Genomic DNA, 112,355 nt, shown 5'->3' with positions numbered 1-112,355 from the left:
CGGGTGCCGCGCGTGCACCACGCGGCCTGGACCGGCGACGGGGCCGACTTCGTCCTGCTGCTGGAGGACCTCGCCCCACGGGTGCAGGGCGACCAGCTCGCGGGCTGCTCGCCCGCGCAGGCCCGCGACGCGGTCCTCAACCTCGCCGGACTGCACGGGCCCCGTTGGTGCGACCCGACGCTCACCGCCATCGACGGGCTGGACCGCACCGGCGCCGAGGACGCCGCCCTGCTGGGCGAGCTCTTCGGGCCCGCGACCGAGATCTTCCTCGCCGGGCTGGGCGACCTCGTCGATCCCGCGGACGCCGCGACCCTGGCGGCCTGCGTGCCGCTGTGCGAGCGGTGGGCACGGGGGCGCGCGGAGCGGTTCGGGCTGGTGCACGGCGACTACCGCCTGGACAACCTGATGTTCGCCGCCGACGGTGACGCGGGCTGCGTGGCGCTGGACTGGCAGACGCTGTCGCTCGCGCTGCCGGCGCGCGACCTGGCGTACTTCCTCGGCACCGGGCTCGACGTCGGCGAGCGCCGCGCGCACGAGCGCGACCTGGTCGACGCCTGGCACGCGGCGCTGCTCGGGCACGGTGTCACGGGCTACTCCCGCGAGGAGGCCTTCGAGGACTACCGGTACGCGATGCTCCAGGGGCCGCTGGTGGCGGTCTTCGGCTGCGCCTACGGGACCCGCACCGAGCGGGGCGACCGGATGTTCGCCACGATGCTCGCGCGCTCCTGCGCCGCGATCCGAGACCTGGGCACGCTCTCGCTCGCGGCCGGGGACTGCTAGCGTGGGGCGCGGCCCCTCGGGCGTAGCTCCCCCCGCTTCGCTCGAGGGGCCCCTGCATGCCCGGACGTCCTCGCGCTGCCCGTGGCTTCGGCGGGCTCAGCCGGCCGTGACCAGCAGCTCGACGCGGTTGCCGTGCCCGTCGCGGACGTGCAGCCGCTCGTGGCCGTCGAAGGTGTGCCGCTCGCGGTCGTCGACCTCGAAGCCGAGCGCCACCAGCCGCGACCCGGTCTCCTCGAGGTCCGCCACGCTCGCCAGCAGCAGGGCCGGGTGCGCGCGCCGCGCCGGCACGAACGGGTCCTCCACGCCCACGTGGACCTCCGCGACCACCTGCTCGTCGGCGTCGTAGGAGCGGAACCAGGCGCCACCGCGCGAGCGCAGGGCCGGCGGCTTCTCGACCTCGGCGAGGCCGAGCCCCTCGCCCCAGAACCGTCGCGCGAGCTCCTCCCCGCCCGGTGGGCAGGAGACCTGCACGTGGTGCAGACGCAGCGGCGCGCGCCCGGGCATCAGGACGCCACCTCCGACTCCGGGCGGCGGGCCACGACGAAGACCCGGCGGAAGGGCAGCACCACGCCGTACGGCGCGGCGGGGTACGCCGCGGCGAGGCGGCGGCGCAGCTCGACCTCGAAGGAGGCGCGCAACCGTGGCGACGCCGCCTCGAGCGCCTCGAGGGTGGGCCGGGCTCCGGTGCCCGAGATCCAGGTGAACACCGGGTCCGGGCCCTCCAGCACGTGCAGGTAGGTCGTCTCCCACGCATCGACCTGGCACCCGAGCGCGGCCAGCGCCTCGAGGTAGACCGCAGGGTCGTGGGCGCCCGGCTCGGCGGCGCCGGCGGTGTGGGCGGCGTACGGCTCCTCCGCGGCGAGCTCGCGGCGCAGCGCGTGGCTGGGCTCCGCGAAGTTGCCCGGCACCTGGAAGGCGAACCAGCCGCCGGGCGCCACCGCCGCCACGAGACGGGGAAGCAGGGCGAGGTGGTCGGGCAGCCACTGCAGGACCGCGTTGGCCACCAGCACGTCGACCGGCTCGTCGGGCGACCACGCACGCAGGTCGCCGACCTCGACCGCGAGGCCGGGGTGGTCGGCGTGCGCCCGCGCGACCATCTCCGGGCTGGCGTCGATCCCGCGCACCTCGGCCCCCGGCCAGCGGGCGGCCAGCAGCGCGGTGAGGTTGCCCGGCCCGCAACCCAGGTCCATCACCCGTCGGGGCGCGCGGGCATCGACGCGGGCGAGCAGGTCGAGGAACGGGCGGGCGCGTTCGTCGGCGTAGGCGAGATAGCGCTCCGGGTCCCACCCGGAGGCAGTCGGCGGAACGGGTCCGGTGCTCATGGGGCCTCCCGGGGCGAGCGGATCGGAGGTCTCTTGACGTCGAGACACTTCGATCCTCCGCCGCGAGTCTCTCGATGTCAAGATTCTCGACCCGGGCGGTACCATGACGCCATGCGGGACGAGGTCGACGAGCTGGTCGAGGCCTGGGGACGTGAGCGCGCGGACCTGGACCTGGCACCCGTCGCGGTCTTCAGCCGGATCTCCCGCCTCGCCCGCCACCTGGATCTGGCCCGGCGCGAGGCCTTCACCCAGCACGGCATCGAGGCGTGGGAGTTCGACGTGCTCGCCGCGCTGCGCCGCGCCGGTACGCCGTACGAGCTCTCCCCCGGGCGGCTGCTGCGCGAGACGCTGGTGACCAGCGGGACCATGACCAACCGGGTCGACCGGCTGGCCGCCCGCGGGTTCGTCGAGCGCCTCCCCGACCCGCACGACCGACGCGGCGTGCTGGTGCGCCTGACCGCCGACGGCAAGCGCGCGGTGGACAGCGCGTTCACCGAGCTGCTCGAGGCCGAGGCCGGGATCCTCGCCGACCTCGACACCGATCAGCAGGCCCAGCTGGCCTCGCTGCTGCGCACCCTGCTGGTGCCGTTCAGCTGACGCCGGGCGCCTGACCCCGGCTGGGCCGGCTCACCCCAGCTGCTCGGAGGCCTCGAGCCACTCCAGCTCGAGGGCGTCCTTCTCCTCCGCGAGCGCCGACATCTGCTTGCCGAGGTCCGCGAGCAGCGCGTAGTCCTCGAGGTTGGCGGCCATCTTCTCCTCGAGCACGGCCTCCTGCTCCGCGATCTTCGCCAGCCGCTTCTCCACCCGCGCCAGCGCCTTGCGCGCCGTGCGCTCCTCGGCCGAGCCGGACCGGGCCTTCCCAGACGCCACCGTCGCCCCCGTCGCCCCGGTCGGTACGGCGGCGGGCGCGGCAGCCGCCGCGGCGGCGGCTGCGTCCACGGCCGCCAGCGAGGCCTCGCGCCGCTCGAGATACTCCTCCACCCCGCGCGGCAGCATCGAGACGGTGCCGTCGCCGAGCAGCGCCCAGATCGAGTCGGTGACCCGCTCCAGGAAGTACCGGTCGTGGGAGACCACGATCAGGGTGCCGGGCCAACGGTCGAGGAAGTCCTCGAGCACGTTGAGGGTGTCGATGTCGAGGTCGTTGGTCGGCTCGTCGAGCAGCAGCACGTTGGGCTCGTCGAGCAGCAGCATGAGCAGCTGGAAGCGGCGCCGCTCGCCACCGGAGAGGTCGCCGATGCGCGCGGTGAGCCGGTCGCCGGTGAAGCCGAAGCGCTCCAGCATCGAGGTCGCGGTGATCTCCCCGCCGTCGGTGGTGCGCGTCAGCTGGCGAACCCGCTCGACGGTGGGCAGCACCCGCGCGGTCGGGTCGAGGTGGTCGAGCTGCTGGGTCAGGTGGCGCAGCGCGACCGTGCGGCCGGTCTTCACCTTGCCGGCGCTGGGCTGCAGGTCGCCCGACAGCAGCGAGAGGAGCGAGGTCTTGCCCGCACCGTTGACGCCGACGATGCCGATCCGGTCGCCGGGGCCGATGCGCCAGGTCGCGTGGTGCAGCAGCTGACGCTCGCCGCGGTACAGGTCGACGTCCTCGACGTCGAGGACGTCCTTGCCGAGGCGCTGGGTGGCGAACTTCTGCAGCTCCAGCCGGTCGCGCGGCGGCGGCACGTCCTCGATCAGGGCGTTGGCGGCGTCGATGCGGAACTTCGGCTTGGAGGTGCGTGCCGGGGCGCCACGGCGCAGCCAGGCGAGCTCCTTGCGCACCAGGTTCTGCCGGCGCACCTCGGAGGCCGCGGACTGGCGCTGGCGCTCGGCCTTGGCGAGCACGAACGCGGCGTACCCGCCCTCGTAGGCGTCGACCGCGCCGTCGTGGACCTCCCAGGTCCACTGGCACACGGCGTCGAGGAACCAGCGGTCGTGGGTGACCACGACGAGGGCGGAGGGCAGCGCGGCGACGTGGGCGGCCAGCCAGGCGACCGCCTCGACGTCGAGGTGGTTGGTGGGCTCGTCGAGCACCAGCAGGTCGTGCTCGCCGATCAGCAGCGCGGCCAGCGAGCAGCGGCGCCGCTCGCCACCGGAGAGGCCCACGACCGGCCGGTCCAGGTCGATCCCGGCCAGGAGCACCTCGACGACCTCGCGGGTGCTCGGGTCGGCGGCCCACTCGTGGTCGGCGAGACCGGCGAGGACCGCCTCGCGGACGGTGTGCTCGTCGGAGAGCTCGTCGCCCTGGTGCAGGTAGCCGATCAGCAGCCCGCGGATGCGCGAGACCCGGCCGGAGTCGGGTTCCTCGATGCCGGTCATCACCTCCAGCAGGGTGGTCTTGCCGTCGCCGTTGCGCCCGACGATGCCGATCCGCTCCCCCGCGCCGATGCCGAGGGAGACCTCGTCCAGCAGGGGGCGGACGCCGTAGGACTTCGAGACGCGCTCGAGGTTGATCAGGTTGTTCGGGGCGGTGCTCACGCGTACTCCACGAGGTGGGCTCCCGACACCGCGCCGTTGGCGACGAGGACGGTCGGGTGCGGGTGGTCGCCGGGATCGCCGGCGTCGAGGGCCGCGGCGACCTCGCGGGCGTGGTCGCCGTCGCGGCAGAGGAACAGACAGGTGGGCCCGGACCCGGAGAGCAGCCCGCGCAGCGCGCCGGCCTCCTCCCCGCGGGCGATCAGGGCACCGAGCTCGGGACGCAGGTCGAGCGCGGGTGCCTGGAGGTCGTTGTGCAGCGCGGCCGCCAGCGCGTCGACGTCGCCCGCAGCCAGGGCGGCCAGCAGCGTGTCGGGGACGGGGGGCTGCGCGCTCGCATCGGGGACCATCACGTCGAAGTGGCGGTAGACCGCCGGGGTCGAGAGCCCCGCGTGCGCGGGCACCGCGACCCACCACCAGGTGCCGGCGTCCGGGACCCGCTCGACGAGCTCGCCGCGGCCGGTGCCCAGCGCCGTACCGCCGACCAGGGCGAACGGCACGTCGCTGCCGAGCTCGGCGGCCAGGGCCAGCAGGTCCTCGTCGGTGGTCCCGGTGCCCCAGAGACGGTCCAGCGCGACGAGCGCGGCCGCGGCGTCCGCGGAGCCGCCGGCCATGCCGCCGGCGACCGGGATCGCCTTGGCGACGTGCACCGCCCCGCGACGCGGTACGCCGTGGTGCGCGGCGAGCAGGTCGGCGGCGCGGGTGACGATGTTGTCCTCGACCGGCGGCAGCTCGACGCCGGCCATCCAGTCGGCGACGGCCACCTCGACGCTCCAGTCGTCGGCCTCGCGCACGGTGACGTCGTCGTGCAGGCCGACGGCCTGGTAGACGGTCACCAGCGGGTGGAAGCCGTCCTCGCGCGGCGCACCGACGCCGAGGTGGAGGTTGATCTTCGCGGGGGCACGGACGGTGCGCTCGCTCATCCGCGCTCCTCCCGGCGCCCGGCGACGATGCCCTCGGTCAGCGCGACGAACTGCTCGATCCCCAGCGACTCGCCGCGGGCCAGCGGGTCGATCCCGGCCGCGGCGAGCGCGGCGTCGAGGACCGCCGCGGAGCCCGCGAGCGGCTTGAGCACGCCGCGCAGGGCCTTGCGGCGCTGGGCGAAGGCGGCGTCGACGACGGCGAAGACCTCCACGCGCGTCGCGGTGGTGGTCGGCGGCTCGCGGCGGGTCCAGGCGACCAGCCCGGAGTCCACGTTGGGGGCCGGCCAGAAGACGTTGCGCCCGATGGAGCCGGCGCGCCTCACGTCGGCGTACCAGGCGGCCTTGACCGAGGGGACGCCGTAGACCTTGGAGCCGGGGCGGGCGGCCAGCCGGTCGGCGACCTCGGCCTGCACCATCACCAGGCCGCGCTCCAGGGAGGGCAGCAGCTCGAGCAGGTGCAGCAGCACCGGCACCGAGACGTTGTAGGGCAGGTTCGCGACCAGCGCGGTGGGCGCGGGGCCGGGGAGCTCGGTGACCCGCATGGCGTCGCCCAGCACCAGCTCGAAGCGGTCCGCCTGGGCGGGGGCGTGCTCGGCGATGGTCTGCGGCAGCCGGGCGGCGAGCACCGGGTCGAGCTCGATGGCGGTGACCCGGCCGGCGACCTCGAGCAGCGCAAGGGTCAGCGAGCCCAGGCCGGGGCCGACCTCGACCACGACGTCGGCCTCGGTGATCGCGGACTCGCGCACGATGCGGCGCACCGTGTTGGCGTCGATGACGAAGTTCTGGCCGCGCTGCTTGGTGGGGCGGAGGTCGAGCTCGGCCGCGAGCTGACGCACCTCCGCCGGTCCGAGCAGTTTCGGACCGGCGGAGGTGTCAGACATGGGCGCCAGCGTAGTCAGCGTGGGCCCGGTTCCCGCAGTCGAGGCGACCTCGTCGTGGGGGCTCAGCGCAGGCCGAGCTGGGAGGAGCAGTGCGGCCACTGGCCCCAGCCGGCGCGCGACTGCAGGATCTGGCCGCGCTTGATCTGCTCCTCGCGGCTGTGCTGGTGCGGCAGGCCGGTGCCGCCGACGGAGGCCCAGGTGCCGGCGCTGAACTGCAGGCCGCCGTAGTAGCCGTTTCCGGTGTTGGTGGCCCAGTTGCCGCCCGACTCGCACTGCGCGAGGCGGTCCCAGACGGTGTCGCCGCCGCTGTAGTCGGCCGCGGGGGCCGGCGCGGGGGCCGGCTTCTCCTTGGTGCCGACCAGCACGATGCGCGAGACCGGCTTGGCGGTGACGGTCTGCTTCACGACCTTGCGGTCCACGACCTCGCCGTTGCGGTAGGTGAGGCGGTAGACGACGTCGCGGCTGCCCGCGCGGCCCTCGCGCCCGACCTTCTCCTCGCCCTCGTAGATCGAGGCGTCGTCGCGCTCCTCGGTGGTGAACCCGATCGACTCGCCCTCGACGCGGCGGGTGTCCTTGCGGATGTCGGTCAGGACGATCGTGTCGCCGTCCTCGACCTTGGTCTTCAGGCCGGGCTTGACGATGTCGAGCTTGTCGACCTTGACGTCCATGGTGTCCAGCGCCTCACGGACGGTGAGGGCGGTGACCTTCTTCTTCACCGGCTTGCGACCGGCGAGGGAGAAGGTGAGCACCTTGGGCGTGACGACGGCGATCTCGAGGCCGTCGCGGCCGATCAGTGCGCCGCGGCTGGTGGAGATGCGGGCGGCGGCGAAGGGCCGGCCGATCTCGCCCAGGGCGTCCTCGACGGCCGTCGAGGTCACCCAGTAGGTCTGGGTCTCGCCGTCGACGGTCACCTCGAGCGGGCGGCCGAAGCGCACCGAGATCTTGGTGCCGTCGGTGACCTCCTCGTGCACACCGGGCGCGACCAGGTCGTGCTTGCCGACCTCGACGCCCTCGGACTCGAGGACGTCGCCGACCGTGTCGCCCATGGCGCGGACCTCGCGGGACTCCCCGTCGAGCGACAGGGTCACCGTCGTGGTCAGGGCGCTGTAGCCGAGCGTGGTGCCGGCGACCGCCAGGACGACGACCGTCGCCAGGATCCCCAGGAGCGCTCGGCTACGGGTGATGCGGCCCAGACGGGCGCGCATTGTGGGCTGCGTGGAAGCCACGATTCTCCATACGTCGTGCTGTCCGGGCCTCGGGTGTCAGTGCGTGCACACGGTGGTGCACGCGGGACGCACACGGGGTGTGCGAGGTGGTGCTCGCCAGTGCCGACCTTCGTTCTCGGGACGGCTGCCGGGCCGCGATGGGGGCGCTCGGCGGCCGCGGTGCACTGGTCTGATCGACCCGATCCCGGCCTACAAGTCGTCTACTGGAACAAGATCCGGGGCCGATTGCAAACCCTCGTCCCACATCTTGTGCCGGCGTGAGCAGGGTCTCGTGGCCGCGAGCACCCTCGACGGACCCTCGGAGTGCAGGTCCCGGGCGCGCTTCCCGCCCGTCTCGCGGACGGCTACCAGGCGCCGCCGAAGGCCCGTTCGGTGTTGGCGTCGACGGCCGCGCAGAGCTCGCCGAGGTCCTCGCCGCGCACCTCGGCCATCACCCGCATCGTGAGGGGAACCAGGTAGGAGGCGTTCGTCGCGCCGCGGTGCGGGTGCGGGGTCAGGTACGGCGCGTCGGTCTCGACCAGCACCCGGTCCTGCGGCGTCACGGCCAGCGCGTCGCGCAGCGGCTGGGCGTTGCGGAAGGTGACCGTGCCCGCGAAGGAGAGGTACGCGCCGCGGTCCACGCAGGCCCGCGCGAAGTCGGCGTCGCCGGAGAAGCAGTGCATCACCCAGCGCGGCGGGGCCCCCTCCTCCTCCAGCACCGCCAGCACCTCCTGGTGGGCGTCGCGGTCGTGGATGACCAGGGTCTTGTCCAGGCGCTTGGCCAGGTCGATGTGGCGCCGGAAGGACTCGACCTGCGCGGCGCGGCCGTCCTCGCCGGTGCGGAAGTGGTCCAGACCGGTCTCCCCCACTGCGCGCACCCTCGGGTGCGCCGCGGCGAGCTCCTCGATCTCGGCCATCGCCGCGTCCAGCCCGCCGGGGGTCGCCGCCAGCCGGGGCGCCTCGTTGGGGTGCAGCGCGACGCCGGCGACGATCGGGGCGTACGTCGCGGCCGCCTCGACCGCCCAGCGGGCGCCGGGGAGGTCGCAGCCGATCTGCACGATGCGGGTCACGCCCACCGCCGCGGCGGCGGCGAGCGCCTCGGGGGCCGGGGTCACCGGCTCCTCGCCGCGGGCGATGTCGAGGTGGCAGTGGTTGTCGACGACCGGGTGCGGGAGCGGCTCGGGCACGGGCGGACGCTGCTGGGTCATGCCGCCCCGGTCCGGGCCAGCACCGCGTCGGCCAGGGCCCGCGGGGCGTGGGTGGGGATCCAGTGCGAGACCCCCTCCAGCACCACCAGCTCGTACGGCGCGTCGACCCACGCCGACGTCGCCTCGACCGGCGCCCGGGTGATCGCGACGTCCCCGTCGCTCCACACCATCGTGGTCGGCACGGTGACCTTGCGCCCGTTGGCGCCGCCCAGGGAGAACGGCAGCGCGCGGTACCAGGCCAGCCCGCCGGGCAGCGCGCCGTCCTCCAGGACGTCGGTGCGGAACAGCTCGAGGTCCTCGGCGTCCATCCCCGAGCGGCGCAGCCAGGGCTCGAAGAGCCCGCGGGAAGCGAGCAGCTCGGGCACCACCGGCAGCTGGAAGAACCCCATGTAGGTGGAGTGCAGGCCCTGGGTGGAGGTCAGCATCGAGGACGTGAACGCACCGGTGTGCGGCACCGAGATCGCGGTCCAGGTGCGTACCAGCTCGGGGCGGGTCATCGTCAGGCCCCAGCCCACGGCGGCGCCCCAGTCGTGGCCGACCAGGTGCACCGGGCCGCCGATGCGGTCGATGAGCGCCGCGACGTCGGCGACGAGCTCGCCGGTGCGGTAGGCGCGGCGCCCCGTGGGGCGCGCACCCGAGGAGTAGCCGCGCTGGTCGGGGGCGTAGGTGCGCAGCCCGTGCTCGGCCAGCAGCGGCTCCACCTTGCGCCAGCAGCTGCCGCGCTCGGGAAAGCCGTGCAGCAGCACCACCGGCTCGCCGTCGAGCGGCCCCGCGTCGCGGACGTCGAAGACCAGCCCGTCGCGCTCGAAGGAGGTCAGCCGCTCGCTCATGACCCGCTCCCCCGGTGCACCAGGTCGTAGACCTCGCGCTTGGGCACGCCAGCCACCTTCGCGACCTCCGCGATCGACTCCTTGCGGGTCATGCCGTCCTCCTCGCGCTCGGCGACCGCGGCGCGCAGGCTCTCGGGATCGGTCCCGATCGTGCTCGCGGGGTCGGCCCCGGAGACCACCACGGTCACCTCTCCCCGTACCCCGTCGGCGGCCCAGGTCACCAGGTCGCCGAGCGGACCCCGGCGTACCTCCTCGTGGGTCTTGGTCAGCTCGCGGCACACCGCGCCGGCGCGGTCCTCCCCGAACGCCTCCGCCATCGCCGCCAGGGCCGCCTCCGTGCGGTGCGGCGCCTCGAAGAAGACCATCGTGCGCTCCTCGCGGGCCAGCCCGGCGAGACGGCGGGCGCGCTCGCCGGCCTTGCGCGGCAGGAACCCCTCGAAGCAGAACCGGTCGACCGGCAGCCCGCTCACCGCGAGCGCGGTGAGGACGGCGGAGGGCCCCGGCACCGCGGTGACGCGTACGTCGTGCTCGACGGCCGCCGCGACCAGGCGGTAGCCGGGGTCGGACACGCTGGGCATCCCGGCGTCGGTCACCAGCAGCACCCGCTCACCGGCCAGCAGGGCCTCGAGCAGCACCGGGGTGCGGGCGGACTCGTTGCCCTCGAAGTAGGACACCACCCGCGCGGTGACGGTGACGCCGAGGTCGGTGGTGAGCCGCTTGAAGCGGCGGGTGTCCTCGGCGGCGATCACGTCCGCCGTCGTCAGCTCCTGGACCAGGCGGGGCGGGGCGTCGCCCACCTGCCCGATCGGAGTCGCGGCCAGGACGAGCACGCCAGTCATGGCCACGATCATGTCAGCACCCGCCGGCCGGCCCCGAGCGCCCGTATTGTTCGTGCCCGTGACGTCCACCCGCCCGGCCCCCGCGGCCGGACCGCCCCGGGTCCCCGTCGAGGCGCGTCCCTCGGCCCGGGTCCGCCTGCGCGGCCGGATCGGTGCCAGCGACCCGCTGATGGGCTGGGTGGGCCCGCTGGGGGTCGCGCTGCTCGCCCTGGTGCTGCGGCTGTGGCACCTGGGCACGCCGCGCGAGTTCGCCTTCGACGAGACCTACTACGCCAAGGACGCGTGGTCGCTGCTCAACAACGGCTACGTGCGCACCTACGTCGACGACGCCGACGAGAAGATCCTCGACGGCACCACGACCGGGCTGTGGACCGACGACCCGTCGATGATCGTGCACCCCGACGTCGGCAAGTGGCTGATCGCGCTCGGCGAGTGGGCCTTCGGGATGAACCCGTTCGGCTGGCGGGTCTCCGCGGCGGTGGCCGGCGCGCTGATGGTGCTGGTGATGTGCCGCCTGGTGCGGCGGATGACCGGCTCCACGCTGCTCGGCTGCGTGGCCGGGCTGCTGCTCAGCCTCGACGGGCTGCACTTCGTGCTCTCCCGGCTCGCGCTGCTCGACATCTTCCTCGCGCTGTTCACGCTGTGCGGCGTCGCCTGCATCGTCAACGACCGCGACTGGTCCCGCGCCCGGCTCGCGGCGCTGGTCCCCGACCAGGTCACCAGCGGCTGGGGCCCGGTGCGGGCGATGCTGTGGCGCCCCTGGCTGCTCGCCGGCGGCGTGGCGTGGGGCCTGGCGATCGGCACCAAGTGGACGGCGCTGTACCCGCTGGCCGCGTTCGGCCTGCTGTGCTGGCTGTGGAGCGCGGGCGCGCGCCGGGCCCTCGGCGTACGGCGTCCGGTGCTGCGCGCGGCGCTGACCGACGGGCTGCCGGCCTTCGGCTACCTCGTGGTGCTCGCCGGCGTCGTCTACACCGCGACCTGGACCGGGTGGCTGGTGCACGCCGACGAGTACGAGGAGCACCTCTCCTCCACGCAGTACACCCGCTACAGCCACATGGAGGGCGACCGGGCGGTCTCGGAGGGCGACGCCACCTGGCCGACCGCCGAGGAGCCGGACGCCGACGGGCTCGGCGAGGTCACGCAGTCGCTGCGCTCGCTGTGGCACTACCACCGCGACGTCTACACCTTCCACACCCACTTCCTCAACGACGCCGAGCACACCTATGCCTCCAAGCCGCTGGGCTGGTTGATGCTGAACCGCCCGGTCGGCGTCTCCGCCGACACCGGGATCGAGCCGGGCACCCGCGGCTGCGACGCGGCCCCGGACAGCGACTGCCTGCGCCAGGTGCTGCTGATCGGCACCCCGGTGATCTGGTGGGGCGGCCTCCTCGCGCTGCTGTTCTCCGTGCTCGCCTGGGTCGGCATGCGGGACTGGCGCTTCGGCGTCGCCGTGGTCGGCACCGCCTCGACCTGGCTGCCGTGGATGCTCTACGACGACCGGCCGATCTTCTTGTTCTACGCGGTGATGACGCTGCCGTTCGTCGTGCTGGCGCTGACCCTGGCCATGGGCAGGCTCATCGGCCCCTCACGCGTCCCCAGCGCCCGGCGTACGACCGGGGTGATCGTGTCGGGGGCGTTCGTGGTGCTGGCGGTCTTGAACTTCGCCTGGTTCTGGCCGCTGTTCACCAACGGCCTGCTCACGCACGGCGAGTGGTTGGCCCGGATCTGGTTCGAGCGCTGGATCTGAGCCCGCTGGATCTGGGCGGCTGCGGGTACTGCCGCCCATGGGCCCCACCCGCACCGACCGCGTCCGCCAGCTCGTCGTCGTCCTCGCCGAGGTCTTCTGCGTCGTCGGCACCCTCGTCGGCACCGGGGTGATCGGCACCCCGGTCGCCGAGACGGCCGGCGGTGCGCTGTCGGCCGACGCGACGCTGGTGGCGCCTGCGGGGACGGCCTTCTCGATCTGGTCGGTGATCTACGTCGGGCTGGCGGCGTACACCATCTGGCAGCTGCTGCCGGGCAACGCGACGAACCCCCGCGCGCGGGCGACCGGGTGGCTGGCCGCGGCGTCGATGGTGCTGAACGCGACCTGGCTGCTGGTCACCCAGGCCGACCTGGTGTGGCTCAGCGTGGTGGTGATCGTCGTGCTGCTCGCGGTCCTGGTCGAGCTGGTACGCCGCCTGGCCCGGCACCGCGCCGAGGGCTGGGTGGACCGGCTGGCCGTGGACGCGACGTTCGGGCTCTACCTGGGCTGGGTGGCGGTCGCGACCTGCGCCAACACCGCCGCGGCCGTCGGCGACTCGCGCATCGACGTCTCCTCCGAGGACACCGTCGCGGTGGTCGGCACCATCGCGCTGCTGGCGCTGCTGACCACCCTCGAGGTGCTGTTCGCCTGGCGCTACGGCGCCCGGTGGGCGGTCGCGCTGGCCAGCGCCTGGGGCCTGGCGTGGGTGGCGGTCGGCCGGACCGCGGAGACCCCCGAGTCGCTGCCCACGGCGATCGCGGCCGGCGCGTGCGCGGTGGTGCTGCTCGCGGCCACCGCGGCGCTCCCCGTCGTACCGGCGCAGCGCGGCGGTGGAGGCCGGCGGGTGCGCCGCCCCGACACCGCGGCGGCCCCGCACTGACCCGTTCACCACGACGACCGGATAATGACGCGATGACGACCTTCCGTCCCGGCTGGGACTCGATCCCCGCACCGCTGCTCGACTTCTGGAGCGAGTACCACATCTGCACGCTCACGACGGTGCGCCCGGACGGCCGGCCGCACGTCGTACCGGTGGGGGGGTGGCGCTGGACCTGGAGCAGAAGTGCGCCTGGGCGATCACCAGCGCGGGCTCGCACAAGGTCGCCCACGTGCGTGCCGCCGGCCCGGACGCCCCGGTCGCGGCGTGCTCCGTGGACGGCCCCCGCTGGTCGACGCTGGAGGGCACCGCCACCGTCTGCGACGACGAGCACTCCGTGGCCCGCGCGATCGAGTGCTACACCGCCCGTTACCGCGCCCCGCGCCCCAACCCCGCCCGCGTCGCCCTGCGCTTCGAGGTCGACCGCTTCGTCTTCGGCCCCGGCCTCATCGCCCCCCGCTGACCACGCCCCCGCATCTCGCCGACTCGGCGCGTGCGGTGGGCCGAGTCGGCGAAGGGTGCCGAGGAACCCCGGGGGGTCACCGGCCGGTCAGCGTCCGAAGCGCTCCCGGAGGGCGTCGGTGAGCAGGCTGACGAGCGCCTCGAGCTGGACGTCGGCGGAGCCGCCGATCTCCTCGTCGGACCCGTCGAGGGCACGCGCGGCCAGGCCGGCCTTGCTGTCGATGAGCTCGGCGATCCGGGTGTCGATCGTCTGCGCGGCGATGATCCGCCACGCCGTGACCGGCTCCTCCTGACCGATCCGGTGGATCCGGTCGATCGCCTGGGTCTGCTCGGCGTCGGTCCACGACAGCTCCGCGAGCACCAGGTTGGAGGCCACCTGCAGGTTGAGCCCGACGCCGGCGGCGCTGAGCGAGCAGACGACGATCGCGACCTCGGGGTCCTCGACGAACGCGTCGATCGCCTTCTGGCGCGCCCTCGGGGTCTGGTCGCCGCGGATCGAGGAGTACTTCAGCCCGCGGCGGGCGAAGGTCTCCTCGGCGGCGTCCATGACGTCGACGTGCTTGGCGAAGAAGACGACCTTGCCGACGCTGCGCGCCAGCTGGGCGGCGTAGTCGGCGGCGAGGCCGGCCTTCGCCTGGCCGATGCGGCGCATCATGCTGAAGACGTTCTCGCCGTCCTTGGTGGACGCGGTGTCCTCGCGCTCCCACGTCGCGACGCGGCGTACCAGCTCCTCGTCGATGCCGTCGTAGGACTGCCCCCGGACCTCGAGCGCCGAGAGGTAGCGCTCCACCAGGCGGCGGGCCAGCTCGCGCTCCGAGGCGCGGATCGAGCGACCGGCCTCGTCGTCGAGCTCGACCGGCAGGTCGGCGACCCGGCGGGCCGGGATGTCCTTGGCGACGTCGATCTTGCGACGGCGCACGATGCCCATGTTGACCACGCAGCCACGCGCGGCGGGGTAGAACGCCGGGTCGGCCGGGGTCAGGCCGGTGTCCTCGAGCGCCTCCATCAGCGCGCCGAGCGGCTTGACGTCGTCGATCCAGCCGAGGAACTGCCAGATCGCGCGGAAGTCCTCGATGTCGTTGATCAGCGGCGTACCGGTGAGCGCCATCATCAGCGGCGCGGCGATCCGCTCGCGCATCTGGTCGGCGATGTGCAGCACGTGCTGGGAGCGCTGGGAGGACTTGTTCTTGATGAAGTGCGCCTCGTCCACGACCATGCCGCGGAACCCGAAGTCGCTCAGCCAGCCGACGTGGCGCTCGAGGATCTCGTAGTTGATCACCATGATGTCGGCGAAGCCGTCGACGTCGTGGCCGTCGCCGTGGATGACGGTGACGGTGCGCCCCGGCGTCCACAGGTGCGCCTCGCGGGCCCAGTTGGTCTTCACGACGTTGGGCACGACGACCAGCAGCGGGTAGGCGTCGGCCGCGTGGGCGGCCATCAGCGCCTGGGCGGTCTTGCCCAGGCCCGGCTCGTCGGCGAGCAGGAAGGAGCGGTGCCCGGCGGCGGCAGCGGCGACCACACGGGCCTGGTGCGGCATCAGCTCCAGGCCCTGCGGGGCGCGTACGGCGCTCTCCTCGGGCAGCGGCATGCAGGCGCTGGCGCCGGCCTGCTCGAAGGAGCGGAACAGCGGGCCCAGCAGCTCCCACCCGGCGAGGCGGCGCGGGTGGCCGTTGCGCGCGGCGAAGGAGAAGTCGGGGGCGAGGAACGGGTTCGCGAGCTTGCGGGCGATCACCGACTGCGGGACGACCTGGCGCTCGGGGTGCGCGAACGGCGAGACGACCGCCTCGGGCTCGGGCTCCTCCTCGACGACGGGCTCGAGGCCGGCGGCCAGCACCATCTCGCGGCGCAGCTCGCGGGCCTCCTCGGTGACCTTGGCGTCCTCGGCGAGCAGCGCCAGCAGGGAGGGGTCGCGCGCGGCGGTCTTGGCGAGGATCGTGCCGATGCCGTCGAGGCGCTTGAGCTCCTCGGCCCGGCGGCCCTCGCTGAGGTCGGCGTCGTTCTTGACCCGGGTGCGCTCCTCGCGCACCAGCAGCGCGACCACCTGGAACTTCGTGCGGGTCGAGGGGCGCACCGCCTTGCGCTGCACCCCGGTCTCGACCTCGCGCACGGCACGCGCCAGCACGGGGATCAGCCCCTCGTTGTCGAGCTCGCGCTGACGACGACGGGCGCGGGGTGCGGTGCGGGTAGCGCCGGCCTGGCGCTGGCCTCCTCGGGCCAAGGGTCCTCCTCTGGACTGCCTTCCGCCCCGGTCGGGGCGTGCGGCACCCCGCACGCGGTCCACGCCGTGCCCCTCGTCCGTGCCATACGACGGAGTATCGGGTCGATCGCCCGGCGGTCGTGATGCGGTTCCCCGGGGGCCGTGCGCGTGGATCCGACAGACGCGGACCGGACGGCGAGACCCGGGAGATGGTGCTTGGCACCGATGCTAGCGCGCAGGCGCCCCGGGGACACAACCGGCTCGCGGAGATACCCGAAGCACGTCATAGCCGCGCAGGATGCGCGTGGGACGCCTCCGGCCCCCCGCCTCCACGGCCAGCGCGGGGAAGCGCCGGTGCAGCGTCTCCAGTCCGACGTGGCCCTCCATCCGCGCCAGCGCCGCGCCGAGGCAGTAGTGCCGCCCCGAGGAGAACGAGACGTGGTCGCGCGCGCTGGACCGGGTCACGTCGAAGCGTGCCGGGTCGGCGAAGACCTCCGGGTCGCGGTTGGCGGCAGCCAGCAGGGCGGCCACCACGGAGCCGCCCGGCACCGGTACGCCGGCGACGACGGTGTCGCGGGTGGCGACCCGGCCGGTCAGCAGCACCGGCGGGTCGAGGCGCAGCACCTCGTCGACCGCGTCGGGCCATCGCTCGGGCTCCTCGGCCAGCAGTGCCCGCTGCTCGGGGTGGGCGCCCAGCAGCGCCACGCCGTTGCCGAGCAGGTTGACGGTGGTCTCGAAGCCGGCGGCCAGCACCAGCCCGGCGGTGGAGCGCAGCTCGGCGTCGGTGAGCCCGCCGCTGCCGTCGTCGTGCTGCGCGGCCACCAGCTGGCTCAGGAGGTCCTCGCCGGGCGCGCGGCGTACCTGCTCGAGGTGGTGGGTCAGCCAGCGCTCGAAGTCGCGCAGCGCCGCCTCGACCGCACGGAAGCGCGACCAGGACAGGCCCAGGTCGAGGCTGGGCGCGGCGGCGCTGCCGAGGCGCAGGACGACGTCGCGCTCGTGCGCGGGGACCCCGAGGATCTCCGCGATCACCGTGACCGGCAGCAGCGCGCAGTACGCCGGGACCAGGTCGAGGGTCGGCTCGGTGCGGCTGCGCCGCTCCAGGTCGTCGGCGAGGCGCTCGGCGATCTCGCGGGTGCGCTCGGTGAGGTCCTGCACGGCGCGGACCGAGAAGACGCGGGTCACCAGCCGGCGGTAGCGGGTGTGGTCGGGCGGCTCGCTGACCAGCAGCGACGGCGGTGAGAGCGGGCCCATCGGCGCGTCGGCCTGCGCCCACGCGGCGAGCCGGCCGAGCGGCCCGCCGGGGCCGACCGCGACGCCGGCGCGGAAGTCCGGGCTGGCGAGCACCTCGCGCACCACCGCGTGCGAGGCGGTCACGTGTGCGAAGCGGCTGCGGGGCAGCGGTCCGGCACGTCGTACCTCCTCGGCGAGGCGCCAGAAGTCCTCCCCGTCCGGGCCGATCCCCACCACCAGCCGGGAGTGCAGGTCACCGCCGCGGGCCGCGAGGGTCATCGCGCCGCGGGGCAGCGCGTGGTTCAGCCCCCACCGCAGTGCCGGGCGCACCGCGTGCAGACCCGGCCGCGTCTGTGCCAGTGTCGTTCCCACGAGCAGCCTCCCACTCCGGTACGTCGTCGTACCAACTACGGTACGACGAGGACCCGACACCGGCAAGGAGTCCCGATGACCCCAGCTGACCCCGCACAGGCCACCGCCGCCGTCGGCGAGCACCGCGCGCGGCTGCTGGCCGCCATGGCCGAGGCCCTGCGCGACAACCCCTTCGCCGAGGTCACCGTCTCCGAGGTCGTGCGCCGGGCCCGCACCTCGCGCCGCACCTTCTACCAGCACTTCGCCGACCGCGACGCCTGCCTGGTCGCGCTGCTCCAGGACCGCAACACCCAGACCGTCGCCAGCGTCGAGGCCGCCATCGACCCCGAGCTGCCGCTGCCCGAGCAGGTCACCCAGGCGGTCGCCGCCTGGATCGAGGAGGTCGCCGCCGACCCGGGCCTGACCCTGGCCTGGATCCGCGAGGTCCCCGCGCTCGGCTCCGCGGGGCGCGAGCTCACCCGGCTGGCCAACGACGCCTTCGCCGACCTGATCGCCCGGGTGGCCGAGGAGGCCGGCGCCGGTGACCTGGTGGCCGACCGTGCCCCGCTGGCACTGGTGCTCATCGGCGGCCTGCGCGAGCTGGTCGCCCGCGCCGTCGAGGACGGCGAGGACGTGCGCCAGCTCGGCGACGCCGCCGCCAGCGCGGCGCTGGCGCTGCTGTCCGGCGCCTCGCCGCCGGAGTAGCACCCCCCGGCCCGGGAGACCCGGGCGACCCGGGCACTTCGCCCGTGGACGACGCGTGAGGACCGACCCACCCTCGGGGGAATGAGTCCGCAGACGCGCGACCTCGACACCTTCTGGGCGGAGCCCGCCGAGTCGGTGCTGCGCGCCCTGGAGGTGGACGAGGCCGGCCTCTCCGCGGACGAGGCGGCGCGACGCCTGGACACCACCGGGCCGAACCGGCTGGCGCCGGCGCGGCACCGCAGCTGGGTGGTCTCGCTCGCCCAGCAGTTCGCCGATCCGGTGATCCTGATCCTCGTCTTCGCCAGCCTGGTCTCGCTGGTGCTGCGCGACGTGACCGACGCGGCGATCATCCTCACCATCGTCGCGTTGAGCGGCCTGCTCGGCTTCTACCAGGAGCACCGCGCCTCGGTGGAGATGCAGCGGCTGCTCGCGCTGGTCCAGGTCCACGCCGACCTGCGCCGCGACGGTGCCCCGGCCGAGGTGGCGCTCGAGGAGGTGGTGCCCGGCGACCTGGTCGTGCTCAAGGCCGGCGACGTCGTCCCCGGGGACTGTCGGCTGGTCAGCGCCGACGCCCTGCAGGTGGACCAGGCGGCGCTGACCGGCGAGACCTTCCCCCAGCACAAGCAGCCCGCGCCGGTGCCCGCGGAGACCGCGCTGGCCGGGCGCCACGACGTGCTCTACCTCGGCTCCCACGTGGTCAGCGGGCGCGGCCTCGCCGTCGTGGTGGCGACCGGCGCACAGACCGAGCTCGGCCGGCTCTCCGGTCGTCTGGAGGAGTCGGCGCCCGCGACCGGGTTCGAGCGCGGGGTCCGCAGCTTCGGGCTGCTGCTGGCGCGCGTGACCTTCGTGCTCGCGCTGGTGATCCTGGCCCTCAACCTGACCCTGGAACGGCCGTTCGCGGAGTCGCTCCTGTTCTCCTTGGCGCTCGCCGTCGGCCTGACCCCGCAGATGCTGCCGGCGATCATCTCCGTCAGCCTGGCCACCGGTGCCCGCCGGATGGCGGCGAAGCAGGTGATCGTGCGGCGTCTGGACGCCATCGAGGACTTCGGCGCGATGGACGTGCTGTGCACCGACAAGACCGGCACCCTCACCGAGGGCACCGTCCAGCTGCGGGGCGCCCTGGACCCGAGCGGCGCCGAGAGCGACGAGGTGCTCGCCCTCGCGGCGCTCAACGCGGGGCTGCAGGGCGGGTACGCCAACCCGATCGACACCGCGATCCTCGCGACCCGCGCCCCGGACCCGTCGTACGCCGCGGTCGACGAGGTGGCCTACGACTTCACCCGCAAGCGGCTGAGCGTGCTGGTCGAGGGACCCGACGGGCGCCGACTGGTGTGCAAGGGCGCCTACGACTCGGTGGTCGGCGTCTGCGCCGCCGGTACGCCGCGCGAGGAGCTGGACGCGCGGTTCCGCGAGCTCAGCGACGCCGGCTTCCGGGTGCTGGCCCTCGCGCGGCGCGAGCTGCCCGGTGTCGACACGGTCACGGTGGAGGACGAGCGGGACCTGGAGTTCGCGGGCTTCCTGGTGCTCGCCGACCCGCCGAAGCAGGACGCCTCCCGGGTCCTCGGCGAGCTGGCGGCGGCGGGGATCGGCGTACGCATGATCACCGGGGACAACCGGCGGGTGGCCGCGCACGTCGCCGGCGAGGTCGGCCTGGACCCCACCGGGCTGCTGACCGGCTCCGCGATCGAGTCGCTGGACGAGGACGAGCTGGTCGCCCGGGCGCGCGAGACCCAGGTGTTCGCGGAGGTGGACCCCTCGCAGAAGGAGCGGATCATCCGCGCGCTACGGAGCGGCGGCGCCATCGTCGGCTACCTCGGCGACGGCATCAACGACGCCGGTGCCCTGCACCTCGCCGACGTCGGGATCTCGGTCGACACCGCTGTCGACGTGGCCAAGAGCGCCGCCGCGATCGTGCTGATGGACAAGGACCTCTCGGTCCTGGAGCACGGGGTGCAGCTGGGGCGCCAGACCTTCGCCAACACCTTGAAGTACGTGATGACGACCGTGAGCGCGAACTTCGGCAACGTCATCAGCATGGTGATCGCCTCGGCGTTCCTGCCGTTCCTGCCGCTGCTGCCGCGCCAGATCCTGCTGCTGAACTTCCTCTCCGACATCCCCAGCACGACCATCGCCGCCGACACCGTCGACCCCGAGCAGCGCGAGCGCCCGCAGCGCTGGGACATCGGCTTCATCCGCGACTTCATGGTGCTCTTCGGCCTGCTCAGCACCGCCTTCGACCTGCTGACCTTCGCGGTGCTGCTCCAGGTCTTCGACTCCGGCTCCACGCTGTTCCGCTCCGCGTGGTTCGTCGGCTCCACGCTGACCGAGCTCACCGTGCTGCTGGTGCTGCGCACCCGGCGTCCGGCGTACCGCAGCAGGCCGGGGCGGGGCCTGCTGATCACCTCCGCGGTCGTCGCGGTGGTCACGATCGCGATCCCCTACTCCCCCGCCGCGTCGGTGCTCGGCCTGCGCGCGCTGCCCGCCGCGGTGCTGGGCTCGCTGCTGCTGATCACGCTGGCGTACGTCGTGGCCGCCGAGACGATCAAGCACTCCTTCTACCGCGCGATCGCCGAACGGGCCGCTCGCCCGCCGCGCGCCCTCGGCTCCCCGGCCGCGCGGGTCCGGAGCCGCCGGCTGCGGCAGGTGGTGCGCGAGCACAGCGGGTGGCGGGGGCGGACGGGGTAGGGCCGGGCCGGCGCCGACGGGATAGTCCGCCACACAGGTGTCGCGTTTCGCCCGATCCACGACACCTGTGTGGCGGACTATCGACATGGCCTGGCGCGACCCCCGCACACGCACGAACGGCCGGCGAGATCCTCGCCGGCCGTTCGTGTCTTCGGTGGAGCTGAGGGGATTCGAACCCCTGACCTTCTCATTGCGAACGAGACGCGCTACCAACTGCGCCACAGCCCCATCGCGTCGTTGCTGACGCGGGCGAAACGTTAGCACCCGCTCCCCCGGCCCAGCCAATCGGCCGGGCGGGAGCGGCGGTTCAGGACCCGAAGGCCCGCTGGTCGTCGCCCTCGGTGCGGGCCGCGCGCTCGGCGCGCTCGGCGTCCGCCGCCTCGCGGGCGAGCTGGCTGTCGGCGTCGGTGTGGCCCGAGGTCCACACGCCGGTGTCCTCGAGGTCGATGGTGCGCACGGAGCGGCGGGCCGCCGCCGGCTTGGAGACGTACGTCGGGAGGGTGACCGGCACCGGGTCCCACAGGCCCGACTCGGCGTCGGGGGCGAGCGTGAGGACGCCGATCTCCTGGGTGCTCTCGCCGGGCGCCTCGCTGTCCGCCTCCTGGGCGGTCACGGTGCCGGCGGTCCCGGGCGCGGCGTCCTCGCCCGGCGCCTCCTCGGCCGCCGCCGGGACGGGGGCCGCGGGGCGTGCCACGCGCGCGGTGAGGCCTCGCTCCTGGCGCACCATCAGCCGGCAGGCGACCAGCCAGGCGATGAGCAGGGCGACCGGCGCGGCGACCCACCACCAGGAGACGACCGAGAACGACGCGAGCCCGATGACGAGCGCGTTGGTGCCGAGGATCGCGACCAGCACGCGACGGCGACGGGCGGCCGCCCGGTTCGCGGCCTCGCGGCGCGCACGCCGCTGCGCGGGAGTGAGTACGACGGGCTCCGGAGCCGCAGCGACCGCCGACGGCTTGGTCTGCACGACCGGCGCCGCGGGGGCGCGGCCCGGGGTGAGGACCGTGCGCGAGCTGCCGCGCTCGGCGGCGGGCTCACGGCGCGCCAGCACCCGCATCGTGTCGGAGAACCGCTCCACCGACCGGCTGCGCACCGCCTCGTCGTGATGCTTGAGCGCCTTCGGGACGAGATAGACCGCCCACGCCACGGCCAGGGCGAGGAAGATGAGTGCGCTCGGGTTCACGGGTCAAGAGCCTAGGAGCGCATCCGCATCGACCTCCGGAGATCGGGAGGTGTGTCGCAAAACTACTTCTGGGGCTCGTGTGACTGAGCCCGACTTTTTGCCCCGCGTCTCGCCCACCGGACGCCTCTGGCCCGCCAGGGCCGCCGCGGACCGCTAGGCCGGGTCGAGCCGGTCCAGCAGCGACCCGGGGCACTCCTCGCGGGTGATCGCGTAGAGCCGGTGGTCGCGCCAGTCCCCGTCGATGTGCAGGTAGCGCGGCGCCAGGCCGTACTCGCGCAGCCCGAGCTTCTCCACGACCCGCAGCGAGTTGGAGTTCTCCGGGCGGATCGCGACCTCGATGCGGTGCAGCCGGAGCGGGCCGAAGCAGTGGTCGATCACCATCGCCACCGCCCGCGGCATGATCCCGCGCCCGGCGACGTCCTGGTCCAGCCAGTAGCCGATCGAGGCGAACTGCGCGGACCCGCGCACCACGTTGTTGACCGTCACCTGCCCCACGAAGCGGTCGTCGACCTCGATCGCGAAGGGATACGTCGTGCCGAGCCGGGCCTGGCGGTGCAGCGTCCGCACCAGGGAGCGGTACGACGTGGGGCGCGCGTCGGCGCCCGGCGGGACGGTGGCGTCCCAGCGCACCAGCCACGCGGCGTTGCGGGTGCGGACCTCGCGCCAGGCGTCGCGATCACGCAGGGAGAGCGGGCGCAGCAGCACCGGCCCGGAGCTCAGCCGCACCGGCCAGGCCACGCCGGCCGACGGGGAGACCCGGGCGCCGCTCAATGGTCGCTCCCCACCAGCTGCTCCGCGGCGTGCACCAGCACCGGCTCGAGCACCGCGAGGCCGTCCTTGACCCCGCCGCGGGAGCCGGGGAGGTTGACCACGAGGCACTGCCCGACGACCCCGGCGAGGCCGCGCGAGAGCACCGCGGTGGGCACCCCCTGGGCGACGCCGTGGGCCCGGATCGCCTCGGCGACGCCGGGGACCTCGCGGTCCAGGAGCTCGCGGGTCACCTCGGGGGTGCGGTCGGTCGGGGTGAGGCCGGTGCCGCCGGTGGTCAGCACCACCCGGGCGCCGGCGTCGACGGCCGCGCGGATCGCCGTACCGACCGGTGCGCCGTCGGGCACCACCGCCGGCTCGTCGACGACGAAGCCGAGGCCGCGCAGGGCGTCGCGGATGAGGGGGCCGGTGGCGTCCTCGTAGACGCCGGCCGCGGCGCGGTTGGAGGCGACGACGACGGCCGCGGGAAGCCCGCGGGCCTCCCCGGCGCCGCTCACGCCCGGCTCCACTCGCCCGAGCGGCCGCCGCTCTTGGCCTCCACCCGGACGTCGGTGATGACCGCGCCCTTGTCGACCGCCTTGACCATGTCGACGACCGTGAGCGCCGCGACCGAGACGGCCGTGAGCGCCTCCATCTCGACGCCGGTGCGGTCGGTGGTGCGCACGGTGGCGCGGATCGCGACGGCGTCGTCCTCGACGTCGAGGTCGACGGTGACCCCGGAGATCGCGAGCGGGTGGCACAGCGGGACCAGCGCGGGCGTCTGCTTGGCCGCCATGATCCCGGCGACCCGCGCGACCCCCAGCGCGTCGCCCTTCGGCACGCCCTCCCCGCGCAGCAGCGCCACCACGTCCGCGGAGACCAGCACCCGCCCGGAGGCGGTCGCCGCGCGCGCGGTGACGTCCTTGGCCGAGACGTCGACCATGCGCGCCGCGCCGGTCTCGTCCACGTGGGTCAGCTGGGCCGGGCGGTCGGTCATGGGTCCTCCTGGGGGCGGCGGTTGCTCCGCCTGGGGTCAGAGGTCGGTGTCGAGCGGCAGCACGTCGACCCGCTCGCCGGCGGCGAGCGAGGTGGTGTCCTCGGGGACCACGATCAGGGCGTTGGCCGAGGCCAGCTCGCCGATCATGTGCGAGCCCGCGCCGCCGACCGGCGCGACCGAGGGGCCGCCGCCCTCGACGACGTACTCCGCGCGCAGGAACTGCCGCTTGCCCGCCGGCGAGGCGACCGAGCGGGTCAGGCGCGCCGGGACGGTGGGGCGCACCGACGGCTCGATGCCCATCAGCCGGCGCAGCGCCGGGAGCACGAAGAGCTGGAAGGAGACGTAGGAGGAGACCGGGTTGCCCGGCAGCGTGAAGATCGGGGTGCGGTCCTCGCCGACGAAGCCGAAGCCCTGCGGCTTGCCGGGCTGCATCGCCACGCCGCCGAACCACACGCCGGTGGGCGCGAGCGCCTCCTTGACGACGTCGAAGTCGCCCTGGGAGACCCCGCCGGAGGTCACCACGACGTCGGCGCGCACCAGCTGGTCCTCGAGCGCCTCGAGGAACGCCGCCGGCTCGTCGGGGACGATCCCGACCCGGTAGGCCAGCGCCCCGGCCCGGCGCGCGGCCGCGGCGAGGAGGAAGGAGTTGCCGTCGTAGATCGAGTCGTGGCCCAGCGGGGTGCCGGGGTCGCGCAGCTCGGATCCGGTCGAGAGCACCACGACGCGGGGGCGCGGGCGCGATCGCACGCTCGCGCGGCCCAGCGAGGCGAGCAGCCCGAGGTGGCGCGGGCCGAGCACGGTGCCGCGCTCGACGACGAGGTCGCCGATCGAGACGTCCTCGCCGGCCGGGCGGATGTGCTGGCCGCGGGCGGGCGCGCGGTCGATGCGGACCTGGGCGACGCCGCGGTCGGTCCACTCGTAGGGCACGACCGCGTCGGCGCCGGCCGGCACCGGGGCGCCGGTCATGATCTTGGCGGCGGTGCCGGGCGAGAGGGCGAGCAGCTGGGCGTTGCCGGCGCCGATCTCCCCCACCACCGGCAGGTGGACGGGGGCGTCCGCGCTGGCGCTGGCGACGTCGCGGTGGACCACGGCGTAGCCGTCCATCGCGGAGTTGTCGAACGACGGCAGCGCGACCTCCGCGACGACGTCCTCGGCGCAGGCCAGGCCGAGCGCGTCCATCAGCGGCTGCGGGTGGTCCGGCAGCGGGCGCAGGTCGCGCAGCACCCGGTCGAGGTGCTCCTCGACGCTGACCAGGTCGGGGGCCGGGGCGCCGGAGGCCGGGGCGGGCTCGTGCTGTCCACTCATCCGCGCCTCAGCTCTCGGCCGCGAGGACCGTGCCGGGCTCGATGCGACGGGCGGAGTCGGCATGCACCTCGACGTCGCCGACCACCTGCACGCCCTTGGCGAAGGTGACGTCGCCGTCGACGCGGAACGCACTGGCGCGCCGCAGCGAGGGGGCGCCCTCGGGGAAGCGCTTGTCGAACTCGCCGACCAGCTTGTAGAAGCCGGTGTCGAGGTCGATGAACGGGACCTCCTCGACGGACGGGTCGAGCACGAAGTCCTCGCGGATGTCGTAGACGTCCGAGCGCAGCACCAGCAGGTCGTTGGTGGTCTTCACCGGGATGAACCGGTCGCGACCCACCTCGATCAGCTGGGAGCCCTCGAAGACCTCGATCGCGGCGCCCATGGCAGTCTCGATCTGGACCACCTCGGGGCTCGAGGAGTCGCCCGGGTCGACGGTCTTGACGTTGCGGATCATCGGCAGGCCGAGGATGCCGGAGCGCTCGTCGAGGAGCTGCTGCATCGCCCGCAGGTCGAACCACAGGTTGTTGGTCGAGCAGAAGCGGTGCCGGTCGAGGTCGGCGAGCGCGTCCTTGTCGGCGTCGAGGGTCTGCGCGGTCTCGCGCAGCACGATCCGCCCGTCGCTGAGGCGCCGCGCGAAGTGGCCGCCCTTGCGGTCCGAGGGAGTACGACGTACCGCCTCGATGGCGAACGGCGCGCCGCTCTGGGCGAACCAGCCGGCCACGCGGGCGTCGGGCACGGCGCCGAGGTTGTCGGAGTTGGACACGAACACGTAGCGGTAGCCGGCCTCGATCAGCCGCTCCAGCAGCCCGGTGCCGCGCAGCGCGGTGTAGATGTCGCCGTGGCCGGGCGGGCACCACTCCAGGTCGGGGTCGGCGGGCCAGCTGGCCGGGGTGAGGTCCTTGGTGAGGAGCTTGGGCTCCTTGTTCTGCAGGAACTCCAGCGGCAGGCCCTCGACGGGGAGGTCCTCGTAGCGGGCCAGCGCGGCCATCGTGTCCGCGGAGGTGCGGAAGCTGTTCATGAAGATGAGCGGCAGCGTCGCGTCGTACTGCTTGCGCAGGTTCAGCACCTGGCGGGCGATGATGTCGAGGAACGACAGCCCGCGGCGCACGCACAGCAGGGACTTGGCGCGGTCCATGCCCATGGAGGTGCCGAGCCCGCCGTTGAGCTTGATCACCGCCGTGTGGCGCACCGCCTCGCCGGCGACGTCCGCGGGGACCTCGACGTCGGCCAGGGACTCCATGTCCACCGGCTCGATCGTCGACTCCGGGATCATCCCGGTCTCCCCGTGCTCGAGCAGCCGGTAGTAGTGGGCGAAGGTCTCGATCGCCACCTCGTCCACCCCGGCGGCCGCCATCTTCTCGCGCGCCTGCTTCAGGCCTGCACTACCCATGTGCCGATCGTAGGCTCGCGATGTGCCAGACCCGCAAATGCATCCCAGATTCCCACCAGCCGATGCGTCGGCCGCCAAGACGGCCGTGCGCGACCGGCTGATGACGGCGCGCCGCAGACTGCCGTTGACCGACATCGGCGCGGCCTCGCGGGCGATCGCGGGACACCTGGTCGAGGCGCCCGAGGTGGCGCGCGCCGCCACCGTCGCCGCCTACGTCTCCGTCGGCACCGAGCCCGGCACCACGGTCCTGCTCGAGGCCCTCACCCAGGCCGGGCGGCGGGTGATCCTGCCGCGCCTGCTGCCCGACGGCGACCTCGACTGGGGCACCTGGCGCGGCGAGCAGTCCCTCGCCCCGGCGCGCATGGGCCTGCTCCAGCCCGAGGACTCCCTCGGCGTCGAAGCGATCGCCACCGCCGACGCCGTGCTCGTCCCCGGCCTGGCCGTCGCCCCCGACGGGATGCGCCTGGGCCGCGGCGGCGGCTCCTACGACCGCGCCCTCGGCCGGGTGCCGGCCGGCACCTTCACCTGCGTCCTGCTCTACGACGACGAGATCGGGCTCGACGTCCCCGTCGAGCCCCACGACCGCCCGGTCACCGCCGCCTGCTCCCCCGCGGGGTTGGTGCGGTTCTAGGTGTGATGCCCAGCCAGGTTGTTCAACCTGGTGATGGGTGAGCGCTTCCCGATGGCCGAGTGGGGCCGGTGGTGGTTGTACTGGTGGACCCATCCTGGCAGGGCCGCGAGTCGGGCTGATTCGGAGTTGTAGAACTTCTTGAAGGCCCAGCCCTCGGCCAGGGTGCGGTGGAAGCGTTCGATCTTGCCGTTGGTCTGGGGCCGGTAGGGCCGGGTCTTCTTTGGCGTGATGCCGAGTTCGGCGCAGGTGTCGCGCCACAGGTGGGACTTGTAGCAGCTGCCGTTGTCGGACAGGACTCGTTGGACGGTGACTCCGCGTTCGGCGAACCAGGCCACCGCGTTGCGCAGGACCAGGGCGGCGGTCTCCTTGGTCTCGTCGTCGTGGGCTTCGACATAGGCGACGCGGGAGTGGTCATCGATGACGGTGTGCAGGTAGCAGGTCCCGAGTTGGGGATTGCGCCACTTGTTGCGGGGCATCCCCGGGGTGGCAGCGCGGTTGCGGTTGCCTTGCTGGCGCCCGACGTAGCGCCACCCGCCGCCGTCTGGGACGCGACCGAGCTTCTTGACGTCGACGTGGAGCAGGTCGCCGGGGTGCTCGTGCTCGTAGCGGCGGATCGGCTCCCCGGTGACCCGGTCGATGTGGGTGAGGCGGTTGATGCGGCAGCGGACCAGGACCGCGTGGACGGTCGAGGACGGTCGAGGACGCCATGTTGAGCCGGTCGGCGATCTCGACCGGGCCGAGTCGCTGCTTCCAGCGCAGGTGCACGATCTTGCGGACCACCGGCGCCGGCGTCCGATTCGGTCGATGGTGCGGTGCCGAGGAGCGGTCAAACATGCCTGCAGGGCCTTCATCGCGGTAGCGGTCGGCCCACTTCTTCGCGGTGCGCCAGGAGACGTCGTAACGCTCGGCTGCTCGAGCGGGTGGCCAGCCGTGATCGACGACCAGACGCGCGAGCTTAAGCCGGGCTCGTGGTGTCAGAGCAGCGTTGGCATGGGTAGCGTGGGACACGAAGGCCTCCTTGGTGGCGGAGCGGTTTCTAGACAGCTCCACTCCACACCGGGGAGGCCTTCACCCATCTACATCTCAGATCGTGTCGTCACACGACCTCGACCAACGTGCCTGGTCATCACATCTAGGTCTCCGGGTCGAGCGCACCGTCGGTCGAGCTCGTCGAGAGCACGGCCGAGGAACCTGAGGACAGCGGTGGAGAGACCCTTGTCCTCGAACACGCGTTCGAGCAGGATGAGGCATGGCCTCCCCCGAACTCCCCGAGTGCGACACCCCAGCCGCCGTGCTGGCGTTCGCGCAGGAGCAGCGGGCTGCGGTGCAGCGCGGCGAGGTGCTGATCCTGGAGGCCGCTCTGGTGTGGGCGGCGATGCACCCCGAGGAGTCGGTCGCCGACGCGGCACCGACCACCGGGCTGGTCTTCGGCGAGCTGGCGGTGCCGCTGGCCGGCGAGGGGACGCCGTTGGTGGCGGAGTTCGCGCCGATGGAGCTCGGCGCCGCGCTCGGCATGTCCACCGACTCCGCCCGCTCGTTGGTCGGTGACGCGCTCGAGCTCGCGCACCGACTGAAGCGCACCTGGAGGCTGGTCCGTGCCGGCGAGGTGCCGGTGTGGAAGGCCCGCCGGGTCGCGCAGCTGACCACCGCCCTTCCCCTTGACGGTGCGGAGTTCGTGGACCGCCAGCTCGCCGGCTTCGTGGGGAAGATCGGCTGGGCCGGGATCGAGCGGCTCGTCGACCAGGCCCGCGTCACCTTCGACCCCGAGGGTGCGGAGAGGCAGCGCTGTAAGGCCGCCGACGGGCGCCGCTTCGACGTCCGCACCCGCGAGGCCACCCACGACGGCACCGTGCACGTCGAGGGCGTCCTCGACCTCGCCGACGCGATCGACCTCGACACTGCGATCCGCCAGGGGGCTGAGGAGCTCTCCGCGCTCGGGTCCACCGAGTCGTTGGACGTGCGCCGCTCGATGGCCGCCGGTGAGCTCGCCCGACGGCAGCTGGCGTTCGACCTGCGCGCCGAAGCGGGTGAGGGCGCCGCGTCCGTGGTGAAGCCCCGCCAGGTCGTCATCCACGTCCACCTCTCCCACGCCGCGATCTCCCGCGACGAGGCAGGCATTGCACACGTGGAGGAAACCCGGTCGATCGTGTCGACCGAGCAGGTCCGTGACTGGTGCAGCGGTGACGCGCAGGTGGTGATCAAGCCGGTGATCGACCTCGAGGCGCACCACCACACCGACGCCTACGCGATCCCGGACCGGCTCGTCGACCAGACCCGTCTGGCTCAGCCGACGTGTGCGTTCCCGTGGTGCGAACGCCCGGCGAGGCGCTGCGACACCGACCACGTCGTCGCCCACGCCACCGGCCCGACCGGTGGCCCGACGTGCAGCTGCAATCTCGCCCCGCTCTGCCGCCGACATCACCGGGCCAAGACCCACACGGCCTGGACCTACGACAAGACCGACGCCGCGACGTACCTCTGGCGCTCACCCCATGGGCTCCACCTCGTGAAGGACCGCGGCACCACCCGCCTCGTCACCACCCACCCGCCCGACGAGTAGATCCACCGCACCGGACCCCGCCAGCAGCAAGCCGGCGGGGTCACACCCCTGCCCCGGCTCGGCCCTCTGACTCCGGTCTCGGCAAGCTCGACCACCGGCGCTGCACACCGACCACGTCGTCGCCCACGCCACCGGCCCGACCGGTGGCCCGGCGTGCAGCTGCAACCTCGCCCCGCTCGGCCGCCGGCGCGCGGGACGCCGAGCCTCAGTCCTCGTCGTCCTCGACCGCCTCGAGCACCAGGCGGTGCTCGGCGGCGGCCTCGACCTCGTCGCGGCCGAAGGGCCAGGGGATGGTCTCGCCGCGTGCCCAGAGGTCGGTCTGGTCGGTGTAGTGCTCGCTGGCGGGGTGGCCGGAGACCCCGGTGAGGCTGATCCAGCGGGAGTCGTCGAGGTCGGCGAGCGAGACCACCATGCGCATCGACGGGGCGGCGCTGACCTCGAAGCCCTCGGCGGCGTCCCAGGCGGTCGCGTCGACCGTCGAGCTGCCGCCGCCGACCTGCCAACCGCCGCGGTTCACCAGCCGCTCGACCAGGCCGATCCCGGACTCCCCCAGCGACGGCGAGCGCAGCTCGAGGCGGTGCAGCTGGCCCCAGCGCCAAGAGCCTGGGTCGCGGTCGGAGAGCCGGGTCAGGTCGTCGCGGGCCTCGATGAGCGCCGCCTCGAGGACGTCGTCGCGGGTCTCGCGCTCCTCGGTGCGCACGTCGTCCCACCACGGGTCGTCGGGGCGGGTGAGCAGGTCCTCGACGACGGCGTACCAGCGCTGCCCGCCGTCTGGCCACAGCTCCTCGGAGAGCTCGTCGTGGAAGGTCAGCTCGAGCAGGTTGCGCCACACCACGTTGAAGTACGCCGCGCCCGCACTGTCGGCGCCCTGGCTGTGGTCCCACTCCTCCAGCACCCGCTGGCCGTCGGAGGCGTAACCGGCCGGCAGCCCCACGTCGAGGAGGTACGGCGTGAGGACCGCGGCGAGCGGGTGGTGCCGGTCCAGCTGGATGTCGAGCAGGTCGTCTGCGGAGACCCGACCCCCGTCGGCGAGCCGGTCGGTGAGCCGGTCGCGGATCCGCTGGGAGCGGTAGCCGCGGTCCCAGTCGTCGGTGAGGTGGTAGGGGTAGCCCGGCCCGACGACCGCCTGGTTGGCGGTGACGACGAACCCCTCGTCGGGGTCGAGGGCGAAGGGCAGCGCGTCGAACGGCACCGACGTCGGCGTCCACTCGTCCTCCGCGCGCCAGCCGCGCCCGGGCATCGTGCCGTCGTTGCCGGACTTGCGCACCGGCACCCGCCCGGGGGCCTGGTAGCCGACGTGGCCACGGGTGTCGGCGTACACGAGGTTCTGCGCCGGCACCGAGAACGCCGCGGCGGCGGCGCGGAAGGAGTCCCAGTCGGTGGCCAGGTTGAGCGCCAGGATCGCGTCGGCGGTCGGGGCGGGGTCCAGCGCGGTCCATGCCAGCGACACGGCGTACTCCCGCCCGTCGCGCTCCCCGCGGGCGAGGCCCACGGAGGCGATCTGGTCGGAGACGCCGGAGAGCACCGGGCCCTGGTCGGTGCTGCGGACCACGATCTCGACGTCGTCGCCGCCGGCCACCTCGATGGTCTCGCGGCGCACCTCCAGCGGCCGCCAGCCGCGGTCGTCGAGCCAGCGGCCGCCGTCGATCTGCTCGAGGTAGAGGTCGCTGACGTCCGGCCCGAGGTTGGTGAACCCCCAGGCGATGTCGCCGTTGTGCCCGATCATCACGCCGGGGACCCCGGAGAAGCTGAAGCCGGACACGTCCAGCGGGCAGTCCTCGGAGACGGTGCGGCAGTGCAGGCCGACCTGCATCCACACCCCCGGCATCGTGACGCCGAGGTGCGGGTCGTTGGCGAGCAGCGCGCCGCCGGTGGTGGTGTGCCGGGGGTCGACCACCCAGCTGTTGGAGCCGATGCCGTCGCCGCGCCCGAGCAGCGCCGGCAGCGCCCGCACGCTGGCCCCGACCTCGCGCAGCACCGCGCGCTCGCCGGCGGTGTAGCCGGGGCGCATCGGGTTGCGGCTGTCCGGGCCGGAGGCGCCGGGCTCGAAGACGCCGTCGATCACCGCGCCCTCGCCGACGATCGGCGCGTGCTCCTCGAACGGGTACGCCGGCCACAGCTGGCGCGCCCGCTCGACCCCGACCTCGGCCACGGCCAGCGCCCGGGCGATCTCCTCGCCCATGTTGCCGCGCAGGTCCCACGCCATCGCCTTGAGCCAGGCCAGCGAGTCCACGGGCGTCCACTCCTCCGGGGAGTAGCCCAGCCCGCCGAGGCGCAGCACGGTGTACTCCACCGCGATCTCGGAGGTCGAGTGCTGCTCGAGGAACGCGTTGACGCCGGCGGCGTACGCCTCGAGGGCCTCCCGGGCCGCGGGGGCGACCATCGCCAGCTCACGCTCCGCGACCCGCCGCCAGCCCATCGTGCGGACCATCGCGTCGCTCTCGACGGCCTTCTCGCCGAACAGCTCGGCGAGCCTGCCGGCCGTCGCGTGGCGGCGCACGTCCATCTCGAAGAACCGCTCCTGGGCGTGCACGTAGCCCTGGGCCCGCATCAGGTCGTCCAGGGAGTCGCCGTAGATCTGCGGCACGCCGTGCTCGTCGCGCAGCACCTCGACGTCGGCGCCCAGCCCCGGCAGCTCGCGGGACCCGTCGAGCTGCGGCAGCGCCCGGCGCTCGAGGGCCGTCGCCGCCAGCAGCCCGGCCACCAGCACCACGGCCAGCACCGCCGCGAGGTACGTCGTGACGCGGACGGCCCGCGGCTGGCTCGCGAACGACCGGGCCCACCCACGGACCCGGCCCTGCGAGGATGTGGCGTTGCTCATCGCGTGCCATTCTGCCGTGTCGTATCATTGGCACTCGCGCACGTCGAGTGCCAACGTCGTCACCTCGGCGTCGACACGACCTTCCAGCGCGGACCTCGTCCGCCCAGCAGTCCCGAGCACCCCGGAGCCCCCATGCCTACCTACCAGTACGCCTGCACCGAGTGCGGCCACCAGTTCGAGCAGGTCCAGAGCTTCTCCGAGGACGCCCTGACCGAGTGCCCCGCCTGCACCGGCAAGCTCCGCAAGCTCTACAACGCCGTCGGCGTCGTCTTCAAGGGGTCGGGCTTCTACCGCACCGACAGCCGCTCCTCGTCCTCGGCGAGCGAGCCCGCCGCGAGCTCCTCGACGTCCTCCTCGAGCGACTCCTCCTCGAGCAGCACCACGACGAAGTCGGAGACCTCCTCGTCCTCCAGCACCACGAGCACGGCCAGCACCGCGAGCTGACCGCCCGCTGATCCCCCGCTGACCAGGGCTCCTCGCGAGCCCGTCCGGCCCTTCGGGGCGGCCCCTGTGGAGGGCCGCTGCGGAGGGCCTCGGTGCGTCCTAGCGTCGAGGCGTGCCCCTCGACCTCTCCCCCGTCACCCCGCGCGGACCGGTCCGCGCCGCGCGCGCCGTACGCCGTGCGGTGCTGGCCCGGCGCCGGCTGCTGGCCGCGCTGCTCGCCGCCGTCGCGGTCGCGGCCGGGCTCCAGGCGGGCGCCGCCGCCCCGCCGGAGCGCGAGCCGGTGCTCGTCGCCGCGCGCGACCTGCCCTCCGGCGCGGCGCTGGTCGCGGGCGACCTGGTCGAGGTCGGCTTCGCGCCCGGCACCGCGCCCGCCGGGCTGGCCGAGGAGCCGGTCGGCCGGGTGCTCGCCTCCCCGCTGCGCGCCGGCGAGGCGGTGACCGACGTACGCCTCGTCGGGCCGGCGCTGACCCAGGCCCACCCCGGCACGGTCGCGGTGCCGGTCCGGCTCCCCGACGCCGGCATGGTCGCGCTGCTCCGCGTCGGCGACGTGGTCGACCTGGTGGCGGCCGACCCGCAGGGCGGCGAGCCGGCGGTCGTGGCGCACTCCGTGCCGGTGCTGGCGGTCCCGGACCACGCCGCGGACGCCGGCGCCCAGGGCCTCGGGGGCCGGCTCGTCGTGGTCGGCGCGCTCGAGGGCGACGTGCCCGGCCTCGCCGACGCGGCCGCCCGGCACTACCTGAGCTTCTCCTACAGCCGCTAGCCTTCCGTGACCTGTTTCTCCCCCCCGGCTCTCGCTTAGGAGCACCCATGCTGAGCGGATTCAAGAACTTCCTTCTCCGCGGCAACCTCATCGAGCTCGCCGTCGCGTTCATCATGGGCGGCGCGTTCGCCACCGTGGTGGAGGCGATGGTGAACCTGCTCATGGACCTCATCGGCAAGGTCTTCAACACGCCGAACTTCTCGTCCTACAACCCCGGGGGCGTCTCGGTCGGGGCGTTCCTCACCGCGCTGGTGTCGTTCGTCATCTTGGCCGCGGTCGTCTACTTCTTCATCGTCGCGCCGTACACCAAGGCCAAGGAGCGCTACTTCCCCAGCGCCCCTCCCGGCACCCCGGAGGACATCAAGATCCTCGGCGAGATCCGTGACCTGCTCGCGGCCCAGCAGGGCCCGTCCGGCACGAGCGGCACCACCAACCCCGGCGTCACCGGCGGTCCGGGAGCCACCAACCCGGGCGTCTGAGCCCGGAGCCGCTCAGGAACCGTGGTGCGGCGGCACCTGCGAGAGCAGCCAGTCGTCGCTGCCACGGCCCCCGCCGGGCTCCGGCTCGCGCTCGTCGCGCGTGGTCTCGGGGAGCGTCTCGCCGAACACGTCGGCGAGGCGCTTCCTGCGCTCCCAGTCCGACTCGGACCGCTCGGCGCGGGGCTTCTCGGGCCGGGGCTCCTCGGAGCGGGACTTCTCGGGCTGGGGTGCGGTGCTCACACGCACAGCCCCGCGCTCTCCAGGGCCTCGCGCTGCGCCTCGTCGCGGGCCGCGGTGTCGGGGTCGTCGCTCGGCGAGGGGCTGGTGCTGTCGCCCCCGTCGCCATCGCCGGACCCGGAGCCCGAGCCGCCCGCTCCCGGGACGGTCGCGGCGTTGATCGCACCGCTGTCGAGGCGGCGCGAGATCTGCTCGTCGTCGCGCACGCGCTTCCAGACCGTCGCCGCAGCGTCGGTCCACACGACGCGGCCGCGGAACTCCTCGCGGGTGTCGTAGGCCCACGGCACGGTGATGAAACGGATGTTGCTCAGGCCGATGTCCTGGAAGCCCAGGCCGACCTTGCTGATCTTCAGCGGGTTGCTCAGCCCCGGGTCCACGGTCAGCGACTTGGTCGCCGCCTGCAGGAAGCCGATCAGCCGGTCCGGGCGGGCGAGCACGCCGCCGGAGACGACCTTGTTGGCCATCGCCGCGACGAACGCCTGCTGGCGCTTGACCCGGCCGATGTCGGAGCCGTCGCCCAGGGTGTAGCGGGCGCGGACGTAGTTGAGGGCGTCGTCGCCGCTCAGGTCGCGGGTGCCGGCCTCGATGAAGATCCCGTGCTTCGGGTCGTCGATGTCCTCGGGCACGCACACCGGGACGCCGTCGATGGCGTCGACCATGTCCTTGAAGCCGGCGAAGTCGACCACCACGTAGTGGTCGACCAGCACGTCGGTGAGCTCCTCGAACTGGTGGATCGTGCAGGCGGGGCCACCGAGCGCGAACGCGTCGTTCCACATCGCGTTCTCCTTGCCCGGGATCACCGAGCCGTCCTCGGCGATGCAGTCCGGGCGGGTGACCAGCGAGTCGCGCGGGATGCTCACGCCGTACGCGTGCGAGCGGTCGCCGGAGAGGTGGAAGAGCAGCGTCGTGTCCGAGCGCTGGCCCCCACCGGTGAGGCCGTCGATGTTGTTGCCGGCGCCGTCACGGTCGTCGGAGCCCATCACCAGGATGTTCAGCGGCTCCTGCGGGCCGTCGTCGACCGCCTTGTCGGGCCGGTCACCGAGCTGGTCGGTGAGGTCCTCGACGGTCATGTTGTCCGTCAGGTCGCGGTAGAGCCAGATCGTGCCGAGCGCGCTCACCATGCCGAGGGTGAGGATCATCGAGACGATCACCTTGGCCACGGTGTGGCGACGCTGGGGCTTGGCCTTGCGTCGTCCGGCGGGCGCGGCGACGTCCGACGGGGCAGCGGGCGGCTGCTCTTCGGTCATGCTCTGGTCACCTTCGGGCGTGTGGGGCGGCTCGACCGACAGTACGCGGTCACCCCTATTGTCCTCCGGGCTCGCCGCGGCAACGAAACCGGGACCCGGCTGCGCGCCGGAGTCAAGGATGCCACGGTGTGACGCACGTCCCGGAACCTCGCCCCGGGGCGGCCCGATCGGGGACGCTGGACGCGTGAACCTGCTGCACGAGCCCCACCACGACGGCTCCCCGACGTACCTCGACCAGGAGGCGCCTGTGCTCGGCGCCACGGTGACGGTGCGCCTGCGCACCAGCGCCGAGGACCCGGTCGAACGGGTCTGGGTGCGCACGACGTACGACGCGGAGCCGGTCTTCCACCCCTGCACCGCGGTGGCCCGCGACGCACACACCACGTGGTGGGAGGGCGCGCTGCCGGTGCGCAACCCGGTCACGCACTACCGCTTCCTGCTCGCCGACGCGGACGGCCAGCAGCGCTGGCTGACCGCAGCGGGGACCGTCGAGCACGACCTCGCGGACGCCCTGGACTTCCGGGTCTCCGCGCACGAGCCGCCGCCGGACTGGGGCCGCGACGGTGTCGTCTACCAGGTCTTCCCCGACCGCTTCGCCCGCTCCGCGGCCGCCGACGAGCGGGAGACGCCGGCCTGGGCGGAGCCGGCGGACTGGGACGACGAGGTCGTCTTCGAGCTCTCCGACCCGCGCACGCCGCTCCAGCTCTTCGGGGGCGACCTCGACGGGGTCGTGGAGCACCTGGACCACGTCGCCGCGGTCGGCGCCACGATCCTCTACACGACGCCGGTCTTCCCCGGCGAGAGCAACCACCGCTACAACGCCTCGACCTTCGACGGCGTCGAGCCGCTGCTCGGCGGGGACGCGGCGTACGAGCGGCTGGCCCGCGCCGTGCACGCCCGCGGATGGCGCCTGCTCGGCGACCTCACCACCAACCACACCGGCGACACCCACGAGTGGTTCCTCGCTGCCGTCGCCGACCCGGACGCGCCCACCCGCAGCTGGTACCACTTCGACGCCGACGGCGGCTACGAGTGCTGGATGGGCTTCGCGACGCTGCCGAAGCTCAACCACGCCGACCCCGGGCTGCGCGCGGCGATGGTCGAGGGGCCCGACTCGATCGTGGCCCGCTGGCTGCGCCCGCCGTACGACGTCGACGGGTGGCGCATCGACGTCGCCAACATGACCGGGCGCCTCGGGGCGCTGGACGTCAACCACGAGGTCGCGCGGGCGGTACGTCGTACCGCGCAGGCCGAGCGGCCCGACGCGCTGGTCATCGGCGAGCACAACCACGACGCCTCCGGCGACCTCGACGGCGACGGGTGGCACGGCACGATGAACTACTCCGGCTTCTCCTGGCCGGTGTGGTCCTGGCTGCGCGCGCCCGACTCCCCCGCCCGCGCCTTCGGGCGCCCGCTGCCGGTGCCGCGGCGCCCCGGGCCGCTGGTGCAGCGCACCCTCCGCGAGTGGCTGGCGCGCTACGGCTGGCGCGCGGCGAGCACCTCGTGGAACATCCTCGGCTCCCACGACAGCGCCCGGATCCGCACCGTGGTCCAGGACCCCGCTCGGCACCGGGTCGCCGCCGGCCTGCAGTTCACGCTGCCGGGCGTGCCGATGGTCTTCGCCGGCGACGAGATCGGGCTCGAGGGGATCGTCGGCGAGGACTCGCGGCGCCCGATGCCCTGGCAGCACCGCGAGCGCTGGGACACCGCCACCCTGGCGGCGTACGGCGCGCTGGCCGCGGCCCGGCGCGAGCACGTCGCGCTGCGCCGCGGCGGGCTGCGCTGGGCCCACGTGGACGACGACACCCTCGTCTTCGTGCGCGAGCACCCCGACGGCGACGTCCTCATCGCCGCCCGACGCGCCGCGGGGCCCGCCGTGCGACTGCCGGCGGGGCAGCTGCTGGGGGCGGCGGGCCGCCTCGACGGGGCGGTCGTCCTGGCCACCGAGGGTGCCTCGACGCCGCTCGTGCGGGAGGGCGAGGAGGTGGTGGTGCCGGCCGGCGACGGGGCCTCGCTCACCGGCTGGCGCCTCTGAGGCACCTGCCGCCGACCGGGCGGCACCCCTATGGTGGAGCGATGGCGCTGCGCATGGTCGCGAGCCGACCGGACCCGGCCCTGCTGGGGGTCCCCTGGTCGGTGCCGCTGGAGGAGTGGACCGACGAGTTCGTCCTGCCGCTGCCTCGCGGGCTCTCGCGCCACGTCGTCCGGTTCATCCGGCTGGGGTCGCGCACCTACGCCGTCAAGGAGACCGTCGAGGCGATCGCCTTCCGCGAGTACCGGCTGCTGCGCGACCTCCAGCGCCTCGGGTTGCCGGCGGTCTGCCCGCACAGCGTGGTCACCGGACGCGTCGACGCGAACGGTGAGGAGCTGCCCGCCGCGCTGCTCACCGAGCACCTGAAGTTCTCGCTGCCCTATCGCACCCTGTTCTCCCACGGCCTGACCAGCGACCGGGTCCCGGCGCTCGTGGACGCGATGGTGGTGCTGCTGGCCCGCCTGCACCTCGCGGACTTCTACTGGGGCGACGTGTCGCTGTCCAACGTGCTGTTCCGGCGCAACGCCGGCGGGTTCGCGGCGTACCTGGTCGACGCGGAGACCGGCGAGCTGCGCCCGACGCTGTCGCGGCCGATGCGCGAGCACGACATCACCATCGCCACCGAGAACGTCTTCGCCGAGCTCCTCGACCTCCAGGCCTCCGGAACGCTCGACCCGGAGGCGCCGGCGCACGCGATCGCGATGTCGATCCAGGAGCGCTACACCGCGCTGTGGGCCGAGCTCACCGACGTCGAGGAGTTCAGCGTCGCGGAGATGTGGCGCATCGAGCAGCGCATCGAGCGCCTCAACGACCTCGGCTTCGACGTCGACGAGCTCGACATCGTCACCGACTTCGACGGCGACCAGGTCCGCATCCAGCCGAAGGTGGTCGAGCTCGGCCACCACCGTCGCGAGCTGCGCGCGCTCACCGGCCTCGACGTCGAGGACGCCCAGGCGCGCCGGCTGCTCAACGACCTCGCGGCGTACACCGCCCACCACGGCCTGGGGCGCGAGGACCGCGGCCGGGTGGCGTCACGCTGGCTGGCGGACGTCTACGAGCCGCTGGTCGCGATGATCCCGACCGAGCTGCGCGGCAAGCTGGACCCGGCGGAGTTCTTCCACGAGGTGCTGGTGCACCGGTGGTACCTCTCCGAGCGCGCCGGGCACGAGGTGAGCATCTTCGACACCGCCGCCGACTACGTCGCGCACGTCCTTCCGGGACGCCCCGACGAGCTGGTCACCACCGAGGCCGACACCTGAGCCGCACCACGAGCGCCGACTCGGCACACCACACGAGCCGACTCGCGCCACCAGACGGGCCGACTCGGCGTACGGGACGGGTGGTCAGGGGCGGCAGACCCGGCAGGGGGTGAGGTGGGCGTTGTTCTCGCCGACGGGGTGGAGGTCCTCGCGGTGGGCGATCAGGGCGCAGTCGCGGCGGTGGATGGTGGTGCCGTCGCCGGCGGTCACGGGGAGCGCGGCGACGTCGACGCCCTGGTCGTTGATCGCGGCCGAGCGGGAGGTGACGTCGGCGAGCACCAGCAGGGTGTCGGCGAGCCGCTTGGAGGACTCGCGCCCGTCGTCGGCGATCCGGGCCAGCCAGGCCCCGAAGTAGAGGAACCCGCCGCAGAAGGTGAGCCCGAGGCCGAGCAGGCCACCGGAGACCAGGTAGGAGAGCTGGTCGTACTGGTACGGCGTGTTCGCGGCGCCGTACCAGCCGAGCACGATCACGACCAGGCCCAGCGGCAGCAGGATCGCACCCGCCCAGAACAGCACGATCTGGAGCAGCTGGTAGTGGTTGTTCTTCAGCGGCGCGGCCCCCGAGGTGGCCGGCGCGCCCCGGCCGCCCGCGCGGGGCAGGTGGGCGGGGAGGGTGCCGGTGTGCCGGGAGTCGGCGGCGGGCTGCATCGTGGTCATCGCGGGTCAGGCCTTTCGGAGGTCGGGCAGGCCGGTGTCGAGGCCGTGCGTGCAGGGGGCCCCGCCGCCGAGGGCGAGCGCGCCGATCTTGCGGAGGTAGGAGCCGGCGACGCCGGCGAGGGCGATCCCGCCGAGCAGCAGCATCCCGGGGATCGAGAACAGCGCCGGCAGGCCGGCGGCGACCGGTGCGGCCGCGGGCATCTCCCCGTCGCCCGGCGCGGCGTCGCCGCCGCCTCCGCCTCCGGCACCCGGCACGTCGCTCCCGGCGCCCGGGGCGTCGGTGCCGCTGCCGGCCCCGGCGTCGGTGGGCGGTACGGCGGCGTCCCCGCCGCCCGGCTCCGCGCCCGGGTCGGTCCCCGGGTCGGTCGGCTCGGTGGGCGGGTCGACCGCGGGCGGCTCGATGCCCTGGACGGTGTCGACCGTGGCGGTCGCGGTGCCGAGGGTGAGCACCAGCCGCGGCGCCAGGTCGGGGATCGAGGAGAGCAGGCTCTTCACGATCGCCGCCTCCTCGGGGAACGGGATGTTCCCGACCAGCAGGTCGAGCGGGCCCTTGAGCTGCTTGAGCAGCGGGCTGAGGATCGCGGTGTCGATCTCGACCTGGAGCGCCGAGACCGTGGTGGTGGCCTGGTCGCCCTTCACCGTCCGCTTGCCCTCCGGCAGCGTGATCGTGATGCCCAGGCGCTTCAGGGCCCGGGCCGGGTCGGTGCCGAGCCCGGGGATCTGGAAGGTCTGTCCGGCGGCCTCGACGCCCTCGGGGCCGATGCTGAAGCGCTGTCCGAGGACCTCCAGGGTGCCGAAGCTCGCCGCGCCCTCGGCGCGGCCCTTCGTGCCGTCGCTGACCGCCGAGGCGTCGGCGGTGATGCCGGAGAGGGTGAGCAGTCCGCCGAGGACCTTGATCTCGCCGAGGGCGGCCTTGGAGACCAGGCTGGCCTCGCCGCCGCTCACGGTGGACCGGGTGAGCGCGACGTACCCGTCGACGTCGACGAGCGCGGCGAGCGCCGCCGGGATCGGGCACGGCCTCTCCTCGGCCGCGGCCGCCGGGTCCCCCGACGACGCGGACGCCGACGGTGCGGACAGGCCGCCCAGCAGGCCGCCGGTGAGCCCGCTGAGCAGGCTCCCGTCGAGCAGCCCGCCCAGCAGGTCGTGGTCGGAGCGCTCCACGTCGCAGTCGCTGGAGAAGCCGGTCTTGGCGACGACCGAGCCCTCCTTGGCGGTGGTGCGCATGACGGCGCCGGGCAGCGGCTCCTGGCGCTGGTTCGCGGGCCCGGAGGGGAACCCGGAGTTCACCTGCACCGGGTAGCCGTTGCCTGCCAGCGCGTCGACGCCGGCCTGCGGGAACCCGAGCTGTTCCAGGAAGGTCTTGAGGCCCTCGCCGAGCGGGTCGCCGGGCCACAGGTAGCTCGCCCGGCCCTTGCCGCTGCTGGAGTCGGCGAGCACCTTGCTGTAGCCCAGCATCAGCTCCAGCTGCGGCTGCGCGGGGATCGGCAGCACCGGCTCGTAGACCTCCAGGCGGATCGGCGCCGCCCAGCCGGACATGTTGTAGCCGCTGAACGCGCCGTCCGCGCCGGACCCGGGCTCCGTCCCCCCGGAGGAGCCCGGGTCCGCGCCCTCACCGTCGCTCTCGCTCGGGGCGCCCTCGGTCGGGGCGCCCTCCTCGCTCGCCGTGGCCGGGGCGCCCAGGGGCAGCCCTGCGGCCAGGAGACCGGCGGCGAGCAGCGGGGCGGCCAGTCGGGCTCGCCGCGAGCGTCGGTTCGGTCTGGGGGTCATGCGACACCTCCGAGGATGACGTCGTCCATGGTCTCGAGGATCTCGGCGGGTTCGCCGGTGGCGACGATGCGGCCGCCGATCATCACGGCCGCGTAGTCGGAGACCCGCAGCGCCGTGCGGGCGAACTGCTCGATGCACAGGATCGAGACCCCGCTCTCGGCGATCTGGGCCACGGTGTCGTAGAGCTCGTCGACGATCAGCGGGGCCAGGCCCATCGACAGCTCGTCGAGCAGCAGCAGTGCGGGGTCGGAGGCCAGCGCCCGCGACATCGCGAGCATCTGCTGCTCCCCGCCCGACATGGTGCCGGCCAGCTGGTGGCGGCGCTCGGCGAGCCGCGGGAAGTAGGAGAACGCGGTGTCCAGGACCGCGTCGGCCGGGACCCCGGCGTACGACATCAGCACCAGGTTCTCCTGCACGGTGAGGTTGGGGAAGACCGAGCGCCCCTCGGGCACCGTGCACAGCCCGACCCGGGCCAGCTCGGCGGAGTCGGCGTCGGTGACGTGGACGCCGCCGAGGTGGATGTCGCCGCCGGTCGCCCTCTTCTGCCCGGAGACCACCTTGACCAGGGTCGACTTGCCGGCGCCGTTGGGCCCGAGCAGCGCCATCACGGCGCCCTTGGGCACGGTGAGGTCGACGCCGCGCAGCACCTCGATGCGCCCGTACGCCGCGTGCAGGTCGAGGACCTCGAGGATCGGGACGCTCATCGGATCGGCTCCCGCACGGCGGGGAGCACCGTCGTCTCGTCGCCCATGTCGTCGACGCCGACCGGCGGAAGATCGGTACGGGTCACGTCGACACCCCCACGGCCGACGTGACCCGCACCTGCTGGGAGGCCGTCGTCGTCGCTGTCGGAATAGCCCAGGTAGGCCTTCTGGACGGCGGCGTCGCGGCGGATGTCGCTCGGTGCGCCGGAGGCGATCACCGAGCCGAAGTCGAGGACGTGGATGTCGTCGCACACCGACATCACCAGGTCCATGTCGTGCTCGACCATGAGGACCGCGCGGCCCTCCTGGGCGAGCTCGGCGAGCAGGTCCCCGAAGGCGTCGGTCTCGGACTCGTCGAGGCCGGAGGACGGCTCGTCGAGCAGCAGCAGGGACGGCTCGCCGGCCAGGCAGCGGGCCAGCTCGAGCAGCCGGGCGGTGCCGGTGGGGATGGAGTCGGCGCGCTCGTGGGCGTAGGCGCTGATGCCGACCCGCTCGAGCAGCGCGTCGACGTCGGAGGCGGCGGGGCGCAGCATCCCGAGGACGCCGCGATGGATGTCGAAGGCGACGCGCACGTTCTCGCGCACCGTCAGCGACCCGAACGCCTCCAGGCGCTGGAAGGTGCGGCCCATGCCGCGCCGGGCCCGGCGGTTGACCGGGAGCCGGGTGACCGCGCGGCCCTCGAAGCGGACCTGCCCCTTCGTGGGCTTCTGCAGCCCGCTGATCACGTTGAAGCACGTGGTCTTGCCGGCGCCGTTCGGCCCGATCAGCCCGGTGATGCGGCCCGCGTGGGCCTCGAAGGACGCGTGGTTGACCGCGGTGACACCACCGAACTGCACCACGACGTCGTCGACCTCAAGGAGCGGCATGGACGGGCACCTCCTTCTGCTGGGACTGGTCGGGCGCGTCCGCGCCCTCGTCGTACGACGGGTCGGGGGCGGCCTCGCCCCGCGCGGGCAGCTCCGGGAGGCTGGCGCGCACCCGCGGCAGCAGCCGGGTCTGGGCCAGGCGCCCGCCCTTGAAGACCAGGTTGGCCAGGCCGTTCGGGTCCCGGCCGAGGGCGACCGCGCCGAAGCCGATCACCGCGAAGATCAGCCCGGACAGCTCGGGGTAGTCGCTCTGCAGGACCGGCATCAGCATCAGCCCGATGCCACCGAAGGTGGCGCCGGTGACGGTGGTGACGCCGAAGACCACGGCCAGCAGGAGCAGCGGCAGGCTGTTGAAGAACTGGAAGTCGGCCGCGCCGATCGTCTCGCGCAGCCCGGCGAAGAGCGCCCCGGCCATGCCGGCCATCCCCGCGGACAGCGCGAACAGCCCGACCCGGAACCAGCGCATGTCCAGCCCGAGGGTGCCGCAGGCGGCCGGGCTGTCGCGCATGGCGATCAGCACCCGGCCCAGCGGCCCGCGGCGCAGCGCAAGCAGGAACAGCGCCATCAGCACGAAGAAGACCGCCATCAGCATCACGTAGCCGCCGGTCGAGCTGACCGCGGTGCCGAAGAACGACATCCGGCCGGCCGGCAGGGTGCCGTTGAACCCGAAGGCGGACTCGTGCTGGAAGACCAGCTTGTCCATGATGACGCCGAAGGCCATGGTGGCCAGGGCGAGGTAGAGCCCGGTCAGCCGCAGCACCGGCAGCGCCACCAGCGCCCCGACGCCCGCGGCGATCAGCGAGGCGAGGGCCAGGCCGTAGAGGCTGGGCTCGTCGAGCTTGGCGTAGGCCAGTGCGCCGACGCCGGCGAAGGAGAGCTGGGCGAGGGAGACGTGCCCGCCGTACCCGGTGAGCAGCACGAGGGAGAGCATCACCATCGCGTAGGTCGCCGCGGTGCCGACGAGCAGCAGGTTGGCCGTCGACATCGACCCCGACAGCATCGCCACGACCCCGAGCAGCACCGCGCCCCAGGCCAGCGCCTTCGGGGTGGAGGGCACCGGGGCCGCCACGCTGCCCTTGACCTGGCCGATGCGCAGCTGGGCCTGGGGCAGCGCCACGATCACCGCGAACAGGAACAGCGCGGGCATCACGTTGCGCACCGAGTTGAAGATCCCCTCGGTGGGCAGGTAACCCGAGGCGTACGACGTGGACAGGCCCAGCACCATCGCGCCGACGAAGGTCATCGGCAGGCTCTTGAGCCGCCCGAACATCGCCGCGGCGTAGGCGTTGATGACCAGCAGGGTCAGCGCGTAGTAGTCCAGGCCGACCTGGGAGACGAGCAGGACGCCGGCGAGGGCGGCCAGCGAGGTGCCGATCGCCCACGACAGCGCGGCCGCGGTGTCGGGGCGGCCGCCGAAGAGCTTGAGCAGCTCGGGGTTGTCCACCGAGGCCCGCATGGCGGTGCCGATCCGGGTCCGGTTGAGCAGCAGGAACAGCCCGGCCGCGACCACCGCGGACAGCAGGATGGTGATCAGCTGGTGCCCGGTGACGGTGATGGAGCCCAGCTGGACGCGGGTGTCGGGCAGGAACGGCATCACGCTGCGCGCCTCGGGCTTCCAGACCTGGGTGGCCAGGCCGATGCACCCGACCAGGAGACCGACCGTGACGACCAGCGACACGCTGACCGGCCCCTCCCCCAGCCCGCGGCACACGAAGCGCTGGAGGAACCAGCCGACGGCCGGCGCCACCACGAGCAGCACCAGCACCAGGGCGAGCCAGGTCGGCATCCCCTGGCGCACGCTGAAGTCCCAGAACAGGAACGACATCACCATGCCGAGCGCACCGTGGGCGATGTTGAAGACCCGGGTGGTCGTGTAGGTCAGCACCAGGCCGCTCGCGGCGATGGCGTACGCCGCGCCGCTGAAGAGCCCGAAGATCGTGAAGGCCAGGAATGTGCTCATCGCTCAGGCCTCCTTCGGGGTGCTGACGGCGGACGGGGTTGTCGGGGATGTGAGGGGAAACGACGCGCGGCACCGGAGGTGACGCGGTCCACGGGCGGCCATCGGGCTCACCCGACCTTGGTGGTGCCCTTGCAGGAGTACGCCGTGCCGCCCGAGGGCACCCAGCGCCCGCCCTTGAGCTCGAGGAAGCGCCAGCAGTCGCCGGTCCGCTTGGCCCCGACGTTCTGCGGCGCGTGCAGGCCGTTGGCGTCCCACTTGGCGACCCCCTTGAGGTCGGCGACCAGGGTGGAGCGGCTGAGCTTGCCGCCCAGCGCGGTGGAGCGCTCGACGAACAGCCGCGCGGCCGACCAGGAGTAGAGGCCGAAGAAGCTGGGCTGCGCGCCGGGCTTCACCTGGTTGAGCCAGCTCAGGTAGAGCTGGAGCTCCTTGTTCTTCGCCTGCTCCTCGAACGGTGTGAAGTTCACGAAGATCTTGGTGCCCTCGACGTCGCCGCCGCCGCCCACGAACTCCTGGGTGTAGGCGGTCGGGTCGAGCATGAAGACCTCGGGCTCGAAGCCCTGCTGCTTCATCGCCTGCGCCATCCGCACGAACTGCGCGCTCGCGCCGATCATCTGGACGTACTCCACGCCCTTGTCCTTCATCGCCTGCACGTACGGCGCGTAGTTGAACTCCGCGACGTCCAGGCCCTGCACGTAGGTGAAGCTCATCCCCTGCTTGCCCATCGCGGCGGCCTGGTACTTGGCGTTCTCGCTCGCCGCACCCGCGTTGACGTAGAGCATCGCGGCCTTCTTCGCCGCGCCCGGGTGGTTGCGCACGACGTAGTCGGGCACCGCGTTCTGGAACTCGGTGGCGCTGGTGGACTGCGCGCCGAAGCAGGTCGAGCAGGAGGCCCGGTCGGCGGTGACCGCCGCGGAGCGGATGTCGGGCAGGCCGCAGCCCTGCGCGGTGCTGGAGCCGCCGGAGTCGAAGGCCGACATCGAGCCGATCATCGCGAAGGTCGTGTCGCAGGCGTCGGTGTAGGCGGTCTGGTTGGCGCCGGCGTCGCTGCGGCTGTCGTAGGTCTTCAGCTCCAGCTTGCGCCCGCACAGGTCGGTGGTGGCGTTGAAGTAGGCGACGTAGGCGCGCACGGCGTCCTGGCTGGCCTCGAAGAGGCCGGGCACGGGGCCGGAGACGTCGGCGGCGTTGCCGATGACGATCTTGTCGGCGGTGATGCCGGTCTGGTTCTTGAAGCCCTGGCAGCTGCCCGCCTTGACCTCGCCGGTCGGCGCGTTCTCGCCGCCGCCCTGGGTGCCGCCGCCGGGTGCACCTCCCTCGCCGCCCCCGCCGCCCCCGCCGCCGCCGGCACCGCTGCCGGGGTCCGAGCCGGAGCCGGTGGAGCCGGTGGAGCCGTCGGGCGCGCCGGTGCTGCCGGGGGCCCCGGCGCCGCCGGGCACCGAGCCGTCGGCGAGCGGCTGGCCGTTCTCGCCGACCGCGCCCGCCCCCTGGCCCGCGGAGCCGGCGGTGCCGAGCACCGTCTCCGGCTCGAGCTGGGAGCCGCAGGCGGCCAGGACCAGGCAGAGCACCGCCGCGGCGGCGGCTGCCGGCGCAGCGGCGCGCGGACGTCGACCGGTTGTCGGGCGAGCGGGACGGGCCACGGGATCCTCCAGCAGAACTAGAACAGGTACCAGTTCATGAACGAGGTCCCACGGCAAAGGTGACGGCCGCCACTCGAAAAGGTCGCCGGGTCGGCGTGTCGCCCCGCAACGGGGTCGACGCCGCCCGGGGTGGAGCCCGGGTCAGTCGCGGTCGAGCTCGACGTACGGCGCCACGTCGAAGCGGCCGTTGGTCTGCAGCTCGACGAGCTGGATGCCGACCGGGCGTCCGTCGCGGTAGGTGATCAGGCTGACCTGGGCCGGCCGGCGGATCTTCGAGCCGATCGCGATGGCGTACGCCGCGCCACCGGTGGTGCCGTTGGTGTAGCTGTAGCCGACCGCGCCGTCCTCGGCCACGACCCGCTCGGGCCCGACGTCGACGTGCAGGTGGCCACCCACGACGAGGTCGACGCAGCCGCGGCGCAGCGCCTCGTCGCCGAGGTTGGCGTCGTGCACCAGCATCGTGCCGATCGGCTCGCCCTCGTCCTCGGCCGCCTCGCAGGCGGTGTCGGCCAGGCGTGCGGCGACCTCGTCGAAGCTGAGGCCGGTCTCGTCGCGCCAGCTGCCCAGGCCGCTGGAGCGCGGGTCGTCGACGCCGAGGATCGTGGAGCCGCCGGGGCCCTCGACGATCTCGCCGTCGAGCATCTGCCAGCCGTCGGAGACCAGCCGGTCGCGCACGAAGTCGCCGTGGTCGTGGTTGCCCGCGACGCCGTAGCGGCGCTCGTCGTACGGCTCCTCGTCGAAGGCGGCGGTGAGGGAGTCCAGGGAGAAGCCCTCCCACTCGGCGCCGGTGGAGGTGTCGTCGCCGGCGTTGAGGACCGCGGTCGCGCCGGCGGCGTCGCCGATCGCCCGGGCCACGGCGTCCATGCCGATGTTGTCGTGGCGGTCCGAGATCAGCAGCGCGACGCTCTCGTCGGGACCGGGCCGGCGCAGGTCGAGGTCGCTCGCCTTCTCCTCCGCGGCGAGGTAGAAGGCCTTGCTCTTCTCGTAGGTGTCGACCGCGCTCTCGAGCAGCCGGCGGGTCTGGGCGGTGGTCACGTCGCCGCGGACCTCCAGGTCGGCGGCCTCCTCGGGGATCGGCACCTGGGAGCCGAGGAACGCGCCGAGGGTCATCCAGCGGTCGGTGTCCTCGGGCGGGCCGTCCTCCCACGGCGCCCACAGCCCGACCACGAGCACGGCCGTGGCGCCCATCGCCACCGCGCCCTGCCAGGTCGGCACCCGGCGGAGCAGCTCGCGGCGCCGGCGGGGGCCCAGCAGCAGCCACACCCCGACCGGGATCGCGGCCAGCAGCGCGCCGCGCACCGCGGACTCCACGGCGACGTCGACGACCGTGGCCGCGAGCCGGGCCCGGATGCCGTCGGGCTGGCTGGCGATGTAGCCGTAGCGCTCGAAGAGCGCGTCGGTGGAGGAGGCGTCGGTCTTGCCGAGCTGGAGCTCCACGCCGATCCGGCTGCCGGAGTCCACCCGCAGGTCGGGCAGGACCGGGCCGGTCAGCAGCACCACCTCCCCGGAGAAGTCCGGGTTCAGCACCGCTTGGTGACCGGCGACCGAGACCGCCCTGGAGCTGCCGAGGAACTGCCCCAGCCCGAGGGCGAGCGCGAGCACCAGCCACACCACGACGTACGCCGCGACGACGAGCGGTCGCCGGCTGCGCCGGGCGGCGCTGGTGGCGTCGCCCGGCGTTGCGTGCTCCTCGGTCGGGCCAGGAGCGGTCGGGTCAGCGGGCGGCACGCGCCTCGGCGACGGCGTAGAGGGTGACGCTGGCGGCGACGCCGGCGTTCAGCGACTCCAGGGAGTTGGCCATCGGGATCGAGACCAGCTGGTCGCAGGTCTCCGCGACCAGGCGCGAGAGGCCCTCGCCCTCGGAGCCGACCACCACGACGAGCGGGCCCTCGGCCAGGCCGTCGGGCGCGACCAGCTCGCGCAGCGTGATGTCGCCGTCGGCGGCCAGGCCGACGACCATGCAGCCCGCCTCCTGGTAGGCCTTGATCTGGCGCACCAGGTTGACGGTCTGGGCCACCGGGATCCGGGCCGCGGCGCCGGCGCTGGTCTTCCAGGCGGCGGCCGTCATGCTCGCGGAGCGGCGGTCGGGGATCACGACGCCGTGCGCGCCGAACCCGGCCGCGGAGCGGATGACCGCACCGAGGTTGCGGGGGTCGGTGACGTGGTCGAGCATCACGATCAGCGGCTTCTCGACGTTCTCGGCCGCGAGCTCGAGCAGGTCGTCGGCGTGGGCGTACTCGAAGGCCGGGACCTTCGCGGAGATGCCCTGGTGGACCGCGACGCTGGTGATCTTGTCGAGCTCGGAGCGGGCCACCTCGAGCAGGGCGATGCCGCGCTCGGCGGCGAGGCGGAACACCTCGCGCAGGCGGGCGTCGCGCTCGGTGCCCTCGGCGACGTACACGCCGATGACCGGGACGCCCTCGCGCAGCGCCTCGACGACGGGGTTGCGCCCGACGATCCACTCGGCGTCGCCGGAGGTCTTGCGGCGCGGTCGGCCGCCCTGGCCGCCGGAGCGCTCGGCGCGCTTGGCGTCCTTGTAGGCCTGGTGGTAGGGGCGGTCCTTCGCCTTCGGCGTCGGCCCCTTGCCCTCCAGGCCGCGGCGCACGCGCCCGCCCGAGCCCACGGTCGGGCCCTTGCTGGTCTTGCGGATCGCGCCCTTGCGCTTGCTGTTCCCTGCCATCAGGCGAGGCTCCACTTCGGTCCGTCGGGTGTGTCGGTGACCTCGACGCCGGCCGCCTTGATCCGGTCCCGGATCGCGTCGGCGGCGGCGAAGTCCTTCGCCGCGCGGGCCTGGGCCCGCTGCTCGAGAAGGCCGGCGACGAGGACGTCGACGGCATGGGTGAGCTGGTCGTCGTTGCCCGCGGGCGCGCCCCAGGCGGGGTCCGCGGGGTCGAGGCCGAGGACGTCGAGCATCGCGCGGACCTCGCCGGCCCGCTCGCGGGCGCCGGCCTCGTCGCCGGCGGCGAGCAGGCGGTTGCCCTCGCGGACGGCGTCGTGCAGGGTCGCGACGGCGGCGGGGGTGCCGAGGTCCTCGTTCATCGCCTCGGTGAAGGCGGTCGGCACGCCGGTGGCGCCGGGCTCGCCGGCGGGCACCCGCTCCAGGAAGCCCTCGATGCGCCGGAAGCCGGACGCGGCCTCCTCGAGCGCCTCGAAGCTGAACTCCACGTGGCTGCGGTAGTGCGCGGCCACCAGGTAGTAGCGCAGCTCGATGCCGCGGAAGCGCTGCAGCACGGCCGGGATGGTCAGGCTGTTGCCGAGCGACTTGCTCATCTTCTCGCCGGCGGTGGTGATCCAGGCGTTGTGCATCCAGTACGACGCGAACTGCTGGCCGGCCGCGCGGGACTGGGCGAGCTCGTTCTCGTGGTGCGGGAAGCGCAGGTCCATGCCGCCGCCGTGGATGTCGAAGGCGGTGCCGAGGTACTTGCCGGCCATCGCGGAGCACTCGATGTGCCACCCCGGGCGGCCGCGGCCCCAGGGGCTGGGCCAGGAGGCGGTCTCGGGCTCGGAGTCCTTGCGGCCCTTCCACAGGGCGAAGTCGCGGGGGTCGCGCTTGCCGCGCGGGTCGGCGTCGCCGGCGGGCTCCATGTCGTCGATGCCCTGACGGGTCAGCGCGCCGTACTCGGCCCAGCTGCGGACGTCGAAGTAGACGTCGGCGGAGCCGTCCTCGGCGGCGTAGGCGTGCCCGCGCTCGATGAGCAGCTCGATCAGCTCGACCATCTCCGGGACGTGCCCGGTCGCCAACGGCTCGTAGGTCGGCGGGGCGACGTTGAGCGCGGCGTAGGCGGCGGTGAGCCGGCGCTGCATGTCGTAGGCGAGGTTGTACCAGGGCCGGTCCTGGTCGGCCGACTTCGCCAGGATCTTGTCGTCGACGTCGGTGACGTTGCGGATGAAGGTGACCTCGTAGCCGAGGTGGCGCAGCCAGCGCTGGAGCACGTCGAAGTTGACGCCCGAGCGGACGTGCCCGACGTGCGGCTCCGACTGCACCGTGAGACCGCAGACGTAGAGACCCGCCTTCCCCTCCTCGAGGGGGACGAAGTCACGGACCTCGCGGGTCGCGCTGTCGTAGAGCCTGAATGTCACCGGGCCAGTCTAGGGAGGGCGCTCGTCCGGGACCGCATCCGTGCGCCGCCCGCGGCCCGTGGGGCCGCTCCGGTTGACTGGTGTGACAGGTGGGACAGGAGTGACCAATCGTCGTATCGTGGGCCGGGTGCGCCTTCCCCTCGCCGCTGCCCTTGCCACCAGCCTCGTGACCCTGACCGGGCTGGTCCCGGCCTCGCCCGTCTCGGCGGCCGACGGAGCCTCGCCCGGGCCGTCGCTCGTGCCGGTGTCGGCGGGTGCGACCGCGCGCAGTGCCGCGCGGCAGGTCGACCTGACCCGCTGGCGCACCCCGGCCGAGCTGCGCCGCGGCACCATGCGCGGCACGACCGTGCACGCCGGCAAGGTGGTGCTGTCGCAGCCGAGGGCGACGCGGCGCCTGGACGGCACGCGGTACGACGCGGGGACCTGGTTCTCGCCGTGGACCGCGCCGGGCTTCGACTACTCCGAGCTGATCGCGTCGTGGTCGGCGCGCACCCCGGCGGCCTCGCTGGTCGAGGTCAGCGTGCGCGGCCGGGCGCCCGACGGCACCCGCTCGAGCTGGGACGTGCTGGCCCGCTGGGCCGCGCACGACCAGCACGTCAAGCGCACCACCGTCTCCGGTCAGGACGACGACCTCGCCTCGGTCAACGTCGACACCTGGGTGGCCCGCCAGCCCGCCGGGCTGCGCTCCTGGCAGCTGCGCGTCACGCTGCTGCGCAAGGCCGGCACCGCCGCGAAGCCCAAGCTGGTCTCGGTCGGCGCGATGTCCTCGCGGCTGCCCTCCGGCCCGGTCACCACCTCGCGTCCCGGCAAGGCCCGCGGGGTGGTCCTCGACGTGCCCCGCTACTCCCAGATGACCCACCAGGGTCACTCCCCGCAGTGGGGTGGCGGCGGCCAGGCGTGGTGCTCGCCCACCTCGACCTCGATGGTGCTGGGCCACTACGGCCGGCTGCCCAAGCCGGCGGCGTACTCGTGGGTGGGCGCGGGGCACACCGACCCGTGGGTCGACCACGCCGCGCGGATGACCTACGACCACGCCTACCGCGGCACCGGCAACTGGCCCTTCAACACGGCGTACGCCGCGAGCCTGGCCGGCGACGCCTTCGTCACCCGGCTGACCTCGATGGTGCAGGTGGAGCGGTTCATCCTGGCCGGCATCCCGGTGGTGATCTCGGTGTCCTTCGGCCGCGGCGAGCTCTCCGGGGCGCCGATCTCCGCGACCAACGGCCACCTGCTGGTCGTCGTCGGCTTCACCGAGTCCGGCGACGTGGTCGTCAACGACCCCGCCTCCCCCACCCGCGACGGCGTGCGCCGCACCTACTCCCGCGCACAGCTGGAGAACGTCTGGCTCCCCCGCTCCGGCGGTCTCGCGTACGTCATCCGCGACGCCGCCCACCCGCTCCCCTCGCCCTCCCCCGGCAACTGGTGACCCGGGCCCCCGGTCGCTGACCGGGCGGACCTCGGCGCGGCCGCCCAGCCCGGCCCCGGCTCAGGCCTCCTCGAGCACCTTCACGCCGGCCTCGTGCCAGCCGGTGGCGCCGTCGGGGACGGGCGGGGCCTCGACGCCGGTCTGCACGTTGCCGTCGCGGTCGATCGCGCGCACCCGGAGCGTGTGCTCGCCCGGCGCGAGGTCGAGGGTGGTCGCCCACTGCACCCAGGTGTCGACGTTCGGGACCTCGGCGAGGGTGGTCGGCTCCCAGGGCCCGCCGTCGACGGCGATCTCGACGGCCGCGATCCCGGTGTGCTGGGCCCAGGCGACGCCGGCGACCCGGAACGGCCCGGGCGGCACCTCCTCGTTGCGGGGCACGTCGATGCGCGAGGCGATCTTGACCGGGCCGCGCTCGGCCCAGCCGCGCTGGGTCCAAAACGCCTCGACGTCCTCGAAGCGGGTGACCTCGAGGTCCACGACCCACTTGGTGGCCGAGACGTAGCCGTAGAGGCCCGGCACGATGGTGCGCACCGGGAACCCGTGCTCCAGCGGCAGCGGCTTGCCGTTCATCGCGACCGCCAGCAGCGCGTCGCGGTCGTCGGTGAGCGCCTCGAGCGGCGTGGCGCAGGTCCAGCCGTCCTCGGAGGTCTGCAGGACCGCGTCGGCGCCGGGTCGTACGCCGGCCTCCGCGAGCAGGTCCGCGACCCGCACGCCGCTCCACCAGGCGTTGCCGACGAGGGTCCCGCCGACCTCGTTGGAGACGCAGCTCAGGGTGATCCAGGCCTCCGTGGTGCGCCGCGCGATCAGGTCGCCGTAGGTCAGCACGATCTCGCGGTCCACCAGGCCGTGGATGCGCAGCGTCCAGTCGGCCGGCTCGATGGTGGGGACCGCGATCGCGGTGTGGATCAGGTAGAAGTCGTCGTTCGGGGTGTGCCACGGCGTCACGCCCGGCACGTCCACGCGCACCCCCGGCGGCACCTCGGGCAGCGTCACCCCCGGGAGCTTCAGCAGCCGGCGGGTCTCCTCGACGTGGCGCCGCCCGCGCCCGATGCCGCGTCCGACCGTGCCGAGCACCACCGCGACGGCGGTCATCAGCCCGGCGCGCAGCAGGAAGGTGCGCCGGGTGTGGTCGTGCACCTCCCCCGGCGTCGCGCTGAGGCCGCGGACCACGAACGGGTCCCGCGCGGGCGCCTCGTGCGGCTGGGCGAGCGCCGAGGCCGCGCGGTCGCGGCGGCGCAGCGGGTCGGTGAGCAGCGAGAGGCAGACCAGCCAGGTGACCAGGCCGGTGGCGACCGGCACCAGGTCCACCGTCGTCGCGTTGTGCTGGGCGATCACCGCCCAGCCGCCGAGCCCGGCGAGCACCGCGAACACGATCGTGGGGGCCCACCAGGTGCGCCCGGCCAGCCGGCCCGCCCACGCGAAGGTCGCCAGGAGCGCCAGCATGATGACCAGCAGCAGCACGCTCTTGTCGTGCTCGCCGAGGTAGCGGACGGCGTACTCCGCGACCTTCCCCGGCGTCCAGGCGATCACCCGCTCGGCCACGGCGACCACCGGGGAGTCGCGGATCGTGAGGGCCATCGCCACGGCGTAGCTCGTCGCCAGGCCGGCGACACCGGCCACGATGCCGGCGATCGACCAGGTGCGGGATGTCGTCACAGGGGCGATTGTGGCGCACGGCATGATCCTCGTGTGGACCACGCCCCCGCCCCCGAGCCCTCTCCCGCCGCGTCGTCGCCCTCCTTCCCGTTCCGCACCGGCGTCGGCACCGACGTGCACCGCCTGGTCGACGGCGTCGAGATGCACCTCGGCGGGCTGTCGTGGCCCGAGGAGACCCAGGGCCTGGCCGGCCACTCCGACGCCGACGTCGCCGCGCACGCCGCCTGCGACGCGCTGCTCTCCGCCGCCGGGCTGGGCGACCTCGGCACGAACTTCGGCACCTCCGAGCCCGAGTGGGCGGGCGCCTCGGGGGCCGCGCTGCTCGCCGAGACGGTACGCCGGGTGCACGCGGCCGGCTTCGCGGTCGGCAACGTCGCGGTGCAGGTGATCGGCAACCGCCCGCGCATCGGGGCCCGCCGTGCGGAGGCCGAGGCGGCGCTCACCGCGGCCGTCGGCGCCCCGGTCAGCCTCTCGGCCACCACGACCGACGGCCTCGGCCTCACCGGCCGCGGCGAGGGCGTCGCGGCGATCGCGACCGCGCTGGTGATGACCGCGCGCTGACCCCGGGCGGCCCTCAGGCCGCGCGGGAGCGGGCGGCGCCGGCGCGGAAGCGGCGTACGACGAGGTCGGCCACGAACCGGTGCGTCCCCACGACGTCGGCCACCACCGAGGCGCCGGCGGCGTGCGCGAGCGCGCGCACCTGGTCGGCGTCCGGCCCGGGCGAGAGGAGGTACGGCGAGACCGCCACGCGCCGGCGCAGCACCTGCTCGGGGCGCGGGCCCGGGCCGGTCAGCGTCGCCAGCTCGACCGGACCGGTCCAGCTCTGCGCCAGCAGCTCGCGGGCACGCTCGAGGTGCTCGGCGATCCCGGGCCCCTGCGCGCCCAGCGCCACCATCACCACCGGCGTGCCCGGTCGGGCACCCGCCCGCACCAGCCGCGCCGCCTGGGCGGCGGCGAGGAGCGGGTGGGGCCCGATCGAGGCCACCGACAGGTCGTGCGCGGAGGAGAGCAGCAGCGGCACCGTGATGCCGCCGGGACCGCTCGGCCCCGGCTCGTAGGACACCGTGCCGGGCACGCCCAGGGCGTGCGCCGCCCGCTCGGTCACCTCCTCGGCGACCGCGTTGACCGCGTCGTCCGTGCCGGTACGCCGCGCGAGCGTCACCAGCCGTCTCATCGGCACCGTCACCACTCTCCCCCTCCTTTCCGGCACTCGTCTCCGGCCGCTCAGGCCGCGTCGTCCTGCTTGCGGGACCCGACGAGCACCACCCCCTCGACCACCTTCACGGCGTACGCCGGGACGGAGACGTGGGCGTCCTCCAGGCACCTGCCGCTGCGCAGGTCGAAGGCGTGACGGTGGGCCGGGGAGGCCACGAACGGCACCTCCCCGCGCCGGCCCACGATCCCGCGGGCGAGCACCGAGGCCTTCGCGAACGGGTCGTGGTTGCCGAGCGCGTAGATCCGGTCGTCGCCCGTGCGGAAGATGGCGACGGCCTGGCCGTGCACCAGCGCCGTCGCCCCCCTCTCGACCTCCAGCTCGGCGACCTGGCACACCGGCTGCCACTCCTCGGTCGAGACGCGCGGCGGGGTCATCGGGGCGGCCCCGGGGCCGGGGATCGTCGGCGGACGGGTTCGCGGCACCTGGGTTCGCCGAGCGCGCGGAACGGGGGCGGATGGTTCGGGGGGAGCGAGCACATGGGGCCTCCTTCGGCTCCCGAACGTAGGTCCGCCGTGTTCGACGCCTGTTTCGCCATGTAACGGTCAGGAAAACCCTCACCGCGGACGCCGGCCCGGCCGCGCGGCTCCGCGGGCCGCCGGACGGTAGCCTCGACGGCCGTGAGCACCATGCCAGCGTCCGCCGTCGTCGTCCTCGGAGCCGGGTCCGGCTCCCGGGTGGGCGCCGGGACCAACAAGGTCCTGCTGCCGCTGCACGGGCGCCCGGTGCTGGCCTGGTCGCTGCGCGCGGCGCTCGAGCTCCCCGGCGTACGCCGCGTGGTGCTCGTGGTCCGCCCCGGCGAGCTGGAGGCGGTGAGCGAGGCCGTGGGGCCGCACCTGGAGGACCGCGAGGTCGTCGTGGTCACCGGCGGCGCCACCCGGCACGCCTCGGAGTGGAGCGCGGTGCGCGTGCTCGCCGCGGACATCGAGGCCGGGGCGGTCGAGGTGGTCGCCGTCCACGACGGGGCCCGGCCGCTGGCCGACGCAGGCCTGTTCGAGGCCGTGGTCCGCGCGGCGCAGGTCCACGGCGGCGCGCTGCCGGTCGCTCCCCTGTCCGGGCTCATCACCACCGACCTGCGCGCGGTGACCGGCGAGCTGGCCGGCGTGCAGACGCCGCAGGCGTTCCGGGCGCGCGAGCTGCTCACGTCGTACGTCGCGGCGGGCGGCGACGGCTTCGAGGCGACCGACACCGCGGGTTGCCTCGCGCGCTACAGCGACGTGCGGATCGCGGCCGTGCCGAGCGGGCCGCGCAACCTCAAGATCACCTTCCCCGAGGACGTCGCCCTCGCGGCCGCGCTCCTGGCCTGAGCTGCCCGACCTGCTCGAGCGGCCTCAGCGCAGCTCGCCGAGCAGGTCGGCGGTCCCGTCCTCGGGCCGGGTCAGCGCCTCCAGCACGCGCACGTCCTCCTCGCTACCCACCCGCCGCGCCGTCGCCGGCGCCTCCACGGGCACCACGGTGTGGTGGCGGGCCAGCGTGTCGACGAGGGCGGCCAGGTCGTCGCCCGGCCAGTCCGGCAGGGCGGCGACCACCGAGGCGGGCAGCACCACCGGGGAGACGACGGCGAGCAGACCGGAGCGGTCCACGGTCTCGCCGACGAACCCGGACTCGACGTGCTTCACGGTGTCGGTGACCGGGCGCACGCCCACGACGACCACGTCGTCCTCGACCGCGCGGGTCACGCAGCCGGCGACGAACTCCGCGGGCGTCATCGGGCAGAGCACGTCGTGGAGCACCAGCGGCTCCCCGGTCTCCTGCACCGCCCACCAGGGGGTGCCGAGGTCGAGCGCGGTCACCTGGGCCTCGCCGAGCGCCCACGAGGCGCAGGCCACGAGGGCCTCGCCGTGCAGGAGCGTGAAGGGCAGCGCCCCGCGGCCCTCGTCGAGCACCACCCCGAGCGCCGGCAGCGCGTCGGATCGCCAGTCGTCGTCCAGCTCACCCATGACGTCCACCGTAGGGGCGCGGCGGTCGCGAACGCCGACGGCCCCCGGGTCTGCACCCGGGGGCCGTCGTCGTGCCCGCGCCGTACGGCTCAGCAGGCAGGGTGGATCAGGAGGCGAGCACCTCGTCGAGGATGGCCTCGGCCTTGTCCTCGTTGGTCCGCTCGGCCAGGGCCAGCTCGGAGACGAGGATCTGGCGCGCCTTGGCCAGCATCCGCTTCTCGCCGGCCGACAGGCCGCGGTCCCGCTCGCGGCGCCACAGGTCGCGCACGACCTCGGCGACCTTCATGACGTCGCCGCTGTGCAGCTTCTCGAGGTTCGCCTTGTAGCGACGCGACCAGTTGGTCGGCTCCTCGACCTGGGCGGCCCGAAGGACGTCGAACACGCGGTCGAGGCCCTCCTTGTCGACGACGTCGCGAACCCCGACGAGGTCGAGGTTGTCGGCCGGGACACGGACGACCAAGTCCTGCTGCGCAACGATGCGCAGGACGAGGTACTCCCGGTCCTCTCCCTTGATCTTGCGGGTCTCGATGTTCTCGATGACCGCGGCCCCATGATTCGGATAGACGACCGTTTCGCCGACGGTGAAAGACATATGTCAGGTTCCCCTTCCTAGGGAACCAGTCTAACACGTGTCAGCCCCCGCCTCCGAGACGTTTCCGCAGGTCAGGGCACCAGAGCACCCAGTTGGAGGCTTGACAGGCCGCTGGGGAGTGTGGTGGAGACCATCTCGTGGGTTGGGACGAAACCAGGAAAACCGCTGGTGAAAGCGGTAGTTACACCTCCTCGCACCCCCCGTGACCGATACTGCCGGGCATGGCGAAACCCATGCCCTGGCGCCGGCGTACGACGGTGGTCGAGGCGGGCGACACCGGTCCCGCACCCGTCCCGCCCGCCTTCCCCTTCCCGGTCGACCCACCCGCCCCCGAAGGCCCGACGCAGCCGCGCCGGCGCCGGGTCGCCGACGCGGTGCCGCTGCTCCTGCTGCGCGCCGCGCACGGCAAGCAGGCGCTGCTCACCGCGGCCGGGGTCGCGCTCGCCGCCGCGGTCGCCGGACGACCCGGCCGCGAGGTGGGCGTCGTGTTCGCGACCGTCCTGGTCGGCCAGTGCATCCTCGGCTGGCACAACGACCTCGTCGACCGGGACCGGGACCGGCGCCACGACCTGCCCGGCAAGCCGATCGCCCAGGGGCTGCTCGACCCCGGGACCGCGTGGTTCGCGCTGCTGTGCGCCGTGCTCCTCGTCGTACCGCTGTCGGTGGCCACGGGGGTGACCGCGGGGCTGTGCTACCTCGCCTCGCTCGCGATCGGCATGGTCGGCAACCTGGCGCTGCGCCGCGGGCTGCTGTCCTGGCTGCCCTGGGCGGCCTCCTTCGCGCTGTACCCGGCGTACCTCTCCTACGGCGGGTGGGGCGGGGCCGACACCGGCTCGGCCCCCGAGCCCGTGATGGTGGTCCTCGCGGCGTTCCTGGGGATCGGGGTGCACGTGCTGCGCGCCGTGTGGGGCCTGGTGCCGGACAACGCCGACGGCTGGCGCTCGCTGCCGCTGCGCCTGGGCCTGCGCCTGGGCGCCTCACGGCTGCTCACCGTCACCACGATCTACCTGCTGCTCGTCCTGGGCGGTCTGTGCGTGGCCGGGGTGCAGGTCGGGCTGAGCCGCTGAACCACCCCGGTCCGCCGGGGGCCGACCCGGCCGAGCCGGGGGTTTCACGGGCGCTAGGCTGTGGACGTTCTGCCCGCTCGACCACGAAGGCATCAGAATGCACCTGCGCCGCAAGCTCACACTCGCCGTGAGCGCCACCGTGCTGGCCGTCCCCGTCCTCAGCTCGTGCGGGTTCGACTACGCGACCGACCGGGTCTACACCCCGGCCGCCGGCACCAACAACCGCGACGAGACCGTGGACGTCGTCGGCGCCGTGGTCGTCGCCTCCCAGCCCGGTCGCGGCACCTTCGTCGCCGGCCTGTCGAACAACGACCCCGACGAGCCCCGCACCCTGGTCTCGATCAACGGCGAGGGCGTCGACGTCAAGGGTCCCCAGAACCTCGAGATCCCGGCGCGCGGCTACGTCAACCTCGCCGACGAGGACGTCCACCTCGACGGCGACGTCGCCGCGGGTGGCCACGTCACCCTGCAGCTGGAGTTCGACCAGGGCGAGACGGTCGAGCTCGACATCCCCGTCATGACCAACTGCGACGCCTTCGAGGGTGCGGACACCTCCGTCAAGGACGGCGCCTCCGACGAGGAGCTGGCCGAGGCCTACTCCTGCGAGTTCCCGGAGGCCGGGCACAGCGAGGGCGAGCACTGATGGCCGCCACGCTGATCCTGCTGCGCCACGGCGAGAGCGAGTGGAACGCCAAGAACCTCTTCACCGGCTGGGTCGACGTGGCCCTGACCGACAAGGGTCGCGGCGAGGCCGAGCGCGGCGGCGTGCTGCTGCGCGAGGCCGGTCTGCTGCCCGACATCGTCCACACCTCGCTGCAGCGCCGCGCGATCACCACCGCCGCGATCGCGCTGGACGCCTGTGACCGCCACTGGATCCCGGTGAAGCGCTCCTGGCGCCTCAACGAGCGCCACTACGGCGCGCTCCAGGGCAAGGACAAGAAGCAGGTCAAGGACCAGTACGGCGAGGAGCAGTTCATGCTCTGGCGCCGATCCTTCGACACGCCTCCCCCGCCGCTCGACGACGCCGACGAGTACTCCCAGGTCGGCGACCCGCGCTACGCCGACCTCGGCGCCGAGATGCCGCGCACCGAGTGCCTCAAGGACGTCATCGCGCGCTTCCTGCCGTACTGGGAGAGCGAGGTCGTCCCCGACCTGCGCGCCGGCCGCACCGTCCTGATCGCCGCGCACGGCAACAGCCTGCGTGCGCTGGTCAAGCACCTCGACGGCATCAGCGACGAGGACATCGCCGGGCTGAACATCCCCACCGGCATGCCGCTGCGCTACGAGCTCGACGACGACCTGAACCCGACGGTGCCCGGTGGCGTCTACCTCGACCCCGCGGCGGCCGCCGAGGCCGCCGCGGCGGTGGCGAACCAGGGTCGCTGACCCAGCGACGCTCTCCGGGCGCGCACGACACCGCGAGGTAGTTCGTGACGTTAGGGACTGTGGATAACGTTCTCCACACTCCCTAACGTCATGAACTACCGGCCATTTCGGGGTGGTCCACGCGTCGAGCGACCACTCCGGGCCGCCCCGCGCTCACACCTCGACCGAGCGCGGGTCCTCACCGGTGACGACGAAGACGACGCGGTGGGCGATGGAGACCGCGTGGTCGGCGATGCGCTCGTAGTAGCGGCCCAGCAGGGCCAGGTCGACGGCCGCCTCGACGCCGTGCGGCCAGTCCTCGGAGAGCAGCTGGGTGAAGCTGCGCCGGCGCAGCTGGTCCATCTCCTCGTCGGCGCGGCCCAGCGCGATGGCGGCGGCGACGTCGCGGCGGGCGATCACCCGGCGTACCTCGCTGACCATCGTCTCGGCGACCTCGGCCATCCGCTCGATGGTGGGGCGCACGTCGTCGGGGACCGCGACGTGCGGGACCCGCAGGCGCGCCACCTTCGCGACGTGCACCGAGAGGTCGCCCATCCGCTCGAGCTCGCTCACCATCCGCAGCGCGGACACGATGGTGCGCAGGTCGCGGGCGACCGGCTGCTGGAGCAGCAGGAGGGAGAACGCCGTCTCCTCCACCCGTTCGCGGGCGGCGTCGATCGCCTCGTCGGCACTGATCACCCGCTCCGCGACGGCGGCGTCCCCGGTCAGGAGGGCCACGGTGGCGTCGTGCACCGCGGTCCGCACGTCGTCGCAGATGCTGGCGAGGTCGCCGATCATCTGGTCGAGCTGGTCGTTGAAGACATCACGCATGAGGGCGACCGTAGCCACTGGAGGTGACCTCTCGGGGTGACCTCGTGAACGACAGGTGAACGTTGCGAAGCCGGGGCGTTCGCGGCGCGGGGCGGTCGCGGCTCGCCGTACCCTTGACCCGTGGACCCAACGACCCAGGCGTTCCTCGCCGCCGTCATGGGGGCCATCGTCGCCGGAGGCGCCGTGCTCGCCTGGCACATCAGCGACCGCCAGCAGCGCCGGGTGACCCCCGCCGAGGAGCCGCTGGTCCCGCCGGGCGTCGCCACCGTGCTCTCGGTGCTGCGCAGCAGCGCGGTCGTGGTCGACGAGGCCGACGTGGTGCTGAAGGCCTCCGCCCCGGCGTACGCCCTCGGGCTGGTGCGCGGGCACCGACTGGCCTCCGACGACCTCGCCGAGATGGTGCGCCAGGTGCGCCGCGACGGCGAGATCCGCGACACCGAGCTGGTCATCGAGCGGCGCGGGGCGCCGGTACGGCACGTGACCGCGCGGGTCGCCCCGCTGAGCCCCCGGCTGGTGCTGGCGCTCGTCGAGGACCGCACCCGCGAGCGGCGCGTCGAGGCGGTTCGCCGCGACTTCGTCGCCAACGTCAGCCACGAGCTGAAGACGCCGGTCGGCGCGATCCGGCTGCTCTCCGAGGCGGTCGCCGAGGCCTCCGACGACCCCGAGGCCGTGGTCCGCTTCGCCTCGCGGATGCTCACCGAGAGCGATCGGCTCACCGCGCTGGTCCAGCAGATCATCGAGCTCTCCCGCCTCCAGGCCGACGACCCGCTCGAGGCGCCGTCGGTGGTCGACCTCGACGACGTCGTCAACGCCGCGGTCGACACCAGCAAGATCGACGCGGAGTCCCGCGGCATCCGGGTGCACACCCGCGGTACGCCGGGCCTGCAGGTCTTCGGCAGCCACGAGCAGGTCACCGCCGCGGTCACCAACCTGGTCGCCAACGCCATCGCCTACTCCGAGCCCGACTCCTCCGTGGTCGTCGGGCGCAAGGCCACCGAGGACGGCACCGTCGAGGTCTCGGTCGTCGACCAGGGCATCGGCATCCCCTCGCACGAGATCGACCGGATCTTCGAGCGCTTCTACCGTGTCGACCCCGCGCGCCACCGCTCCACCGGCGGCACCGGGCTCGGCCTGTCCATCGTCAAGCACGTCGCCGCCACACACGGAGGGGAGGTCCGGGTGTGGTCCATCGAGGGCCAGGGCTCCACCTTCACCCTGACGCTCCCCCAGCACTTCGGTGCCGAGATGAAGCAGGAGGACCGCCCGTGAGCCGGGTACTCGTCGTCGAGGACGAAGAGAGCTACAGCGAGGCACTCGCCTACATGCTGCGCAAGGAGGGCTTCGAGGTCGCGGTCGCCGCCGACGGCCACGCCGCCCTCACCGAGTTCGACCGCAACGGCGCGGACATCGTGCTGCTCGACCTGATGCTGCCCGGCCTGCCCGGCACGGAGGTGTGCCGCCAGATCCGGGCCACCTCCAACGTCCCGGTGATCATGGTCAGCGCCAAGGACGACGAGGTCGACAAGGTGGTCGGGCTCGAGCTCGGCGCCGACGACTACGTCACCAAGCCGTACTCCCCCCGCGAGCTCGTCGCCCGGATCCGCGCCGTCCTGCGCCGCGGCCAGGAGCCCGAGGCCGCCCCGGCCACGCTGGAGGCCGGGCCGGTGCGCATGGACGTCGAGCGCCACATCGTCACCGTGGACGGCCAGGAGCAGCGGCTGCCGCTGAAGGAGTTCGAGCTGCTGGAGATGTTCCTGCGCAACCCCGGCCGGGTGCTCACCCGCGGCCAGCTGATCGACCGGGTGTGGGGCTCGGACTACGTCGGCGACACCAAGACCCTCGACGTCCACGTCAAGCGGCTGCGCAGCAAGCTCGAGCCGGACCCGAGCGACCCCCGCTACCTGGTCACCGTGCGCGGGCTGGGCTACAAGCTGGAGCTGTAGGCCTCGGCCGGCCCGGGCGCCGAGGCCGGCGTCATGCGGGCGGCGGCGCCCACCTGGCCGGATCCCGCGCTGCCGCGTCCGGAAACCGCGTGCGGGGCGGAGCCCGGGGTTCCTAGGATCGATCGGTGCGAACCCCTCTCCACGGCGCCACCGGCCCCGGATCCCCCGCCCCCGCCCCGCGTCGTACGACGGCCTCGGCCACCGCGGCGCCGGGCTGGCTGCCGCTGGCCGCGGTGGCGGTGACCCTGTTGTGCTGGGCCTCGGCGTTCGTGGCGATCCGCCACCTGGCCGACGACTTCTCCCCCGGCGCGCTGTCGCTGGGACGCCTGCTCGTCGGGGCGCTGGTGCTGGCAGCGGTGGCGCTGCCGCAGGGCCTGCCGCGGCCCACGCGGCGCGAGTGGGTCTCGATCGTCGCGATCGGCGTGCTGTGGTTCGGCATCTACAACGTCGCGCTCAACGAGGGCGAGCACCGCGTCGACGCGGGCACCGCGGCGATGCTGATCCAGGTCGCGCCGGTGCTGATCGCGCTGCTCGCCGCGATGTTCCTCGGCGAGCGGTTCACGGCGTACCTCGGCCTCGGCCTGGCCCTCGCCTTCGCCGGGGTCGCGCTGATCAGCCTGTCCTCCTCCGAGGGTGGCGAGCGGGACCTGGTCGGCGTGCTGCTGTGCCTGCTCGCCGCGGTCGTCTACGCGATCAGCCTGGTGCTGCAGAAGCCGCTGGTCGCCCGCCTGTCCGGCCTGCACGTGACCTGGCTGGCGTGCACCGTCGGCGCGGTGGCGTGCCTGCCCTTCGCCGGCAACCTCCTCACCGAGGTCGCCGACGCGCCGCTCGGCTCGACGCTGTGGGTGGTCTACCTCGGCGTCTTCCCCACCGCGATCGCGTTCACCACCTACGCCTACGCGCTGTCGCACATGAGCGCGAGCAACCTCGGCGTCACGACCTACCTGGTGCCGCCGCTGACCATCGTGATGGGGCTGCTGTTCCTCTCCGAGTCGCCGCCCGCGATGGCGTACGCCGGCGGCGCGCTCGCCCTGGTCGGGGTCGCGGTCGCCCGGCGCAAGCCGCGCGCGACCCGGGTGCCTCGCGAGGCCGCGCCGGAGTCGGGCCCGGCCTAGTTCTGGCTCGGCTCCTCGCCGGCCTCGAGCCAGCCGCGGAAGGCCTCGAGGTTGTGGGTGGGCTCGCCTCGCAGCTTGCGCCACTCCCACTCCTTGCGGATCGAGGAGGCGAAGCCGAGCTCGAGGATGGTGTTGAAGGAGTCGTCGGCGGCGCTGAGCACCGCCCCGAGCACCCGGTCGAGCTCCTCGGGGCTGACCGCGGCGAGCGGGAGGCGCGCGTCGAGGTAGATGTCGCCGTGGGTGTCGAGGGCGAAGGACACGGCGTACAGGCGCAGGTTGCGCTCCAGCAGCCAGCGGTAGACGCGCTCGTGGTTCTCGTCGGGGCGCCGGCACACGAAGGCGTGCACGCCGAGCGCGTGCTCGCCGACGTCGAGCCGCACCGCGGTCTGGAGCTTCTTCTCGCCCGGGAGGGCGAAGGAGAAGAACCCGGGGCGGTCCTCGTCGTACTCCAGGCCGGAGGCAGTGAGGTGCTCGCGGACGACCGCGGCCGCGTCGTCGGCGCTCACCGGACCGGCTCGCGCATCAGCGCGCCCGCGCGGCGGTAGACCTCGAGGGTGCGGCTCGCGGTGGCCTCCCAGGAGAACTCCCGGGCCTGCTCCAGGGCGCCGGCCTCGAGGCGGACCCGCAGGTCCTCGCCGAGCACCTGCGAGAGCGCGTCGGCCCAGCGCCCGGCGTCGTGGCCGTCCACGAGCAGGCCGCTGTGCCGGTCGCGCACGACGGTGGTGAGGCCGCCGACGGCCGCGGCGACCACGGGGGTGCCGGTAGCCTGCGCCTCGGCGGCGACCAGCCCGAAGGACTCGTTGTACGACGGGACGGCGACGGCGGTCGCGGCGGCGTACCAGCGGGCCAGCTCGGGCTGGGTGACCGGCGGGACGAAGCGGACGACGTCGGCGATGCCCAGGTCGCGGGCCAGCGCGGCGAGCGACTCGGGGCGCTCCAGGCCGGTGCCGGAGGGACCGCCGACGACCGGGACGATCAGCCGCGAGCGCAGGCCGGGCGAGCGCTCGAGCATCACCGCGACCGCGCGCAGCAGCACGTCGGGGGCCTTGAGCGGCTGGATGCGCCCCGCGAAGAGCAGCACGTGCGCGTCGGCCGGCAGGTCGAGCTCGCGGCGGGTCGCGGCGCGGTCCAGCGGGCGGAAGACACCGAGGTCGACGCCGGGGTGGACGACCTCGACCCGGCCCGGGTCGGCGTCGTAGAGATTGATCAGCTGCTTGGCCTCGAGGTCGGTGTTCGCGATCAGCATGTCGGCCGCGGCCACGACCTGCTCCTCGCCGATGATCCGGGCCATCGGCTCGGGGGTGTCCCCCGTCGCGAGGGCGTCGTTCTTGACCTTCGCCATCGTGTGCATCGAGTGCACCAGCGGGACGCCCCAGCGGTCGCGGGCGAGCGCGCCGACCTGCCCGGAGAGCCAGTAGTGGGAGTGCACGGCGTCGTAGTGGCCGAGCGGCTGCGCGGCCTCGGCACGCATCACCTCGCGCGCGAACACGCACAGCTGGGCGGGCAGCTCGGCCTTGGTGAGGCCCTCGAAGGGACCTGCCGGCACGTGGTGCACGGCGATCCCGTCGCCGGCGGGGACGACCTGCGGCAGTGCCGAGCTCGTGGCCCGGGTGAAGATGTCGACCTCGACGCCCTGGTGGGCCAGCCGGCGGGCGAGCTCGATGACGTAGACGTTCATCCCACCCGCGTCACCGATGCCGGGCTGGTCCAGCGGCGAGGTGTGCAGGCTGATCATCGCCACGCGCCTGATGTCGTCGCGAGTGTCCTCCACGCCTGTCCTTCCTCGGGGTCAGCGGTCCATCGGGGCGAACGCCCGAGACCGCCCGCAGATTCCCGGCGTGTCCATGATCCGGGAACCGCGCGCCCCTCCGGCATCGGCACCACCCTTCGAGATCACCCGCCGGGATCGCGCGAAGTCGACAGATCTACTGCACAATGGCGCCGTGAGCACTTCGGAGAACACCCCCCAGACCCGCACCGCCGTCGTCACCGGGGCCAGCAGCGGCATCGGCGCCGCGACCGCGCGCACCCTGGCCGCCGCCGGCTACCACGTCTTCTGCGCCGCCCGCCGCGCCGAGCGGATCGAGGCGTTGGCCGCCGAGATCGGCGGCACCGCCGTGGTGTGCGACGTGACCGACACCGACGCCGTCGCCGCGCTCGCCGAGCGGGTCGGTGGGCGCCTCGACGCGCTGGTCAACAACGCCGGAGGTGCCTTCGGCATGCGCCCGGTCGCGGAGGCCGACAGCGACGAGTGGCGCCGGATGTACGAGATCAACGTGGTCGGCCTGATGCAGGTCACCCGGGCGCTGCTGCCGGCGCTGATCGCGAGCGGCGCGGGCGCGATCCTCAACGTCGGCTCCACCGCCGGGCGCACGGCGTACGAGGGCGGGGCGGGCTACACCGCCGCCAAGCACGGCACCAAGGTGGTCACCGAGACCCTGCGCCTGGAGCTGTTCGACCAGCCGGTGCGGGTCATGGAGATCGCTCCCGGGATGGTGCACACCGAGGAGTTCTCCCTGGTGCGCTTCGGGGGCGACCAGGAGCGCGCGGACGCGGTCTACGCCGGGGTGGCCGAGCCGCTGGTCGCCGAGGACGTCGCGGACGCGATCGGCTGGATGATCACCCGGCCGCCGCACGTCAACATCGACGAGCTGGTCATCCGCCCCCGCGCCCAGGCCGCACAGCACAAGGTCCACCGGGTCGGCTGAGCCAGAGCCCGGCGATCACGAGCAGCGCGCCGGCGGCGGCGTCGAGGAGGTAGTGGTTGGCGGTCACGACGACCGTCACGGTGGTGAACAACGGGTGCAGCAGCCACAGCGCCCGCCACCTGCCCGGCGTGATGCTCATCAGCACGATCGCCAGCAGGAGCGCCCAGCCGACGTGCAGGCTCGGCATCGCGGCGTACTCGTTGGCGAGGCCGGCGAACGGCGAGCCGCCGTAGACGCTGGTGCCGGCCCTCTGCCCGGTGTCGACCATGCCGGAGGCCTCGAGCAGCCGCGGCGGGGTCACCGGCCAGACGATGTGGATCACCATCCCGGCGGCGGTGGCCAGCACCAGCGCCCGCTTGGCCCAGTAGTAGACATCTCGGCGCCGCACGTAGAGGTAGACCAGCACCGCGATCGTGACCGGGAAGTGCAGCAGGTAGTAGCGGTCGGCGAGCCCGACGAAGTGGTGCACGCCGAGCGCCCACGACTGCATCGACGCCTCGTCCGGCAACTGGAGCGCGGTCTGGAAGCGCAGGATGGCCAGGGCGTTGTCGTCTGCCGAGGCGACCCGGCCGGTGGCGATCACCCGTCCGACGTTGTAGACGGCGAACAGGACCAGTACGGAGACAACCTCCAGCGCTGCCGGTCGCAGCACTTGGAGCGCGACGGCAGACCGAGGGACGCGGATGTCGGTACTCACCACCCTGAATTGTGCCAGTCGGCGCCCCCTCGGCGTGAACCGATTCCAGTGTCGCGGGGAAAATCCCGCTCCCTCAAGGGGCCCCTCCCGCGAGGATCGCCCGGACGTGACGCCGGCCCGCTCCCCCGCCGTACGGCGGGGAGGCGGACACGCGGCGCCGCCAGCGCGCTCAGAGCAGCAGGATCAGCAGCACGACCACGACGAGGACCAGCGCCAGGACTGCAATGGTGCGAGTGTTCACAGGTGAGCTCCTTCTCCGGGGCCTCGGTCGAGGCCGATGAGACTCGATAACCCGAACGGGCGAGGGCAAACGGGTAGGCGTTCGCCGGTGGGAGGCCGACGCGCCTCACCCCTTCGGCCGGTAGTCCTCCGGCTCGTCCTCGATCATGTAGTTGGGGTTCTCGCGGATCCGCTCGACGGTCCGCTCGAGCCAGGCGGTGTCGTTGGTCTCGATGTCGCGGTCGGCGAGCTGCTCGCGCAGGTAGGTCAGCAGGTCCGTCTCGCCCGCGTCCCTGACCATGGACGTCGCGTCCACTGCCGCCTGGAGGTTGGAGTCGTAGGTCGCCACGGGGTCTCGCTCTCGGTCGGGGACGTTTCCGCGTCGTTACCCGCCCGCCCCGTCGCGGACACCTGGCCCGCCCGCCGGACCGACGGCCCGGTCGTCGCTGGACCGGTCGTCGCTGAACCGGGCGGGGCGACCGGCCTTGCGCGCCCGGGTCGCCTCCTCGAAGTTGTCGGTCAGCAGCCGCAGGTAGAGCTGGCCGATCCCCTCCACCGGCATGTGGCTCTCCAGGGAACCCGCGGCGATCCCGGCGTGCAGCGTCCGCTTGGTGAGCTCGATGCCCGGCTGGGAGAGCGCAGCGATCCGCTCGCCGATCGCCACCGCCTCGGCGACCACCGGGTCGACCACCCGGGAGACCAGCCCGATCCTCCCGGCCTCGGCCGCGTCCACGTCGCGACCGGTGAACATCAGGTCGGCCGCGTGGCTGAAGCCCACCGCGCGCGGCAGGAGGTAGCTGAGCCCGAGCTCGCTGGCGGTGAGGCCGTTGTTGATCCCCGCGGCGCGGAAGTACGCCGTGCTCCCGGCGATCCGCAGGTCGCAGGCCAGCGCCAGGCACAGCCCGCCGCCGATCGCCGCACCGTTCACGGCCGCGATCACGGGCTGGTGCAGCCGGCGCAGCGTGCCCACGACGTCCTCGAGCATCTCCAGCGAGCGCAGGGCGTACGCCGGGCGCGGCAGGCCGGCGGCGTACGGCGGGCGTCCCGCGGACTCCTGGTCGGCCCCGGAGCAGAACGCCGCCCCCGCGCCGGTGAGGACCACCGCGCGGACGGTGTTGTCGCGCCCGAGCTCCACGAGCCGGTCGCGCACGGGGACCATCACGTCGAAGGCCATCGCGTTCATCCGCTCCGGGCGGTTCAGCGTCACGACCGCCACCCCGGGCGAGGGGCGGTCCACCTCGGCGAAGGAGGTCACGAGCCGACCTCCGCGCCGCGGTCGGCGCCGGTCCGGGAGGCAGCCGCGGGGGCAGCGAGGGAGTCCGCAAGGTCGCGGGCCCGGCGGTGGTCGGCCTTGCCGGTGACGTGGCGCGGGACCTCGGCGACGACGTGCACGGTGCGCGGGACCTTGTAGCCGGAGAGCCGGGTGCGCAGGTGGCGGCGCACGTCCTCGACGTCGAGCGCGGCCCCGGGGCGCGGCTGGAGCAGCGCGGCGACCTGCTGGCCGTAGGTCGGGTCCGGCAGGCCCAGGACGATCGCGTCGAACACGGCCGGGTGCGACTTGAGCGCGACCTCGACCTCCTCGGGATAGACCTTCTCGCCGCCCGTGTTGATGCACCCCGAGCCGCGGCCGAGCAGGGTCAGGCGGCGCCCGGGCTCGATCTGCACGTAGTCGCCGGGCACCGCGTGCCGCACGCCGTCGATGGTGCGGAAGACCCGCGCGGTCTTCTCGGGGTCGCCGAGGTAGCCCAGCGGGATGCTGCCGCGCCGCGCCATCCGGCCGGTCGCGCCCACGTCGGCGTCCAGGTCGAGGACCCGGTCCTCCTCGTCGATCACGACCGTCTCCGGCCCGACCTCGACCAGGCTGCCCTTGTCGGCGAGGGTCTCGGTCCGGATCCGGCCGTTGCCGGTCATGCCGGTCTCGGAGGAGCCGATGACGTCGAGCACCACCACGTCGGGCAGCGCGTGCAGCCAGCGCTCCTTGACCTCCACCGAGAAGATCGCGGCCGCACTGGTCACGGTGGCCAGGGAGGAGGCGTCGTACCGGCCGCGCTCGTGCTCCTCGATGAGCGGGCGCGCCATCGCGTCGCCGATGAGGGAGAGCGTGTTGACCCGCTCGGCCTCGACGGTGGCCCAGACCTGCGCCGGGTCGAACTTCGCGAGCAGCACGTTGGTGTGACCGCCGAAGAAGCGCAGCAGCATCCCCCACTGGCCGTTGGCGTGCATGACCGGGCCGAGGTGCAGGCAGACCAGGTGCGGGCCGGCGAGCGCGGCACGGGACTGGTCGTGCTCCTCGATCGGCGCGCCGGTGACGAAGTCCAGGCCGCCGCCGAGGGTGCGCCACACGTCCTCGTGGCGCCACATCACGCCCTTCGGGTAGCCGGTGGTGCCGCCGGTGTAGACGATGTAGACGTCGTCGGGGCTGCGCGGGCCGAAGTCGCGCTCCGGCGAGCGGCCCTCGACCGCGTCCGCCCAGGCGGTCCAGCGGTACGCCGTGGGCCGGGGCTCGGTGCCGTCGGGGAGGACGACCACGTGGCGCAGCCGCTCGTGGCCGGGGACCACGCCGTCCAGCACCGGGGAGTAGCGGGCCTCGTGGACCAGCGCGACCATCCCCGAGTCACCCACGAGGTGGTCCAGCTCGGCCTCGACGTAGCGGTAGTTGACGTTGATCGGCACCGCGCGCGCCTTGAAGCAGCCGAGCATCGCCACCACGTGCTCGGCGGTGTTGCGCGCCATCAGCCCGACGTGGTCGCCCGGCCCGATCCCCGCCTCGAGCAGGTGGTGGGCGAACCGGTTCGCGGCGGCCTCGAGCTCGGCGTAGGTGAGCCGGGTCTGCCCGGCGACCAGCGCCAGCCGGTCGGGGACGACGTCCACGGCGTGCTCGACGAGGTCGGCGATGTGAAGTGCCATGCCGCGGACGCTCGTGGCGGGTTGTGCACTGTGTCACACTCGGTCCCGCTGGCTGGAACCTGGAGGAGCCGATGGACGAGGCCGAGGCGCGGACTCCCGCCCCGAGCCGCCCCGGCATGGTCGAGCGCCTGACCCTGGTCCTCGACGCGTTCGCGACCGGCCCGGACCACCTGCTGCTGGAGGAGGTCGCCGCGCGGGCCGGACTGCCGCGCTCCACGTCGTACCGGCTGCTGGCGGAGCTGACCCGGATGCGCTGGCTGGAGCACGGCCCGCACGGCTACGCCCTCGGGCCGCGCGCGCACCGGCTCGGGCGGCGGGTGCAGAGCAGCGTGCCGCTGCGCGCCGCCGCGGCCGGCGCGCTCCACGAGCTGCACGCCGCGACGTCCGCGGTCGTCCACCTCACCGTGCTCGAGGGCGGCAGCGTGGAGGTGCTGGACAAGGTGGGCGGGCTCGCGGGCTCCGACATCCCGTCCGCCGTCGGCACCCGCTACCGCGCCGAGGACGCAGTCGCCGGCCGCGCGATGCTCGCCGCGCTCGCCCCCGAGCAGGTCGACCGGCTGCTCGCCGGCGGCCGGGCCAGCAGCGACCTGCACCGGCGCCTGCACGCCATCCGGCAGCGCCGCGGGCTGGCGATCACCAGCGACGACATGCCCTGGGACCTGCGCGGGGTGGGCGCCGCGATCGTCGGCCCGGACGGCCCGGTGGGGGCGATCTCGGTGGGGCTGCCCGGACGCAGCGCACCCGTCGAGCGGTTCGTGCCGATGCTCGCGCGCGCGGTGCGGATCACCTCCCGGCGCCTTCTCGACGTACGCCACGATGCGGAGCGATTCACCTCGGGGCTTTAAGATCGGCGCGGCCCTTCTGGGTCCCTCGCCCCGATCGGAAGTGACTCCCCACCTGATGTCTGAGACCAAGTCCGCCAACCTGCGCAACGTTGCGATCGTCGCGCACGTCGACCACGGCAAGACCACGCTGGTCGATGCGATGCTCCGCCAGGCGGGCGCCTTCTCCGAGCACGAGGCCGAGAGCGTCGCCGACCGCGTGATGGACTCCGGCGACCTCGAGCGCGAGAAGGGCATCACCATCCTCGCGAAGAACACCGCGATCCACTACAACGGCGCGTCGGCCCCCGAGGGCATGACGATCAACATCATCGACACCCCCGGCCACGCCGACTTCGGTGGCGAGGTCGAGCGCGGCCTGTCGATGGTCGACGGCATCGTGCTGCTCGTGGACGCCTCCGAGGGCCCGCTGCCGCAGACGCGCTTCGTGCTGCGCAAGGCGCTCAACGCCAAGATGCCCGTCGTCCTGGTCGTCAACAAGGTCGACCGTGGCGACGCCCGGATCTCCGAGGTCGTCGACGAGACCTACGAGCTGTTCATGGACCTGCTCGACGACACCCACGGCCAGGACGCCCTGGACTTCCCGGTCGTCTACGCCTCCGGCAAGGCCGGCATCGCGAGCCTCGAGAAGCCCGAGAACGCCACCCTGCCCGATGGCAAGGACCTCGAGCCGCTCTTCAAGACGATCATCGACACGATCCCGGCGCCGACCTACACCGAGGGCGCGCCGCTGCAGGCGCACGTCACCAACCTCGACGCCTCGCCGTTCCTCGGCCGCCTCGCGCTGGTCCGCATCCACGAGGGCACCCTGCGCAAGGGCCAGACCGTGGCCTGGATGCGCCGCGACGGCACCGTCAAGAACGTCAAGATCACCGAGCTGCTGATCACCGAGGGCCTGGACCGCAAGCCGGGCGAGACCGCCGGCCCCGGCGACATCGTCGCGATCGCCGGCATCCCCGAGATCATGATCGGCGAGACGCTGGCCGACCCGGAGAACCCGGTCGCGCTGCCGCTCATCCACGTCGACGAGCCGGCGATCTCGATGACCATCGGCACCAACACCAGCCCGCTGGTCGGCAAGGTGAAGGGCTCCAAGGTCACCGCCCGCCTGGTCAAGGACCGCCTCGACGCCGAGCTCATCGGCAACGTGTCGCTCAAGGTCCTCCCGACCGAGCGCCCCGACGCCTGGGAGGTCCAGGGCCGTGGCGAGCTGGCGCTCGCGATCCTCGTGGAGCAGATGCGCCGCGAGGGCTACGAGCTCACCGTCGGCAAGCCGCAGGTGGTCACCAAGGAGATCGACGGCAAGATCCACGAGCCGATCGAGCGCCTGACCATCGACGCCCCCGAGGAGCACCTCGGCGCGATCACCGAGCTGCTCGCCGCCCGCAAGGGCCGCATGGAGGGCATGACCAACCACGGCACCGGCTGGGTCCGCATGGAGTTCATCGTCCCGGCGCGCGGCCTGATCGGCTTCCGCACCGAGTTCCTCACCGAGACCCGCGGCACCGGCATCGCCCACCACATCTCCGAGGGCTACGACCGCTGGGCCGGCGAGATCCGCTCGCGCAACAACGGCTCGCTGGTGGCGGACCGCAAGGGTGCGGCCACGGCGTACGCCATGACCTCGCTGCAGGAGCGCGGCACCCTGTTCGTCGAGCCGACGACCGAGGTCTACGAGGGCATGATCGTCGGCGAGAACTCCCGCGCCGACGACATGGACGTCAACATCACCAAGGAGAAGCAGCAGACCAACATCCGGTCCGCCACCTCCGACAACTTCGAGAAGCTGATCCCGCCGCGCAAGCTCTCCCTCGAGCAGTGCCTGGAGTTCTGCCGCGAGGACGAGTGCGTCGAGGTCACCCCGGACGCCGTGCGCATCCGCAAGGTCGTCCTGGACGCCGGCGAGCGCGCCAAGACCGCCTCCCGCGCCCGCAAGGCCAACAAGGCCTGACCCCGCACGACAACGAAGGGCCCGTCCCGCAGCTTCGGCTGCGGGGCGGGCCCTTCGTCGTTGAATCGAGACTTCTGAGGGTCGAGTCGAGAGTTTCGACCGGTCGAGTCGAGACCTCTGTCGTACGACGAGGGGCGCGACACCCCGTCACCCCCCGGGTCAGCCCACGCGCAGCACCGTGACGGCGAAGTCGGACTCGTCGGTGAACGGGTCCAGGTGCCAGGTGGCGAAGCGCTGCTCGACCCGCGCCACCCCCTCGCGGGCGAGGTCGGCCAGGTCGGCGTCGTACCGCTCGAAGGGGTAGGCCTCGTCGCGGCGGAAGCCGACCACGACGCGGCCGCCTGGCCGGACCACCGCGCAGAGGTTGGCGAGCACCCGGCGCTCGGTGCCCGGCGCGAGGAACACCATCACGTTGCCCGCGCAGACCACGAGGTCGACCGGCTCTCCGCCCACGTCGGCGAGCTCCAGCTCGCTGAGGTCGACGACGCCGTACGTCGGCCCGGGGTGGTCGACGCGGGCGGCCTCGATCAGCACCGGGTCCGCGTCCAGTCCGACCACGGTGTGGCCGCGGGCAGCGAGCTCGCCGGAGAGCCGGCCGGCTCCGCACCCGGCGTCGAGGATCCGCGCCCCGCGCTCGACCATCGCGTCGACGAAGCGAGCCTCCCCCGCCAGGTCGGCGCCCTCGGCGGCCAGGGCGCGGAAGCGCTCGACGTACCACTGCGAGTGGCCGTCCTTGGTGTCGGTGAACCAACGGGGACGGGGGCTGGACTGCTCGGTCATGTCCCCATCCTCGCCGCCCCGTGCGACCGGGCCGCACTGCCCCCTCGGTCGAGTCGAGACGTCACGCCGTACGACGAGGCGAAGCCGAGCGCGACCGTCAGAACTCTCGACTCGACCGGTCAGAGGTCTCGACTCGACCGTCAGAAGTCTCGACTCGCCGCACCACAAGAGCCGACTCGGCGCGCCACACGGGCCGACTCGGCGAAGGCGGGGGTCAGCGGGGAAGCTGGCCGTCGTCGACCTTGATGACGGTGCCGGTGACGAACTCCGAGACCGGGGAGACCAGGTAGAGCAGGGTGCCCTCGAGGTCGGCGCCGTGGCCCATCCGCTTGCGCGGGAAGGACTCCGACATGTCGCCGACGCGGGAGATCAGGCCGTCCATCATCTCGGAGTGGAAGGAGCCGGGCGCGATGCCGTTGACGTTGATCGGGTAGCGCGCCCACTCCATCGCCAGCGCCTCGGTCATCCGGTTCAGCCCGGCCTTGGTGACCGAGTAGAGCGCGGCGGCGTTGCCGGCGGTGTAGTAGCCGGACATGGAGGACACGTTGACGATCCGACCCGGGCGCCCGGTCGCGATCCAGCGCCGGCCCGCCTCGGTCGCGAGCAGCCACGGCCCACGCAGGTTGGTCTCCAGCACCGCGTCGACCAGCTCCAGCGGCATCTTGTGCGCGCGGCGGGCGTCCGGGATACCGGCGTTGTTGACCACGATGTCCAGCCCGCCCAGCACCTCCTCGGCGCGGTCCACCGCGGCCACGACCGCCGCCGGGTCGCGTACGTCGAGCGTCACGGCGAGCGCCTTGCCACCGGCCGCCCCGATCTCCGCGACCACCTCGTCCAGCGGCTCCCGGCGCCGTCCGCACACCGCGACCGCGGCGCCGGCGCGGGCCAGGGACAGCGCGAACGCGCGCCCCAGCCCGCTGCCGGCCCCGGTCACGAGCGCGACCTGGCCACCGAGCAGTGCCTCGTCGTGCTCGCTCACGCTCACGCCTTCCAGGCCCCGCCGAGCAGCATGATGCTGTCGATGCTCGGCACGATGCCGTGGACGTCCTCGCCCCAGGCGTTCCACTCCGGGGTGGCGCCGAGCGGCGCGTAGGGCACGGTCTCGTTCCACTGCTCCTGGATCTGCTCCAGCACGCCCTGCTGCTCGTCGGGGCTGCCCGCGGCGCCGAGCTCCTCGATCAGCCGGTCCAGCTCGGGGTCGGAGGAGGCGCCGGAGTTGCCCCGGGCGCTGCTGTGCACCTTCTCGTAGAGCTCGGGGTAGACCGCCCGGTCGGGCATCCCGAAGCTCCAGATCACCATGTCGAAGTCGTTGGTGACGTAGATGTCGTTGACCAGGTCGGTCACCGAGGGCACGTAGTCGAGGGAGACCTCGAGGCCGACCTCGCTGAGCAGGCCCTGCAGGGTGACGCCCATCGTCTCCGACACCTTCGCGACGCCCTTGAAGCTGATGGTGCCGTCGAAGCCGTCGGCCTTCGCGGCCTCGACGAGCTCCTTGGCCTTCTCCACGTCGTGCTCCAGCGGCTCGGCCTCGAGGTCCCAGCGGGAGAGGTCGTTGAGGATGCCGGTGGACACCAGGCCCACGCCCTCGGCGGTGCGCTGGTTGATCACGTCGACGTCGAGCGCGTGCATCAGCGCCTGGCGGATCCGGACGTCCTCGGTGGCGCTGCCCTCGCGGTGGTTGAGCAGCAGGCCGCGCGAGATGCTGCCGATCTCCATGAACCCGCCGTACCCGTCCTCGAGCGCCTCCTTGGCGGTCGGCGCCTCACGCAGGTAGGCCATGTCGGCCTCGCCGTTGCGCAGCACGTCGAGGCGGCCGGACTCCGCGGAGATCGGGAAGAACCGCAGCGACTCCAGCGGCGGCTCGCCGCCCCAGTAGTCCTCGCGGGCGGTGAGGAGCAGCTCCTCCTGCGGCGTGTACCGCTCCTGCACGTAGGGGCCGGCGCCGATCGGGGTGAACCGCTCCCCCTGGTCGGAGCCCTTGCCCACCACCATGCCGGGCCCGGTGGACAGCAGGTAGCCGAAGTCGGCCCACGGCCGGGTCAGCTCGAAGCGCACGGTGCGCGCGTCGCTCGCCGTCCAGGACCGTACGGCGTGGGTCAGGAAGGAGACCTGTCCCCCGCCCTTCTCCACGTAGCGGTCCAGGCTCCACACGACGGCGTCCGCATCGAGCGGCGTGCCGTCGCTGAAGGTGACGCCGTCGCGCAGGGTGAGCGTCCACTCGTCCTGGGCCTCGTTGGCCTCCAGGCCCTCGGCCAGCTGCGGCACGTAGGTCTCGGAGTCCTGGTCGTAGCGCACCAGCAGGTCGAAGACGGCCGCCATCTCGGTGCCGCCGCTGCTGCCGTTGGCGATCGTCTGCACCGGGTCGAGGACCCGCGCCTCGGAGTAGGTCACCACCTCGAGCCGACCGCCCCGGGTCGGCTCGCCGGAGTCGTCGGGCTCCACCACGAAGCCGTTCGCGAACTCCGCGGGCGCACCCGTGTCCTGCTTCTCCTCGGTGTCGGTGCCACCGCAGCCGGCCAGCACCAGGCTGGCGGCCACCAGGCCGGCGAGGAGCGTCCCCGTACGTCGTCTCATCTGCGTCCCATCTCCGTGGCGCGCGCGGCAACCCGCGAGCGCGATCCGTCACTCACAGGCGCGACCACTCCGGCCGGCCACCGTCCTTGAAGCCGGCGAAGGCGCGCTCGAGCTCGCCGCTGCCGACGCACATGATCTGCGTGCGGTTCTCCATGTCGAGGGCGTGGCGCAGCGACGGCGCGTCGATGGTCTGCCACATCGTCTCCTTGGTCATCCACACCCCGAGCGCGGAGTTCTCCGCGACCTGGCGGGCCGTGGCCAGCGCCCGGTCGACCACCGTGCCGTCGTCGACGACGTCGACGACCAGGCCCAGGTCGCGGGCCTCCTCGGCGTCGAAGACCCGCCCGGTGAGCATCAGCTCGGCCGCGCGGGACGCCCCGACCAGGCGGGGCAGGAAGTAGCTGGTGCCCATGTCGGCGTTGGAGATCCCGTGCCGGATGAAGACCGCCCCGAACCGGGCGCTGCGCGCGGCCACCCGGATGTCGCAGGCCAGGCTGAGGGAGAAGCCGCCGCCGACCGCGACGCCGTTGACCGCGGCGATCACCGGCACCCGCATCCGGTGCACCAGCTCGTGCACCTTCACGATCGCCTCCTGCTGGCCGAGCAGGTGGGCGACCTTGTTCTGGTCCGGGCGCGGCTGGTCGCGCCGGGCGTCGTCGGCGGACTTGATCTCCGCACCCGAGCAGAAGCCGCGACCGGCGCCGGTGAGCACCACGGTGCGCACCGCGGGCGAGGCGTTCAGCTCGCTGAGCACGTCGTGGAGCTCGGCGACCATGCTGAGCGCCATCGCGTTCAGGGTCTGCGGGCGGTTCAGGGTGACCACCACGTGGCCGGGCTCGGCCTCCTCGACCAGGACGTCAGACATGGCTGGCTCCTGCCCCGGCTACTGCCCCGGCGCCGACTGGGGCTCCGGGGGCGGGCAGGTCCGCCAGCCGGGCGACCTCGTCGCTGTGGTGGTCGGCGGTGCCGTGCACCGCGCCCAGGCTGAGGGAGCGCTTGAGGTAGCGGTGCAGCGGGTGCTCCCAGGTGAAGCCGATGCCGCCGTGCACCTGGAGGGTGTCCTCCAGGCACGACAGCGCGCGCCCGCGGGCGTGGACCGAGGCCAGGCTGACCGCCAGGTCGACCTCGTCCTCGGGCAGCTCGTCCGCGGCGTCGAGGGCCGCGGCGGCGTGCAGCGTGACCGCGCGGGCCTGCTGGAGGTCGATCCACATCCGCGCCACCAGGTGGCGCAGCGACTGGTAGCTGCCGAGCTCGCGCCCGAACTGGCGTCGTACGCCGAGGTGCGCGGTGCTCGCCTCGACGGCCCACTCCATCGCGCCCACCTGCTCGGCCGCGACGGCGACGACGGCGGCGCGGATCGCGCGGCGTACCGCCTGCTGCGCCGCGGCGCCGCGGGCGAGCAGGACCGCCGGGGCGGCGTCGAGCTCGACCACGCTCACCGGGCGGGTCTCGTCGAGGCTGGTCTCGCGGGTGACGGTGACGCCAGCGCTGCCGGTGACCAGCGCGACGGCGTAGCGGCCGTCGGCGTCGCGCACCGGTACGACGAGGCGGTCGGCCTCCCCCGCGCCGAGCACGCCGGCGACCCGGCCGTGCAGGACCGCGGCGCCGTCGGCCCGCTCCTCGAGGCGCGCCGCGGGGTCCCCGGACACGCTGGTGGCGGGGAGCACCACGGTCGCGACCGCGGCGCCCTCCGCGAGCTCGGCCACGAGCTCGGCCAGGGTGTCCGCCGCGGCGGGCGAGCCGTCGGTGAGCCCGGTGAGCCCGGTGAGCACCGTGGTCGCGGTGACCGCGCTGGTCAGGTACGGCACGGTGACCAGGTCGCGACCGAGCGCCTGGGCGACGGCGGCCGCCTCGCGCATGCCGGCGCCGGCCCCGCCGTACGCCTCGGGCACCAGCAGGCCGGCGACGCCGAGCCGGGCGCCGATCCGCTCCCAGGCGTCCGGAGCGCTGGCGCCCGGGGTCCAGCCCCGGGCCACGGCGCGGACCTGCTCGGCCAGCGCGGTGGCGTCCTCGCTCTCGATCAGGGACAGGGCGCTCATCGGGGGATCTCCAGCCATGGCGTCTCCTTGGGGAGGGCGGGTTCGCGGGGCAGGCCGAGCACCCGGTCGGCGATCTGGCTCAGCAGGATCTGGGTGGTGCCGCCCTCGATGCTCATCGGGCGCGAGCGCAGGTAGTGGTAGCCGGCGACCCGCTCCTCGCGGGGCGGGGCGAGGTCGGGGTCCCACTCGTCGTAGCGCAGCGCCGCCTCGGGATCGAGCTGTGCGCGGACCCGGGCGACGAGCTGGGTGGTCTCGGCGTGCTGGACCTTCGCGCCGGAGCCCTCGAGCCCGGGGCGGCCGGTCGCGGCGAGCTGGCGGATGCGCTCGTTGGCGAGGCGCACCGCCTCGGCCCGGATCCAGGCGTCCACGACGCGGCCGTGCAGCTGCGGGGTGCGCAGGTCCGGGCGCTCGCGCCACAGCTGGGCGAGCCAGCCGATGTGGCCGTCCTCGCGGGGCGCGGGGCGCGCGCCGAGGGCGGCACGCTCGTTGAGCAGCGTGGTGCGGGCGACGTCCCAGCCGCGTCCGCGGGCGTCGAGGCGCGCGGAGTCGGGGATCCTCACGTCGCTCAGGAAGACCTCGTTGAACTCCTGGCCGCCGGTGGCCTGGCGCAGCGGGCGCACCTCGACGCCGGGGTCGTGCATGTCGATGACGAACATCGTCATGCCCTGGTGCTTCGGGAGCTCGGGGTCAGTGCGGGCGAGCAGCAGGCCCCAGCGGGCACGGTGGGCGTAGGAGGTCCACACCTTCTGACCGTTGACCACCCAGGTGTCGCCGTCGAGCACGGCGCGGGTCGCGAGGCCGGCCAGGTCGGAGCCGGCGCCGGGCTCGCTGAAGAGCTGGCACCAGATCTCCTCCGCCGTCCAGGCCGGGCGGAAGTGGCGCTCCTGGAGCGCGCGGGTGCCGTGCGCCAGCAGGGTCGGCACGGCGGTGCCGGTCCCGAGCGGGTTGCGGTACGGCGCGGGGGCGGGCACGCCCGCTGCGACCAGCAGCTCCTCGAGGCGGGACTGCCAGACCGCGGAGATCCCCAGGCCGCCCAGCCCCTCGGGGTGGTGCACGAAGGCCAGCCCCGCGTCGTACCGCGCACCGAGCAGGTCGGGTGAGTCGGGACCGTGCTCGGCGACCAGGGCGTCCACCCGGGCGCGCAGCAGGGTCTCCACGTCCGTGTCCGGTCTCGGCTCGGGGGCAGCGGTCATCGCGATGGGCTCCTCGGGGGTGTGCGGCCGACACGCCTGAACGGAGCGGCCACTTTGACTAGACAAAGTCATGTGATGGGGACAACATGCAGCCCGAGGGATGGTGGTGTCAATCACCTCGTCCCATCCGACTGCTGCGAGCGCCGACCCGGCACCCGGACCGCCACGACGAGGAGCCCGATGTACCCCCGAACGCATGCCCTGGCCCACCCGGACAAGCCGGCCGTCGTGATGGAGACCGGCGAGGTGGTCACCTACGCCGAGCTGGAGCAGCGCTCCAACCAGCTGGCCCGGCTGCTGCGCGCCCGCGGACTGCGCCCCGGCGACCAGGTGTCGATCTGGACCGAGAACCACCCGCGCTACTACGAGGTCTACTGGGCCGCGATCCGCTCGGGGCTCTACGTCACCGGCGTCAACCGGCACGCGACGGCGGAGGAGGCGGCGTACATCCTGGAGGACTCCGGCACCCGCGCGCTGATCACGTCGGCCGCGATGGCCGAGCGCGCCGCCGCCGTGCGCGAGCTGGTCCCGGGCTGCGCCACCTGGCTGGCCTTCGACGGCCCGGTCGAGGGCCATGAGTCCTACGAGGACGCGATCGCCGGGGAGTCCGGCGAGCCGCTCGAGGAGGAGCCGCGCGGCGAGGTGATGCTCTACTCCTCCGGCACCACCGGGCGACCCAAGGGCATCCGGCGACCGCTGTGCGGGCTGCGCGTCGACGACCCCGCGGCGACGCGGACCTCGGCGATCACCGGGCCGCTGCTCGGCATGGGCGCGGACTCGGTCTACCTGATGCCGGCGCCGCTGTACCACGCCGCGGCGCTGCAGTTCTCGGTCGCGACCCAGGAGCTCGGCGGCACCGTGGTGGTGATGACGAAGTTCGACGCCGAGCGGTTCCTGCGCCTGGTCGAGGAGCACCGCGTCACCCACACCCAGGTGGTCCCGACGATGATGGTGCGGATGCTCAAGCTGCCCGACGAGGCGCGGCTGCGCCACGACACCTCCAGCCTGCGCTCCTTCCTGCACGCCGCCGCGCCCTGCCCGCCGGAGGTCAAGCGGCGCACCATCGAGTGGCTCGGCCCGATCGTCGATGAGTACTACGGCGGCAGCGAGGGCAACGGGATGACCTTCATCAACAGCCGGCAGTGGCTGGAGCACCCCGGCTCGGTCGGGCGCCCAGTGCTCGGCGCGATCCGGATCTGCGACGACGCGGGCCGCGAGCTGCCCACCGGCGAGGCCGGGACCGTGTTCTTCGAGCGGGACAAGACGCCGTTCGAGTACCACAACGCCGCGGAGAAGACCGCCCAGTCGCGCCACCCCGAGCACCCGACCTGGTCCGCGGTCGGCGACCTGGGCTACCTCGACGCCGACGGCTACCTCTACCTGACCGACCGCAAGGCGTTCACGATCATCTCCGGCGGCGTGAACATCTACCCCGCCGAGATCGAGGCCTGCCTGGTGATGCACCCGGCCGTCGACGACGTCGTGGTCTTCGGGCTGCCCGACGAGGAGATGGGCGAGTACGTCCACGCGCTCGTGCAGCCCACCGACCCCGCGGCCGCCGGCCCGGACCTGGTGCAGGAGCTGCGCGACCACGTCCGCGCCCACCTCGCCGGCTTCAAGGTCCCGCGGGTCGTGGAGTTCCGCGACATCCCGCGCCTGGCCACCGGCAAGGTGCAGACCGGCAAGCTGCGCCAGGAGCGGATCGACCGGGCCGGGGCGTCCGCCTGAGGGAGGCAACCGGTTGAGTCGAGACTTCTGACGCTCGAATCGAGGGTCGTGACCGGTCGAGTCGAGACTTGTGACGGTCGAGTCGAGGGTGGTCGCGCCACGAGCGCCGACTCGCCGCGCCACAAGGGCCGACTCGCCGCGCCACAAGGGCCGACTCGCCGCGCCACAAGCGCCGACTCGGCGGGGTGGGGGCGGCCGTACTGTGTCGGTGAGCCGGGTCACAGGACCCGGGACGACCGTGCCAGGAGCTGCTCGATGACCGCACCCGCCACCTCCGACCTCGTCCAGCAGGCCCGCCAGCACGCGCTCGGCGACCTGCCGCGCCGCACCGCGCAGCGCTTCCCCGCCAAGACCGCGATCGTCGACGGGTCCGTCGAGCTCACCTTCGCCGGGCTCGACGCCGTCGTGGACCGTACGGCGGCCGCCCTCACCGCAGCCGGGCTCGAGAAGGGCGACCGGCTGGCGCTGCTGTGCCACAACTGCTGGCAGTTCGCGGTCCTCGACTTCGCCGCCGCCCGGGTGGGCGTCGTGCTGGTCCCGGTCAACTTCATGCTGGGCGGCGCCGAGGTCGCCTACATCCTCGAGCACGCGGGCGCCCGCGGGTTCGTGGTCGAGGACGCCCTGGTGCCGGTGGCGCGGGAGGCGCTGGACGCCGCAGAGGGCGACGTACCGGTGCGGGCCGTCGTACGACTGGGTGGCGGGGAGGTGCCCGCGGGCTGGGCGGACGCGCAGGAGTGGTTCGACCACGACGGCGCTCCCCCGGCGGTGGCCGTGCACGACGACGACCCGGTGCGGCTGATGTACACCTCCGGCACCGAGTCGCGACCGAAGGGCACGCAGCTGAGCAGCCGGGCCTTGATGTGGCAGTACGTCTCGTGCGCGCTCGACGGCGGGATGGACGCCGACGACGTCGACCTGCACACGCTGCCGCTCTACCACTGCGCGCAGCTGGACTGCTTCCTCGGCCCGGACGTCTACCTCGGCGCGACCAGCGTGATCCTGCCCGGGCCGGACCCGGCGGCGATCCTGCGCACGATCGCCGAGCGGCGGGTCACGAAGTTCTTCGCGCCGCCGACGGTGTGGATCTCGCTGCTGCGCCACCCCGACTTCGACACCACCGACCTGAGCTCGCTGCGCAAGGGCTACTACGGCGCCTCGCCGATGCCGGTCGAGGTGCTCAAGGAGATCCAGTCGCGGCTGCCCGGGGTGTCGCTGTGGAACTTCTACGGCCAGACCGAGATGTCGCCGCTCGCCACGATCCTGGGCCCCGAGGAGCAGATCGCGTACGCCGGGTCCGCCGGCCGCGCGGCGCTCAACGTCGAGACGCGCATCGTCGACGACCGTGACGTACCGGTGCCGACCGGGACCGTCGGGGAGATCGTGCACCGCTCACCGCACGCCACGCTGGGCTACCACGCGGACGAGGCGAAGACCGCCGAGGCGTTCCGCGGCGGGTGGTTCCACTCCGGGGACCTCGGCTACGTCGACGACACCGGCCACCTCTACGTCGTGGACCGCAAGAAGGACATGATCAAGACCGGCGGGGAGAACGTCGCCAGCCGCGAGGTCGAGGAGGCGATCTACACCCTCGACGGCGTCGCGGAGGTGGCGGTCTTCGGCGTCGACCACCCGCACTGGGTCGAGGCGGTGGCCGCGGTCGTCGTAGCGAAGCCGGGAGCGGACCTCACCCCCGAGCAGGTGCTCGAGCACAGCCGCACGGTGCTGGCGCACTACAAGGCGCCGAAGTACGTCGTGATCGCCGACGCCCTGCCCAAGAACCCCTCGGGCAAGATCGTCAAGCGCACCCTGCGTCAGGAGCACGCCGACCTGGCGCGCGGGGCGAGCGCCTGAGGCGTCGCGCCTCAGGCGAACGGGCTGGGCGCGGGGGTACGCCGGGGCTCGGCGTGGGCCGGCCTGGCGGCGGGCTCCTTGACCGCCTGCCACAGGAACAGGCCCATGATCGCGACGACGCTGAAGGCGACGACGGCGATGAACCCGGCCCACCAGACCGCCCCGAACTCGAAGCTTCCGGGGTTCATCTCGTTGGCGACGACGGCCAGGTCGTCGACGGCGGTCACGGCGTGCTCCTGCTGCGTGGGTGGTCCGCTGGGACTGCCGGCCGGTGCCGGCGCGCCCAGCATCCCGGCGCACCGCGGGGTGCGGCGAGGGCCGTAGGTCCGCAGGACACGGGACCTCGGTCCGCCCGGGTCCGCCCCGCCGGCGCCCCGCCGGCGGGGCGCCGCAGGCCGGCTCAGCCGCCCGCGACCACCGACGGCGCCAGCGCGAGGTCCGGGACCAGCTCGGCCAGCAGCGCGCGCACCCGCGCGTCGATGTCGGCCACGATCCGGCGTACCGTCGCGGGGTCCTGGCCCCCGGGGTCGGCGACCGGCCAGTCGACGTAGCGCACCCCCGGCACGAAGGGGCACTCCTCGCCGCAGCCCAGCGTGATCGCCAGGTCGCTCGCGGCGATCGTCTCGCGGGTGAGCAGCTCGGGCACCTCGCGGGAGACGTCGAGGCCCAGGTCGCTCAGCGCCGCGGCGACCTCGGGGTGGATGTGCTCCCCCGGCTGGGTCCCCGCGGAGCGGGCGACGACCCGACCCTGCGCGTAGTGCTCGGTCAGCACCCGCCCGATCACCGAGCGGCCGCCGTTGCGCACGCAGGCGAAGACCACCTGCGGGACCTCGCCGCTCATCGCCGCCCTCCTCCCGCCACCGTGTCGGGGAAGAAGCGGCGCGCCCACAGCGCGACGTACACCAGGCCGACGAGGACCGGCACCTCGATCAGCGGCCCGACGACCCCGGCGAGCGCCTGGCCCGAGGAGACCCCGAAGACGCCGATGGCGACCGCGATCGCGAGCTCGAAGTTGTTGCCGGCGGCGGTGAAGGAGACGGCCGTGGCGCGCGGGTAGTCCAGCCCGATCGCGCGGGTGAGCAGCATCGAGCCGCCCCACATGAGGGCGAAGTACGCCAGCAGCGGCAGCGCGATCCGGGCGACGTCGAGCGGCTGCGCGGTGATCGCGTCGCCCTGGAGGGCGAAGAGCAGCACGATCGTGAACAGCAGGCCGTAGAGCGCGGTCGGGGCGAGGCGCGGGAGGAAGGTGCCCTCGTACCAGTCCCTGCCCCGCGTGCGCTCGCCGAGCACCCGGGTGAGGAAGCCGGCCAGCAGCGGGATGCCGAGGAAGACCAGCACCGAGCCGGCGATCTGCCACATCGAGACGTCCAGGTCGGACTGCTCGAGGCCGAGCCAGCCCGGGAGCACCGAGAGGTAGAACCAGCCCAGCGCCGCGAACGCGACGATCTGGAACAGCGCGTTGAGCGCGACCAGCACCGCCGCGGCCTCGCGGTCACCGCACGCCAGGTCGTTCCAGATCAGCACCATCGCGATGCAGCGGGCGAGGCCGACGATGATCAGGCCGGTGCGGTACTCCGGCAGGTCCGGCAGCATCAGCCAGGCCAGCGCGAACATCAGCGCGGGGCCGAGGAGCCAGTTCAGGACGATCGAGGAGCCGAGCATCCGCCGGTCCGCGCCGACCCGGCCGACCTCGCCGTAGCGGACCTTGGCCAGCACCGGGTACATCATCACCAGCAGGCCGATCGCGATCGGCAGCGAGACGCCCTCGACCTCGACGGCGGCCAGCGCGTCGTCCAGGCCGGGTACGCCGCGGCCCAGCAGCAGGCCGGCCGCCATCGCGAGCACGATCCACAGCGGCAGCAGCCGGTCGAGGGTGGACAGGCGCTCCATGACGGCGTGCTCCGGGGCGGGCTCCTGCGTCCGGCCGGGGCTCGGGGCGTGCCCGGGGCTCGGCGCGCTCATGCGTCGGCCTCGACGAAGAGCCCGGCCAGCGTCGCGAGCGCCTCGGGGCGGGCGCGGTAGAACACCCAGGTCCCGCGCTTCTCGCGCTCCAGCAGCCCGCTGTCGTGCAGCACCTTGAGGTGGTGGCTGATGGTGGGCTGGGAGAGCTCGAAGTGCGGCGTCAGGTCGCACACGCACGCCTCGCGTCCCTCGTGGGCCAGCACCAGCGAGAGCAGCCGGAGCCGCACCGGGTCGGCGACCGCCTTCAGCAGCGGCACCACGGCGCCTGCCTGCTCGGCGTCCATCGGCTCACGGGTCAGCGGTACGCAGCGCGCGGCGGGGTCGTCGGCCAGCGGCAGCTCGAGGGAGGAGTTCGACACCCGTCGATATTGACACTCATCGATGGGTTTGCGCAACCGACGGCCGGCTCAGTGCTGGGCGAGGCTCCCGGTCAGCCGGGCGTGCCGCGCGGCGCTCACGTCGTCGAGGCCGACGATCTCGACGCACTTGCCCTTGCGCGCGTACTTCGCGGTGATCGCGTCCAGCGACGCGACCGTGGAGGCGTCCCAGACGTGGGTGCCGGCAAGGTCGATGACGACGCGGTCGGGGTCCGCGGCGTACTCGAACTGGGTGTAGAGGTCGTTGCTGGAGGCGAAGAAGAGCTCGCCGGTGACCGTGTAGACCGCCCGCTCCCCCTCGGCGTCGGCGACCACGCGACGGCGTACGTCGGTGAAGTGCGCGACCCGGCGCGCGAAGAGCGTCATCGCGACCAGGGTGCCGGCGACGACGCCGATCGCGAGGTTGTGGGTGGCCACGACCACGACCGCGGTGGCCAGCATGACCGCGGTCTCCGAGCGCGGCATCCGGCGCAGCGTGCCGGGCGCGATCGAGTGCCAGTCGAAGGTGGTCACCGAGACCATGATCATGACCGCGACCAGCGCGGCCATCGGGATCTGGCCGACCAGGTCGCCGAGGCCGACGGTTAGGACGAGCACGAAGACGCCGGCGAGGAAGGTCGAGATCCGGGTCCGCGCGCCGGCGACCTTCACGTTGACCATCGTCTGGCCGATCATCGCGCAGCCGCCGATGCCGCCGAAGAAGCCGGTGACGACGTTCGCGGCGCCCTGACCCCAGGCCTCGCGGGTCTTGTCGGAGCGGGTGTCGGTGATGTCGTCGACGAGCTTGGCGGTGAGCAGCGACTCCAGCAGGCCGACCAGCGCCATCGCGAGCGCGTACGGCGCGATCACCTGGAGGGTCTCCAGGGTCCACGGCACGTCCGGGACCAGCAGCGCGGGCAGCCCGTCGGGCAGGTCGCCCTCGTCGCCGACGTCGGGGAGGTTGAGGCCGCCGGCGAGCGCGAGCGCGGTGAGCAGCGCGATCGCGACCAGCGGGGAGGGCACCGCGGTGGTCAGGCGCGGCAGCCCGACGATCACCAGGATCCCGAGCGCGACCAGCGGGTAGACCGGCCACGGCACGTCGATGAGGTGCGGCACCTGGGCCATGAAGATCAGCACCGCGAGGCTGTTGACGAAGCCGACCATCACCTGGCGCGGGATGAACCGCATCAGCCGGGCCACCCCGACGACGCCGAGCACCACCTGGATCAGCCCGCCCAGCACCACCGCGGCGATCAGGTAGTCGGTGCCGTGCGAGTCCACCAGCGGCGCCAGCACCAGCGCGACCGCGCCTGCGGCCGCCGACACCATCGCGGGTCGCCCGCCCAGGACCGCGATCGAGACCGCCATGGTGAACGAGGCGAACAGCCCGACCTGCGGGTCCACCCCGGCCAGGATCGAGAACGAGATCGCCTCGGGGATCAGCGCGAACGCCGTGACCAGGCCCGCGAGCACCTCGGTACGCAGCAGGCGCGGCGAGCGCAGCGCCGTACGGACGGTGGGCTCGGCGAGATGGGCGGCTTGGGCGGGGGCAGGCGTCGGTGCGGTGCGGCTCACGGAGGGCTTCTTCGGTGCGAGGGCGACGGTCGCGCGGGGCGTCGCGGGACCGTCGACCATTGTCACCCCGGCCCCCAGCGCCACGCGCGCCGACTCGGTGCGCCACAAGCGCCGACTCGGCGCACCACGAGCGCCGACTCGGCGAGAAGGGTGTCGCTCACCGGGACGAGTGACCCGCGCCACACCGGGTGGCCCTAGCGTCCCGGCGCATGCGCCATGGAGTCTCACTGTTCACCAGCGACCGAGGGATCACACCCGCCGCTGCCGCCCGAGCCGCCGAGGAGCGAGGCTTCGACACCTTCTACGTGCCCGAGCACACGCACATCCCGGTACGCCGTACCGCCCCGCACCCGGCGACCGGCGGCGCCGACCTCCCCGACGACCGCTACCTGCGGACGCTCGACCCGTGGGTGGCGCTGGCCAGCGCGATGACGGCGACCTCGCGCATCCAGCTCTCGACCTCGGTCGCGCTGCCGGTCGAGTCCGACCCGATCACCCTCGCCAAGACGCTCGCCTCGATCGACCACCTCTCCGGCGGACGGCTGTGCCTGGGGGCGGGCTTCGGGTGGAACACCGACGAGATGGCCGACCACGGGGTGCCGCCGACCCGACGCCGCACCGTGCTGCGCGAGTACCTCGAGGCGATGCGGGCGCTGTGGACCCAGGAGGAGGCGTCCTATCGAGGGGAGTTCGTCTCCTTCGAGGCCGCCTGGGCCTGGCCCAAGCCGATCCAGTCGCACGTGCCGGTGCTGATCGGGGCGCAGGCAGGCCCGAAGACCTTCGCGTGGATCGCGGCGAACGCGGACGGCTGGCTGACGACTCCCCTCGACACCGACCTGCCCGACCGGGTCCGCGCGCTGCGCGAGGCCTGGGCCGAGGCCGGACGCACCGGGCAGCCCGACGTGCGCGCGCTGCGACCGACGCTCGCCGACCTCGAGCCCTGGGAGGCGGCCGGCGTCGGCGAGGCGGTGTGGTCGGTCCCCGACTCCGAGGAGTCCGCGTTCCTGGGCTACCTGGACCGTCTCGCCACCGATCTGGGCCTCTGACGGCACCCAGCACCACGAGCGCCGACTCGGCGCGCCACACGCGCCGACTCGGCGCACCACACGCGCCGACTCGCGCAACCACACGCCCCGACTCGGCGCACCACACGCCCCGACTCGGCGGGTGGGAGCCGGACCCGGATTGGTGCTCCCGCTCACCGGGATCGGGCCCTGGTCCAGACGCTGACGTGGCGAGGATCGAGGCCTTGTGACGGGCAGCACAACCCTGCCCATGGAACGGTCCCGTCCGGGCGGGCAATGAGGAGACACCACCACATGAAGCGCATCCCCACCCTGGCCGCTGCGGCCTGCCTGGTCCTGCTGAGCGCCTGCGGAGGCGGCGACGGCGGCTCGGGCAGCGCCAACACCGGCGACGTCGACCCCACCGCGACGCTGCGGTACGCCGCGTCCGGCGGCGCCACGTCGTTCGACCCGCACAAGACCGTGTCCAGCTCGGACTTCCTGGTCCTCAGCTACGCCTACGACCGCCTCGTGCACGTCGACTCCGAGGGCCAGCCGGTGCCCGGCCTGGCCGAGTCGTGGGAGTTCGCCGACGACATGTCGACCCTGACGCTGAACCTGCGCCAAGGCGTGGAGTTCCCCGACGGCACCCCGTTCGACGCCAAGGCGGTCAAGGCCAACCTGGACCGCGCGATGCAGGACGACTCCATCACCGCCGCCCAGCTCGGCGCCGTGGACAGCGTCCGCGTGGTCGACGACGCCACCGTCGAGCTCGTGCTCGGCGGGCCCGCCGTCCACCTCGTCCTCAGCCTCTCCGACCTGGGCGGGATGATGGTGACCCCCTCGGCGTTCGACGACCCCCAGGCCCTCGCCCTCGCCCCAGACGGCATCGGCCGCTTCACCCTCGCCAGCTCCCAGCCCGGTGCGCGCTACGAGTTCGAGGCCACCGAGAACTACTGGGACGAGGACGGCCTCAAGCTCGCCGGCTTCGACCTCCAGGTCATCACCGACCCACAGACCGTGCTCAACGGCGTGGGCTCCGACCAGTTCGACTGCGCCCTGGTCTCCCCCGCGATGATCGACCCCGCCAGCCAGATCCCCGGCGCGAACGTCGAGACCCGCACGGTCCTCACCCAGACGGTGCTGTTCCCCAACCAGACCAAGAGCGAGTTCGGCGACGTCCGCGTGCGCCAGGCGCTCAACCACGCCATCGACCGCGAGGCCGTCCTCCAGGCCGCGCAGGAGGGCCACGGCGAGGCCTCGACCGGCCTGTTCCCCGACGACTACTTCGTCCCGAACGACGCGGTGTCCGACCTGATGTCCTACGACCCCGACCGCGCCAAGGAGCTGCTCGCCGAGGCCGGCCTCGCGGACGGGTTCTCCTTCACCGCGATCACCCTGACCATCCCGCAGTTCGTCACCACCGCGGAGATCATCAAGGAGCAGCTCGCCGCAGTCGGGATCGAGATGACGATCAAGGCGCTGCCGCCGGCCGACGCCGGGGTCAGCTTCCTCAACGGCGACGGCGACGCGGTCATCTCCGGCTGGACCGGTCGCCCCGACCCCTCGATGCTCCTGACCAACTACTTCTCCAAGGCGGCGCCGCAGAACGTCTCGCACGTCGAGCCCAAGGGCTTCGCCGAGGCCCTCGCCGCCGCCAACGCCGAGGAGGACACCGAGGCCCGCGGCGAGCTCCTCGACGCCGCGCAGCTGACCGTGCTCGAGCACGGCGCCGTCGTCCCGATCACCTTCAACTCCGTCGGCACCGTGTGCACCGAGGACGTCGTCGGCTACGAGGCGCCGCTCATCGGCAACAGCGAGTTCCGCGGGGTCGGCATCACCGGCTGATCGCCGTACCCCCGACCCGCACATCTCGACTCGAGGAGCTCACATGGGCACGGCAAGTGCCGCGACCGCGCGGGTGCTGCCCCTGGTGGGGCGGCGCCTGCTCCTGCTGGTCCCGCTGATGGGCATCGTCACCCTGGCGACCTTCAGCCTGGTCTTCCTGATCCCCGGCGACCCGGCCCACCGGATCGCCGGCGAGGGGGCGAGCCCCGAGCAGATCGCGGCCGTCCGCGCCAACCTGGGGCTGGACCGCCCGGCGTACGAGCAGTTCTTCTCGTTCGTCGGCGGTCTGCTCCAGGGCGACCTCGGGACCAGCTACACCTTCAGCACCCCGGTGCTGGACATGATCCTCACCCGGATGCCCGTCACGGTCTCGCTGACCGCGGTGGCGATGGTGTTCGCGCTGCTCATCGGGATCCCCGCCGGCGTGCTCGCCGGGCGCCGCGCCGGGCGCTGGCAGGACCGCGTCGTCACGGTGTCCAGCACCGTCGGCCTCGCGACCCCGAACTTCGTGCTCGGCCTGCTGCTGGCGCTGGTGATCGGCGTCAACCTGGCCTGGCTGCCGGCGACCGGCTACACGCCGCTGTCCGAGGGCGTGTGGCCGTGGCTGCAGCACCTGCTGCTGCCCGGCATCGCCCTCGGCGTCGTCGCCGCCGCCGAGATCGCGCGCCAGCTGCGCGCGTCGCTGTCCGACGTGCTGCGCCAGGACTACGTCCGCACCGCCGTCGCGAAGGGGATGCTCCCCCGCACGGTGGTGTGGAAGCACGCCCTCAAGAACGCCCTGATGCCGGTCATCACCGTCATCGGCATCCAGGTCGGCTACCTGCTCGGCGGCACCGCGGTGGTCGAGACCGTCTTCGGCATCAAGGGCCTCGGCGACTTCGCCGTGCAGTCCGTGCTCGCCGGCGACCTGCCCGCGATCCAGGGGATGGTGGTCTTCGCGGTCGCCATCACCGTGCTGGCCAGCCTGGTCGTCGACATCACCTACGGCTACCTCAACCCTCGCGGAGAGGCGCACTGATGTCCCTCGTGCCCACCCCCGACATCCCGCCCGTCGTCGAGGCGCCCGTCACCGAGCCGTCGGGCGCGCCCTCCCCGCCGCGCCACGAGTCGCCGCGGCGCCGCTTCCTGCGCCGCTTCACCGGCCCGTGGACCTCGCGCGCCGCGCTGTTCGTGGTGGCCCTGTGGCTGTTCGTGGCGGTGACGGCCACCTGGCTGGCGCCGCACGACCCGGTCGTGCAGGACCTCACCGCGCGCCGCCTCCCGCCGCTGTCGCCGGACCACCTGCTCGGCACCGACAGCCTGGGACGCGACACCCTCTCCCGGCTGATGTACGGCGCGCGCGTGGCCGCCCAGGCCGCGGCGATCTCCGTGCTCGTCGGCCTCGCGTTCGGCGTACCGCCGGCGCTGCTCGCCGGGCTGCTGCGCGGACCCTGGGACGCGGTCTTCTCCCGCATCGCCGACGCGCTGCTGAGCTTCCCGCCGCTGCTGCTGGCGCTCGCCATCGTCGGCGTGATGGGTCCCAACCTGACCAACGCGATGCTCGCGATCGGCATCGTGTTCATCCCCCGCTTCTTCCGGGTGGTGCGCGCCGCCACGCTGGCGGTGCGCGAGGAGACCTTCATCGAGGCCTCGCGCAGCATCGGCACCCCCACCTCGTGGGTGCTGCGCCGCCACGTGCTGCCCAACGTGGTCTCCCCGCTCGCGGTGCAGATCAGCCTGGCGCTCGGCTTCGCGATCCTCGCGGAGTCCTCGCTGAGCTTCCTGGGCCTCGGCGTCCAGGCGCCCGAGGCGAGCTGGGGAAGCATGCTGTCCGAGGGCCGCGCGGCGTGGTTCTACACCCCGTGGCCGATCATCGTGCCGGCCACGGCCGTGGTGGCCTGCGTGCTGGCCTGCAACGTGCTCGGCGATTCGATGGCCGACTCCGTCGGTCGCGAGAGGACCAGGGCCTGAGATGACCCACCCGACCCAGACCCCCCAGCCGGCGCCGGCGGCTCCCACGACGCCCTCGGCCCCGCCCCTGCTCTCGGTGCGCGACCTGACCGTGGAGTTCGCCGTCCGCGGCGAGTGGAACGCCGTCGTCAGCGACGTCTCCTTCGACGTCGGTGCCGGGCAGGTCGTCGCCCTCGTCGGCGAGTCCGGCTCCGGCAAGTCCGTGACCTGCTTCTCCACGCTGCGCCTGATCGACTCCCAGAACGGGCGGATCAGCTCCGGCGAGGTGCTCCTGAACGGCCGCGACCTGCTCACCCTCAGCGAGCGGGAGATGGCCGACGTCCGCGGCAACGAGGTCGCGATGATCTTCCAGGAGCCGATGACCAGCCTGAACCCGGCGTACACCGTCGGGTCGCAGGTCGGCGAGGTCGTACGCCGCCACCGCGGCGCCGACCGGGCCGGGGCCCGCCGCCGCGCCGCCGAGGTGCTCGACCTGGTCGGCATCCCGCGCGCGGCGTCGCGCCTCGACGACTACCCGCACCAGTTCTCCGGCGGCATGCGCCAGCGGGTGATGATCGCGATGGCGCTGGCCACCGAGCCCAAGCTGCTGATCGCCGACGAGCCGACCACCGCCCTGGACGTCACCATCCAGGCGCAGGTCCTCGACCTGGTCCGCGGCTTCGCGCGCGACCTCGACATGGGCGTCCTGCTGGTCACCCACGACCTCGGCGTGGTGGCCGAGGCCTGCGACGACGTCGTGGTGATGTACGCCGGGCAGGTCGTCGAGCACGCCGAGCTCTTCGACCTCTTCGACCGGCCCCGGCACCCCTACACCTCCGGGCTGATGCACTCGCTGCCGCGCGTGGACGGCGTGGGCGGGATGGAGGTCATCCCGGGCTCCCCTCCCCTGCCCACCGCCTTCCCCACCGGGTGCCGCTTCGGGCCGCGCTGCCGCTTCGCCGAGGCGGCCTGCCACGCCGGCCCGATCCCGCTGACCCCGCGCCCGAGCGGCGGCACCGACCGCTGCCGGCGTGCCGACGAGCTCGACCTGACCCCCGCCGGGAGGCGCGCATGAGCACCACTCCCGCGGTCCCCGCGGTCCCCGCCACCCCGCTCCTCGACGTGCGCGACCTGCGCGTCGAGTACCGCTCGCGCGGGCGGCGTACGGTCGCCGCGGTGCGCAGCGTCGACCTCCAGGTCGCCGCCGGCGAGGTGGTCGCGCTGGTCGGCGAGTCCGGCTCCGGCAAGTCCAGCGCGGTGCGCGGGATCATGCAGCTCATCCGCCCCGCCGGCGGCGAGGTCCGCTTCGACGGCCAGGACCTCACCACCCTGGGCCGCAAGGAGCTGCGCCGCGCGCGCCGCGACATGCAGATGGTCTTCCAGGACCCGTTCTCCTCCCTGGACCCCGCGATGACGGTCGCCGAGATCATCGCCGAGCCGCTGATGGTCCACACCGACCAGGACCGCAAGCAGCGTCGCGCCAGCGTGGTGGAGATGCTCGAGCTGGTCGGGCTGCGCCGCGAGCACGCCGACCGCTACCCGCACGAGTTCTCCGGCGGGCAGCGCCAGCGGATCGCGATCGCCCGGGCGCTGATCCTGCGCCCGCGGCTGGTGATCGCCGACGAGGCGGTCAGCGCGCTGGACGTCTCCAGCCAGAACCAGGTCCTCCAGCTGCTGCAGAGCCTGATCGCCGAGCTCGGCATCGCCTGCCTGTTCATCACCCACGATCTCGCCGTCGTCCGCAGCATCGCCGACCGGGTCGCGGTCATGTACCTGGGCCGGCTGGTGGAGCAGCAGCGCACCGAGGACCTGTTCGACCACCCCGAGCACCCCTACACCCAGGCGCTGCTCTCCGCGGCGCTCGTCGCGGACCCGCGGGTGCAGCGCACCCGGCGGCGTACCCGGCTCGAGGGCGAGCTGCCCGACCCGGCCAACCCGCCGGCCGGGTGCGTCTTCAGCACCCGCTGCCCGCTGGCGATCGACGTCTGCCACGAGGTCGCGCCGCCGATGCGTCCGGTCGCCGGCGGCGGCCAGGCCGCCTGCCACCTGGTCGAGCCCGCCTGAACCGGTCCCGTCCGCTCGTCCCGCACCACCGAACCCGAGAGGAACCACCGTGGAGCCCACGTTGGAGCAGCGCATCGCCCGGCTCGAGGCGATCGAGGCGATCAAGGCCCTGAAGTACCGCTACCTGAGGGCGTGCGACCTCAAGCAGCCCGAGGTCTTCCGGGAGTGCTTCGTCGCGCGCGGCGCCTCGATCGACTACGGCCCGGCGCTCGGGAAGTTCGACGACGCCGACGGGATCGCGGAGGTCTACCGGCGGATGGCGCTGGCGCGCAGCGACGGCAAGTACGTCGTGCTCGACATGCACCACGGCATGCACGCCGACGTCGAGATCCTCTCCGAGGCCGAGGCCCGCGGCGCGTGGACGCTGCGCTTCCGCCAGGTCAACCGGGTGGAGCGCACCGAGCGGGTGAGCACGATCGAGTACGACGACCGCTACGAGGTCGAGGACGGCGCCTGGCGGATCCGCTCGTGCCACGTGGGGATGCTGTGGTCGCTGTCGACCCCGCTGCCCGAGGGCGCCGAGATCGTGGAGACCCTGTCGTGAGCGGCGCACGCGTGGCGCTGGTGACCGGCGGCAGCAAGGGCGTCGGGCAGGGCATCGCGGTCGGGCTGGCCGAGGCCGGCTGGACCGTGCACGTGTCGGGTCGCGACGAGTCGCGGCTCGCGACCACGGTGGAGCGGGTCGAGCAGGCCGGCGGGCGCGGGCGCGCCTGGCGCTGCGAGCACACCGACGACGCCGACGTGGAGCGGCTGGTCGCCGAGGTGGCCGCCGACGGCGACCGCCTCGACCTGCTGGTCAACAACGCCTGGGCCGGGCCGGGGATGAACCACGTGCGCCCCGAGCGGTTCTGGGAGCGCCCGCTCTCCGACTGGGACACCCTGATCGGCGTCGGCCTGCGCGCCCACTTCGTCGCGATGCGCGCCGCCGCGCCGGTGATGATCGCCCGGGGCAGCGGCCTGGTCGTGAACATCTCCTCGGTCGGCGCCCGCGCCTACCTGCACTCCACGCTCTACGGCATGTCGAAGGCCGCGCTCGACAAGATGACCCACGACGCCGCCCTCGAGCTGCGTGGCGAGGGCGTCACCGTGCTGTCGCTGTGGCCCGGGCTGGTCCGCACCGAGCAGCTGCTCGCCAGCGGGGTGCGCGACATCGCCGGCGTACCGGTCAGCGACGCGGAGACCCCCGAGCTCCAGGGCCGCGTCCTCGCCGCCCTCGCCGCCGACCCGCAGCTGCACCGGCGCACCGGCCAGGCGCTGATCAGCGCCGAGGTCGCCGAGGAGTACGGCGTCGTCGAGCCCGACGGCGGGCGCCCGGTCTCTCCCCGGCTGATGTTCGGCGGCGGGCCGGTGTTCCCGGAGCTGCCTCCGGTGGGGTGAGCGTCTCACCTCCCGCACCGACGCAGTAGTCCGGTGGAAGGTCTTGTGGGGCCCGGCCGGCGGCCCCCCGAACGCGATAGTCCGCCACACCAGGGTCGTGAATCGCGCGTACGACGACCCTGGTGTGGCGGACTATCCGCTTCGTGGCGTACATCCGGGCCGCTGCCGGGTGCCGCTCGGGGGCCCGGATCGGGGCGAGCTATCGGGGCGCGGGCACGACCCGCTCCTCCTCGAGACGGTCGAACAGCTCGAGGAAGCAGGCGAGCGTCGAGCGGTGGCCGGTGAACCCGGCGGCCCGGCTCCGGGCCAGGTCGGTGAAGCACTCCAGGTCACGGCCGAGGTCGCCGTCGGTGTGCCACCACGACGCGACCCGGTCCAGGTCGTGCTCGCGCAGCTGCTCGCGTGCGGCCAGCTTGGCCCACACCGGTGCAGCACCCGCCATCTGCTCCTCGAGGGGGCGCGGGGCGGCGTCGTACCCCACGGGGCGGACGCCGAGGCGCTCGGCGAGGCGCGGCCACATCCAGCGCCACCGGAAGACGTCCCCGTTGGCGACGTTGAAGGCGGTGTCGGCGGCGGCGGGCGTGATGGCCGCCCAGTGCATCTGCTCGGCGAGCAACCCCGCGTCGGTCATGTCGGTCACGCCGTTCCACTGGGTCTCGGACCCCGGGAACACGAAGGGCAGCCCCTCCTCGCGACAGACGGCGGCCTGCGCGGCGAGCGTCTGGCCCATGTTCATCGCGTTGCCCAGGGCGTAGCCGATGATCGTGTGGGCCCGGTGGACGCTCCAGGTGAAGCGGTCGCGCTCGGCGGCAGCGAAGAGCTCGTCCTCCTGCGCGTAGTAGAAGTTCGGGTACGGCAGCCGGTCCTCGTCCTCGTGGAACGGCGTGTCCGGGACGTTGCCCTCGCCGTACGCCTCGAACGGGCCGAGGTAGTGCTTGAGGCCCGTCAGCAGCGCGACGTGACGCACCGACCCCGCGGGGCGCACGGCCTCCAGGACGTCGCGGACCATCGCACCGTTGACCCGGATGTTCTCCGCCTCGGTCTCCTGACGGGCCCAGGCGGTGATGAAGACGTGCGTCGGTCGGTGCCCGCCGAGGGCGTCACGGAGGCCGGCGGCGTCGGTCAGGTCGGCTTGGACGGGTACGACGCCACTGACGTCGCTCGCGGCGCGTCGCGACAGGCCGAGGACGTCCCAGCCCGCGTCGATGAGGAGGCGGGACAGGGCGTTCCCGGCGATGCCGGTGGCGCCGACGACCAGGGCGGTGTTCGGGGCGGGGGAGCTCATCCCTCCGAGGTTAGGCAGTGCGCACAACGCGGCATCGCCGGCGTACCGGTGGCCGACCCCGAGACCCCCCGACCCCCGAACGCGATAGTCCGCCACACCAGGGTCGTGAATCGCGCGTACGACGACCGTGGTGTGGCGGACTATCTGCTTTGCGGCGTGCACCCACACCACTGGCGCCGACTCGGCGAAGGGGTCAGCCCTTCAGCACCGAGCGGGCCATCACGATGCGCTGGACCTGGTTGGTGCCCTCGTAGATCTGGGTGATCTTGGCGTCGCGCATCATCCGCTCGACCGGGAAGTCCTGGGTGTAGCCGTAGCCGCCCAGCAGCTGCACCGCGTCGGTGGTGATCTCCATGGCGACGTCGGAGGCGAAGCACTTGGCCGCGGCGCCGAAGAAGCCGAGGTCGGCGTCGTCGCGCTCGGACTTGGCCGCGGCGACGTAGACCATCTGGCGGGCGACCTCGAGCTTCATCGCCATGTCGGCGAGCATGAACTGGATGCCCTGGAAGTCGGCGATGTGCTTGCCGAACTGCTGGCGCTCCTTGACGTAGCCGACCGCGAAGTCGAGCGCGCCCTGGGCGATGCCGATGGCCTGCGCGCCGATGGTGACGCGGGTGTGGTCCAGGGTGCGCAGCGCCAGCTTGAGGCCGGTGCCGTGCTCGCCGATCATCCGGTCGCCGGGGATCCGGACGTTGTCGAAGAGCAGCTCGCGGGTCGGGGACCCCTTGATGCCGAGCTTGCGCTCCTTCTCGCCGAAGGTGAACCCCTCGTCGGACTTCTCCACGATGAACGCCGAGACGTTGCGCCCGCGGGCGCCCTCGGGGTCGGTGACCGCGAGGACGGTGTAGAACTCCGAGACCCCGGCGTTGGTGATCCACGACTTCTGGCCGTTGAGCACCCAGTCGTCGCCGTCGCGCACCGCGCGGGTCTTCATCGATGCGGTGTCGGAGCCGGCGTCGCGCTCGGAGAGGCCGTAGGAGAACCCGGCCCGGCCCTGCGCCATCGGCACGAGGTACTTGCGCTTGAGCTCCTCGCTGCCGCCCAGGATCAGCGGCATCGAGCCGAGCTTGTTGACCGCCGGGATCAGCGAGGACGACGCGCAGACCCGCGCGACCTCCTCGATCACGATGCAGGTCGCGAGCGCGTCGGCGCCGACGCCCTCGTACTCCTCGGCCACGTGCGGCGCGAAGAAGTCGGAGGCGACCAGCGCGTCGTGCGCCTCCTGGGGGTAGCGGGCCTTGTCGTCCACCTCGGCGGCGTACGGCGCGATCTTGGCCTCGCAAATGTCGCGGACGGCCTCGCGGATCGCCTCGTGGTCCTCGGAGAGCCGGTAGATGTCGAAGTCGGGGTTCATCGGGGTTCCTCGGGAGTGGGAGTGATCAGTAGGTGTAGAAGCCGCGGCCGGTCTTGCGCCCGAGCAGGCCGGCGTCGACCATCCGGTTGAGCAGCGGCGGGGCGGCGTACAGCGGCTCCTTGAACTCCTCGTAGAGCGACTCGGCGACCGCCTTGGTGGTGTCCAGCCCGATCAGGTCGGCCAGCGCGAGCGGGCCCTGCGGGTGCGCGGCGCCCAGCACCAGGCCGCGGTCGATGTCCTCGGCGCTGGCGAAGCCCGACTCGAACATGCGGATCGCGGAGAGCACGAACGGGATCAGCAGCGAGTTCACGATGAATCCGGCGCGGTCCTGGCAGTCGACGGCGACCTTGCCGAGGCTGCCCTCGACGAAGACGCGGGCGCGCTCGGTGACCTCGGGCGCGGTCAGCAGCGAGGGGACCAGCTCGACGAGCTTGAGGACCGGCACCGGGTTGAAGAAGTGGATGCCCATCACGTTCTGCGGGCGGGTGGTGACCACGCCGAGCTTCATGATCGGGATCGAGGAGGTGTTGGAGGCCAGGATTGCGTCCGGGGAGGCGACGATGCGGTCCAGCTCGCGGAAGAGGGCGACCTTCGCGTCCTCGTCCTCGATGATCGCCTCGATCACGATGTCGCGGTCGACCAGCTCCTCCAGCGAGGTCACGACGCGGATCTTCTCGAGCACGGCGGCGGCCGACTCGATCTTGCCCTTCGACTCCGCCCGGGCCAGGGACTTCTCCAGGCGCGAGCGACCGGCGGCCGCGGCCGCGTCGCTGGACTCCACCACGATCACGTCGTGGCCCGAGCGCGCGGAGACCTCCGCGATGCCCGCACCCATCAACCCGCACCCGATGACGCCGATGTTCTGCACTGAGGTGGTCCTCCCGTTTGATACTGGATACCTTCTACACGGTACTCAGTACCGCAGACTACGACCAACCCGCCTCAGAGTGGAGCCGAATGACCAGCACCCGGGACCGGATCGTCGAGGCGGCGTTCGCGCTGTTCGAGGAGCGCGGCTTCGAGGAGACCACCGTCGACGCCGTCGCCGAGCGCGCCGGCGTCGGCCGTACGACGTTCTTCCGCGCCTTCGGCTCCAAGGAGGACGTGATCTTCCCCGACCATGCGCGGATGGTCGCGGCGGTCGCGGACCGGCTGACCACCGGCACCGCCGCGACCGCGCTGGTCGCGGTCACCGAGGCCTCGCGGATCGTGCTCCAGCACTACCTCGCCGAGGGCGAGCGGGCCCGGATCCGCTACCGGCTGACCCGCAGCGTGCCCGCGCTGCGCGCCCGCGAGATCGCCGGGCAGCTGCAGTACCAGCGCACCTTCCGCACCCATCTGCACGCCTGGATGGGCGGTACGCCGGGGACCGCGCTGCGCGCCGAGCTGATGGCCAACGTCGTGGTGACCGCGCACAACCACGTGCTGCGCGCCTGGCTGCGCGACGAGCGGGCCACCGCGGAGCAGGCCGAGGCCGAGTTCGACGCCGCGATGGCGGAGGCGGTGGCGCTCTTCGGCGAGCAGGGCCGGGACGCCGGCCGGGACGCCGCGGGCACCGGCGGCGAGGACACTGGCACGCTGGACACCACCGTGGTCCTGCTGCGTACCAGCCGGTCGCTGGAGGACCTGCTCCCCCAGCTGCAGGCGATCGCCCAGCCGGGCGGCACGATCATCCCCGCACACCCCGCTACCCCGCAGGAGAGCTGAATGCAGATCCGAGACACCGCCGCCATCGTCACCGGGGCCGCCTCCGGGCTCGGTGCCGCGACCGCCGCCGCGCTGGCCGCCGAGGGCGCCCGCGTCTTCGGCTTCGACCTCCCGGCCGCGATCGAGGGCGCACCCGACGTCGAGGGCGTCACCTACGTCGCCGTCGACGTCACCGACGCCGAGCAGGTGCAGGCCGCGGTGGAGACCGCCGCCTCCGCCGGGCTCCCGCTGCGCACGGTCGTCAACTGCGCCGGCATCGGCCCCTCGATGCGGATCCTGGGCAAGAAGGGCGTGCACGACCTCGCCTTCTACGCGAAGGTCGTCCAGGTCAACCTGATCGGCTCGTTCAACGTGATGGCCCTGGCCGCGGAGAAGATCGCCGCCACCGAGCCGCTCGAGCACGGCCAGCGCGGCGTGGTCATCAACACCGCCTCCGTCGCGGCCTACGAGGGCCAGGTCGGCCAGGCGGCGTACGCCTCCTCCAAGGGCGGCATCGTCGGGCTCAACCTGCCCGCCGCGCGCGACCTCGCGCAGTACGGCATCCGGGTCAACACCATCGCCCCCGGCATCGTGGAGACCCCGATGCTGGCGACGGTCTCGGAGGAGTTCCGCGCCGGCCTGGCCGCCGGCATCCCGTTCCCCCAGCGCCTGGGCCGCGCCGCGGAGTACGCCGACCTCGCGCTGTTCCTGGTCCACCACGACTACCTCAACGGCGAGGTCTTCCGCATGGACGGCGCGCTGCGGATGGCGCCTCGCTGAGCCCTGCGCCAGGGGCGCCCGGCCGGCCGATCGGGCCGGTGCGCCTGCGGCTGCTCCTGGTCACGCTCGCGCTGCTGACCACCGTCACCGCGGTGGTCAGCAGCCTCGGCGCGCCCCTGGTCCCCGCGCTCGCGCGCGACCTCGGCGTACCCCTCGAGGACGCGCAGTGGGCGCTCACCGCGACCCTGCTGGCCGGGGTGGTGAGCACGCCGGTGCTCGGTCGTCTCGGCAGCGGTCCGCGCCGGCGCCCGGTCGTGCTCGGCGGCCTGGCCGTGGTCACCCTCGGCTGCGTGCTGGCCGCGCTGGCCGGCTCGCTGGGCACCCTGGTGGCCGCGCGCGCCCTGCAGGGCGTCGGGCTGGCGCTGGTGCCGCTCGGGATGGCCGTCGCGCGCGACGTCGTACCGGCGCGCCGCCTCGGCGGCGTGGTCGCGATCCTGTCGGTCACCACGGTGGCCGGCGCCGGGCTCGGCTACCCGCTCACCTCGACGGTCGCGGGCGCCTGGGGGCTGGACGCGGCGTTCTGGCTCGGCGCCGCGCTGACCGGGACGACGCTGGTGCTCGCGGTGGCGCTGGTGCCGCACGACACCGAGCGGCCGGCCGCCCGGGTGGACTGGCTCGGCGCGGTGCTGGCCGCCGGTGGCCTGCTCGGCGTGCTGCTCGCGATCAGCCGCGGCGAGGTCTGGGGCTGGTCCTCGGCGACCACGCTGGTGCCCGCGGGGCTCGGGGTCGCGCTGCTCGCCGGGTTCGTACGCCGTGCGCTGCGCGTCGACCACCCCTTGGTCGACCTGCGCCTCGCGGTCCGCCCCGGGCTGGCGGCGCCCAACCTGGTGGCCGTGGTGGCGGGGGTCGGCATGTACGCGATGCTCACCCTGGCCGTGGTGCTCGTGCAGTCCGGGTCGCCCGGGCCGGGCTGGGGGCTGGGCCGCTCGGTGGCGGTCGCGGGGTGGGTGCTGGTGCCGTACTCGCTGCTCAGCGTGGCCGGCAGCCGGGTCGCCCAGCTGCTCGCGCGCCGTCTCGGCACCGCGGTGCTGCTGCCCGGCGGGTGCCTGGTCTTCCTGGTGGCGACGCTGCTGCTGGCGTTCCGCCACGACACGCTCACCGACGTGCTGGTCGCGATGGGCGTCGGCGGGCTCGGCAGCGGGCTGACGTTCTCCTCGCTGGCGACCCTGATGGTCCCGCACCTGCCGGCCGGCGAGACCGGCAGCGCGCTGGCGTTCAACCAGGTGCTGCGCACCCTCGGGTTCACCGTCGGCAGCGCCCTCTCGGTGACCCTCATGCACCTGCTCGGCGGCGTCGGCGACACCGGCTTCCGCGGCGCCCTGCTGGTGATGGCCGCGATCTGGGTGCTGGCCGCCCTCGCCGCCTGGCGCCTGGACCGCCGCGCCCTCCCCGCCGGTTGAGTCGAGGGTCGTGACGGTTGAGTCGAGACTTGTGACGGTTGAGTCGAGACTTCCGACCGGTTGAGTCGAGGGTCCCGGCGGCCGCGACGAACCGGCCCGGGCGGCGATCGGCTCCCCTACGCTGCGGCCATGCTGCTCGACGTACAGCTCGACGCCCGTCCCGACCAGGTCGCCGCCCGGGCGCGTGAGCTCGCCGGCTGCGGGGTGGCCGGGCTGTTCACCTTCGAGGGGCCGCACGACGTGTTCCTCCCGCTCGGGGTCGCCGCGGCGACCGAGGGGGTGGGCGGCCGGGTCGACCTGATGACCAACGTCGCGATCGCGATGCCGCGCTCCCCCATGCACCTCGCGCACGCCGCGTGGGACCTCCAGCTGATGTCGCAGGGGCGGTTCCGCCTCGGGCTGGGCTCGCAGATCCGCCCCCACATCGAGAAGCGGTACGGCGCCACCTGGTCGCCGCCCGCCGCCCGGATGCGGGAGATCGTGCTGGCGGTGAAGGCGATCCTGTCCTCGTGGCAGGACGGCACCCCGCTGGACTTCCGCGGCGAGCACACCCGGCACACCCTGATGCCGCCGACCTTCGTGCCGGGCACGCTGCCGTGGGGGCCGCCGCCGGTGCTGCTCGGCGCGCTCGGGCCGCTGATGACGCGCACCGCCGCGGAGGTCGCCGACGGGCTGCTGGTGATGCCGTTCCACAGCCACCGCCACATCCGCGAGCACACCCTGCCCGCCGTCGACGAGGGCCTGGCCAGCGCCGGGCGGCAGCGGTCGGACCTCGCCATCGCCCCGCAGGCGATCCTCGCGATGGGCCGCACCCCCGCCGAGCTGGCCGCCGCCACCGACGGGGTACGCGCCCTGCTGGCCTTCTACGGCTCCACCCCCGCCTACCGCACCGTCCTCGACATCCAGGGCTGGGGCGACGCCCAGCCCGAGCTCAACGCGCTGTCCAAGCGCGGCGACGTCGACGCGATGAAGGCGCTGGTCACCGACGAGATGGTCGAGACCCTCGCCGTACGCGGGACCCCGGAGGACTGCGCCGCCGAGCTGCACCGCCGCTTCGGTGACCTGACCGACCGGGTCTGCTGCTACTTCCCGGGGTACGACGCGCCGCTGGCGCAGGTGGCCGATCTGGCGGCGGCGCTGGGGTGAGGTGGGCGGGGCGATCCGGATAGTCCGCCACACCACTGTCGCGATCGGCCCGATTCACGACACCGGTGTGGCGGACTATCGAAGCGGGGGCGACACCGCCAGCGAGAGGTAGTCCGCCCCGGACTCACACCCCCAGCCGCCCCACCACCTCGGCCACCCGGTGCACCTGGGACACCGCGGAGCCGGTCGGGATCAGCTGCACCTCGTCGGTGCCGAGCTCGGCGAAGCGGCGCAGCACCGCGGCCAGCTGCTCGGTGGTGCCGGCGAACCCGGTGGTCGGCGCCATCGCGTCGACCAGGCGCGGCGGCAGCCAGTTCATGTAGTGCCGCAGATGGCGGTGGACCTGGGCGCGTGCCTCGTCCGGCCCGCCGGCCTCCTCGTCGAGCGCGAACCAGAACGACGTGGTCAGCCGGGGCGTCCCGCGGCCGGCCGCGCCCCACGCCGTACGGGCGAGGTCGAAGAGGCGACCGACCCCGGTCAGGTCGAGGTCGAGGGTGACGCCGGCGAGGCCGTCGGCCCAGCCGGCGGCGTGGCGCACCGTGCGCGGGCCCATCGTGCCGACCAGGACCTGCGGGCCGCCGGGGCGGACCACCGGCGGACCGACCGGGCGGCGCGCGCCGGTCACGTCCTCGCCGGCCCACACCCGCCGCATCACCGCGACCCGGTCGGCCATCTCCTGCATGGTCTGGGTGGCCGGGTCGGCGCCGGCGGCGCGATAGTCCTCCTCGCGCCCGCCCACCCCGACCCCCACGGTGAGCCGACCGCCGGTGAGCTGGTCGCCGGTGGCCAGCGACTTGGCGAGCAGCACCGGGTCGTGCAGCTGCGGCACCAGCACCGTGGTCACCACCTGCACCCCGGAGGTCCAGGCCGCGACGGCGCCCAGCAGCGCGATCGTCTCGGGGTTGTCGAAGGCCATCCGCTCCCCGAAGCACAGGCTCGAGAACGGCCCCTCGTCCACCGCCCGCGACCACTCCTCGAGGGTGCGCGCGCCGTGCTGCCACAGGTCCGGCTCCATCACCGGGAGCGTCATGCCGATCTGCATGACGCCGATGGTGCCCTCAGACGGGGGCGCGCGCAGGCGTACGCCGCAGGTCGGGGGCGAGGACCGCCACGCCGACCAGTGGCAGCACCGCCAGCACCGCGAAGCTGGGGCCGATCCCGATCACGTCGCCGAGCCCGCCGACCACCGCGGAGCCGACCGAGCCGCCGACCAGGAAGAACAGCGTCGCCACGCCGAGCGCGACCCCGCGCACGGCCGGGTCCACCGCGGCGCCGACCGCCGCCATCAGCGCGGGCTGGCCGAAGCTGAAGGCCACGGTCACCGCGGCGATGGACAGCCCGAGCAGCACCCCGGAGGCGCCGCCGGCGCCCAGCGCGCCCAGCACCAGGGCGGCACTGGCGCCGACCCCGGCGATGGCGAGCGCGCGCGGCGGGCCGATCCGGTTCAGCACCGGGCCGACCAGGCGCGGCGCCATCAGCGAGATCAGCGCGCTCGGGACGAGCAGCAGGCCGACCTGCCAGGCCTCCCAGCCCTGCGCGATCAGCAGGGCGGGTACGCCGACCAGCTGGGCGAACCACGCGGCGGGTACGGCGGCCGCGGCCAGCGCGCTGCGTACGACGGCGCCGTTGCGCACCACCGACAGCGGCAGGAACCCGTGGGGGCGGCGCCGCACCTGCAGCGCGACCGCGGGGGCGCCGAGCGCCAGCAGCGTCAGGCCGACGACCGCGATCAGCCAGCCGGTGGAGGGCGACTGCACCATGAGCACCAGCCCGGAGGCGGTGCCCGCGACCAACACCGCGCCGAGGATGTCGAGGCTGGCCCCGCTGCCGCCGCCGGCGAGGGCGCGCCACAGGAACGGCAGGACCAGCACGCCCAGCACCGGCAGCGCCATCACCGCGCGCCAGCCGAAGGCGTGCTCGACCAGCCCGCCGGCCAGCGGGCCGAGGCAGCTGACCGCGCCCGCCATCCCGGCGAGCCGGCCGAGCGCGAGGCCGCGGATCGCCCCGTCGTACCGCGCACTCACCGCGGCGACCCCGAGGGTGGGGATCGCGGCGGCGCCGGCGCCTTGGAAGGCCCGTGCGACGACGAGCACCTCGAAGGTCGGCGCGGCCGCGGCCAGCAGCGCGCCGGCGGTCATCAGACCAGTACCGACGAGCAGCGGGATCCGCACCCCGACCAGGTCGGAGACCCGGCCGTACACCGCGGTCGTCACCGCGAGCGTCAGCGCGTAGATGGTGATGGTCCAGGTCGCGACCCCGGTTCCGACATCGAGGTCGGGGCCGAGCAGCGGTACCGCCACCGACGCCGAGGACGACCCCATGCCGGCCAGGCCGAAGAGGAGGCCGAGCAGCAACGCCACCCGGCGGGAGTCGTCACCGCGCATGGTTGTTCCCAACCCGCGGGGGGTGGTGGTTGTTCCGGGGGTGGGGGTTGGGGTTGTTCTGGCCCGATCCGGATAGTCCGCCACACAGGTGTCGTCGAAAGTCGATTTCACGACAGTGGTGTGGCGGACTATCGCGTTCGGGGGGCGAAGGACCCCGATCGAGGTAGTCCGTGACGTGAGGGACTGTGGACCACGTCCTCCACCGTCCCGAACGTCACGAACTACCCCCTCGTCACGGACGATCCCCAGGGCTCAGCGACCCACGAACGCCTCCAGCGCACCCTCGGCGTACGGCGTGGAGACGGCCGCCGCGATGGTGCGGGACTCCTCGGCGCCGGTCTCGGCGCGGGTCTGGGACCACGAGCCGCGGATCAGGCGGCGGGCCTGGCCGAAGGCGTGGGCGGGGCCGGCGGCGAGGCCGACGGCGATCTCCCGGGCGCGGGCGGCGGCGTCGGCCTCCACGACCTCGGTGACCATCCCCCACTCGCGGGCCTCGGTGCCCGACAGCACCCGGCCGGTGAGGGCCAGCTCGAGGGCGCGCTGCTGGCCGACGGCGCGGGGCAGCAGCCAGGACACCCCGCAGTCGGGGGTGAGTCCGACGCCCGGGTAGGCGAACACGATCTTGGTCGCCGCCTCGGCCACGATCACGTCGCAGCTGAGCATCACGCCGATCCCGGCGCCGGCGACCGCGCCCTGCACGGCCGCGACGACGGGCTTGTCCAGCGCGGCGAGCGCCTGGAGGGCGCCGTCGAGGGCGTCGGCCAGCTCGAGCAGGTACGCCGCGCGGTCGGAGGCGGCCACCATCGTGGCCACGTCGCCGCCGGCGCAGAACCGCTTGCCGGCGCCGGTCACCAGCACCGCGCCGACCTCGGGGTCGGCACCGGCGCGGGCCACCGCCTCGGCGAGCGCGTGCGCGGTGGGCAGGTCGACGGCGTTGGAGGCCGCGGGCCGGTCCAGGCGGATCTCGGCGACGCCGGCGGCCACGGCGTAGGTCACGGTGCTCATCAGACCCTCCGGAACAGCGCGGCGAGCGCCTGGCCGCCACCGATGCACATGGTGACGATGCCGGTCTCGAGGTCGCGGCGCACCATGTCCTTGGCGACGCGCACCGACAAGATCGCGCCGGTCGCGCCGACGGGGTGGCCGAGCGCGATCGCGCCGCCGTACGGGTTCACCTTCGCGGGGTCCAGCTTGGCGTCGCGGATCACCGCGACCGCCTGGGAGGCGAAGGCCTCGTTGAGCTCGACGGTGTCGATGTCGGCGGGGCTGAGGCCGGTCTTCTCGAACAGCGCCTGCAGGGCGAGCACCGGCGCGTAGCCCATCAGCTCCGGCTCCATCGCCGCGGTGGTGACCGCCTCGAGGGAGACCAGCGGGGTCAGGCCGCGCTCGCGGGCCGCGGTCTCGGTGGCCAGCACCACCGCCGCGCCGCCGTCGTTGATGCCGGAGGCGTTGCCGGCGGTGACGGTGCCGTCCTTGGTAAACGCCGGCCGCAGCCCGGCGAGGGTCTCCAGGGTGGTCTCGGGCTTGGGGTGCTGGTCCTCGGTGACGGTGAACGGGCGGCGCCCGCCGACCTCGACCGCCGTGATCTCCTCGGCGAAGGCCGCCTTCGCCGCGGCGGTGGCCGCGCGACGCTGCGACTCCACCGCGAACTCGTCCTGCTCGGTGCGCGAGACGCCGTACTTCTTGGCGACGTTCTCCGCGGTCACGCCCATGTGGATGTCGTGGAAGGGGTCGGTCAGCATCATCACCGTGCCGTCGACCAGCGCGCGGTTGCCGAGCTTGTAGCCGTTGCGGGCGCCGAAGTCGTAGAACGGCATCCGCGTCATCGACTCGTCGCCGCCGGCGAGGGTGATGTCGAGGTCGTTCCAGCGCATCTCCATCGCGGCCGACCAGATCGCCTGGAGGCCGGAGCCGCACAGCCGGTTGACGGTGTACGCCGGGGTGTTGGTCGGCAGCCCGGCGGCGACGGCGACCCTGCGGGCGTTGTAGGCGTCCGGGCCGACCTGGCCGATGCAGCCCATGACGACCTCGCGGACGTCCTCGGGCGCGACGCCGGAGCGCTCGAGCGCGGCCCGGGCGGCGGTCGCGCCGAGCTCGTGGGCGGGGACGTCCTTGAACACCCCGCCGAAGCTGCCGACCGGGGTCCGGGCGCCGTCGACGAGGACGATCTTCTCTTGGCTCATGCCCGGATCCTAGGACGTCCAACATCGACGCCGTAGCCTGTCGCCGTGACCCCCGAGCGCGATCCGATCCGCGAGGCCCACGCCCAGTGGCGTCGGCACGGCTGGGACGACGCCGCCGACGGGATGGCGATGGTGACCTCCGTGGTGCGGGTCCAGCAGCTGCTGATGGAGCGGATCGAGGCGGTGCTGCGCCCGCTCGGGCTGACCTTCGCCCGCTACGAGGTGCTGCGGCTGCTGTCGTTCGTGCAGTCCGGCGCGATGCCGATGACCCGCCTCGGCTCGCTGCTCCAGGTGCACCCGACCAGCGTTACGAGCGCGGTGGAGCGGCTGGTCAAGCAGGGGTACGTCGAGCGCCTGCGCCGCGAGGGCGACCGCCGCGTGGTCCTCGCCTCCATCACCGACGAGGGCCGCGAGGTGGTCGAGCGCGCCACCGCGGGCCTCAACGCGCGGGTCTTCGAGGAGCCCGGGCTCCCGGGCCCCAATGTCGCCCGGCTCACCGACCTGCTCGGCGCGCTGCGCGCGGCGCTGGGTGACGAGGTCGGCGGGTAGTTCGTGACGTTAGGGACTGCGGAAAGCGTTATCCACAGGCCCTAACGTCACGAACTACCCCTCTCCCCGCGTCCCACGTCACATCCCAGCCACCGGGATCCGGGGCGGGAGCCGGGGGTGGGTGCTTTTCGGCGCAATTGCTGGGAAAAACACCGCCCCCGCGCCAAACCCGGTGCCAAGCCCAGCAATTGCGCAGTTACGCGCGCACCCACCACCCCCTTCCCCCACTTGCTTGGATGTCCTAGCATCGATTCCTAGGACGTCCAACAAAACCCGAGCGCGAGGATCCCCCGATGCCCGACCCGCAGCAGCAGGACCCGCAACAGGACCACCCCCGCAACCCGGTCCGCCTGGTGACGGCGAGCAGCCTGTTCGACGGCCACGACGCCTCGATCAACATCATGCGCCGGATCTTCCAGAGCCAGGGCTGCGAGGTGATCCACCTCGGGCACAACCGCTCGGTGCAGGAGGTCGTGGACGCCGCGCTGGAGGAGGACGCGCAGGGCGTCGCGGTGTCGTCCTACCAGGGCGGGCACGTGGAGTACTTCGAGTACCTCGTGCAGTCCCTGCGCGAGCGCGGCGCCGAGCACGTCCAGGTCGTCGGCGGGGGCGGCGGGGTGATCGTGGCCGACGAGATCGAGCGGCTGCGCAGCTCCGGCGTCACCATCTTCTCCCCCGAGGACGGCCAGCGGATGGGCCTGGTCGGGATGATCGGCTCGGTCGTCGCGGACTGCGACATCGACCTGTGGGCGGCCCGCGCGGTCACCGCGGAGGAGGTCCGCACCGGCGACCGGTTCGCCATCGCCCGCGCGATCACCGGCGCCGAGCTGGGCCGCCTCCCCGAGGCCGACCTTGAGCAGATCCGTGCCGCCGCCCGGGCCCGCGTCGTACCCGTCCTCGGCATCACCGGCACCGGCGGCTCCGGCAAGTCCAGCCTCACCGACGAGATCGTGCGCCGCTTCCGCGTGGACCAGGAGGACAAGCTGCGGATCGCGGTGATCGCGGTCGACCCGACCCGACGCAAGGGCGGCGGCGCGCTGCTCGGCGACCGGATCCGCGCCAACTCCCTCGACGGAGATCGGATCTTCTTCCGCAGCCTCGCCACCCGCGGCGCCCACGAGGTCCCCGAGCACCTGCCCGACGTCATCGACGTGATGAAGGCCGCCGGCTTCGACCTGGTCATCGTGGAGACCCCCGGCATCGGCCAGGGCGACGCCGCGATCGTGCCCTTCGTGGACCTGGCGATGTATGTCATGACGCCCGAGTTCGGCGCCGCCTCGCAGCTGGAGAAGATCGACATGCTCGACTTCGCCAACGTCGTGGCGATCAACAAGTTCGAGCGCCGCGGCGCCCACGACGCGCTGCGCGACGTGGCCCGCCAGGTGATGCGCAACCGCGAGGCCTTCGACAAGTCCCCGGACCAGATGCCGGTCTTCGGCACCAGCGCCGCCACCTTCAACGACGACGGCGTCACCGCGCTCTACCAGCACCTGCGCGACCTGCTCGCCAGCGCCGGGCTCCCGGTCACCGAGGGCACCCTGCCGCGCGTCGACGTGCGCCACTCCTCCGGCATCCGCCAGGTGGTGCCGCCCGAGCGGGTGCGCTACCTCGCCGAGATCACCGAGACCGTGCGCGGCTACCACGCCCGCACCGAGGAGTACGCCGAGGCGGCGCGCCGCCTGCAGCGCCTCGAGCTGGTCGCGGCCGAGCTGGCCGACGACGCCCAGGGCGGCGTACCCGCGCTGCTGGAGCAGGCCCGCAAGGACCTCCCCCACGAGGTGGCCGACCAGCTCGCGGCGTGGCCCGCGGTGGTGGAGTCCTACTCCGGCGACGAGCAGGTGGTGAAGGTCCGCGACAAGGAGCTGACCACCCGGCTGACCAAGGAGTCGCTGAGCGGCAACAAGATCCCCCGGGTCGCGCTGCCGGCGTACCGCGACCACGGCGAGCTGGTGCGCTTCTGGCGCCGCGAGAACCTCCCCGGGTTCTTCCCGTTCACCGCCGGGGTGTTCCCGTTCAAGCGCGACAACGAGGACCCGGCCCGGATGTTCGCCGGCGAGGGCGACCCGGCGCGCACCAACCGCCGCTTCAAGATCCTCTCCGAGGGCCAGCCGGCGACCCGGCTCTCCACGGCGTTCGACTCGGTGACGCTGTATGGCCGCGACCCCGACGAGCGCCCCGACATCTACGGCAAGGTCGGCACCTCCGGCGTCTCGGTGGCCACCCTGCAGGACATGCGCGACCTCTACGCCGGCTTCGACCTGGTCGCGCCGAGCACCAGCGTCTCGATGACCATCAACGGCCCGGCGCCGACGGTGCTGGCGTTCTTCCTCAACACCGTCATCGACCAGCAGGTCGACGCGTTCCGCGAGCGCGAGGGCCGCGAGCCGGACGCCGACGAGCGCGCCATGCTCGCCGCCCACGCGGTGGCCAGCGTGCGCGGCACCGTGCAGGCCGACATCCTCAAGGAGGACCAGGGCCAGAACACCTGCCTGTTCTCCACCGAGTTCTCCCTGCGGATGATGGCCGACATCCAGGAGTGGTTCATCGAGAACCAGGTCCGCAACTTCTACTCGGTGTCGATCTCCGGCTACCACATCGCCGAGGCCGGGGCGAACCCGATCAGCCAGCTCGCCTTCACCCTCGCCAACGGCTTCACCTACGTCGAGGCCTACCTCGCGCGCGGCATGGACATCGACGACTTCGCGCCCAACCTGTCCTTCTTCTTCTCCAACGGCATGGACCCGGAGTACTCCGTGATCGGCCGGGTCGCGCGCCGGATCTGGGCGGTCGCGATGAAGGAGCGGTACGGCGCCGGCGAGCGCTCGCAGAAGCTGAAGTACCACGTGCAGACCTCGGGTCGCTCCCTGCACGCGCAGGAGATGGACTTCAACGACATCCGCACCACGCTGCAGGCGCTGATCGCGATCTACGACAACGCCAACAGCCTGCACACCAACGCCTACGACGAGGCGGTCACCACCCCCACCGAGGACTCGGTACGCCGCGCGCTGGCGATCCAGATGATCATCAACCGCGAGTGGGGCCTGGCGATGAACGAGAACCCGCTCCAGGGCTCCTTCATCATCGACGAGCTCACCGACCTGGTGGAGGCCGCGGTGCTCGCGGAGTTCGACCGGATCAACGAGCGCGGCGGCGTGCTGGGCGCGATGGAGACCGGCTACCAGCGCGGCCGGATCCAGGACGAGTCGATGCTCTACGAGCACCGCAAGCACGACGGCTCGCTCCCGATCATCGGCGTCAACACCTTCCGCAAGCCCGACGCCGACGGCGGCACCCCGGTGCACGTCGAGCTCGCCCGCGCCACCACCGCGGAGAAGGAGTCCCAGCTGCGCCGGGTGCAGGAGTTCCAGGCCGCGCACCGCGACGAGGCCGACGCGGCGCTGGCCCGCCTCAAGGAGGCGGCCGTCACCGGGGAGAACGTCTTCGCCGTCCTGATGGACGCCGCCCGGGTGTGCACGCTGGGCCAGGTGACCGAGGCGTTCTTCGAGGTGGGCGGGCAGTACCGGCGCAACGTGTGAGGTCCGTCGTACCCGTCGGGTCCGTCGTACCCGATAGTCCGCCACACAGGTGTCGTCCGATCGCCGATCCACGACACTGGTGTGGCGGACTATCCGCACTCGGGCCCACACCCAGACCCGGGACACACCTCACCCCGATCGGGCACGACCGAGACCCTCCCGCTCCGCCGCGCGGCCCGATCGGTACCCTGACCCCTCGTGAGCACTGTGCCGTCCTATGACGAGATCACCAGCCTGACCGCCTATGCCGCCCAGCGGATCCCCGTGGCCTTCGAGGACATCAACGGCCACCTCAACATCCGCCACTACATCGGCATCGCGAGCGAGGGCCTGGACGAGTCCCTCGTCGAGGTCGGCGTGGCGACCGACTGGCGCCACACCCAGCTGGCGGTGTTCTCGGCCGAGCACCACCTCACCTACTTCACCGAGCTGCACACCGGCGACCACATCACGGTGCGCGTACGCCTCCTCGGCCGCTCCGAGCGCGCCGTGCACGCGGTGATCTACCTGGTCGACGAGACCAACAAGCGCGTCGCCTACCAGCAGGAGGAGGTCTTCCTGCGCATCGACATGGCCACCCGCAAGACCGCCCCGTGGCCGGCCGAGGTCGCCGAGAAGATCGACGCCCGCGTCGCCGAGACCAACGAGCTCCCCTGGAAGCCGGCGCTCTCCGGCGTCATGGGCCTGCGCTGAGGCTCCCCCGGACCACGACATGACTGCGGGCCGCGTCGTCTCGCTGGTGCCCTCGATCACCGAGGCACTGGCGGGGGCGCGGCCCGAGTCGTTGGTGGGCGCCACCGACTGGTGCACCCACCCCGCCGACCTCGACGTCACCCGCGTCCGCGGCACC

General features: G+C 73.4%; 104 protein-coding genes, 1 tRNA gene and 2 pseudogenes (2 of these 107 only partly in view). 45 read left to right on the top strand and 62 right to left on the bottom strand.

Features of this window, described 5'->3' with window-relative positions:
• A protein-coding gene (locus tag HOQ23_RS11545) for a phosphotransferase (RefSeq protein WP_216654117.1) crosses the window boundary here: on the top strand, nt 1-780 show its 3' portion. The gene continues 285 nt to the left of window position 1, outside the view; the window shows 780 of its 1,065 coding nt (coding positions 286-1,065); its start codon lies beyond the left edge, outside the window; it ends in the stop codon at nt 778-780.
• Between the two features lie 96 nt (nt 781-876).
• Here the strand turns inward: HOQ23_RS11545 and HOQ23_RS11540 are convergent, their stop codons facing one another.
• Together HOQ23_RS11540 and HOQ23_RS11535 are read right to left on the bottom strand one after the other, a co-directional pair.
• A complete protein-coding gene (locus HOQ23_RS11540) occupies nt 877-1,284 on the bottom strand; it encodes a VOC family protein (RefSeq protein WP_253945418.1) in 408 nt (135 codons plus the stop codon).
• A complete protein-coding gene (locus tag HOQ23_RS11535; RefSeq protein ID WP_172214739.1) occupies nt 1,284-2,102 on the bottom strand; it encodes a trans-aconitate 2-methyltransferase in 819 nt (272 codons plus the stop codon). Before HOQ23_RS11535 ends, HOQ23_RS11540 begins: the two co-directional genes overlap by 1 nt.
• A gap of 111 nt (nt 2,103-2,213) precedes the next feature.
• On the opposite strand from HOQ23_RS11535, the gene HOQ23_RS11530 reads away from it, so the two are divergent.
• Nucleotides 2,214-2,699, top strand: a complete 486-nt coding sequence (locus HOQ23_RS11530; protein WP_172214738.1) for a MarR family winged helix-turn-helix transcriptional regulator — start codon at nt 2,214-2,216, stop codon at nt 2,697-2,699.
• 30 nt (nt 2,700-2,729) lie between these two features.
• Here HOQ23_RS11530 and HOQ23_RS11525 read toward each other — a convergent pair whose 3' ends face one another.
• The 7 genes from HOQ23_RS11525 to rsmI form a co-directional block, all read right to left on the bottom strand.
• The gene (locus HOQ23_RS11525) at nt 2,730-4,553 is read right to left on the bottom strand and encodes an ABC-F family ATP-binding cassette domain-containing protein (protein WP_172214737.1); all 1,824 of its coding nucleotides are present in this window, start codon (nt 4,551-4,553) and stop codon (nt 2,730-2,732) included.
• The gene (locus HOQ23_RS11520) at nt 4,550-5,473 is read right to left on the bottom strand and encodes a 4-(cytidine 5'-diphospho)-2-C-methyl-D-erythritol kinase (RefSeq protein WP_172214736.1); all 924 of its coding nucleotides are present in this window, start codon (nt 5,471-5,473) and stop codon (nt 4,550-4,552) included. The genes HOQ23_RS11525 and HOQ23_RS11520 overlap by 4 nt, the downstream gene beginning before the upstream one ends.
• The gene (gene rsmA, locus HOQ23_RS11515; protein ID WP_172214735.1) at nt 5,470-6,354 is read right to left on the bottom strand and encodes a 16S rRNA (adenine(1518)-N(6)/adenine(1519)-N(6))-dimethyltransferase RsmA; all 885 of its coding nucleotides are present in this window, start codon (nt 6,352-6,354) and stop codon (nt 5,470-5,472) included. The genes HOQ23_RS11520 and rsmA overlap by 4 nt, the downstream gene beginning before the upstream one ends.
• Nucleotides 6,355-6,416: 62 nt before the next feature.
• A complete protein-coding gene (locus HOQ23_RS21245; protein WP_172214734.1) occupies nt 6,417-7,559 on the bottom strand; it encodes a resuscitation-promoting factor in 1,143 nt (380 codons plus the stop codon).
• A gap of 365 nt (nt 7,560-7,924) precedes the next feature.
• Nucleotides 7,925-8,767, bottom strand: a complete 843-nt coding sequence (locus HOQ23_RS11505; protein ID WP_172214733.1) for a TatD family hydrolase — start codon at nt 8,765-8,767, stop codon at nt 7,925-7,927.
• Nucleotides 8,764-9,597, bottom strand: coding sequence for an alpha/beta fold hydrolase (locus HOQ23_RS11500; RefSeq protein WP_172214732.1), 834 nt, complete (start codon nt 9,595-9,597; stop codon nt 8,764-8,766). Before HOQ23_RS11500 ends, HOQ23_RS11505 begins: the two co-directional genes overlap by 4 nt.
• Nucleotides 9,594-10,436 (bottom strand): 16S rRNA (cytidine(1402)-2'-O)-methyltransferase, encoded by an 843-nt coding sequence (rsmI, locus tag HOQ23_RS11495; protein WP_172214731.1) that lies wholly within the window; start codon nt 10,434-10,436, stop codon nt 9,594-9,596. The genes HOQ23_RS11500 and rsmI overlap by 4 nt, the downstream gene beginning before the upstream one ends.
• Nucleotides 10,437-10,494: 58 nt before the next feature.
• On the opposite strand from rsmI, the gene HOQ23_RS11490 reads away from it, so the two are divergent.
• From HOQ23_RS11490 to HOQ23_RS11480, 4 genes and pseudogenes are all read left to right on the top strand, one after another.
• The gene (locus tag HOQ23_RS11490; RefSeq protein ID WP_367650466.1) at nt 10,495-12,183 is read left to right on the top strand and encodes a dolichyl-phosphate-mannose--protein mannosyltransferase; all 1,689 of its coding nucleotides are present in this window, start codon (nt 10,495-10,497) and stop codon (nt 12,181-12,183) included.
• A gap of 37 nt (nt 12,184-12,220) precedes the next feature.
• On the top strand, nt 12,221-13,060 hold the full coding sequence (locus HOQ23_RS11485; protein ID WP_216654113.1) for a tryptophan-rich sensory protein: 840 nt from the start codon (nt 12,221-12,223) through the stop codon (nt 13,058-13,060).
• 32 nt (nt 13,061-13,092) lie between these two features.
• A pseudogene (locus HOQ23_RS21575) lies at nt 13,093-13,182 on the top strand (acyltransferase); the annotation flags it as partial.
• A gap of 38 nt (nt 13,183-13,220) precedes the next feature.
• Nucleotides 13,221-13,520 (top strand): hypothetical protein, encoded by a 300-nt coding sequence (locus HOQ23_RS11480; protein ID WP_253945417.1) that lies wholly within the window; start codon nt 13,221-13,223, stop codon nt 13,518-13,520.
• 87 nt (nt 13,521-13,607) lie between these two features.
• Here the strand turns inward: HOQ23_RS11480 and HOQ23_RS11475 are convergent, their stop codons facing one another.
• On the bottom strand, nt 13,608-15,737 hold the full coding sequence (locus HOQ23_RS11475; RefSeq protein WP_172214729.1) for a DEAD/DEAH box helicase: 2,130 nt from the start codon (nt 15,735-15,737) through the stop codon (nt 13,608-13,610).
• Between the two features lie 207 nt (nt 15,738-15,944).
• A complete protein-coding gene (locus HOQ23_RS11470; RefSeq protein WP_367650465.1) occupies nt 15,945-17,318 on the bottom strand; it encodes a cytochrome P450 in 1,374 nt (457 codons plus the stop codon).
• Nucleotides 17,319-17,393: 75 nt separating this feature from the next.
• On the opposite strand from HOQ23_RS11470, the gene HOQ23_RS11465 reads away from it, so the two are divergent.
• Complete coding sequence (locus tag HOQ23_RS11465) at nt 17,394-18,002, top strand: TetR/AcrR family transcriptional regulator (protein ID WP_172214728.1); 609 nt, start codon at nt 17,394-17,396, stop codon at nt 18,000-18,002.
• An 81-nt stretch (nt 18,003-18,083) separates the two neighbouring features.
• Nucleotides 18,084-20,687 (top strand): magnesium-translocating P-type ATPase, encoded by a 2,604-nt coding sequence (gene mgtA, locus HOQ23_RS11460; RefSeq protein ID WP_172214727.1) that lies wholly within the window; start codon nt 18,084-18,086, stop codon nt 20,685-20,687.
• A gap of 155 nt (nt 20,688-20,842) precedes the next feature.
• Here the strand turns inward: mgtA and HOQ23_RS11455 are convergent.
• The 7 genes from HOQ23_RS11455 to HOQ23_RS11425 all read right to left on the bottom strand — a co-directional run bounded on the left by HOQ23_RS11455 (nt 20,843) and on the right by HOQ23_RS11425 (nt 26,309).
• Nucleotides 20,843-20,915 (bottom strand) — tRNA-Ala (locus HOQ23_RS11455).
• A gap of 79 nt (nt 20,916-20,994) precedes the next feature.
• Nucleotides 20,995-21,870 (bottom strand): hypothetical protein, encoded by an 876-nt coding sequence (locus HOQ23_RS11450; RefSeq protein WP_172214726.1) that lies wholly within the window; start codon nt 21,868-21,870, stop codon nt 20,995-20,997.
• Nucleotides 21,871-22,023: 153 nt separating this feature from the next.
• Nucleotides 22,024-22,641: a GNAT family N-acetyltransferase gene (locus HOQ23_RS11445; protein ID WP_216654111.1), complete on the bottom strand. Its 618-nt coding sequence runs from the start codon at nt 22,639-22,641 to the stop codon at nt 22,024-22,026.
• Entirely contained in the window at nt 22,638-23,135 is a 498-nt protein-coding gene (locus tag HOQ23_RS11440) for a molybdenum cofactor synthesis domain-containing protein (RefSeq protein WP_172214725.1), read from the bottom strand. Before HOQ23_RS11440 ends, HOQ23_RS11445 begins: the two co-directional genes overlap by 4 nt.
• Complete coding sequence (moaC, locus tag HOQ23_RS11435; protein ID WP_172214724.1) at nt 23,132-23,614, bottom strand: cyclic pyranopterin monophosphate synthase MoaC; 483 nt, start codon at nt 23,612-23,614, stop codon at nt 23,132-23,134. Before moaC ends, HOQ23_RS11440 begins: the two co-directional genes overlap by 4 nt.
• Nucleotides 23,615-23,650: 36 nt before the next feature.
• Nucleotides 23,651-24,919, bottom strand: coding sequence for a gephyrin-like molybdotransferase Glp (gene glp, locus HOQ23_RS11430; protein ID WP_172214723.1), 1,269 nt, complete (start codon nt 24,917-24,919; stop codon nt 23,651-23,653).
• Nucleotides 24,920-24,926: 7 nt separating this feature from the next.
• Entirely contained in the window at nt 24,927-26,309 is a 1,383-nt protein-coding gene (locus HOQ23_RS11425) for a UTP--glucose-1-phosphate uridylyltransferase (RefSeq protein WP_172214722.1), read from the bottom strand.
• 37 nt (nt 26,310-26,346) lie between these two features.
• Here HOQ23_RS11425 and HOQ23_RS11420 point away from each other — a divergent pair, with 37 nt between their 5' ends.
• Nucleotides 26,347-26,940, top strand: a complete 594-nt coding sequence (locus HOQ23_RS11420; RefSeq protein ID WP_172214721.1) for a 5-formyltetrahydrofolate cyclo-ligase — start codon at nt 26,347-26,349, stop codon at nt 26,938-26,940.
• Here the strand turns inward: HOQ23_RS11420 and HOQ23_RS11415 are convergent.
• Nucleotides 26,937-27,791 carry an IS481 family transposase gene (locus HOQ23_RS11415; RefSeq protein WP_253945416.1) on the bottom strand — a complete coding sequence of 285 codons (855 nt, stop codon included), beginning with the start codon at nt 27,789-27,791 and terminating at the stop codon, nt 26,937-26,939. The genes HOQ23_RS11420 and HOQ23_RS11415 overlap by 4 nt on opposite strands.
• A pseudogene (locus HOQ23_RS20890) lies at nt 27,694-27,948 on the bottom strand (leucine zipper domain-containing protein); the annotation flags it as partial. The pseudogene HOQ23_RS20890 and the gene HOQ23_RS11415, both read right to left, overlap by 98 nt.
• A gap of 241 nt (nt 27,949-28,189) precedes the next feature.
• On the opposite strand from HOQ23_RS20890, the gene HOQ23_RS11410 reads away from it, so the two are divergent.
• Nucleotides 28,190-29,500, top strand: coding sequence for an HNH endonuclease signature motif containing protein (locus HOQ23_RS11410; protein ID WP_172214720.1), 1,311 nt, complete (start codon nt 28,190-28,192; stop codon nt 29,498-29,500).
• A 205-nt stretch (nt 29,501-29,705) separates the two neighbouring features.
• Here HOQ23_RS11410 and HOQ23_RS11405 read toward each other — a convergent pair whose 3' ends face one another.
• On the bottom strand, nt 29,706-32,321 hold the full coding sequence (locus HOQ23_RS11405; protein WP_172214719.1) for a penicillin acylase family protein: 2,616 nt from the start codon (nt 32,319-32,321) through the stop codon (nt 29,706-29,708).
• A 132-nt stretch (nt 32,322-32,453) separates the two neighbouring features.
• Between HOQ23_RS11405 and HOQ23_RS11400 the strand changes: the two genes are divergently transcribed.
• From HOQ23_RS11400 to HOQ23_RS11390, 3 genes are all read left to right on the top strand, one after another.
• Entirely contained in the window at nt 32,454-32,765 is a 312-nt protein-coding gene (locus HOQ23_RS11400) for an FmdB family zinc ribbon protein (protein ID WP_172214718.1), read from the top strand.
• 112 nt (nt 32,766-32,877) lie between these two features.
• Complete coding sequence (locus HOQ23_RS11395) at nt 32,878-33,525, top strand: SAF domain-containing protein (RefSeq protein WP_172214717.1); 648 nt, start codon at nt 32,878-32,880, stop codon at nt 33,523-33,525.
• 50 nt (nt 33,526-33,575) lie between these two features.
• Nucleotides 33,576-34,004 (top strand): MscL family protein, encoded by a 429-nt coding sequence (locus HOQ23_RS11390; RefSeq protein ID WP_172214886.1) that lies wholly within the window; start codon nt 33,576-33,578, stop codon nt 34,002-34,004.
• A gap of 12 nt (nt 34,005-34,016) precedes the next feature.
• Here the strand turns inward: HOQ23_RS11390 and HOQ23_RS11385 are convergent, their stop codons facing one another.
• Together HOQ23_RS11385 and HOQ23_RS11380 are read right to left on the bottom strand one after the other, a co-directional pair.
• Nucleotides 34,017-34,244 (bottom strand): hypothetical protein, encoded by a 228-nt coding sequence (locus HOQ23_RS11385; protein ID WP_172214716.1) that lies wholly within the window; start codon nt 34,242-34,244, stop codon nt 34,017-34,019.
• The gene (locus HOQ23_RS11380) at nt 34,241-35,488 is read right to left on the bottom strand and encodes an LCP family protein (RefSeq protein WP_172214715.1); all 1,248 of its coding nucleotides are present in this window, start codon (nt 35,486-35,488) and stop codon (nt 34,241-34,243) included. The genes HOQ23_RS11385 and HOQ23_RS11380 overlap by 4 nt, the downstream gene beginning before the upstream one ends.
• Before the next feature lie 184 nt (nt 35,489-35,672).
• On the opposite strand from HOQ23_RS11380, the gene HOQ23_RS11375 reads away from it, so the two are divergent.
• Nucleotides 35,673-37,523, top strand: a complete 1,851-nt coding sequence (locus HOQ23_RS11375; RefSeq protein WP_367650464.1) for an alpha-amylase family glycosyl hydrolase — start codon at nt 35,673-35,675, stop codon at nt 37,521-37,523.
• 41 nt (nt 37,524-37,564) lie between these two features.
• Nucleotides 37,565-38,779: a DUF4032 domain-containing protein gene (locus HOQ23_RS11370; protein ID WP_172214713.1), complete on the top strand. Its 1,215-nt coding sequence runs from the start codon at nt 37,565-37,567 to the stop codon at nt 38,777-38,779.
• A gap of 84 nt (nt 38,780-38,863) precedes the next feature.
• Here the strand turns inward: HOQ23_RS11370 and HOQ23_RS11365 are convergent, their stop codons facing one another.
• The 9 genes from HOQ23_RS11365 to cysS all read right to left on the bottom strand — a co-directional run bounded on the left by HOQ23_RS11365 (nt 38,864) and on the right by cysS (nt 50,447).
• Entirely contained in the window at nt 38,864-39,436 is a 573-nt protein-coding gene (locus tag HOQ23_RS11365; RefSeq protein WP_172214712.1) for a hypothetical protein, read from the bottom strand.
• Between the two features lie 6 nt (nt 39,437-39,442).
• Entirely contained in the window at nt 39,443-41,203 is a 1,761-nt protein-coding gene (locus tag HOQ23_RS11360; protein ID WP_172214711.1) for a choice-of-anchor P family protein, read from the bottom strand.
• Nucleotides 41,200-41,907, bottom strand: coding sequence for an ABC transporter ATP-binding protein (locus HOQ23_RS11355; RefSeq protein WP_172214710.1), 708 nt, complete (start codon nt 41,905-41,907; stop codon nt 41,200-41,202). Before HOQ23_RS11355 ends, HOQ23_RS11360 begins: the two co-directional genes overlap by 4 nt.
• Complete coding sequence (locus HOQ23_RS11350; RefSeq protein WP_172214709.1) at nt 41,904-42,773, bottom strand: ABC transporter ATP-binding protein; 870 nt, start codon at nt 42,771-42,773, stop codon at nt 41,904-41,906. The genes HOQ23_RS11355 and HOQ23_RS11350 overlap by 4 nt, the downstream gene beginning before the upstream one ends.
• The gene (locus tag HOQ23_RS11345; RefSeq protein WP_172214708.1) at nt 42,760-44,733 is read right to left on the bottom strand and encodes an ABC transporter permease; all 1,974 of its coding nucleotides are present in this window, start codon (nt 44,731-44,733) and stop codon (nt 42,760-42,762) included. The genes HOQ23_RS11350 and HOQ23_RS11345 overlap by 14 nt, the downstream gene beginning before the upstream one ends.
• Nucleotides 44,734-44,840: 107 nt before the next feature.
• Nucleotides 44,841-46,367: an ABC transporter substrate-binding protein gene (locus HOQ23_RS11340; RefSeq protein ID WP_172214707.1), complete on the bottom strand. Its 1,527-nt coding sequence runs from the start codon at nt 46,365-46,367 to the stop codon at nt 44,841-44,843.
• 141 nt (nt 46,368-46,508) lie between these two features.
• The gene (locus HOQ23_RS11335) at nt 46,509-48,095 is read right to left on the bottom strand and encodes a metallophosphoesterase (protein WP_172214706.1); all 1,587 of its coding nucleotides are present in this window, start codon (nt 48,093-48,095) and stop codon (nt 46,509-46,511) included.
• A complete protein-coding gene (gene rlmB, locus HOQ23_RS11330) occupies nt 48,082-49,047 on the bottom strand; it encodes a 23S rRNA (guanosine(2251)-2'-O)-methyltransferase RlmB (protein ID WP_172214705.1) in 966 nt (321 codons plus the stop codon). Before rlmB ends, HOQ23_RS11335 begins: the two co-directional genes overlap by 14 nt.
• Entirely contained in the window at nt 49,047-50,447 is a 1,401-nt protein-coding gene (gene cysS, locus HOQ23_RS11325) for a cysteine--tRNA ligase (protein WP_172214704.1), read from the bottom strand. The genes rlmB and cysS overlap by 1 nt, the downstream gene beginning before the upstream one ends.
• A gap of 127 nt (nt 50,448-50,574) precedes the next feature.
• Between cysS and HOQ23_RS11320 the strand changes: the two genes are divergently transcribed.
• On the top strand, nt 50,575-51,873 hold the full coding sequence (locus HOQ23_RS11320) for a C39 family peptidase (protein WP_172214703.1): 1,299 nt from the start codon (nt 50,575-50,577) through the stop codon (nt 51,871-51,873).
• A 60-nt stretch (nt 51,874-51,933) separates the two neighbouring features.
• On the opposite strand, the gene HOQ23_RS11315 is transcribed toward HOQ23_RS11320, so the two are convergent.
• Nucleotides 51,934-53,529: a molybdopterin-dependent oxidoreductase gene (locus HOQ23_RS11315; protein ID WP_367650463.1), complete on the bottom strand. Its 1,596-nt coding sequence runs from the start codon at nt 53,527-53,529 to the stop codon at nt 51,934-51,936.
• A gap of 33 nt (nt 53,530-53,562) precedes the next feature.
• Here HOQ23_RS11315 and ispF point away from each other — a divergent pair, with 33 nt between their 5' ends.
• Nucleotides 53,563-54,090 carry a 2-C-methyl-D-erythritol 2,4-cyclodiphosphate synthase gene (ispF, locus tag HOQ23_RS11310; protein WP_172214701.1) on the top strand — a complete coding sequence of 176 codons (528 nt, stop codon included), beginning with the start codon at nt 53,563-53,565 and terminating at the stop codon, nt 54,088-54,090.
• Nucleotides 54,091-54,103: 13 nt separating this feature from the next.
• Here the strand turns inward: ispF and HOQ23_RS11305 are convergent, their stop codons facing one another.
• Both HOQ23_RS11305 and nirD read right to left on the bottom strand, forming a co-directional pair.
• The gene (locus tag HOQ23_RS11305) at nt 54,104-54,703 is read right to left on the bottom strand and encodes a sirohydrochlorin chelatase (protein ID WP_172214700.1); all 600 of its coding nucleotides are present in this window, start codon (nt 54,701-54,703) and stop codon (nt 54,104-54,106) included.
• 50 nt (nt 54,704-54,753) lie between these two features.
• The gene (nirD, locus tag HOQ23_RS11300) at nt 54,754-55,119 is read right to left on the bottom strand and encodes a nitrite reductase small subunit NirD (protein ID WP_172214699.1); all 366 of its coding nucleotides are present in this window, start codon (nt 55,117-55,119) and stop codon (nt 54,754-54,756) included.
• Nucleotides 55,120-55,371: 252 nt separating this feature from the next.
• Between nirD and HOQ23_RS11295 the strand changes: the two genes are divergently transcribed.
• A complete protein-coding gene (locus HOQ23_RS11295; protein WP_172214885.1) occupies nt 55,372-56,049 on the top strand; it encodes a 2-C-methyl-D-erythritol 4-phosphate cytidylyltransferase in 678 nt (225 codons plus the stop codon).
• Nucleotides 56,050-56,073: 24 nt separating this feature from the next.
• On the opposite strand, the gene HOQ23_RS11290 is transcribed toward HOQ23_RS11295, so the two are convergent.
• Entirely contained in the window at nt 56,074-56,682 is a 609-nt protein-coding gene (locus HOQ23_RS11290) for a 2-C-methyl-D-erythritol 4-phosphate cytidylyltransferase (RefSeq protein ID WP_172214698.1), read from the bottom strand.
• A gap of 106 nt (nt 56,683-56,788) precedes the next feature.
• Nucleotides 56,789-57,274, bottom strand: coding sequence for a CarD family transcriptional regulator (locus HOQ23_RS11285; RefSeq protein WP_166134120.1), 486 nt, complete (start codon nt 57,272-57,274; stop codon nt 56,789-56,791).
• Nucleotides 57,275-57,495: 221 nt separating this feature from the next.
• Here HOQ23_RS11285 and HOQ23_RS11280 point away from each other — a divergent pair, with 221 nt between their 5' ends.
• The 3 genes from HOQ23_RS11280 to HOQ23_RS11270 all read left to right on the top strand — a co-directional run bounded on the left by HOQ23_RS11280 (nt 57,496) and on the right by HOQ23_RS11270 (nt 59,727).
• Nucleotides 57,496-58,341 carry a UbiA family prenyltransferase gene (locus HOQ23_RS11280; protein ID WP_172214697.1) on the top strand — a complete coding sequence of 282 codons (846 nt, stop codon included), beginning with the start codon at nt 57,496-57,498 and terminating at the stop codon, nt 58,339-58,341.
• A 127-nt stretch (nt 58,342-58,468) separates the two neighbouring features.
• On the top strand, nt 58,469-58,984 hold the full coding sequence (locus tag HOQ23_RS11275; protein WP_172214696.1) for a hypothetical protein: 516 nt from the start codon (nt 58,469-58,471) through the stop codon (nt 58,982-58,984).
• Nucleotides 58,984-59,727, top strand: coding sequence for a phosphoglyceromutase (locus HOQ23_RS11270; RefSeq protein WP_172214695.1), 744 nt, complete (start codon nt 58,984-58,986; stop codon nt 59,725-59,727). Before HOQ23_RS11275 ends, HOQ23_RS11270 begins: the two co-directional genes overlap by 1 nt.
• Before the next feature lie 153 nt (nt 59,728-59,880).
• On the opposite strand, the gene phoU is transcribed toward HOQ23_RS11270, so the two are convergent.
• On the bottom strand, nt 59,881-60,537 hold the full coding sequence (gene phoU, locus HOQ23_RS11265) for a phosphate signaling complex protein PhoU (RefSeq protein WP_172214694.1): 657 nt from the start codon (nt 60,535-60,537) through the stop codon (nt 59,881-59,883).
• Between the two features lie 120 nt (nt 60,538-60,657).
• Here phoU and HOQ23_RS11260 point away from each other — a divergent pair, with 120 nt between their 5' ends.
• From HOQ23_RS11260 to HOQ23_RS11250, 3 genes are all read left to right on the top strand, one after another.
• Complete coding sequence (locus HOQ23_RS11260; protein WP_172214693.1) at nt 60,658-61,806, top strand: ATP-binding protein; 1,149 nt, start codon at nt 60,658-60,660, stop codon at nt 61,804-61,806.
• Nucleotides 61,803-62,480: a response regulator transcription factor gene (locus HOQ23_RS11255; protein WP_172214692.1), complete on the top strand. Its 678-nt coding sequence runs from the start codon at nt 61,803-61,805 to the stop codon at nt 62,478-62,480. The genes HOQ23_RS11260 and HOQ23_RS11255 overlap by 4 nt, the downstream gene beginning before the upstream one ends.
• A gap of 125 nt (nt 62,481-62,605) precedes the next feature.
• Nucleotides 62,606-63,595, top strand: coding sequence for a DMT family transporter (locus HOQ23_RS11250; RefSeq protein ID WP_172214691.1), 990 nt, complete (start codon nt 62,606-62,608; stop codon nt 63,593-63,595).
• Here the strand turns inward: HOQ23_RS11250 and HOQ23_RS11245 are convergent.
• Together HOQ23_RS11245 and mshA are read right to left on the bottom strand one after the other, a co-directional pair.
• Nucleotides 63,592-64,101: a YbjN domain-containing protein gene (locus HOQ23_RS11245; RefSeq protein WP_172214690.1), complete on the bottom strand. Its 510-nt coding sequence runs from the start codon at nt 64,099-64,101 to the stop codon at nt 63,592-63,594. The two genes, HOQ23_RS11250 and HOQ23_RS11245, sit on opposite strands and share 4 nt — an antisense overlap.
• The gene (mshA, locus tag HOQ23_RS11240; protein ID WP_172214884.1) at nt 64,098-65,330 is read right to left on the bottom strand and encodes a D-inositol-3-phosphate glycosyltransferase; all 1,233 of its coding nucleotides are present in this window, start codon (nt 65,328-65,330) and stop codon (nt 64,098-64,100) included. Before mshA ends, HOQ23_RS11245 begins: the two co-directional genes overlap by 4 nt.
• Nucleotides 65,331-65,538: 208 nt before the next feature.
• Here mshA and HOQ23_RS11235 point away from each other — a divergent pair, with 208 nt between their 5' ends.
• The gene (locus HOQ23_RS11235; protein ID WP_367650462.1) at nt 65,539-66,303 is read left to right on the top strand and encodes an SDR family NAD(P)-dependent oxidoreductase; all 765 of its coding nucleotides are present in this window, start codon (nt 65,539-65,541) and stop codon (nt 66,301-66,303) included.
• Here the strand turns inward: HOQ23_RS11235 and HOQ23_RS11230 are convergent.
• The 4 genes from HOQ23_RS11230 to HOQ23_RS11215 form a co-directional block, all read right to left on the bottom strand.
• Nucleotides 66,251-66,955, bottom strand: coding sequence for a phosphatase PAP2 family protein (locus HOQ23_RS11230; RefSeq protein ID WP_172214689.1), 705 nt, complete (start codon nt 66,953-66,955; stop codon nt 66,251-66,253). The two genes, HOQ23_RS11235 and HOQ23_RS11230, sit on opposite strands and share 53 nt — an antisense overlap.
• A 391-nt stretch (nt 66,956-67,346) precedes the next feature.
• Nucleotides 67,347-67,568, bottom strand: coding sequence for a hypothetical protein (locus HOQ23_RS11225; RefSeq protein WP_172214688.1), 222 nt, complete (start codon nt 67,566-67,568; stop codon nt 67,347-67,349).
• A gap of 36 nt (nt 67,569-67,604) precedes the next feature.
• Nucleotides 67,605-68,474 carry an enoyl-CoA hydratase gene (locus tag HOQ23_RS11220; protein ID WP_172214687.1) on the bottom strand — a complete coding sequence of 290 codons (870 nt, stop codon included), beginning with the start codon at nt 68,472-68,474 and terminating at the stop codon, nt 67,605-67,607.
• Nucleotides 68,471-70,126 carry an acyl-CoA synthetase gene (locus HOQ23_RS11215; RefSeq protein ID WP_172214686.1) on the bottom strand — a complete coding sequence of 552 codons (1,656 nt, stop codon included), beginning with the start codon at nt 70,124-70,126 and terminating at the stop codon, nt 68,471-68,473. Before HOQ23_RS11215 ends, HOQ23_RS11220 begins: the two co-directional genes overlap by 4 nt.
• A 71-nt stretch (nt 70,127-70,197) precedes the next feature.
• On the opposite strand from HOQ23_RS11215, the gene HOQ23_RS11210 reads away from it, so the two are divergent.
• Complete coding sequence (locus tag HOQ23_RS11210) at nt 70,198-70,971, top strand: IclR family transcriptional regulator (protein WP_172214685.1); 774 nt, start codon at nt 70,198-70,200, stop codon at nt 70,969-70,971.
• A gap of 55 nt (nt 70,972-71,026) precedes the next feature.
• Entirely contained in the window at nt 71,027-72,919 is a 1,893-nt protein-coding gene (typA, locus tag HOQ23_RS11205; protein WP_172214684.1) for a translational GTPase TypA, read from the top strand.
• Between the two features lie 159 nt (nt 72,920-73,078).
• Here typA and HOQ23_RS11200 read toward each other — a convergent pair whose 3' ends face one another.
• The 6 genes from HOQ23_RS11200 to HOQ23_RS11175 form a co-directional block, all read right to left on the bottom strand.
• Entirely contained in the window at nt 73,079-73,699 is a 621-nt protein-coding gene (locus HOQ23_RS11200; protein ID WP_172214683.1) for a bifunctional 2-polyprenyl-6-hydroxyphenol methylase/3-demethylubiquinol 3-O-methyltransferase UbiG, read from the bottom strand.
• Between the two features lie 214 nt (nt 73,700-73,913).
• Entirely contained in the window at nt 73,914-74,678 is a 765-nt protein-coding gene (locus tag HOQ23_RS11195; RefSeq protein WP_367650461.1) for an SDR family NAD(P)-dependent oxidoreductase, read from the bottom strand.
• 2 nt (nt 74,679-74,680) lie between these two features.
• Complete coding sequence (locus tag HOQ23_RS11190) at nt 74,681-76,273, bottom strand: ABC transporter substrate-binding protein (protein WP_172214681.1); 1,593 nt, start codon at nt 76,271-76,273, stop codon at nt 74,681-74,683.
• Nucleotides 76,274-76,325: 52 nt separating this feature from the next.
• Nucleotides 76,326-77,138, bottom strand: coding sequence for an enoyl-CoA hydratase/isomerase family protein (locus HOQ23_RS11185; RefSeq protein WP_172214680.1), 813 nt, complete (start codon nt 77,136-77,138; stop codon nt 76,326-76,328).
• Nucleotides 77,131-78,330 carry an acyl-CoA dehydrogenase family protein gene (locus HOQ23_RS11180; RefSeq protein ID WP_172214679.1) on the bottom strand — a complete coding sequence of 400 codons (1,200 nt, stop codon included), beginning with the start codon at nt 78,328-78,330 and terminating at the stop codon, nt 77,131-77,133. Before HOQ23_RS11180 ends, HOQ23_RS11185 begins: the two co-directional genes overlap by 8 nt.
• A complete protein-coding gene (locus HOQ23_RS11175) occupies nt 78,309-79,505 on the bottom strand; it encodes an acyl-CoA dehydrogenase family protein (protein WP_172214678.1) in 1,197 nt (398 codons plus the stop codon). The genes HOQ23_RS11180 and HOQ23_RS11175 overlap by 22 nt, the downstream gene beginning before the upstream one ends.
• A 180-nt stretch (nt 79,506-79,685) precedes the next feature.
• On the opposite strand from HOQ23_RS11175, the gene HOQ23_RS11170 reads away from it, so the two are divergent.
• Together HOQ23_RS11170 and HOQ23_RS11165 are read left to right on the top strand one after the other, a co-directional pair.
• Nucleotides 79,686-81,233 carry an acyl-CoA synthetase gene (locus tag HOQ23_RS11170; protein ID WP_172214677.1) on the top strand — a complete coding sequence of 516 codons (1,548 nt, stop codon included), beginning with the start codon at nt 79,686-79,688 and terminating at the stop codon, nt 81,231-81,233.
• Between the two features lie 255 nt (nt 81,234-81,488).
• Nucleotides 81,489-83,084: a fatty acyl-CoA synthetase gene (locus tag HOQ23_RS11165; RefSeq protein ID WP_172214676.1), complete on the top strand. Its 1,596-nt coding sequence runs from the start codon at nt 81,489-81,491 to the stop codon at nt 83,082-83,084.
• Nucleotides 83,085-83,095: 11 nt separating this feature from the next.
• Here the strand turns inward: HOQ23_RS11165 and HOQ23_RS11160 are convergent, their stop codons facing one another.
• The 5 genes from HOQ23_RS11160 to HOQ23_RS11140 all read right to left on the bottom strand — a co-directional run bounded on the left by HOQ23_RS11160 (nt 83,096) and on the right by HOQ23_RS11140 (nt 86,977).
• Nucleotides 83,096-83,311: a hypothetical protein gene (locus tag HOQ23_RS11160; RefSeq protein ID WP_172214675.1), complete on the bottom strand. Its 216-nt coding sequence runs from the start codon at nt 83,309-83,311 to the stop codon at nt 83,096-83,098.
• Between the two features lie 173 nt (nt 83,312-83,484).
• Nucleotides 83,485-83,925 carry a low molecular weight phosphatase family protein gene (locus tag HOQ23_RS11155; RefSeq protein ID WP_172214674.1) on the bottom strand — a complete coding sequence of 147 codons (441 nt, stop codon included), beginning with the start codon at nt 83,923-83,925 and terminating at the stop codon, nt 83,485-83,487.
• Entirely contained in the window at nt 83,922-84,974 is a 1,053-nt protein-coding gene (gene arsB / locus HOQ23_RS11150) for an ACR3 family arsenite efflux transporter (RefSeq protein WP_172214882.1), read from the bottom strand. The genes HOQ23_RS11155 and arsB overlap by 4 nt, the downstream gene beginning before the upstream one ends.
• 68 nt (nt 84,975-85,042) lie before the next feature.
• Nucleotides 85,043-85,405 carry an ArsR/SmtB family transcription factor gene (locus HOQ23_RS11145; RefSeq protein WP_367650460.1) on the bottom strand — a complete coding sequence of 121 codons (363 nt, stop codon included), beginning with the start codon at nt 85,403-85,405 and terminating at the stop codon, nt 85,043-85,045.
• 48 nt (nt 85,406-85,453) lie between these two features.
• Entirely contained in the window at nt 85,454-86,977 is a 1,524-nt protein-coding gene (locus HOQ23_RS11140; protein WP_367650459.1) for a SulP family inorganic anion transporter, read from the bottom strand.
• Nucleotides 86,978-87,186: 209 nt separating this feature from the next.
• On the opposite strand from HOQ23_RS11140, the gene HOQ23_RS11135 reads away from it, so the two are divergent.
• The 8 genes from HOQ23_RS11135 to HOQ23_RS11100 all read left to right on the top strand — a co-directional run bounded on the left by HOQ23_RS11135 (nt 87,187) and on the right by HOQ23_RS11100 (nt 95,199).
• On the top strand, nt 87,187-88,023 hold the full coding sequence (locus HOQ23_RS11135; RefSeq protein WP_172214672.1) for an LLM class F420-dependent oxidoreductase: 837 nt from the start codon (nt 87,187-87,189) through the stop codon (nt 88,021-88,023).
• A 273-nt stretch (nt 88,024-88,296) separates the two neighbouring features.
• Nucleotides 88,297-89,829 (top strand): ABC transporter substrate-binding protein, encoded by a 1,533-nt coding sequence (locus HOQ23_RS11130; RefSeq protein ID WP_172214671.1) that lies wholly within the window; start codon nt 88,297-88,299, stop codon nt 89,827-89,829.
• A 43-nt stretch (nt 89,830-89,872) separates the two neighbouring features.
• A complete protein-coding gene (locus tag HOQ23_RS11125; RefSeq protein WP_216654107.1) occupies nt 89,873-90,847 on the top strand; it encodes an ABC transporter permease in 975 nt (324 codons plus the stop codon).
• On the top strand, nt 90,847-91,779 hold the full coding sequence (locus HOQ23_RS11120) for an ABC transporter permease (protein ID WP_172214670.1): 933 nt from the start codon (nt 90,847-90,849) through the stop codon (nt 91,777-91,779). The genes HOQ23_RS11125 and HOQ23_RS11120 overlap by 1 nt, the downstream gene beginning before the upstream one ends.
• A gap of 1 nt (nt 91,780) precedes the next feature.
• Complete coding sequence (locus HOQ23_RS11115) at nt 91,781-92,833, top strand: ABC transporter ATP-binding protein (RefSeq protein WP_172214669.1); 1,053 nt, start codon at nt 91,781-91,783, stop codon at nt 92,831-92,833.
• Entirely contained in the window at nt 92,830-93,822 is a 993-nt protein-coding gene (locus tag HOQ23_RS11110) for an ABC transporter ATP-binding protein (RefSeq protein WP_172214668.1), read from the top strand. The genes HOQ23_RS11115 and HOQ23_RS11110 overlap by 4 nt, the downstream gene beginning before the upstream one ends.
• A gap of 49 nt (nt 93,823-93,871) precedes the next feature.
• Nucleotides 93,872-94,366, top strand: a complete 495-nt coding sequence (locus tag HOQ23_RS11105; protein WP_172214667.1) for a nuclear transport factor 2 family protein — start codon at nt 93,872-93,874, stop codon at nt 94,364-94,366.
• Nucleotides 94,363-95,199: an SDR family NAD(P)-dependent oxidoreductase gene (locus tag HOQ23_RS11100; protein WP_172214666.1), complete on the top strand. Its 837-nt coding sequence runs from the start codon at nt 94,363-94,365 to the stop codon at nt 95,197-95,199. Before HOQ23_RS11105 ends, HOQ23_RS11100 begins: the two co-directional genes overlap by 4 nt.
• A gap of 199 nt (nt 95,200-95,398) precedes the next feature.
• Here HOQ23_RS11100 and HOQ23_RS21240 read toward each other — a convergent pair whose 3' ends face one another.
• From HOQ23_RS21240 to HOQ23_RS11085, 3 genes are all read right to left on the bottom strand, one after another.
• Nucleotides 95,399-96,484: an SDR family oxidoreductase gene (locus HOQ23_RS21240; RefSeq protein WP_172214665.1), complete on the bottom strand. Its 1,086-nt coding sequence runs from the start codon at nt 96,482-96,484 to the stop codon at nt 95,399-95,401.
• A 193-nt stretch (nt 96,485-96,677) separates the two neighbouring features.
• A complete protein-coding gene (locus HOQ23_RS11090) occupies nt 96,678-97,838 on the bottom strand; it encodes an acyl-CoA dehydrogenase family protein (protein WP_172214664.1) in 1,161 nt (386 codons plus the stop codon).
• Between the two features lie 25 nt (nt 97,839-97,863).
• Complete coding sequence (locus HOQ23_RS11085) at nt 97,864-98,706, bottom strand: 3-hydroxybutyryl-CoA dehydrogenase (protein ID WP_172214663.1); 843 nt, start codon at nt 98,704-98,706, stop codon at nt 97,864-97,866.
• An 89-nt stretch (nt 98,707-98,795) separates the two neighbouring features.
• Between HOQ23_RS11085 and HOQ23_RS11080 the strand changes: the two genes are divergently transcribed.
• From HOQ23_RS11080 to HOQ23_RS11065, 4 genes are all read left to right on the top strand, one after another.
• Entirely contained in the window at nt 98,796-99,545 is a 750-nt protein-coding gene (locus HOQ23_RS11080; protein ID WP_172214662.1) for a TetR family transcriptional regulator, read from the top strand.
• The gene (locus HOQ23_RS11075; protein ID WP_172214661.1) at nt 99,546-100,304 is read left to right on the top strand and encodes an SDR family NAD(P)-dependent oxidoreductase; all 759 of its coding nucleotides are present in this window, start codon (nt 99,546-99,548) and stop codon (nt 100,302-100,304) included.
• A gap of 38 nt (nt 100,305-100,342) precedes the next feature.
• Nucleotides 100,343-101,704 carry an MFS transporter gene (locus tag HOQ23_RS11070; protein WP_172214660.1) on the top strand — a complete coding sequence of 454 codons (1,362 nt, stop codon included), beginning with the start codon at nt 100,343-100,345 and terminating at the stop codon, nt 101,702-101,704.
• 129 nt (nt 101,705-101,833) lie between these two features.
• On the top strand, nt 101,834-102,850 hold the full coding sequence (locus HOQ23_RS11065) for a TIGR03617 family F420-dependent LLM class oxidoreductase (RefSeq protein WP_172214659.1): 1,017 nt from the start codon (nt 101,834-101,836) through the stop codon (nt 102,848-102,850).
• 124 nt (nt 102,851-102,974) lie between these two features.
• Here the strand turns inward: HOQ23_RS11065 and HOQ23_RS11060 are convergent, their stop codons facing one another.
• The 4 genes from HOQ23_RS11060 to HOQ23_RS11045 all read right to left on the bottom strand — a co-directional run bounded on the left by HOQ23_RS11060 (nt 102,975) and on the right by HOQ23_RS11045 (nt 107,417).
• Nucleotides 102,975-103,892: an LLM class flavin-dependent oxidoreductase gene (locus HOQ23_RS11060; protein WP_216654105.1), complete on the bottom strand. Its 918-nt coding sequence runs from the start codon at nt 103,890-103,892 to the stop codon at nt 102,975-102,977.
• Nucleotides 103,893-103,908: 16 nt separating this feature from the next.
• Nucleotides 103,909-105,234: an MFS transporter gene (locus HOQ23_RS11055; RefSeq protein WP_172214658.1), complete on the bottom strand. Its 1,326-nt coding sequence runs from the start codon at nt 105,232-105,234 to the stop codon at nt 103,909-103,911.
• Between the two features lie 252 nt (nt 105,235-105,486).
• Nucleotides 105,487-106,239 (bottom strand): enoyl-CoA hydratase/isomerase family protein, encoded by a 753-nt coding sequence (locus HOQ23_RS11050; protein WP_172214657.1) that lies wholly within the window; start codon nt 106,237-106,239, stop codon nt 105,487-105,489.
• Nucleotides 106,239-107,417 carry a thiolase family protein gene (locus HOQ23_RS11045; protein WP_172214656.1) on the bottom strand — a complete coding sequence of 393 codons (1,179 nt, stop codon included), beginning with the start codon at nt 107,415-107,417 and terminating at the stop codon, nt 106,239-106,241. Before HOQ23_RS11045 ends, HOQ23_RS11050 begins: the two co-directional genes overlap by 1 nt.
• Before the next feature lie 45 nt (nt 107,418-107,462).
• Between HOQ23_RS11045 and HOQ23_RS11040 the strand changes: the two genes are divergently transcribed.
• The 4 genes from HOQ23_RS11040 to HOQ23_RS11025 all read left to right on the top strand — a co-directional run.
• Nucleotides 107,463-107,966, top strand: coding sequence for a MarR family transcriptional regulator (locus tag HOQ23_RS11040; protein ID WP_367650458.1), 504 nt, complete (start codon nt 107,463-107,465; stop codon nt 107,964-107,966).
• Nucleotides 107,967-108,259: 293 nt separating this feature from the next.
• Nucleotides 108,260-111,505 (top strand): fused isobutyryl-CoA mutase/GTPase IcmF, encoded by a 3,246-nt coding sequence (gene icmF / locus HOQ23_RS11035; protein WP_172214655.1) that lies wholly within the window; start codon nt 108,260-108,262, stop codon nt 111,503-111,505.
• A gap of 198 nt (nt 111,506-111,703) precedes the next feature.
• Nucleotides 111,704-112,198, top strand: coding sequence for a thioesterase family protein (locus HOQ23_RS11030; RefSeq protein WP_172214654.1), 495 nt, complete (start codon nt 111,704-111,706; stop codon nt 112,196-112,198).
• Between the two features lie 19 nt (nt 112,199-112,217).
• On the top strand, nt 112,218-112,355 hold the 5' portion of the coding sequence (locus tag HOQ23_RS11025) for a helical backbone metal receptor (protein WP_172214653.1). The gene runs 567 nt beyond the window's last position; the window shows 138 of its 705 coding nt (coding positions 1-138); the start codon lies at nt 112,218-112,220; its stop codon lies off the right edge, out of view.

Origin of the sequence: Nocardioides sp. zg-DK7169 (genome assembly GCF_013155365.1) — a bacterium.
Taxonomy (GTDB): Bacteria; Actinomycetota; Actinomycetes; order Propionibacteriales; family Nocardioidaceae; genus Nocardioides.
Note: the sequence above shows the minus strand (reverse complement) of the source record. Positions and strands in the feature narration are given on the sequence as shown.

Coding starts and splice junctions, on each gene's coding strand:
- HOQ23_RS11075 (WP_172214661.1), top strand. CDS start 99,546: ATGCAGATCCGAGACACCGCCGCCATCGTCACCGGGGCCGCCTCCGGG.
- HOQ23_RS11345 (WP_172214708.1), bottom strand. CDS start 44,733: ATGAGCACATTCCTGGCCTTCACGATCTTCGGGCTCTTCAGCGGCGCG.
- typA (WP_172214684.1), top strand. CDS start 71,027: ATGTCTGAGACCAAGTCCGCCAACCTGCGCAACGTTGCGATCGTCGCG.
- HOQ23_RS11370 (WP_172214713.1), top strand. CDS start 37,565: ATGGCGCTGCGCATGGTCGCGAGCCGACCGGACCCGGCCCTGCTGGGG.
- HOQ23_RS11290 (WP_172214698.1), bottom strand. CDS start 56,682: ATGGGTGAGCTGGACGACGACTGGCGATCCGACGCGCTGCCGGCGCTC.
- HOQ23_RS11360 (WP_172214711.1), bottom strand. CDS start 41,203: ATGACCCCCAGACCGAACCGACGCTCGCGGCGAGCCCGACTGGCCGCC.
- HOQ23_RS11130 (WP_172214671.1), top strand. CDS start 88,297: ATGAAGCGCATCCCCACCCTGGCCGCTGCGGCCTGCCTGGTCCTGCTG.
- HOQ23_RS11535 (WP_172214739.1), bottom strand. CDS start 2,102: ATGAGCACCGGACCCGTTCCGCCGACTGCCTCCGGGTGGGACCCGGAG.
- HOQ23_RS11410 (WP_172214720.1), top strand. CDS start 28,190: ATGGCCTCCCCCGAACTCCCCGAGTGCGACACCCCAGCCGCCGTGCTG.
- HOQ23_RS11505 (WP_172214733.1), bottom strand. CDS start 8,767: ATGACCCAGCAGCGTCCGCCCGTGCCCGAGCCGCTCCCGCACCCGGTC.
- HOQ23_RS11530 (WP_172214738.1), top strand. CDS start 2,214: ATGCGGGACGAGGTCGACGAGCTGGTCGAGGCCTGGGGACGTGAGCGC.
- HOQ23_RS11215 (WP_172214686.1), bottom strand. CDS start 70,126: ATGGCACTTCACATCGCCGACCTCGTCGAGCACGCCGTGGACGTCGTC.
- HOQ23_RS11295 (WP_172214885.1), top strand. CDS start 55,372: ATGCCAGCGTCCGCCGTCGTCGTCCTCGGAGCCGGGTCCGGCTCCCGG.
- HOQ23_RS11115 (WP_172214669.1), top strand. CDS start 91,781: ATGACCCACCCGACCCAGACCCCCCAGCCGGCGCCGGCGGCTCCCACG.
- HOQ23_RS11350 (WP_172214709.1), bottom strand. CDS start 42,773: ATGCCGCTCCTTGAGGTCGACGACGTCGTGGTGCAGTTCGGTGGTGTC.
- HOQ23_RS11135 (WP_172214672.1), top strand. CDS start 87,187: ATGCGCCATGGAGTCTCACTGTTCACCAGCGACCGAGGGATCACACCC.
- HOQ23_RS11110 (WP_172214668.1), top strand. CDS start 92,830: ATGAGCACCACTCCCGCGGTCCCCGCGGTCCCCGCCACCCCGCTCCTC.
- HOQ23_RS11405 (WP_172214719.1), bottom strand. CDS start 32,321: ATGAGCAACGCCACATCCTCGCAGGGCCGGGTCCGTGGGTGGGCCCGG.
- HOQ23_RS11305 (WP_172214700.1), bottom strand. CDS start 54,703: ATGAGACGGCTGGTGACGCTCGCGCGGCGTACCGGCACGGACGACGCG.
- mshA (WP_172214884.1), bottom strand. CDS start 65,330: ATGATCAGCCTGCACACCTCGCCGCTGGACCAGCCCGGCATCGGTGAC.
- HOQ23_RS11270 (WP_172214695.1), top strand. CDS start 58,984: ATGGCCGCCACGCTGATCCTGCTGCGCCACGGCGAGAGCGAGTGGAAC.
- HOQ23_RS11355 (WP_172214710.1), bottom strand. CDS start 41,907: ATGAGCGTCCCGATCCTCGAGGTCCTCGACCTGCACGCGGCGTACGGG.
- HOQ23_RS11125 (WP_216654107.1), top strand. CDS start 89,873: ATGGGCACGGCAAGTGCCGCGACCGCGCGGGTGCTGCCCCTGGTGGGG.
- HOQ23_RS11540 (WP_253945418.1), bottom strand. CDS start 1,284: ATGCCCGGGCGCGCGCCGCTGCGTCTGCACCACGTGCAGGTCTCCTGC.
- HOQ23_RS11180 (WP_172214679.1), bottom strand. CDS start 78,330: ATGGCTGGAGATCCCCCGATGAGCGCCCTGTCCCTGATCGAGAGCGAG.
- HOQ23_RS11285 (WP_166134120.1), bottom strand. CDS start 57,274: ATGTCTTTCACCGTCGGCGAAACGGTCGTCTATCCGAATCATGGGGCC.
- HOQ23_RS11485 (WP_216654113.1), top strand. CDS start 12,221: ATGGGCCCCACCCGCACCGACCGCGTCCGCCAGCTCGTCGTCGTCCTC.
- HOQ23_RS21245 (WP_172214734.1), bottom strand. CDS start 7,559: ATGCGCGCCCGTCTGGGCCGCATCACCCGTAGCCGAGCGCTCCTGGGG.
- HOQ23_RS11420 (WP_172214721.1), top strand. CDS start 26,347: ATGCATCCCAGATTCCCACCAGCCGATGCGTCGGCCGCCAAGACGGCC.
- HOQ23_RS11155 (WP_172214674.1), bottom strand. CDS start 83,925: ATGAGCGGCGAGGTCCCGCAGGTGGTCTTCGCCTGCGTGCGCAACGGC.
- rsmI (WP_172214731.1), bottom strand. CDS start 10,436: ATGACTGGCGTGCTCGTCCTGGCCGCGACTCCGATCGGGCAGGTGGGC.
- phoU (WP_172214694.1), bottom strand. CDS start 60,537: ATGCGTGATGTCTTCAACGACCAGCTCGACCAGATGATCGGCGACCTC.
- nirD (WP_172214699.1), bottom strand. CDS start 55,119: ATGACCCCGCCGCGCGTCTCGACCGAGGAGTGGCAGCCGGTGTGCCAG.
- HOQ23_RS11500 (WP_172214732.1), bottom strand. CDS start 9,597: ATGAGCGAGCGGCTGACCTCCTTCGAGCGCGACGGGCTGGTCTTCGAC.
- HOQ23_RS11415 (WP_253945416.1), bottom strand. CDS start 27,791: ATGAAGGCCCTGCAGGCATGTTTGACCGCTCCTCGGCACCGCACCATC.
- HOQ23_RS11190 (WP_172214681.1), bottom strand. CDS start 76,273: ATGAGACGACGTACGGGGACGCTCCTCGCCGGCCTGGTGGCCGCCAGC.
- HOQ23_RS11465 (WP_172214728.1), top strand. CDS start 17,394: ATGACCCCAGCTGACCCCGCACAGGCCACCGCCGCCGTCGGCGAGCAC.
- HOQ23_RS11365 (WP_172214712.1), bottom strand. CDS start 39,436: ATGACCACGATGCAGCCCGCCGCCGACTCCCGGCACACCGGCACCCTC.
- HOQ23_RS11380 (WP_172214715.1), bottom strand. CDS start 35,488: ATGACCGAAGAGCAGCCGCCCGCTGCCCCGTCGGACGTCGCCGCGCCC.
- HOQ23_RS11060 (WP_216654105.1), bottom strand. CDS start 103,892: ATGCAGATCGGCATGACGCTCCCGGTGATGGAGCCGGACCTGTGGCAG.
- arsB (WP_172214882.1), bottom strand. CDS start 84,974: ATGGAGCGCCTGTCCACCCTCGACCGGCTGCTGCCGCTGTGGATCGTG.
- glp (WP_172214723.1), bottom strand. CDS start 24,919: ATGAGTGGACAGCACGAGCCCGCCCCGGCCTCCGGCGCCCCGGCCCCC.
- HOQ23_RS11280 (WP_172214697.1), top strand. CDS start 57,496: ATGGCGAAACCCATGCCCTGGCGCCGGCGTACGACGGTGGTCGAGGCG.
- HOQ23_RS11210 (WP_172214685.1), top strand. CDS start 70,198: ATGGACGAGGCCGAGGCGCGGACTCCCGCCCCGAGCCGCCCCGGCATG.
- HOQ23_RS11200 (WP_172214683.1), bottom strand. CDS start 73,699: ATGACCGAGCAGTCCAGCCCCCGTCCCCGTTGGTTCACCGACACCAAG.
- HOQ23_RS21240 (WP_172214665.1), bottom strand. CDS start 96,484: ATGAGCTCCCCCGCCCCGAACACCGCCCTGGTCGTCGGCGCCACCGGC.
- HOQ23_RS11045 (WP_172214656.1), bottom strand. CDS start 107,417: ATGAGCCAAGAGAAGATCGTCCTCGTCGACGGCGCCCGGACCCCGGTC.
- HOQ23_RS11175 (WP_172214678.1), bottom strand. CDS start 79,505: ATGACCGCTGCCCCCGAGCCGAGACCGGACACGGACGTGGAGACCCTG.
- HOQ23_RS11080 (WP_172214662.1), top strand. CDS start 98,796: ATGACCAGCACCCGGGACCGGATCGTCGAGGCGGCGTTCGCGCTGTTC.
- HOQ23_RS11520 (WP_172214736.1), bottom strand. CDS start 5,473: ATGAGCGAGCGCACCGTCCGTGCCCCCGCGAAGATCAACCTCCACCTC.
- HOQ23_RS11400 (WP_172214718.1), top strand. CDS start 32,454: ATGCCTACCTACCAGTACGCCTGCACCGAGTGCGGCCACCAGTTCGAG.
- HOQ23_RS11185 (WP_172214680.1), bottom strand. CDS start 77,138: ATGTCTGACGTCCTGGTCGAGGAGGCCGAGCCCGGCCACGTGGTGGTC.
- HOQ23_RS11165 (WP_172214676.1), top strand. CDS start 81,489: ATGACCGCACCCGCCACCTCCGACCTCGTCCAGCAGGCCCGCCAGCAC.
- HOQ23_RS11065 (WP_172214659.1), top strand. CDS start 101,834: ATGCTGCTCGACGTACAGCTCGACGCCCGTCCCGACCAGGTCGCCGCC.
- HOQ23_RS11425 (WP_172214722.1), bottom strand. CDS start 26,309: ATGGGTAGTGCAGGCCTGAAGCAGGCGCGCGAGAAGATGGCGGCCGCC.
- rlmB (WP_172214705.1), bottom strand. CDS start 49,047: ATGGCAGGGAACAGCAAGCGCAAGGGCGCGATCCGCAAGACCAGCAAG.
- HOQ23_RS11170 (WP_172214677.1), top strand. CDS start 79,686: ATGTACCCCCGAACGCATGCCCTGGCCCACCCGGACAAGCCGGCCGTC.
- moaC (WP_172214724.1), bottom strand. CDS start 23,614: ATGACCGACCGCCCGGCCCAGCTGACCCACGTGGACGAGACCGGCGCG.
- HOQ23_RS11120 (WP_172214670.1), top strand. CDS start 90,847: ATGTCCCTCGTGCCCACCCCCGACATCCCGCCCGTCGTCGAGGCGCCC.
- mgtA (WP_172214727.1), top strand. CDS start 18,084: ATGAGTCCGCAGACGCGCGACCTCGACACCTTCTGGGCGGAGCCCGCC.
- rsmA (WP_172214735.1), bottom strand. CDS start 6,354: ATGTCTGACACCTCCGCCGGTCCGAAACTGCTCGGACCGGCGGAGGTG.
- HOQ23_RS11090 (WP_172214664.1), bottom strand. CDS start 97,838: ATGAACCCCGACTTCGACATCTACCGGCTCTCCGAGGACCACGAGGCG.
- HOQ23_RS11050 (WP_172214657.1), bottom strand. CDS start 106,239: ATGAGCACCGTGACCTACGCCGTGGCCGCCGGCGTCGCCGAGATCCGC.
- icmF (WP_172214655.1), top strand. CDS start 108,260: ATGCCCGACCCGCAGCAGCAGGACCCGCAACAGGACCACCCCCGCAAC.
- HOQ23_RS11055 (WP_172214658.1), bottom strand. CDS start 105,234: ATGCGCGGTGACGACTCCCGCCGGGTGGCGTTGCTGCTCGGCCTCCTC.